Source organism: Pseudomonas sp. C32, from assembly GCF_030417915.1.
GTDB lineage: Bacteria > Pseudomonadota > Gammaproteobacteria > Pseudomonadales > Pseudomonadaceae > Aquipseudomonas.
In genome coordinates this window covers 115,344-229,431 of the sequence record NZ_JAUHUK010000001.1, presented here as the reverse complement: position 1 = coordinate 229,431, position 114,088 = coordinate 115,344, and the positions used below count along the sequence as shown (strand labels likewise).

The 114,088-nt window shown below is 59.1% G+C and carries 109 protein-coding genes and 2 pseudogenes (2 of these 111 only partly in view); 48 read left to right on the top strand and 63 right to left on the bottom strand.

The features are described from left to right. The 4 genes from cyoB to hmpA form a co-directional block, all read right to left on the bottom strand. A protein-coding gene (cyoB, locus tag QYH43_RS01055) for a cytochrome o ubiquinol oxidase subunit I (RefSeq protein WP_095059821.1) crosses the window boundary here: on the bottom strand, positions 1-572 show its 5' end (the start). Its footprint begins 1,459 nt before the window's first position; 572 of the gene's 2,031 nt are visible here — the first part of the coding sequence; the start codon lies at positions 570-572; its stop codon lies beyond the left edge, outside the window. Positions 573-575: 3 nt separating this feature from the next. Next, complete coding sequence (gene cyoA, locus QYH43_RS01050; RefSeq protein ID WP_095059822.1) at positions 576-1,511, bottom strand: ubiquinol oxidase subunit II; 936 nt, start codon at positions 1,509-1,511, stop codon at positions 576-578. A gap of 832 nt (positions 1,512-2,343) precedes the next feature. Further along, complete coding sequence (locus QYH43_RS01045; protein WP_301155913.1) at positions 2,344-2,853, bottom strand: disulfide bond formation protein B; 510 nt, start codon at positions 2,851-2,853, stop codon at positions 2,344-2,346. Positions 2,854-3,143: 290 nt separating this feature from the next. Continuing rightward, positions 3,144-4,325, bottom strand: a complete 1,182-nt coding sequence (gene hmpA, locus QYH43_RS01040; protein ID WP_095059824.1) for an NO-inducible flavohemoprotein — start codon at positions 4,323-4,325, stop codon at positions 3,144-3,146. Between the two features lie 147 nt (positions 4,326-4,472). Here hmpA and norR point away from each other — a divergent pair, with 147 nt between their 5' ends. From norR to QYH43_RS01020, 4 genes and pseudogenes are all read left to right on the top strand, one after another. Further along, entirely contained in the window at positions 4,473-6,023 is a 1,551-nt protein-coding gene (gene norR / locus QYH43_RS01035) for a nitric oxide reductase transcriptional regulator NorR (protein ID WP_301155911.1), read from the top strand. A gap of 279 nt (positions 6,024-6,302) precedes the next feature. Next, positions 6,303-7,205, top strand: a complete 903-nt coding sequence (locus QYH43_RS01030) for a chemotaxis protein CheV (RefSeq protein WP_095059826.1) — start codon at positions 6,303-6,305, stop codon at positions 7,203-7,205. A 27-nt stretch (positions 7,206-7,232) separates the two neighbouring features. Then, complete coding sequence (locus QYH43_RS01025; RefSeq protein ID WP_095059827.1) at positions 7,233-7,691, top strand: N-acetyltransferase; 459 nt, start codon at positions 7,233-7,235, stop codon at positions 7,689-7,691. Between the two features lie 33 nt (positions 7,692-7,724). After that, positions 7,725-7,823 (top strand): annotated as a pseudogene (locus tag QYH43_RS01020) (YkgJ family cysteine cluster protein); the annotation flags it as partial. 65 nt (positions 7,824-7,888) lie between these two features. Here QYH43_RS01020 and QYH43_RS01015 read toward each other — a convergent pair. Next, positions 7,889-8,146, bottom strand: coding sequence for a hypothetical protein (locus tag QYH43_RS01015; protein ID WP_095059828.1), 258 nt, complete (start codon positions 8,144-8,146; stop codon positions 7,889-7,891). Between the two features lie 201 nt (positions 8,147-8,347). Between QYH43_RS01015 and QYH43_RS01010 the strand changes: the two genes are divergently transcribed. Both QYH43_RS01010 and QYH43_RS01005 read left to right on the top strand, forming a co-directional pair. Continuing rightward, on the top strand, positions 8,348-9,322 hold the full coding sequence (locus QYH43_RS01010) for a D-glycerate dehydrogenase (protein WP_095059829.1): 975 nt from the start codon (positions 8,348-8,350) through the stop codon (positions 9,320-9,322). Between the two features lie 186 nt (positions 9,323-9,508). Further along, complete coding sequence (locus QYH43_RS01005; protein ID WP_095059830.1) at positions 9,509-10,018, top strand: DUF2165 domain-containing protein; 510 nt, start codon at positions 9,509-9,511, stop codon at positions 10,016-10,018. A gap of 26 nt (positions 10,019-10,044) precedes the next feature. Here the strand turns inward: QYH43_RS01005 and QYH43_RS01000 are convergent, their stop codons facing one another. Next, the gene (locus QYH43_RS01000; protein WP_095059831.1) at positions 10,045-10,947 is read right to left on the bottom strand and encodes a DMT family transporter; all 903 of its coding nucleotides are present in this window, start codon (positions 10,945-10,947) and stop codon (positions 10,045-10,047) included. 150 nt (positions 10,948-11,097) lie between these two features. Between QYH43_RS01000 and QYH43_RS00995 the strand changes: the two genes are divergently transcribed. Then, the gene (locus tag QYH43_RS00995; RefSeq protein ID WP_095059832.1) at positions 11,098-11,973 is read left to right on the top strand and encodes an AraC family transcriptional regulator; all 876 of its coding nucleotides are present in this window, start codon (positions 11,098-11,100) and stop codon (positions 11,971-11,973) included. Positions 11,974-12,162: 189 nt separating this feature from the next. Here the strand turns inward: QYH43_RS00995 and QYH43_RS00990 are convergent, their stop codons facing one another. Both QYH43_RS00990 and QYH43_RS00985 read right to left on the bottom strand, forming a co-directional pair. Continuing rightward, on the bottom strand, positions 12,163-12,567 hold the full coding sequence (locus tag QYH43_RS00990; protein WP_095059833.1) for an HPF/RaiA family ribosome-associated protein: 405 nt from the start codon (positions 12,565-12,567) through the stop codon (positions 12,163-12,165). 214 nt (positions 12,568-12,781) lie between these two features. Beyond that, complete coding sequence (locus tag QYH43_RS00985) at positions 12,782-13,729, bottom strand: LysR substrate-binding domain-containing protein (protein WP_095059834.1); 948 nt, start codon at positions 13,727-13,729, stop codon at positions 12,782-12,784. Between the two features lie 136 nt (positions 13,730-13,865). On the opposite strand from QYH43_RS00985, the gene QYH43_RS00980 reads away from it, so the two are divergent. Together QYH43_RS00980 and QYH43_RS00975 are read left to right on the top strand one after the other, a co-directional pair. Further along, entirely contained in the window at positions 13,866-15,242 is a 1,377-nt protein-coding gene (locus tag QYH43_RS00980; RefSeq protein ID WP_095059835.1) for an L-serine ammonia-lyase, read from the top strand. 286 nt (positions 15,243-15,528) lie between these two features. Continuing rightward, a complete protein-coding gene (locus QYH43_RS00975) occupies positions 15,529-15,846 on the top strand; it encodes a DUF3509 domain-containing protein (RefSeq protein ID WP_095059836.1) in 318 nt (105 codons plus the stop codon). Here the strand turns inward: QYH43_RS00975 and QYH43_RS00970 are convergent. Continuing rightward, on the bottom strand, positions 15,843-16,343 hold the full coding sequence (locus QYH43_RS00970; RefSeq protein ID WP_095059837.1) for a phosphate-starvation-inducible PsiE family protein: 501 nt from the start codon (positions 16,341-16,343) through the stop codon (positions 15,843-15,845). The genes QYH43_RS00975 and QYH43_RS00970 overlap by 4 nt on opposite strands. 285 nt (positions 16,344-16,628) lie before the next feature. Between QYH43_RS00970 and QYH43_RS00965 the strand changes: the two are divergent. Continuing rightward, positions 16,629-16,868 (top strand): annotated as a pseudogene (locus QYH43_RS00965) (YebG family protein); the annotation flags it as partial. Positions 16,869-17,085: 217 nt separating this feature from the next. Here QYH43_RS00965 and QYH43_RS00960 read toward each other — a convergent pair. Next, positions 17,086-18,105, bottom strand: coding sequence for a Glu/Leu/Phe/Val dehydrogenase dimerization domain-containing protein (locus tag QYH43_RS00960; RefSeq protein WP_095059839.1), 1,020 nt, complete (start codon positions 18,103-18,105; stop codon positions 17,086-17,088). Positions 18,106-18,287: 182 nt separating this feature from the next. Here QYH43_RS00960 and QYH43_RS00955 point away from each other — a divergent pair, with 182 nt between their 5' ends. Continuing rightward, complete coding sequence (locus QYH43_RS00955; protein WP_095059840.1) at positions 18,288-19,091, top strand: SirB1 family protein; 804 nt, start codon at positions 18,288-18,290, stop codon at positions 19,089-19,091. Positions 19,092-19,149: 58 nt separating this feature from the next. Here QYH43_RS00955 and maiA read toward each other — a convergent pair whose 3' ends face one another. From maiA to hmgA, 3 genes are read right to left on the bottom strand one after another with little or no spacing between them, the layout of a single operon-like run. Then, positions 19,150-19,785, bottom strand: a complete 636-nt coding sequence (maiA, locus tag QYH43_RS00950; protein ID WP_095059841.1) for a maleylacetoacetate isomerase — start codon at positions 19,783-19,785, stop codon at positions 19,150-19,152. Between the two features lie 11 nt (positions 19,786-19,796). Continuing rightward, on the bottom strand, positions 19,797-21,101 hold the full coding sequence (gene fahA / locus QYH43_RS00945; RefSeq protein ID WP_095059842.1) for a fumarylacetoacetase: 1,305 nt from the start codon (positions 21,099-21,101) through the stop codon (positions 19,797-19,799). A 3-nt stretch (positions 21,102-21,104) separates the two neighbouring features. Next, on the bottom strand, positions 21,105-22,400 hold the full coding sequence (hmgA, locus tag QYH43_RS00940) for a homogentisate 1,2-dioxygenase (protein ID WP_095059843.1): 1,296 nt from the start codon (positions 22,398-22,400) through the stop codon (positions 21,105-21,107). Positions 22,401-22,565: 165 nt separating this feature from the next. Here hmgA and QYH43_RS00935 point away from each other — a divergent pair, with 165 nt between their 5' ends. Then, on the top strand, positions 22,566-23,369 hold the full coding sequence (locus tag QYH43_RS00935) for an IclR family transcriptional regulator (RefSeq protein ID WP_095059844.1): 804 nt from the start codon (positions 22,566-22,568) through the stop codon (positions 23,367-23,369). A 44-nt stretch (positions 23,370-23,413) separates the two neighbouring features. Here QYH43_RS00935 and QYH43_RS00930 read toward each other — a convergent pair whose 3' ends face one another. The 4 genes from QYH43_RS00930 to QYH43_RS00915 all read right to left on the bottom strand — a co-directional run bounded on the left by QYH43_RS00930 (position 23,414) and on the right by QYH43_RS00915 (position 29,768). Next, the gene (locus QYH43_RS00930; protein ID WP_301155902.1) at positions 23,414-23,737 is read right to left on the bottom strand and encodes a hypothetical protein; all 324 of its coding nucleotides are present in this window, start codon (positions 23,735-23,737) and stop codon (positions 23,414-23,416) included. 158 nt (positions 23,738-23,895) lie between these two features. Then, positions 23,896-26,439, bottom strand: coding sequence for a LuxR C-terminal-related transcriptional regulator (locus tag QYH43_RS00925; protein WP_095059846.1), 2,544 nt, complete (start codon positions 26,437-26,439; stop codon positions 23,896-23,898). Between the two features lie 141 nt (positions 26,440-26,580). Further along, positions 26,581-27,951: a DUF1329 domain-containing protein gene (locus QYH43_RS00920; RefSeq protein ID WP_095059847.1), complete on the bottom strand. Its 1,371-nt coding sequence runs from the start codon at positions 27,949-27,951 to the stop codon at positions 26,581-26,583. A gap of 23 nt (positions 27,952-27,974) precedes the next feature. Then, the gene (locus tag QYH43_RS00915) at positions 27,975-29,768 is read right to left on the bottom strand and encodes a DUF1302 domain-containing protein (RefSeq protein WP_095059848.1); all 1,794 of its coding nucleotides are present in this window, start codon (positions 29,766-29,768) and stop codon (positions 27,975-27,977) included. Positions 29,769-30,348: 580 nt separating this feature from the next. Between QYH43_RS00915 and QYH43_RS00910 the strand changes: the two genes are divergently transcribed. Then, complete coding sequence (locus tag QYH43_RS00910; RefSeq protein WP_095152087.1) at positions 30,349-31,119, top strand: N-acetylmuramoyl-L-alanine amidase; 771 nt, start codon at positions 30,349-30,351, stop codon at positions 31,117-31,119. A 74-nt stretch (positions 31,120-31,193) separates the two neighbouring features. Here the strand turns inward: QYH43_RS00910 and QYH43_RS00905 are convergent, their stop codons facing one another. The 4 genes from QYH43_RS00905 to QYH43_RS00890 all read right to left on the bottom strand — a co-directional run bounded on the left by QYH43_RS00905 (position 31,194) and on the right by QYH43_RS00890 (position 34,656). Then, a complete protein-coding gene (locus QYH43_RS00905; RefSeq protein WP_095059850.1) occupies positions 31,194-32,105 on the bottom strand; it encodes an SDR family oxidoreductase in 912 nt (303 codons plus the stop codon). A 212-nt stretch (positions 32,106-32,317) separates the two neighbouring features. Continuing rightward, entirely contained in the window at positions 32,318-33,220 is a 903-nt protein-coding gene (locus tag QYH43_RS00900) for an alpha/beta hydrolase (protein ID WP_095059851.1), read from the bottom strand. Then, entirely contained in the window at positions 33,220-34,002 is a 783-nt protein-coding gene (locus tag QYH43_RS00895; RefSeq protein ID WP_095059852.1) for a class II aldolase/adducin family protein, read from the bottom strand. Before QYH43_RS00895 ends, QYH43_RS00900 begins: the two co-directional genes overlap by 1 nt. A 198-nt stretch (positions 34,003-34,200) precedes the next feature. Beyond that, the gene (locus QYH43_RS00890) at positions 34,201-34,656 is read right to left on the bottom strand and encodes a flavodoxin (RefSeq protein ID WP_095059853.1); all 456 of its coding nucleotides are present in this window, start codon (positions 34,654-34,656) and stop codon (positions 34,201-34,203) included. Between the two features lie 103 nt (positions 34,657-34,759). Between QYH43_RS00890 and QYH43_RS00885 the strand changes: the two genes are divergently transcribed. Both QYH43_RS00885 and QYH43_RS00880 read left to right on the top strand, forming a co-directional pair. Continuing rightward, the gene (locus QYH43_RS00885; RefSeq protein ID WP_095059854.1) at positions 34,760-35,236 is read left to right on the top strand and encodes a PAS domain-containing protein; all 477 of its coding nucleotides are present in this window, start codon (positions 34,760-34,762) and stop codon (positions 35,234-35,236) included. A gap of 54 nt (positions 35,237-35,290) precedes the next feature. Continuing rightward, positions 35,291-35,896: a hypothetical protein gene (locus QYH43_RS00880; RefSeq protein WP_095059855.1), complete on the top strand. Its 606-nt coding sequence runs from the start codon at positions 35,291-35,293 to the stop codon at positions 35,894-35,896. A 3-nt stretch (positions 35,897-35,899) separates the two neighbouring features. On the opposite strand, the gene QYH43_RS00875 is transcribed toward QYH43_RS00880, so the two are convergent. Beyond that, positions 35,900-36,859 (bottom strand): MerR family transcriptional regulator, encoded by a 960-nt coding sequence (locus QYH43_RS00875; protein WP_095059869.1) that lies wholly within the window; start codon positions 36,857-36,859, stop codon positions 35,900-35,902. 204 nt (positions 36,860-37,063) lie between these two features. Between QYH43_RS00875 and folM the strand changes: the two genes are divergently transcribed. The 4 genes from folM (at position 37,064) to QYH43_RS00855 (ending at position 39,994) form a co-directional block, all read left to right on the top strand. Then, on the top strand, positions 37,064-37,762 hold the full coding sequence (gene folM / locus QYH43_RS00870) for a dihydromonapterin reductase (protein ID WP_095059856.1): 699 nt from the start codon (positions 37,064-37,066) through the stop codon (positions 37,760-37,762). A 123-nt stretch (positions 37,763-37,885) separates the two neighbouring features. Next, entirely contained in the window at positions 37,886-38,182 is a 297-nt protein-coding gene (locus QYH43_RS00865) for a DUF1244 domain-containing protein (RefSeq protein ID WP_008026968.1), read from the top strand. After that, entirely contained in the window at positions 38,175-38,513 is a 339-nt protein-coding gene (locus tag QYH43_RS00860; RefSeq protein WP_095059857.1) for a HopJ type III effector protein, read from the top strand. Before QYH43_RS00865 ends, QYH43_RS00860 begins: the two co-directional genes overlap by 8 nt. 230 nt (positions 38,514-38,743) lie before the next feature. After that, positions 38,744-39,994 carry an aspartate aminotransferase family protein gene (locus QYH43_RS00855; RefSeq protein WP_095152086.1) on the top strand — a complete coding sequence of 417 codons (1,251 nt, stop codon included), beginning with the start codon at positions 38,744-38,746 and terminating at the stop codon, positions 39,992-39,994. Positions 39,995-40,158: 164 nt separating this feature from the next. On the opposite strand, the gene trxB is transcribed toward QYH43_RS00855, so the two are convergent. Continuing rightward, positions 40,159-41,115, bottom strand: coding sequence for a thioredoxin-disulfide reductase (gene trxB, locus QYH43_RS00850; RefSeq protein WP_095059859.1), 957 nt, complete (start codon positions 41,113-41,115; stop codon positions 40,159-40,161). 314 nt (positions 41,116-41,429) lie between these two features. On the opposite strand from trxB, the gene cysZ reads away from it, so the two are divergent. Further along, positions 41,430-42,182 (top strand): sulfate transporter CysZ, encoded by a 753-nt coding sequence (gene cysZ, locus QYH43_RS00845; protein WP_095059860.1) that lies wholly within the window; start codon positions 41,430-41,432, stop codon positions 42,180-42,182. 40 nt (positions 42,183-42,222) lie between these two features. Then, positions 42,223-43,422: a glycosyltransferase family 1 protein gene (locus QYH43_RS00840; protein WP_095059861.1), complete on the top strand. Its 1,200-nt coding sequence runs from the start codon at positions 42,223-42,225 to the stop codon at positions 43,420-43,422. A 112-nt stretch (positions 43,423-43,534) separates the two neighbouring features. On the opposite strand, the gene QYH43_RS00835 is transcribed toward QYH43_RS00840, so the two are convergent. The 3 genes from QYH43_RS00835 to QYH43_RS00825 form a co-directional block, all read right to left on the bottom strand. Then, complete coding sequence (locus QYH43_RS00835) at positions 43,535-44,638, bottom strand: NADH:flavin oxidoreductase (protein WP_095059862.1); 1,104 nt, start codon at positions 44,636-44,638, stop codon at positions 43,535-43,537. Between the two features lie 199 nt (positions 44,639-44,837). Beyond that, positions 44,838-45,320: a glutathione peroxidase gene (locus QYH43_RS00830; protein WP_095059863.1), complete on the bottom strand. Its 483-nt coding sequence runs from the start codon at positions 45,318-45,320 to the stop codon at positions 44,838-44,840. A 112-nt stretch (positions 45,321-45,432) separates the two neighbouring features. After that, positions 45,433-45,918, bottom strand: a complete 486-nt coding sequence (locus tag QYH43_RS00825; RefSeq protein WP_008054392.1) for a peptidylprolyl isomerase — start codon at positions 45,916-45,918, stop codon at positions 45,433-45,435. Here QYH43_RS00825 and QYH43_RS00820 point away from each other — a divergent pair. From QYH43_RS00820 to QYH43_RS00810, 3 genes are read left to right on the top strand one after another with little or no spacing between them, the layout of a single operon-like run. After that, positions 45,887-46,213: a DUF3565 domain-containing protein gene (locus tag QYH43_RS00820; protein WP_095059870.1), complete on the top strand. Its 327-nt coding sequence runs from the start codon at positions 45,887-45,889 to the stop codon at positions 46,211-46,213. The two genes, QYH43_RS00825 and QYH43_RS00820, sit on opposite strands and share 32 nt — an antisense overlap. 60 nt (positions 46,214-46,273) lie before the next feature. Continuing rightward, a complete protein-coding gene (gene pta / locus QYH43_RS00815) occupies positions 46,274-48,373 on the top strand; it encodes a phosphate acetyltransferase (protein ID WP_095059864.1) in 2,100 nt (699 codons plus the stop codon). After that, a complete protein-coding gene (locus QYH43_RS00810) occupies positions 48,374-49,279 on the top strand; it encodes an acyltransferase (RefSeq protein ID WP_301155894.1) in 906 nt (301 codons plus the stop codon). Positions 49,280-49,459: 180 nt separating this feature from the next. Here QYH43_RS00810 and cysN read toward each other — a convergent pair whose 3' ends face one another. The 4 genes from cysN to QYH43_RS00790 form a co-directional block, all read right to left on the bottom strand. Further along, entirely contained in the window at positions 49,460-51,358 is a 1,899-nt protein-coding gene (gene cysN / locus QYH43_RS00805) for a sulfate adenylyltransferase subunit CysN (RefSeq protein WP_095061759.1), read from the bottom strand. Positions 51,359-51,411: 53 nt separating this feature from the next. Next, positions 51,412-51,753 (bottom strand): four helix bundle protein, encoded by a 342-nt coding sequence (locus QYH43_RS00800; RefSeq protein ID WP_095061757.1) that lies wholly within the window; start codon positions 51,751-51,753, stop codon positions 51,412-51,414. Between the two features lie 57 nt (positions 51,754-51,810). Beyond that, on the bottom strand, positions 51,811-52,728 hold the full coding sequence (gene cysD / locus QYH43_RS00795; protein ID WP_053154630.1) for a sulfate adenylyltransferase subunit CysD: 918 nt from the start codon (positions 52,726-52,728) through the stop codon (positions 51,811-51,813). A 261-nt stretch (positions 52,729-52,989) separates the two neighbouring features. Then, positions 52,990-53,748 (bottom strand): Nif3-like dinuclear metal center hexameric protein, encoded by a 759-nt coding sequence (locus QYH43_RS00790; protein ID WP_095061755.1) that lies wholly within the window; start codon positions 53,746-53,748, stop codon positions 52,990-52,992. A gap of 103 nt (positions 53,749-53,851) precedes the next feature. Between QYH43_RS00790 and algW the strand changes: the two genes are divergently transcribed. Further along, positions 53,852-55,012, top strand: coding sequence for a Do family serine endopeptidase AlgW (gene algW / locus QYH43_RS00785; protein WP_095061753.1), 1,161 nt, complete (start codon positions 53,852-53,854; stop codon positions 55,010-55,012). Positions 55,013-55,135: 123 nt separating this feature from the next. On the opposite strand, the gene hisC is transcribed toward algW, so the two are convergent. The 10 genes from hisC to QYH43_RS00735 all read right to left on the bottom strand — a co-directional run bounded on the left by hisC (position 55,136) and on the right by QYH43_RS00735 (position 63,077). Then, on the bottom strand, positions 55,136-56,188 hold the full coding sequence (gene hisC / locus QYH43_RS00780; protein WP_095058451.1) for a histidinol-phosphate transaminase: 1,053 nt from the start codon (positions 56,186-56,188) through the stop codon (positions 55,136-55,138). Between the two features lie 2 nt (positions 56,189-56,190). Next, the gene (gene hisD / locus QYH43_RS00775; RefSeq protein ID WP_095058450.1) at positions 56,191-57,516 is read right to left on the bottom strand and encodes a histidinol dehydrogenase; all 1,326 of its coding nucleotides are present in this window, start codon (positions 57,514-57,516) and stop codon (positions 56,191-56,193) included. A gap of 125 nt (positions 57,517-57,641) precedes the next feature. Then, positions 57,642-58,277 (bottom strand): ATP phosphoribosyltransferase, encoded by a 636-nt coding sequence (gene hisG, locus QYH43_RS00770; RefSeq protein ID WP_007970278.1) that lies wholly within the window; start codon positions 58,275-58,277, stop codon positions 57,642-57,644. Positions 58,278-58,406: 129 nt separating this feature from the next. Beyond that, positions 58,407-59,672: a UDP-N-acetylglucosamine 1-carboxyvinyltransferase gene (gene murA, locus QYH43_RS00765; protein WP_053154618.1), complete on the bottom strand. Its 1,266-nt coding sequence runs from the start codon at positions 59,670-59,672 to the stop codon at positions 58,407-58,409. Between the two features lie 22 nt (positions 59,673-59,694). Further along, positions 59,695-59,934 carry a BolA family protein gene (locus QYH43_RS00760; RefSeq protein ID WP_007912386.1) on the bottom strand — a complete coding sequence of 80 codons (240 nt, stop codon included), beginning with the start codon at positions 59,932-59,934 and terminating at the stop codon, positions 59,695-59,697. Positions 59,935-60,048: 114 nt separating this feature from the next. Continuing rightward, positions 60,049-60,354 carry a lipid asymmetry maintenance protein MlaB gene (locus QYH43_RS00755; RefSeq protein WP_095058449.1) on the bottom strand — a complete coding sequence of 102 codons (306 nt, stop codon included), beginning with the start codon at positions 60,352-60,354 and terminating at the stop codon, positions 60,049-60,051. Next, the gene (locus QYH43_RS00750) at positions 60,351-60,992 is read right to left on the bottom strand and encodes a phospholipid-binding protein MlaC (RefSeq protein WP_095058448.1); all 642 of its coding nucleotides are present in this window, start codon (positions 60,990-60,992) and stop codon (positions 60,351-60,353) included. The genes QYH43_RS00755 and QYH43_RS00750 overlap by 4 nt, the downstream gene beginning before the upstream one ends. 11 nt (positions 60,993-61,003) lie before the next feature. Further along, complete coding sequence (mlaD, locus tag QYH43_RS00745) at positions 61,004-61,471, bottom strand: outer membrane lipid asymmetry maintenance protein MlaD (protein WP_095058447.1); 468 nt, start codon at positions 61,469-61,471, stop codon at positions 61,004-61,006. Further along, positions 61,471-62,268, bottom strand: a complete 798-nt coding sequence (gene mlaE, locus QYH43_RS00740) for a lipid asymmetry maintenance ABC transporter permease subunit MlaE (RefSeq protein WP_095058446.1) — start codon at positions 62,266-62,268, stop codon at positions 61,471-61,473. Before mlaE ends, mlaD begins: the two co-directional genes overlap by 1 nt. Next, positions 62,268-63,077, bottom strand: coding sequence for an ATP-binding cassette domain-containing protein (locus tag QYH43_RS00735; protein ID WP_095058445.1), 810 nt, complete (start codon positions 63,075-63,077; stop codon positions 62,268-62,270). The genes mlaE and QYH43_RS00735 overlap by 1 nt, the downstream gene beginning before the upstream one ends. Before the next feature lie 275 nt (positions 63,078-63,352). Between QYH43_RS00735 and QYH43_RS00730 the strand changes: the two genes are divergently transcribed. From QYH43_RS00730 to QYH43_RS00685, 10 genes are all read left to right on the top strand, one after another. Beyond that, positions 63,353-64,327 (top strand): KpsF/GutQ family sugar-phosphate isomerase, encoded by a 975-nt coding sequence (locus QYH43_RS00730; protein WP_095058444.1) that lies wholly within the window; start codon positions 63,353-63,355, stop codon positions 64,325-64,327. Beyond that, on the top strand, positions 64,327-64,851 hold the full coding sequence (locus QYH43_RS00725; RefSeq protein WP_095058443.1) for an HAD family hydrolase: 525 nt from the start codon (positions 64,327-64,329) through the stop codon (positions 64,849-64,851). Before QYH43_RS00730 ends, QYH43_RS00725 begins: the two co-directional genes overlap by 1 nt. Before the next feature lie 7 nt (positions 64,852-64,858). Further along, positions 64,859-65,431 (top strand): LPS export ABC transporter periplasmic protein LptC, encoded by a 573-nt coding sequence (gene lptC / locus QYH43_RS00720; RefSeq protein ID WP_095058456.1) that lies wholly within the window; start codon positions 64,859-64,861, stop codon positions 65,429-65,431. After that, on the top strand, positions 65,418-65,966 hold the full coding sequence (lptA, locus tag QYH43_RS00715; RefSeq protein WP_095058442.1) for a lipopolysaccharide transport periplasmic protein LptA: 549 nt from the start codon (positions 65,418-65,420) through the stop codon (positions 65,964-65,966). Before lptC ends, lptA begins: the two co-directional genes overlap by 14 nt. After that, positions 65,966-66,691: an LPS export ABC transporter ATP-binding protein gene (gene lptB, locus QYH43_RS00710; protein WP_301155891.1), complete on the top strand. Its 726-nt coding sequence runs from the start codon at positions 65,966-65,968 to the stop codon at positions 66,689-66,691. The genes lptA and lptB overlap by 1 nt, the downstream gene beginning before the upstream one ends. A gap of 186 nt (positions 66,692-66,877) precedes the next feature. Then, positions 66,878-68,371, top strand: coding sequence for an RNA polymerase factor sigma-54 (locus QYH43_RS00705; RefSeq protein WP_095058441.1), 1,494 nt, complete (start codon positions 66,878-66,880; stop codon positions 68,369-68,371). A 74-nt stretch (positions 68,372-68,445) separates the two neighbouring features. Continuing rightward, positions 68,446-68,754, top strand: coding sequence for a ribosome-associated translation inhibitor RaiA (raiA, locus tag QYH43_RS00700; protein WP_060542979.1), 309 nt, complete (start codon positions 68,446-68,448; stop codon positions 68,752-68,754). 12 nt (positions 68,755-68,766) lie between these two features. Further along, positions 68,767-69,231 (top strand): PTS IIA-like nitrogen regulatory protein PtsN, encoded by a 465-nt coding sequence (gene ptsN, locus QYH43_RS00695; RefSeq protein WP_095058440.1) that lies wholly within the window; start codon positions 68,767-68,769, stop codon positions 69,229-69,231. A gap of 2 nt (positions 69,232-69,233) precedes the next feature. Beyond that, entirely contained in the window at positions 69,234-70,091 is an 858-nt protein-coding gene (gene rapZ, locus QYH43_RS00690) for an RNase adapter RapZ (RefSeq protein ID WP_095058439.1), read from the top strand. Positions 70,092-70,106: 15 nt separating this feature from the next. Further along, the gene (locus QYH43_RS00685) at positions 70,107-70,379 is read left to right on the top strand and encodes an HPr family phosphocarrier protein (RefSeq protein WP_095058438.1); all 273 of its coding nucleotides are present in this window, start codon (positions 70,107-70,109) and stop codon (positions 70,377-70,379) included. A gap of 168 nt (positions 70,380-70,547) precedes the next feature. On the opposite strand, the gene QYH43_RS00680 is transcribed toward QYH43_RS00685, so the two are convergent. From QYH43_RS00680 to pmbA, 6 genes are all read right to left on the bottom strand, one after another. Beyond that, the gene (locus QYH43_RS00680; RefSeq protein ID WP_095058437.1) at positions 70,548-71,441 is read right to left on the bottom strand and encodes a ZIP family metal transporter; all 894 of its coding nucleotides are present in this window, start codon (positions 71,439-71,441) and stop codon (positions 70,548-70,550) included. A gap of 29 nt (positions 71,442-71,470) precedes the next feature. Then, positions 71,471-72,082: a superoxide dismutase gene (locus tag QYH43_RS00675; protein ID WP_095058436.1), complete on the bottom strand. Its 612-nt coding sequence runs from the start codon at positions 72,080-72,082 to the stop codon at positions 71,471-71,473. 1 nt (position 72,083) lies between these two features. Next, positions 72,084-72,512 carry a hypothetical protein gene (locus QYH43_RS00670; protein WP_095058435.1) on the bottom strand — a complete coding sequence of 143 codons (429 nt, stop codon included), beginning with the start codon at positions 72,510-72,512 and terminating at the stop codon, positions 72,084-72,086. Between the two features lie 28 nt (positions 72,513-72,540). Further along, positions 72,541-73,917, bottom strand: coding sequence for an aspartate ammonia-lyase (locus tag QYH43_RS00665; RefSeq protein WP_095058434.1), 1,377 nt, complete (start codon positions 73,915-73,917; stop codon positions 72,541-72,543). Beyond that, positions 73,898-74,305 (bottom strand): FagA protein, encoded by a 408-nt coding sequence (locus QYH43_RS00660; protein ID WP_095058433.1) that lies wholly within the window; start codon positions 74,303-74,305, stop codon positions 73,898-73,900. The genes QYH43_RS00665 and QYH43_RS00660 overlap by 20 nt, the downstream gene beginning before the upstream one ends. 226 nt (positions 74,306-74,531) lie before the next feature. Beyond that, on the bottom strand, positions 74,532-75,878 hold the full coding sequence (gene pmbA, locus QYH43_RS00655; RefSeq protein WP_095058432.1) for a metalloprotease PmbA: 1,347 nt from the start codon (positions 75,876-75,878) through the stop codon (positions 74,532-74,534). A gap of 108 nt (positions 75,879-75,986) precedes the next feature. Here pmbA and yjgA point away from each other — a divergent pair, with 108 nt between their 5' ends. Beyond that, complete coding sequence (gene yjgA, locus QYH43_RS00650) at positions 75,987-76,511, top strand: ribosome biogenesis factor YjgA (RefSeq protein WP_034148278.1); 525 nt, start codon at positions 75,987-75,989, stop codon at positions 76,509-76,511. 105 nt (positions 76,512-76,616) lie between these two features. Here the strand turns inward: yjgA and tldD are convergent, their stop codons facing one another. From tldD to mreB, 8 genes are all read right to left on the bottom strand, one after another. After that, complete coding sequence (tldD, locus tag QYH43_RS00645; protein WP_301155889.1) at positions 76,617-78,059, bottom strand: metalloprotease TldD; 1,443 nt, start codon at positions 78,057-78,059, stop codon at positions 76,617-76,619. Positions 78,060-78,071: 12 nt separating this feature from the next. Continuing rightward, complete coding sequence (locus QYH43_RS00640) at positions 78,072-78,926, bottom strand: carbon-nitrogen hydrolase family protein (RefSeq protein ID WP_301155888.1); 855 nt, start codon at positions 78,924-78,926, stop codon at positions 78,072-78,074. A 94-nt stretch (positions 78,927-79,020) separates the two neighbouring features. Next, positions 79,021-82,824 (bottom strand): YhdP family protein, encoded by a 3,804-nt coding sequence (locus tag QYH43_RS00635; protein WP_095152085.1) that lies wholly within the window; start codon positions 82,822-82,824, stop codon positions 79,021-79,023. Positions 82,825-82,899: 75 nt separating this feature from the next. Further along, positions 82,900-84,357, bottom strand: coding sequence for a ribonuclease G (gene rng, locus QYH43_RS00630; protein WP_095058428.1), 1,458 nt, complete (start codon positions 84,355-84,357; stop codon positions 82,900-82,902). A gap of 57 nt (positions 84,358-84,414) precedes the next feature. Next, positions 84,415-85,011 carry a nucleoside triphosphate pyrophosphatase gene (locus QYH43_RS00625; RefSeq protein ID WP_095058427.1) on the bottom strand — a complete coding sequence of 199 codons (597 nt, stop codon included), beginning with the start codon at positions 85,009-85,011 and terminating at the stop codon, positions 84,415-84,417. Positions 85,012-85,043: 32 nt separating this feature from the next. Then, complete coding sequence (gene mreD / locus QYH43_RS00620; RefSeq protein ID WP_095058426.1) at positions 85,044-85,535, bottom strand: rod shape-determining protein MreD; 492 nt, start codon at positions 85,533-85,535, stop codon at positions 85,044-85,046. After that, a complete protein-coding gene (mreC, locus tag QYH43_RS00615; RefSeq protein ID WP_095058425.1) occupies positions 85,535-86,650 on the bottom strand; it encodes a rod shape-determining protein MreC in 1,116 nt (371 codons plus the stop codon). Before mreC ends, mreD begins: the two co-directional genes overlap by 1 nt. 143 nt (positions 86,651-86,793) lie before the next feature. Next, entirely contained in the window at positions 86,794-87,831 is a 1,038-nt protein-coding gene (gene mreB / locus QYH43_RS00610) for a rod shape-determining protein MreB (protein ID WP_002555108.1), read from the bottom strand. 211 nt (positions 87,832-88,042) lie between these two features. On the opposite strand from mreB, the gene gatC reads away from it, so the two are divergent. The 6 genes from gatC to QYH43_RS00580 all read left to right on the top strand — a co-directional run bounded on the left by gatC (position 88,043) and on the right by QYH43_RS00580 (position 93,205). After that, positions 88,043-88,330 (top strand): Asp-tRNA(Asn)/Glu-tRNA(Gln) amidotransferase subunit GatC, encoded by a 288-nt coding sequence (gene gatC, locus QYH43_RS00605; protein ID WP_007901429.1) that lies wholly within the window; start codon positions 88,043-88,045, stop codon positions 88,328-88,330. A gap of 16 nt (positions 88,331-88,346) precedes the next feature. Then, positions 88,347-89,798: an Asp-tRNA(Asn)/Glu-tRNA(Gln) amidotransferase subunit GatA gene (gene gatA / locus QYH43_RS00600; RefSeq protein WP_095058424.1), complete on the top strand. Its 1,452-nt coding sequence runs from the start codon at positions 88,347-88,349 to the stop codon at positions 89,796-89,798. 10 nt (positions 89,799-89,808) lie between these two features. Continuing rightward, positions 89,809-91,254: an Asp-tRNA(Asn)/Glu-tRNA(Gln) amidotransferase subunit GatB gene (gatB, locus tag QYH43_RS00595; RefSeq protein WP_095058423.1), complete on the top strand. Its 1,446-nt coding sequence runs from the start codon at positions 89,809-89,811 to the stop codon at positions 91,252-91,254. Positions 91,255-91,341: 87 nt separating this feature from the next. Further along, on the top strand, positions 91,342-91,716 hold the full coding sequence (locus tag QYH43_RS00590; RefSeq protein WP_095058422.1) for a septal ring lytic transglycosylase RlpA family protein: 375 nt from the start codon (positions 91,342-91,344) through the stop codon (positions 91,714-91,716). A gap of 50 nt (positions 91,717-91,766) precedes the next feature. Further along, positions 91,767-92,828, top strand: coding sequence for a calcium/sodium antiporter (locus QYH43_RS00585; protein ID WP_095058421.1), 1,062 nt, complete (start codon positions 91,767-91,769; stop codon positions 92,826-92,828). Next, a complete protein-coding gene (locus tag QYH43_RS00580) occupies positions 92,825-93,205 on the top strand; it encodes a carboxymuconolactone decarboxylase family protein (RefSeq protein ID WP_095058420.1) in 381 nt (126 codons plus the stop codon). Before QYH43_RS00585 ends, QYH43_RS00580 begins: the two co-directional genes overlap by 4 nt. A gap of 73 nt (positions 93,206-93,278) precedes the next feature. Here the strand turns inward: QYH43_RS00580 and QYH43_RS00575 are convergent, their stop codons facing one another. The 9 genes from QYH43_RS00575 to QYH43_RS00535 all read right to left on the bottom strand — a co-directional run bounded on the left by QYH43_RS00575 (position 93,279) and on the right by QYH43_RS00535 (position 104,842). Then, positions 93,279-94,220 carry an AEC family transporter gene (locus QYH43_RS00575; RefSeq protein ID WP_095058419.1) on the bottom strand — a complete coding sequence of 314 codons (942 nt, stop codon included), beginning with the start codon at positions 94,218-94,220 and terminating at the stop codon, positions 93,279-93,281. 156 nt (positions 94,221-94,376) lie between these two features. Beyond that, positions 94,377-95,930, bottom strand: coding sequence for a galactarate dehydratase (gene garD, locus QYH43_RS00570; RefSeq protein ID WP_095058418.1), 1,554 nt, complete (start codon positions 95,928-95,930; stop codon positions 94,377-94,379). An 11-nt stretch (positions 95,931-95,941) separates the two neighbouring features. After that, on the bottom strand, positions 95,942-97,312 hold the full coding sequence (locus QYH43_RS00565; protein ID WP_095058417.1) for an MFS transporter: 1,371 nt from the start codon (positions 97,310-97,312) through the stop codon (positions 95,942-95,944). Positions 97,313-97,480: 168 nt separating this feature from the next. Then, positions 97,481-98,926, bottom strand: coding sequence for an aldehyde dehydrogenase family protein (locus tag QYH43_RS00560; RefSeq protein ID WP_095058416.1), 1,446 nt, complete (start codon positions 98,924-98,926; stop codon positions 97,481-97,483). Between the two features lie 60 nt (positions 98,927-98,986). Beyond that, a complete protein-coding gene (kdgD, locus tag QYH43_RS00555) occupies positions 98,987-99,898 on the bottom strand; it encodes a 5-dehydro-4-deoxyglucarate dehydratase (RefSeq protein ID WP_095058415.1) in 912 nt (303 codons plus the stop codon). A gap of 374 nt (positions 99,899-100,272) precedes the next feature. Further along, entirely contained in the window at positions 100,273-101,022 is a 750-nt protein-coding gene (locus QYH43_RS00550; RefSeq protein WP_095058455.1) for a FadR/GntR family transcriptional regulator, read from the bottom strand. 179 nt (positions 101,023-101,201) lie between these two features. Continuing rightward, on the bottom strand, positions 101,202-102,929 hold the full coding sequence (locus QYH43_RS00545; protein WP_301155878.1) for an ABC transporter ATP-binding protein/permease: 1,728 nt from the start codon (positions 102,927-102,929) through the stop codon (positions 101,202-101,204). A 97-nt stretch (positions 102,930-103,026) separates the two neighbouring features. Continuing rightward, entirely contained in the window at positions 103,027-103,587 is a 561-nt protein-coding gene (locus QYH43_RS00540) for a response regulator transcription factor (RefSeq protein WP_085611319.1), read from the bottom strand. After that, entirely contained in the window at positions 103,580-104,842 is a 1,263-nt protein-coding gene (locus QYH43_RS00535) for an ATP-binding protein (protein WP_095058413.1), read from the bottom strand. The genes QYH43_RS00540 and QYH43_RS00535 overlap by 8 nt, the downstream gene beginning before the upstream one ends. Before the next feature lie 229 nt (positions 104,843-105,071). Here QYH43_RS00535 and QYH43_RS00530 point away from each other — a divergent pair, with 229 nt between their 5' ends. The 6 genes from QYH43_RS00530 to QYH43_RS00505 all read left to right on the top strand — a co-directional run. Next, positions 105,072-105,788 (top strand): SIMPL domain-containing protein, encoded by a 717-nt coding sequence (locus QYH43_RS00530; protein ID WP_095058412.1) that lies wholly within the window; start codon positions 105,072-105,074, stop codon positions 105,786-105,788. A 446-nt stretch (positions 105,789-106,234) separates the two neighbouring features. Next, a complete protein-coding gene (locus QYH43_RS00525) occupies positions 106,235-107,860 on the top strand; it encodes an ABC transporter substrate-binding protein (RefSeq protein WP_095058411.1) in 1,626 nt (541 codons plus the stop codon). A gap of 299 nt (positions 107,861-108,159) precedes the next feature. After that, positions 108,160-109,758 carry an ABC transporter substrate-binding protein gene (locus QYH43_RS00520; RefSeq protein WP_095058410.1) on the top strand — a complete coding sequence of 533 codons (1,599 nt, stop codon included), beginning with the start codon at positions 108,160-108,162 and terminating at the stop codon, positions 109,756-109,758. A 173-nt stretch (positions 109,759-109,931) separates the two neighbouring features. Further along, positions 109,932-111,350: an OprD family porin gene (locus QYH43_RS00515; protein WP_095058409.1), complete on the top strand. Its 1,419-nt coding sequence runs from the start codon at positions 109,932-109,934 to the stop codon at positions 111,348-111,350. 79 nt (positions 111,351-111,429) lie between these two features. Continuing rightward, positions 111,430-113,025 carry an ABC transporter substrate-binding protein gene (locus tag QYH43_RS00510; RefSeq protein WP_095058408.1) on the top strand — a complete coding sequence of 532 codons (1,596 nt, stop codon included), beginning with the start codon at positions 111,430-111,432 and terminating at the stop codon, positions 113,023-113,025. Between the two features lie 73 nt (positions 113,026-113,098). After that, positions 113,099-114,088 carry the 5' portion of an ABC transporter permease subunit gene (locus tag QYH43_RS00505; RefSeq protein ID WP_095058407.1) on the top strand. It continues 21 nt past the right edge of the window, so 990 of the gene's 1,011 nt are visible here — the first part of the coding sequence; its start codon is at positions 113,099-113,101; its stop codon lies beyond the right edge, outside the window.

Sequence of the window (114,088 nt, the reverse complement as noted above, 5' to 3'; positions counted from 1 at the left end):
ATGTAGTAATCCATCCCCACGCCAGGGCTGTATTGCAGGCCCGACAGCGGCGGATAGGCAACCCAGCCGGTCTTGGCGAATTCGCCGACGCCCAGGGACAGGTTGATCAGCACCACGCCGGACACCAGCAGCCAGAAGCTCAGGGAGTTCAGGAACGGGTAGGCAACGTCACGCGCGCCGATCTGCAGCGGCACTGCAAGGTTCATCAGGCCGGTGAAGAATGGCATCGCCATGAAGATGATCATGATCACACCGTGAGCGGTGAAGATCTGGTCATAGTGTTCAGGAGGCAGGTAGCCAGGCGAACCCTCGGTGGCCATGGCCAGCTGGGTACGCATCATGATGGCGTCGGCAAAGCCGCGCAGCAGCATGACCATGGCGACGATGATGTACATCACGCCGATTTTCTTGTGGTCGACCGACGTCAGCCACTCGGTCCACAGGTAGGTCCACTTCTTGAAGTAAGTGATACCCGCGAACAGTGCCAGACCGCCGAGCGCGATCATGGCGATGGTCACCATTACGATCGGCTCGTGGAACGGGACCGCTTCCCAACTTAATTTACCAAACATCGTTTACTCCTCTGCCCCGGCAGCTGAATGCGAGTCCATGTCCGTAGCGGCCACTTCCTTCTCTTTCTTCTCGTGCTTCACTTTCGGACCTGGTTTCATGCCTTCGTACTTGTCGACGATGGTCTGGAACAGGTTCGGCGTCACCGAGGAGTAGAGCTCGACTGGGTTGTTCTGGCTCTGCTTGGCAAGGGCTGCGTATTCAGCTTGTTCAAGCTGTTTAGGTGCCTTTTTGACTTCGCTTACCCAGGCGTCGAATTCTTCCTGGGAAGTGGCGATCGCCTTGAATTTCATACCGGTGAAACCGGCGCCGCTGTAGTTGGCGGAGATACCGTCCATTTCAGCGTTTTCGTTGGCGATCAGGTGCAGCTTGGTCTGCATGCCTGCCATCGCGTAGATCTGGCCGCCCAGCGCAGGGATGAAGAACGAGTTCATCACGGCGTCGGAAGTGATCTTGAAGTTGATCGGGGTGTGTGCCGGGAACACGATCTTGTTGACCGTGGCGATGCCTTGTTCCGGGTAGATGAACAGCCACTTCCAGTCCAGCGCGACCACTTCGATGGTCACCGGCTTCACGTCGGATTCCAGCGGCTTGTACGGGTCAAGGGCGTGGGTCGACTTGTAGGTGACGTAACCCAGGGCAATGATGATCAGCACCGGAACAGCCCACACCGCGATCTCGATCTTGGTGGAGTGGTTCCATTTCGGGGTGTAGGTAGCGTTGGTGTTGGACGCGCGGTATTTCCAGGCGAACAGGAACGTCATGACGATGACCGGAACCACGACCAACAGCATCAGCAGCGTTGCGGTGATGATCAGGTTTCGCTCGTCCAGACCAACCTGGCCCTTGGGATTGAGCAAGGTCATGTTGCAGCCTGACAGCAGCAACGTGCCGATCAGCGGCAATAAGCCTAGTAGTCTGGGGTACCTGTTTTTACTCATCTCACGACCTCTAAAGCAGCTTGCGCAATGCAGTTGGGTTTTGATCGCCAACACTTCACCCTGCCAAGGGTTGGCATTTTTCTTGGATTGAATAAGGGCCTGCCCGTCGTGCGTCAGACGCGTTTCGACAAATCCTGGGCTAGCGGTGAGTTCTTATTCGAATTCGTGGTCAAAGGCCTTGTTACAGACCAATTCCATTTGGTGCGGATAGTTGGAGGCACCGACACCTGGGCGTCGCGTGAAGCTCTCTCGACACTTCTCCTGCTCAGCACCTGGTTAAGGATTGAGCAGTGCCGGGAATTCAGTGCGGGCGATTGTAGATATGTAACGTTTTATAAACCATGTCTCATCCCGAAATAATTTTTATCCGAACCGGCAACAATCATTCACCATTTTCGTAAAAGTGGCGCATCTTATCGAAATACATTCTCAACAAAAACACCAAAATTAGTAGGTCTACCTTCCGCGATTCAGACAGGTCGGAAGGCTTTGCCGGCGCCCACGACCTCGCCAGAGCCCCTATGTCACAAGGGCTTTGGCAATTCGTCAGGCATTGTTAAAACGGGCTGTTTCAGATCGACATGACTAAATCGTGAAATTCCCGAATGCGGCCAATTCCGTTACGTAATCAGGCGCTAATCCCGCACTCTGTAATGCCCTGCGACACACGCACTGTGACAACGTGTCGCACACGTGTCGCACCCTCGACTGACGCCTGTCACGGTCTTCTCACTCGAGCCCTGAAATGCGTTCGCCCATACGAAAAAGCCCCGGCCCTTTTATCGAGGGCCGGGGCTTTTTTTGTCCGACAAAAATGCGTCAGCAGCAGACCTTAGCGCAGTGCTTTACGGTTTCGCGAGGTCAGCAGCGGTACCAACACCACGATCAGCACGAAGGCGAACAGCGCCCACTGTGCCAGCGACAGACCGAGGATCGGCGGGTACGGCGTGGAGCAGAAACCGTCGACCTGAAAGCCCAACGGGAAGATCTTCGCCAACGGCAGGCTATCTACGATCGGTTGCAGCACATCGATGCCGCAGCTGACCGCCGGATAGAACTGGGTATAGACGTGATGCCCGGCAACGCCGACACCGGCCAGCGCGCAGATCACCACCAGGGTCTCAAATACCGTGATGCTGCGACGCGAACGCATGGCCGCACCAATGAAGGCAAAGATTGCGATCAGCAGCAGCGCATACCGTTGCAGGATGCACAGCGGGCAAGGCGCTTCGCCCAGGACAATTTGCATGTACAGCGCACCGCCGATCAGCGCCAGGCAAATGATGCCCAGCAACACCAGATAGCGCCGTTCACGGCCCAACCGCATGGTTTCCTCGCTCATCGTGTTTCCCTTCAATATCCGAATGCCCGCCAGTCTACACGCTGATCCGGACCTTTGAGAGTCAGGAACGTGTCCGGGGGATTCGGGGGAATAAACGATAAGGCGGTTAAGAAGGGATTAACTTTCCAACTTTCTTCAGCTCAAGACCGAGGTGATGCAATCGCCGGCAAGCCACGCCCACAGAGTTTTGTGTCGGTCCTGATAGATGGGAACGACACAAAACCCTGTGGGAGCGTGGCTTGCCCGCGATGAAGGCGACGCGATGAGTCTGGATCACCGCGCCCGCCGACTTACTCCAGCGCCGCAGCCGGCCCGAAGAACTCGTAACGGCTCTGCTTCTCCGGCACACCCAAGGCTTTCAGGTGGCGTTTGACGGCCGCCATGAAACCTTTCGGCCCAAGGAAATAGGCATCCAGATCGCGCTCTTGCGGCAGCCACTCATGCAACTGCTGCTGACTCAACAACCCGACCTTGTCCGCCGCCGGGCTCACGCCGTCATCCTCGGAGTAGCAATAGAAGCGCTTGAGTTGTGGATGACGCTCGGCCAGCCCGTCGATCCAGTCACGGAAGGCATGGACACTGCCGTTGCGTGCGCAGTGGATAAAGTGAATCGGCCGCTGGGTTTGCAGCGCCGCTTCGAGCATCGCAATGGTCGGGGTGATGCCGACACCGCCACTGATCAGCACCAACGGCTTGTCGCTGGCACTCAAGGTGAAATCGCCCGCTGGCGGGAACAATTGGATGCTCGCACCGACTTGCAACTGATCGTGCAGGAAGTTGGAGGCACGACCACCCGTTTCACGCTTGACGCTGATGCGGTACTGGCCCTTGTTCGCCAGCGCCGACAGCGAATAATTGCGACGGATTTCTTCGCCATCAAGGGTCAGTTTCATGCCGATGTACTGGCCGGGTTCAGCCGCCAGAATCGGGCCTTTGTCCGCCGGCTCGAAGTAGAAGGAGGTGATTTCCGCGCTCTCTTCAACCTTGGCCGCGACGAAGAATTCCCGCGCTCCGCGCCAGCCGCCCGGTGCTTGTTCCTTTTGGTCATAGATGCTGGCTTCGGCACCGATCAGGATGTCCGCCAGTTGACCGTAGGCCGCGCCCCACGCCGCAATCACTTCTGGTGTGGCGATTTCTTCGCCCAGCACTTCGGCGATGGCCCGCAACAGGCAGCTGCCGACAATCGGGTAGTGTTCCGGCAGAATCTGCAGGGCCACATGCTTGTTGATGATCTTGGCCACCAGGTCGCCCAACTGGTCGAGCTGGTCGATGTGGCGCGCATACATCAATACGCCGTTGGCCAGCGCCCGTGGCTGATCACCGCTGGCCTGGTGGGCCTGGTTGAACAACGGGCGGACTTGCGGGTATTCGGAGAGCATCATGCGGTAGAAGTGAGTGATCAGCGCTTCACCACCGCTTTCGAGCAACGGCACGGTGGATTTGACGATGGCACGGTCTTGAACGCTCAGCATAAGGTGACTCCAGGACGACTGACTGTTTGCTGTATACGTATCAGTTTCCATGCCAACTATTAAATCGTTATAAATCAACAGCTTGATAACTCTATAGTCATTTAGACACGACGTGCTTTATAGTCATACCGACTACATGGAGTCACTATGACTGCAAAATCCCTGCTGACCGCACTCTTGCCACTGGTCTCTGACCTGTCCCGCGAACTCCCCGAAGGCGAGCGCTATCGACGCCTGCTCGAAGCGATGCGCGCCCTGCTCCCGTGCGACGCGGCCGCGCTGCTGCGCCTCGATGGCGAATGGCTGGTGCCGCTGGCCGTTGACGGTTTGAGCACCGACACACTGGGCCGACGCTTCAAAGTCAGCGAGCACCCGCGTTTCGAAGCGCTGCTTGCCAGCCCGGGACCGACCCGTTTCGCCGCCGACAGCGATCTGCCCGACCCGTATGACGGTTTGGTCGATGGCCTGGATGATCATCTGGAAGTCCACGACTGCATGGGTTGCCCGCTGTTTATCGATGAGCGTCCGTGGGGTTTGCTGACACTGGACGCCCTCGACCCCGAGCGTTTTGAACCGATCGAACTGGATGCCCTGCAAGCCTTCGCCAGCCTAGCCGCCGCGACCGTCAACGCCGCAGAACGCATCGAGCGATTGAACAATCGGGTGGAGGACGAGCACCAGCGCGCCGAGGTCTATCGCCAGGCCAGCGGTCAGCAGACTCGCGAGATGATCGGCCAGAGCAAGGCGCACAAGCGGCTGGTGGAGGAAATCAATCTGGTCGGCGGCAGCGATCTCACCGTGCTGATTACCGGCGAAACCGGGGTCGGCAAAGAGCTGGTGGCCCAGGCCATTCACGCCGCCTCGCCCCGCGCCGACAAGCCGATCATCAGCCTCAACTGCGCCGCACTGCCGGACACCTTGGTGGAGAGCGAGTTGTTCGGCCATGTTCGCGGCGCCTTCACCGGGGCGCTGAATGACCGTCGCGGCAAATTCGAACTGGCCAATGGCGGCACGCTGTTTCTCGATGAGGTCGGCGAGTTGTCGCTGACGGTCCAGGCCAAATTGCTGCGCGTGCTGCAAAGCGGTCAATTGCAGCGACTGGGCTCGGACAAGGAACATCAGGTCGACGTGCGCCTGATCGCGGCCACCAACCGCGACCTGGCCGAAGAAGTGCGCAGCGGCCGCTACCGTGCCGACTTTTATCATCGCCTCAGCGTTTATCCACTGCTGGTCCCGGCCCTGCGTGATCGCAGCCGTGATGTGCTGTTGCTCAGCGGCTACTTCCTGGAGCAGAACCGCTCGCGCATGGGCCTCAACAGCCTGCGCCTGAACGCCGATGCGCAGGCGGCACTGCTGGCCTATGACTGGCCCGGCAACGTGCGCGAACTGGAGCACCTGATCGGCCGCAGCGCCTTGAAAGCCTTGGGCAGCTGCAAGGAGCGACCGAAAATCCTCAGCCTGAGTGCGGCCGATCTGGACTTGCCCAACGCCAGCGCCGAAACCGCCGAAGTACAACCCGCCGCTGCCATGATGGATGCCGTAACGGGCGATTTGCGCGAGGCCACCGAGCGTTACCAACGCCAACTGATCGGCGCCTGCCTGGAGCGGCATCACCACAACTGGGCCAGTGCGGCCCGTGAGCTAGGCTTGGATCGGGCGAACCTGGGGCGGATGGCCAAGCGGTTGGGGATGAAGTAAATGAGTGTATCTGGCGATAGCCACTTCTGTGGTGAGGGAGCTTGCTCCCGCTCGGCTGCGCAGCAGTCGTATTTGTTGCCGCCGAGCTCTGCCTGATGGAATGCAGGGGGGAGTGCTTCGCCCTCCAGCGGGAGCAAGCTCCCTCGCCACAAAGTTTCACCGTTTGGTCCGAGATGAGGCACTCCCCCTAAAGCCTGCCCCAAACAAGTCGATAACCCGGCATCAATAGCTGTCGTCGATCCCGCGACAGCCCATCACCTTTTTCCCGAGAAGGTTCTTATGTCCACCACCAAAGCCCGCGCAGATTCACTTTCGCTTCTGCTGTTTACCTTGCGCAGCGGCAAGTTGATGGCGATCAACCTGCTCAAAGTCAGCGAAATCATTCCCTGCCCGCCGCTGACCAAGCTGCCGGAGTCCCATCCCCACGTCAAAGGCATCGCCACGCTGCGCGGTGCGTCGCTGTCGGTGATCGACCTCAGCCGTGCCATCGGCGAGCGGCCGCTGGAAGACCCGAACGGCGGCTGCCTGATCGTCACCGACGTCAGCCGCTCCAAGCAGGGCCTGCACGTGCAAGCCGTGAGCAAGATCGTTCATTGCCTGACCACCGACATCCGCCCACCGCCCTTCGGTTCGGGCGGCGGGCGGGCGTACATCACTGGCGTCACCTCGGTCGATGGCACGCTGGTGCAGGTGCTGGACATCGAAAAAGTCATCCACGGCATCGCCCCAGTGCAAATCGAAGCAGCCCCGACCGAACTGAGCATGGAAGACGCCGAAATCCTGGGCAGCGCGCGAATTCTGGTGGTCGATGACAGCCAGGTCGCCCTGCAACAATCGGTGCACACCCTGCGCAACCTCGGTCTGCAATGCCACACTGCCCGCAGCGCCAAGGAAGCCATCGACTGCTTGTTGGACCTGCAAGGCACTGCCCAGCAGATCAACCTGATCGTCTCGGACATCGAAATGTCGGAGATGGACGGCTACGCGTTCACCCGCACCCTGCGCGAAACCCCGGATTTCGCCCACCTTTATGTACTGTTGCACACCTCGCTGGACAGCGCGATGAATGCCGAGAAAGCTCGAGTGGCGGGAGCAAACGCGGTGCTGACCAAGTTTTCATCACCAGAACTGACCCAGTGCCTGATCACCGCGGCCAAGGCTGTCGCCGAGCAGGGTTATTGAGTCTTGACTGAAGATTTTTGTTGGTTAATGCGGCGCGACCTCACTGAAGCCGTGCCGGCCATCAATTGGCCTGCGGATCTGCAATTGACTGAATACCGCCCCGAACTCGCCGACGCCGTGCACCGTTTGATGGAACTCGGTTATCTCGATGGCGGCGGTCGCGTGGCGACATTGGACATGTGGCAACGGCAATTCGAAACCGACCCGGAATATGACCCGGCGCTGTGTTTCATCGCCCTGGACAACGAAGGTGTCGTGGGCGTGTGCCACTGCTGGACCAGCGCCTACATCAAGAATCTGGTGGTGCATCCACGGTTCCAGGGGCGGGGACTGGGGCGAGCGCTGCTGTTGCAGGCCTTCAAGGTGTTCCAGCAGCGGCGCGAGGGTTTTGTCGACCTGAAGGTGAGGGAAGACAACCTTCAGGCGCGGCGATTGTATGAAAGCGTTGGCATGCGTGCGATCCGCCGGGAGCCGATTCCACTCTGATTCCGCTGAATCGCCGTCTCATGACCTCGGATGCGCATTTATCCGATGGAAATCAACTCGCACATTCCCCTGAACACCGCCGTGAAGGAGTGTCCGCCAGAATCCGGGGAAAAAGAGCCCGAGTTTATTGTCGACGACCTGGCTGGGCAAACGTTGCCTGAGTGGGGCAGCGAATGGCTGTTCCATGTGTCGAAGGCCTAGCGCTTACCCATCGACCGACGAGTCCCCGGCGGTGCCATTCCCGGGGTTTTGGTGTGGCCGTTCTTGGCGCCGTTTTTGTACCACGGCTGGTTGGAACCCTTGGCGGACGCCAGCTCACCCGGTTTGAACGGGAACTTGAACGCGGGGATCTCGGCTTGGGTTTCGCTGTCGGCGCTGGAGTCGACGCTGTCTGGCAGCTCTGCCTGTTCGTCGCTCAAAGCGTCGGCGACCGGCGGTTGTTTCGGGGAAGTCATGAAAGCTCCGGGTGATGCATAAAGTGTCGGGCCCGGTGAGCGAGCCGCGAAAGGCGCCAGTATAAACGGAACGGCAGCGACAAGCTTCAAGCGGCAGGCTTCAAGTTAAAAGCAATGGGAGCGGCTTTTTGACTTGCAGCCTGCCGCTTGAAACTTGTAGCTTGCTAAGCATTCTTCACCGCCCCGACGAGCCTGCCTCCCATGAAAAAGACTGTCCTTGCGTTCAGCCGCGTCACTCCTGCAATGGTTGAACGTCTGCAACAAGACTTCGACGTCATCGTGCCGAATCCGAAAAACGGTGACATCAATGCCCAGTTCAACGAAGCACTGCCCCATACCCACGGCTTGATCGGTGTGGGTCGCAAGCTCGGCCGTGCGCAACTGGAAAACGCCACCAAACTGGAAGTCGTCTCCAGCGTTTCGGTGGGCTACGACAACTATGACCTGGCCTACTTCAACGAACGCGGGATCATGTTGACCAACACGCCGGACGTGCTCACCGAAAGTACCGCCGACCTGGCGTTTGCCCTGTTGATGAGCAGCGCCCGCCGCGTTGCCGAGCTCGACGCCTGGACCAAGGCCGGGCAATGGCAGGCCACTGTCGGTGCGCCGCTGTTCGGTTGCGATGTGCACGGCAAGACCCTGGGCATCGTCGGCATGGGCAATATCGGAGCGGCCATCGCCCGACGCGGTCGACTGGGGTTCAACATGCCAGTCATCTACAGTGGCAACAGCCGCAAAACCGAGCTGGAACAGGAGCTCGGTGCACAGTACCGCAGCCTCGATCAATTGCTGGCCGAAGCTGATTTCGTCTGCCTGGTGGTGCCGCTCAGCGAAAAAACCAGACACTTGATCAGCCACCGAGAACTGGCGCTGATGAAGCCCAGCGCCATTCTGGTGAACATCGCCCGTGGCCCGGTAGTCGATGAACCGGCACTGATCGAAGCGCTGCAAAACAATCGGATTCGCGGTGCAGGGCTGGACGTCTACGAGAAGGAACCCCTGGCGGAGTCGCCGCTCTTCCAGTTGAAAAACGCCGTAACGTTGCCGCACATCGGTTCAGCCACCCATGAAACCCGCGACGCGATGGCCAATCGCGCCCTGGACAACTTGCGCAGTGCCTTGCTGGGCGAACGCCCTCAGGACCTGGTCAACCCGCAAGTCTGGAAAGGTTGATGTAAAAAGGGGCAGGTGTTGATAACACCTGCCCAACTACAAACAGAATGATGCCACTTGAAAACAACGCCAAACAAACAACCCATACACACTCTGAAATTCAGTCCGCCATCAAACAAACGCACCACGCGATAGACTCCATTTAACTTTCCGAACCTGACCGGAATTAAATGGAGAAACTAAAAGTTGAATCAACTCACCACCAACCAACTCATCAAAATCAGCAAAGTCGCCCTGATGCTTTTCTTCAGCCTATTTGGGCTGCTGATGATGCACAGCAACTTCACCGACTATTCCACCAATTACGAATACCTCGGCCACATACTGAGCATGAACACCACTACCGATAACGAGAAATACAGCTACCGGGCCATTACCTCGCCGATGCTCCACCATCGAATTTATTGGTTGATCATCACATTGGAGGTCATTTACACCACACTCTGCATCATCGGAACTTTTAATCTCTACAGAAACATAAACACCAGCGACGAGGCATTTCACGAATCAAAAAAGCCCGCCATTATTGGATTACTGATTGCAATCTTTCTTTATTACATTTGCTTTCAAGTGATCGGCATCGAATGGTTCAACATGGATGAATCAAAAGACTGGAACTATAAGGATTGGGCGCGAAACATTGTCGACTTCATATTACCGCTATTGTTCTTTACCGCTTGCAAGATCGAGCGCTGAGTAGTGAGGCGCTCGATCTCGCAGCGTTAGGCCAGTTTGCCGCTTCCCTGCACCTGCGGTACTCGTACTTTACGAAACACCAGGACGTTGCCCGCCATCACCAGTAACAGACCCACCAATGCCGGCGCAGTCCACTGATAGCCCTCGGCAAACGCTGACACGTTGAGCGCCACTACCGGGAACAGAACGGTGCAGTACGCGGCACGCTCCGGCCCCATGCGCCCAACCAGCGTCAGGTAGGCGGTGAACCCGATCACCGAGCCCGGAATCACCAGATACAACAACGAACCGATGTAGCGTGCATTCCATTCCATGTCGAACGGAATGCCTTTGACCAGGCACCACACCGAGAGCATGGCTGCACCGTAAGCCATGCCCCAGGCGTTGGTGGTCAGCGGCTTGAGACCGGCCTTCTGCTGCAGGCTCGAGAGCATGTTGCCCGCCGAAAAACACAAGGTCCCGCACAACGCCAGCCCCAGGCCGAGCAAGGTTTCCGGGCTGGCAGTGTGCCCCGCGAGTTCAGGCCAGAACAACAAACCAAGCCCGAACAGCCCCAGCGCACCGCCCATCAAGACGTTGCGTGCGATTTTCTGGCCGAAGAACACCCGCGCGTTCAGCGCGTTCCACAACGTGGCGGTGGAAAACACCACCGCGACCAGACCGCTGGGGATCCATTGGCTGGCGGTAAGAAAGCACATGAAATTGATGCAAAACAGGCACACACCTTGCGCCAGACAGATCAGATGCCCACGCCGGTTCATCACTTGCAGCCGTCGGCTCAACAGCAAGATCACGAACAACACCAGCGCAGCGAGGCCGAAGCGATAAACGATCGACACGGGAATCGCGACCACGCCCAGTTGCCATTTGAGGGCAATCCAGGTGGTGCCCCAGATCAGCACCGTCAGCAAATACAAAGACAGGTTCATGACAAAGCTCCTCGATAGGGAATCAGTGTCCTGCGCCTCGCCTCGGTGCACTTGCATAAACTTGCGGTTTTGTCCGGCGCCGGGCTGGCAGGCGAACGGCTACGGAGTAGGATGCAAGGCGTTGGATGCAGGTGTTAGAGAGCAACGATCATGGCTGCACTGGATACCCTACAAGTTTTTCAAGCCCTCAACCGCTCGCCCAATGCTCGCCTCGAGCACAGCGCCGAGCTCGGTGACGGCTTGTCCGCAGCCTTGTGGAGCAATCATCACGACGCCCAGGATTACGAAGCGCCCAGCCACCACACGTTGTCTTGCTACCTGGCCGGCGGCACCGGGACCTTTCGCCGCGACCAGCCCGGCAACATGGGTGGCCCGAACAAATTGTGCATCTTGCCGGCCGATCACCAGTCAGGCTGGGTAATCAACGGTGACATTCGCCTGGCACACCTGTATTTCAGTGCCGAACAATTTGCCTTGGGTTGCGTCACTCTGCTTGATCGCGAGCCCCGGGAATTGCAGCTGCGCGAGCAAACGTTTCTCGAAGACCCACAGCAAGCCCAGCGCTTTCGACAGCTGATCGCCCTCAACTGGGATGAGCCGGGAGAACGCGTGCTCACCAGCAGTCTGGCCCATGAAATGCTCAGCCATGCGCTGCTCAGTCAGGTCAACGTGCGTCAGGGTTTGCGCCTAAAGGGCGGGCTGGCCGCGCATCAACGTCGGCACTTGGTGGCGTTCATCGACAGCCACCTGGCCGACGCCATCAGCCTGGGCCAACTGGCGGCGCTTTGCGCACTGTCCGAGTACCACTTTGCGCGGATGTTCCGCGAAAGCTTTGGCCTGCCACCCCACCAGTATGTGCTGGCGCGGCGTCTGAACCGGGCGCGGGAGCTGCTGCGTTCGACATCCCAGCCGTTGGGTGAGATTGCGCTGGCCTGTGGGTTTTCCAGCGCCAGCCATTTCACCAACCGGTTTCGCCAGGCGCTCGGCGGGACACCCGGTGAATATCGGCAGGCGTTCTTGCGTTAGCCCCCCGGTGCCCCCACCTCTGGACTGCTTTTCCTGTAGGAGCAAGCTTGCTCGCGATGAACGATAACGCGGTCTACGAGCACCTCCACAAGCGCAGCCACAAAAAACTCACTCACTACAGGGCACAAACCAAAACGGGCCTGCATTCGCAGGCCCGTTTTTAGTGGGAAGGTAAAAGTGAATCAGGTGTCAGCCGTTAAGCGCTGCCTGTTCGTTCTCAAGAAACTCTTCTTCCAGCAGCTCATCAGCGCGGCGCTCGAACGGTACGACAGCGGCGCGTGGCTTGCCGCGCAATTTGCCGAACAGGTGTTCCAGTGCATGCTCGAGCTTGTCGGCAGCCCCGTCTATCGCCAGTTCCAGGTTGGCGGCTTTATGGGTGACGGAAATTGGTTGATGGCCTTTTGGCCGCGCCTCCAGTTGGCAGCGTATATCGTGGGGACCGGGCTTGTCGCCGTTCTCGTCCCGCAGGTGGACCTCGACACGTGTCAGGTCTTCTTCGTAGCGTTCGAGCGTGCTCTCAATGGTAGTACGTACCCACTCCTCCAGTCGTTTACTGCCTTGAATATGGTTATCGCTATTGACTTGGATTTGCATAGTTCATCCCTTATTTCAGCTAGCTCGCGAGAGGCCGGTCAGCTAAGCCCTTGGGCGTCATCACCGTGACCTCTTACTTACACAATCGGTCTGTACGCTGAACAATTCAACCCCTGATAAAAGATAAATATCTAATCGCAAAAAAAGCCGGACAACCGGTAAAAGCGCTGGTAAGGTCGGGAGTTGGGTCGCCCTGCCCTCAGGTAATAATTGCTCACATTTGCTGCTCCCCCAACGGGTGCAAGTTTCGGAAAATCCCTGCCTCCTCCACCAACCAATCGTGCACCGCGCGCACACCCGGATGGCTCAGCGCACCCGGCGCGTACAGCAACATGTAGCGTTTGTGATTGGGCACTGCCAGACCAAACGGTACGATCAACGCCCCGCGCTCCAACTCATCGTTGAGCAGAGTTCGTCGGGCAATCGCCACGCCCATCCCGGCAATGGCCGCTTCGATCGTCAGGTGATTGCGATTGAAGGTGTGGCCGCGTCGCACATCGGCCCCTTCGAACCCGATGGCATTTAAGTAAAACTCCCATTCCGCATATTCGTAGCTGCCGCGCCAGGCGGTGATGTCGTGCAACAAGGGGAAATGAATCAAGTCCGCCGGACCATGCAATGGCGGGCGCCCCCGCAGCAGGCTCGGCGCGCACACCGGGAAAATCTGCTCATCGAGCAAGGCTGTGGATAACAATCCGGGGTAACTGCCGTCGTTCAAGTCGATGGCCAGGTCGAAATCCCCTTCGTGCAACGGCACGCTGCTGTCCTCGGCCACCAGACGCAATTGAATGTCCGGAAAACGCTGCTGCAAACGTGGCAAGCGCGGGGTCAGCCATTTGCTCAGAAAGGATGGAATCGAACGCACCCGCAGAATCCCGCTGATCATACCCGCGTCCAGTCGTCGCAACTCCGCATCGATGCTGCCGTAGGCCTCGTTGACGGTGATGGCCAGTCGTTGCCCCTGCGCACTCAGTTCCACGCCACGGGCGCGCCGGTGAAACAGGCGGAACCCGAGACGCTCTTCGAGTTGGCGAATCTGCTGACTGACCGCCCCGGGTGTGATGTGCAGTTCTTCGGCGCACCGGGTAAACGACAGGTGTCGCGCGGCACAGGCGAACACGTTCAGCCAGACATAAGTCTGGGCGTGTAATTGGCGGCTCATCGTTTAGTCCTGCTAAAGGATATCTTAGGAATTTTCGTTGGTCACGTAGGACCTTGGCAGGCAGTATCACCCACATTGCGCTTGTCCTACAAAAATGGCAGCGATTCCTCCTCCATTGCTTTGTATAGGCTTTAGCATGGCTATCAGTGTTTTCGATCTCTTCAAAGTCGGCATCGGGCCGTCCAGCTCCCATACCGTCGGTCCGATGCGGGCGGCTGCAACGTTCGCCCAAGCCCTGGTCGATCAGGGTTTTACCGCCGACGTGCGGCGAGTGGAGATCCGACTGTATGGCTCTTTATCGGCCACCGGTGTCGGCCATGCCACCGACCGCGCCTGCGTGATGGGCCTGATGGGCGAGTGGCCCGACAGCATCGACCCCACCACCATTGATCCACGCATTCACACCCTGCGCGAAACCGGTCAGCTGCTGCTGGCCGGCAAAGCGAACATTGCCTTCGACTGGCAACGCGATCTCCTACTGCTCGACGAGAGCCTGCCCTACCACCCCAACGCGATGTCCCTGACAGCCTTCGGCGAAACCGGTGAACTGTTCGAGCAAACGTATTACTCGGTGGGTGGCGGTTTCATCATCGAAGCGGCGGAAGCCGAGTCGGGTATCGCACCGTCGAGCGATGTGGTGCTGCCTTACGATTTCTCCAGCGCCGCCGAATTGCTCAAGCTCTGTAACCAGCACGGCCTGCGCGTTGGCGAATTGATGATGGCCAACGAACGGGCGTGGCGTAGCGATGCGCAAATCCGCCAGGGACTGCTGCACATCTGGTCGGTGATGCGCGAGTGCGTCGAGCAAGGGCTACGTCATGAGGGCATCCTGCCGGGCGGTCTGAATGTTCCCCGTCGCGCCGCGAAACTGCACCGCAGCCTATTGGAAATCGGCAAGCCGAATGTCATCACGTCCACCTTGTCCGCGATGGAATGGGTGAACCTGTTCGCCCTCGCCGTGAACGAGGAAAACGCCGCCGGCGGGCGCATGGTCACGGCGCCGACCAACGGTGCGGCAGGGATCATTCCTGCGGTGCTGCACTACTACATGAAGTTCAATCCCGACGCCTCGGACGATGACGTCGTCGCCTTCTTTTTGGGTGCGGCAGCCGTTGGCATCCTCTGCAAGAAAAATGCGTCGATCTCCGGTGCCGAAGTCGGCTGTCAGGGCGAAGTGGGTTCTGCTTGCGCCATGGCTGCCGCCGGTCTCGCGGAGGTGCTTGGCGCCACGCCGGAGCAACTGGAAAACGCCGCCGAAATTGGCCTGGAACACAACCTCGGCCTGACCTGCGACCCGGTCGGCGGCCTGGTGCAGGTGCCATGCATCGAGCGCAACGCGATTGCTGCCGTCAAAGCGATCAACGCCACACAAATGGCCCTGCGCGGCGATGGTAAACATTTCATTTCCCTGGATCGGGTGATCCGTACCATGCGCGACACCGGTGCCGACATGCACGACAAGTACAAGGAAACTTCGCGAGGCGGACTGGCGGTGAATTGGGTGGAATGCTGACCGGTTTGGTTGCACACCTGCGCTTTTTGCCCTGAAACGGGCAGGCAAGTGATGACTGGTAGGCGCGAGCTTGCTCGCGATGAACCTGAGGCCGCGGCGGCGTGCCTGGCTAACAGCGTTATCGTTGACGACCATCGCGAGCACGCTCGCTCCGCCTGCCTTGGGCATGTCTCTTGCTACAACCCTGTTGGAACAATGATGGTGATATGGCCGGTGGTCTGACGTTGCGAACCAACCGGATTACGGCCGGTCAACAACTGCACGTTCAATCAGGCGGTGACGCATCATGGACAACCCTTTTCAACTCATTACCGATGCCTTTGCACCGGATTACCAGATCAACCTGAGCATTCAGGGCCTGGACGGCAGCATCATGCTGACCCTTTCCAACAGCGGTCGCATAGTGGCCAAACGGCTGATCAGCACCGAACAACGCAACGACCCCCAACGCCTCAAACGCCTGGTGCAAAGCATTCAGTTTGGTATCGCCATCGAACAGGGCCACAGCGCCATGACCATCCTGGATGCCATGACCGGCGGCGACACCCGGAACCTGCCGCCACCTCGAGGCAACGGCCGGCACCGCCCGACCCTGGGCCTTTAAAGTTCGCCTTTCTCGACCTCGGAATGTTCACTGGAACCCGCGCCAATCTTGCGGTGCGGGTTTTCAATTTTCACCGATGGAAATTGCGACGACGCATAACGCACCACCAGAATCGAAAACGCCAGCAACAGAATCCCGCCGCACAGGTAAATGATGCCGAGGTCGGGTGGGTTGTGGTGCGAGACATTCGAAATCAACAACCGCGTCAGTGCGGTAATCGCCACGTAGATCAGGAAGCGCACGGGCATGTGGTTGGTCTTGAAATAAATCCCGACCATCGCTCCCAGTTCCAGATAGATGAACAGCAGCAAGATGTCATCGATCTTGATGTGCCCCTGTTCGAGCATTCCCAGGAACTCCATCACCGCCGCCCATGCAGTCACGGCCCCAATGGCGAACAGCGCCAGGTAGTGAAAGGTTTCGACGAACAGATTGCCCAGGGACTCGGCCAGTTCATGCACGTTCTGCCGCAGCCTTTCGGCCCAGTTGATTTTCACGATGATGCTTCCTTAGGTCGGCTCGACCGGATGATGCGGGTTGGACGTGACGGTTTTCTGCATGCAGAAAGAAGGCCAGCCCATGATGGCTAGCCACTCGGAAATGCGTGCCGTGGCGTTTGGTCGCACCTCTGCTGGGCAGCGGCTGGTCCACCTGACAAATTCTGAATCCGAACTACATTAAAAAGCCACTACCCAAAGCGCAGGGTTTCGCTTATCCTTTTCGCTGTATATAAATACAGTAGTCGAATCAGACAACTAATGTGAAGGCATGTGAGGTGGTAAATGGCCGTCGAAGTGGTATACCGCAGCAGCCGAGATCTGGAGCGCTTGTTCATGGATAAAGCCGAAGCTGACCGTCATGACAAAATGCTCGAACTGGCTGAATTGCTGGCAGAGGTACTGCACAAAGCCGTTCCGTCCCTGACCGAGCAGCAAGTGGAAGAAGCCGGGATCTACATGGCGAAGAATCGCGATGTGTTCGCCAAGGCGTTCAAGAGCCAGCCGGACGCATTGTCCGAGTTGCTGACGGCACCGGTTGAGGTGGCCCCGGTGGTTGAGTCTGTTGAATCAGCCGAAGCCGAAGCGCCAGCGGTCAAACCCGCAAAGGCACCTAAAGCCGCGAAGTGACATCCGAATTGAATAGGCCCTGAGTCGAATGGCTCAGGGCCTTTTTCATTTTCAGAATCAATGGATCGCAGCCTTTCGCAGGCGCTGCCGAAGTTTGCGATCTTTTGATCACCTATCGATACAACACTTTCTCCGCCAACTCATCCGCCACCCTGGCCGGTGAGCGTTTTTCTGCCTGGGCATGGGCGAAGACTTCGGTCAGTCGCGAGCTGATTTTCGACAGGTGCGCGGTGATGGTCGGCAGTTCTTCGCCACGGTGCTTGAGCGACACATAGATCAACCCGCCGGAGTTGATCACGTAGTCCGGCGCATACAGGATGCCGCGCCGCTCCAGTTGGTCGGCGACTTCCAGATGGGTCAATTGATTGTTCGCCGAACCCGCCACCGCCGAGCAGCGCAGTTGCGACACGCTGTTGCTGTTGAGCACGCCGCCCAACCCACACGGTGCGAGAATGTCGCACGGGGTGCTGAGCAGTGCGTCGTTGGCAATCGGATGTGCGCCAAGTTGTTCCATGGCCAACTGGACCTTGCCGTGGTCGATGTCGCTGACCAACAGTTCAGCCCCGGCCGCATGCAGCTGTTCGGCCAATGCATAACCGACATTGCCCAACCCCTGAATCGCCACGCGCAACCCTTCCAGATTATCGCTGCCCAGTCGGGCCATCGCCGTGCTGCGGATACCGGCGAACACGCCCATCGCCGCGTGAGGCGCCGGGTCACCTGCCGAGGTGGTGCTGGTGACGTGCGGGGTCTGTTGGGCGATGCAATCCATGTCTGCCACCGACGTGCCGCTGTCGATGGCAGTGATGTAGCGACCGTCGAGTTGATTGATGCAACGCCCGAAGGATTCGAATAACGCGGCACGGCTTTCCACATGGACCGGGCGCATGATCACGGCGACGCCTCCGCCCTGGGCCAGACCGGCCAACGCGGCTTTGTAACTCATGCCCTGGGCCAGGCGCACGGCGTCTTCGACGGCTGATTCGTCGCTGGGATAGGCAAGGTAACGACAACCACCCAGGGCAGGCCCGAGTCGGCTGTTATGAATGGCAATGACCGCCTTCAACCCGGTCACCGGGTCGACGCTCAGGTGCAGCGATTCAAGGCGAGTGCTTTGCATGAGAGCGAACATCGTAAGGCTCCCGAATCACTTCTTGTAGTCGCCAGTATAGGCTTGCGCTCAAAAATTGCAGAAGCGCACCGGAATAAGCGAGCCCGCTATAGAAGCTTTCGGAAATAACCCGCAACCACCTTGCGCGGGACTGGACGAATGCCGCAGACGAGGCTAAAACGAGGCATTGCCCGGAGATTCTGATGACCCCGCGCCAATCGTTTTTTGCCTGTCTGCAACGTTCACCGCCCGCGCTGTTCGAGGCGGCGCTGTGGATTGCAGTCGAGCATGACAACGAGGTGAAGCCCGAAACCATTCTGGCGGACTTCAAGCAATTGCAACAACGGGTCAGTGGCGGTTTGCCGATGCTACCCGTAGGCGAGCTGGCCCAGCCGCTGTTACGACGCCTGAATGACCTGGGATTCGCCCAGGACGATGCCACCCCCTTGCGCCCGCAAGTCGCACTGCTCGATAAAGTACTGGAGCGCCGACGCGGACAACCGCTGACGTTGGGCTTGATTGCACTGGAGCTGGCGCATGGCCTGGAGATCCCCCTGGTTGGGGTCAACTTCCCCGGGCACTTTCTGTTGCGCGTACCGGGCGCCGATCATTTGCTCGACCCTTGCGGTGGCCGTCGCCTTTATCCGAACGATTGCAGGGAACTGTTGTACCGCCAGTACGGCCCGAACATGAAACTCAGCGCCGAGCATCTGTTGACCGCCGAGCCGGCGCAGATGCTGCAACGCCTGTCTCGCAACCTGCGCCAGCTGCACTTATCCCATGACGATTTTATCGGTGCCTTGATTGATGCCGAGCGCGTGCTGGAACTGGGTAGCGCCAACGCCTCGGACTACCTGGCCCGCGCCAGTCTGTACCAACGTCTGGATTGCCCGAACGCCGAACGCTTCGACCTGGAACATGCATTACTGCTCAGCGACGACCCGATCCAGCGGATTCGCCTCACGGAACGGTTGGGGCATTTACCGCCCAACTCCATCGTCCACTAAAAGCAAAAGATCACAGCCCATTCTCGTAGGAGCTGCCGAAGGCTGCGATCTCTTTGGATCAAGGGCTATCTGGCTGATTCGCCGGGTGCGCCTTGATGAACGCCGGGTGCGTGGCCGCCAATGCCGCCACTCGCCGGATTCGCGGATACGCTTCAAGGGAGACGTTGAACCGCTCCGCTGCGTACAACTGCGGGATCAGGTAGACGTCCGCCAGGCCCGGCTCAGGGCCGAAGCAGTAACCCTCATCACCGATCAACGTTTCCACCGCCGCCAACCCCTGGCTGACCCAGTGCCCGATCCACTCCACCACCTGCGGTTCGTCATGACCCCACTGTCGCAGCTTATTGAGCACGCTGACGTTGTGCAGTGGATGCACATCGCAGCCAATCACCGCCGCCACTCCCCGCTCATGGGCGCGAGCAGCGAGATCTTTGGAAAGCAGCGGTACCTGTGGATAACACTCCTCCAGGTACTCGATGATCGCGGGTGACTGGATCAACAGTTCGCCTTCGTCGGTGCGCAGGGCCGGAACACGACCTTGCGGGTTGACGTCCAGATACGGCGGCTGGCGATGCTCGCCACCTTGCGGTGCAATCAGGTTGACCGGCAGCGCCCGGTAATCCAGCCCCTTGAGCGCCAATGCAATGCGCACCCGGTAGGACGAAGTCGAGCGGTAATAGGTATAGAGTTCCATGCCCGTCCCTCTTAACGCGCCGGCAGCACTTTGCCGCGGCATTCGCCGAAGCCGATGGAGGCAAAACCTTCGCGGCGGCAACGGCCACGCAGGATGATTTCGTCGCCGTCCTCAAGGAATTTACGCACTTCGCCCGAGGCCAGTTCGATCGGCTTTTTGCCGCCCTCGGTAATTTCCAACAGGCTGCCGAACTGCCCGTTTTCCGGCCCCGACAACGTGCCCGAACCGAACAGGTCACCGGCCTGCAACTGGCAACCGTTGACGCTGTGATGCGCGACCATTTGTGCCACGGTCCAGTACATGTGCTGAGTGTTGCTCAACGTCAGACGATGGGCCGGCAGGTTTTGTTCGCGCATGGTTTCGGTGAGCAGCAACACTTCCAGTTCAATGTCGAAGGCGCCCGCCGCTTGATCGCGCTTGTCGGACAGGTACGCCAGCGGCTGCGGGTCACCCTCTGGGCGTGCCGGCTGGGCACGACGGAACGGCTCCAGCGCTTCGGCCGTCACCACCCACGGCGAGATGCTGGTGATGAAACTCTTCGACAGGAATGGACCCAGCGGTTGGTATTCCCAAGCCTGGATATCCCGTGCCGACCAGTCGTTGAGCAGGCAGAAACCGGCGATGTGATCGGCCGCGTCACCGATGGCGATGGAGTCGCCCATGTCGTTGCCCTGGCCGATCCAGATTCCCAGCTCCAGTTCGTAATCAAGACGCGCACAAGGGCCAAACGTCGGTTCGGTCTGGCCGGCCGGCAAGGTCTGGCCTTTCGGACGGCGCACGTCGGTACCGGATGGGCGAATGGTCGAGGCGCGGCCGTGATAGCCGATGGGCACATACTTGTAGTTCGGCAGCAGCGGGTTGTCCGGGCGAAACAGTTTGCCGACGTTCTGCGCGTGCTCGATACCGACGTAGAAGTCGGTGTAGTCGTTGATTTTTGCTGGAAGGTGCATCTCGCAATCCGCCGCCAGTGGCAACAGCTTTGCACCTTGGGCTTCGATCTTGCCGTGCAAGGTGCTGCCCTCGGCGAACAACTCCAGCAGGCGCTCACGCAGGGCAACACGCGCCTCGCGACCCAATTCAAAGAAAGCGTTCAACTGGCCGTCACGTGTGGCTTCGACCGCTGCTTTTGCGGCGCCTTCGAATAGCCCGGCGTCCAGCGCCGCTTGCAGATCAAAGATATGTTCGCCAATGGCCACACCGCTGCGCGGTGCCGAACCGTTCATGCTGAACACGCCCAATGGCAGGTTTTGCAGTGGAAAGTCAGCGTGGCCGTTTGCGGAGGCAACCCAGCTGCGAGTGATGGAAGTCTGCGTCATGGGTTATCTCCGGGTCGGGTCGAAAGTGGCGGGCAGCGTGGCCCAGCAGGCGTCGTAGGAAGTTTGCAGTTGCGGGCAATCCAATGCGAAACGGCTCGGACGCAGCACTTGGCTGGTCTCGAACATGAAGGCCATGGTGTTGTCGATTTTCGCCGGTTTGAGGTCAGCGTTGATTGCTTTGGTGCAGGTTTCGCCATCCGGGCCGTGGGCGCTCATGCAGCTGTGCAATGACGCACCGCCGGGTACGAAGCCTTCGGCTTTGGCATCGTATTCGCCCTGGATCAGGCCCATGAATTCGTTCATCAGGTTGCGGTGAAACCATGGTGGACGGAAGGTTTTCTCGGCGACCATCCAGCGTGGCGGGAAGATCACGAAGTCGAGATTGGCCAGGCCATGGACGCTGGTTGGCGAGGTCAACACGGTGAAAATCGACGGGTCCGGGTGATCGAAGCTAACGGTGCCAATGGTGTTGAAGCGGCGCAGATCATATTTGTACGGCACGTTGTTACCGTGCCAGGCCACCACGTTCAGCGGCGAATGATTGAGCTCACAGCCCCACAGCTGACCGAGGAATTTCTGCACCAGCGTCGTCGGTTGTTGCAGGTTTTCATAAGCCGCCACCGGGGTCAGAAAATCCCGCGGGTTGGCCAGGCCGTTGCTGCCAATCGGGCCCAGATCCGGCAAGCGCATCGGCGCGCCATGGTTCTCGGCGACGTAGCCACGGGCTTGTGGGTCGAGCAGTTCGATGCGGAACTTCAAGCCCCGCGGCAGTACGGCGATTTCCAGGGGTTCCAGATCCAGCACGCCGAGTTCGGTGGCAATGCGCAGGCGTCCCAGCTCCGGCACCAGCAGCAGTTCACCGTCGGCATTGAAGAACACACGTTCCATGGAACGGTTGGCGCGGTAGTTGTAAATGCTGATCCCCGACGGTTTATCCGCACCGGAGTTCGCCGCCATACTCACCAGACCTTCAATGAAATCGGTCGGCTCGGCAGGGATCTCCAACGGGTTCCAGCGCAGGCGATTGGGGGTCACTTCACCCAACGGTCCGCCGGCCAGTTGCCGGTCAAGTTTGACGAATGCCGGATGATTGGCGGACGGCTGAATGCGGTACATCCAGGTCCGCCGCGCTTCACTGCGCGCCATGGTAAATGCGGTGCCGGAAAACAGTTCGGTGTAGAGGCCGTACGGGGCTTTTTGCGGGGAGTTCTGACCGATAGGCAATGCGCCAGGCAATGCTTCGCTGCTGAATTCGTTGCCGAAGCCTGACTGATAGGCCAGGGTTGAATCGGAGTTCATGGAGCCTCCTGAACAGGGAGTCGGCAATGGCCCATCACTCCAGAATCGAGGTCGTGGCACGCCGGGGTTATTTTTATCGTAATTCAATTACGCTTAACGTAATTTGATTGGTATTGACCGTCAAGCTATAAAGACGCCCATTCGTCCCGAGATCCCGGCACCACCATGGAAAAGACCAGCGACAGCAACGGCAACGGCAAGCAGAAAGTCCGCTCGGCCGAAGTCGGCACCGACATCCTCAAGGCACTGGCCGAGTTGTCGCCCTCGACCTCACTGTCGCGCCTGGCCGAACACGTGCAGATGCCAGCAAGCAAGGTTCATCGGTATCTGCAGGCATTGATTGCCAGCGGCTTTGCCGAACAGAACGCTGCCACCAACCATTACGGACTGGGCCGTGAAGCCTTGCGCGTCGGGCTGGCGGCACTTAACAGTATGGACGTCCTTAAAGTCGCCGCCCTGCCACTGGCCGAGCTGCGCGATGACCTGAACGAAACCTGCTTTTTGGCGGTGTGGGGTAATCAGGGCGCAACCGTGGTGCATATCGAACCGGCGGTGCGTGCGGTGACGGTAGTGACGCAGTTGGGGTCGGTGTTGCCGTTGCTCAGTTCCTCCACCGGGTTGGTTTTCGGCGCCTACCTGCCTACGCGTGAAACCGTGGACCTTCGTGATCAGGAACTACAAAACAGCACGGCTCACGCCTTGGCGGATGATCAGGCGTACACAGCAATGTGCGAGCAGATCCGTCAACGGGGTCTGCATCATGTGCATGGATTGTTGATGCCAGGCGTGGATGCGCTGTCGGCACCGGTGTTCAATGCAATGGGCAAGATTGCGGCTGTGCTCACGGTCGTCGGACCGACCTCGCTGTTTCATGCCGATGAAAACGGTCCAGCGGCGCAGCGTTTGTTATCCGCCACCCGGGCAGTGAGCTGGCGCATGGGGTTTGAACCTGCTGCACCGGCAACTTGAAAAAAGCGACAGTGCCAACTAACGAGTCAGCACTGTCATTTTCGTCAAGCTACCGATTCGCCGAGAAACACTTGGGCAATGCTTGAAGCCAATCCATTAATTTCGTCAAAGTCCAATGCTTTGAAGCGATACATCGGATCAAATGTGTAGCCTTCAGAAAAAACCCAAAAATTCTCGCCCTCGAAACAAGGAATTTCACCTTCCTGCAACTTTAAAAATAGTGCCCACACCAAGGTTTCAGAATAAGTAACCAGTGGATTATCCAACGAAAGGACACCATTGATATATACTTTATCGACATCAATTCCACGCCCGCCAATCCTTGCATGCAGCATGGCGTGCACTCGCTCGACATTCAGTTCTTCCATGACTCAACAACTCCAGATTAATGAGTAGCGACCTATTACAGAACATGTTATCTGCCTGTTTATCTGCGCCACCCACATACTAACTTAAAACTTTTTCAATGCGCCCGACAAAACATTTAAATTAATTACGACGCATTGAACAGCTGTTATTTTCTTACTCAACCTTGTAGTACCAACCCTAACTTCTTGGCCATCGCAACGGCTTGTGTTCGACGTTCAACTCCCAATTTGCTGTGAATTCTTCGGGCGTGGGTTTTAACCGTATGTAATGAGATGAACAATTGCTCGGCAATTTGTTGATTGGAGTTGCCTTGGGCAATCAGGTCCAGCACTTCCAGCTCCCGAGCGCTCAACAGACTGGCATCCACGGCCATCGCGCTCACCGACGCCTCCCCTCGCAAACGACAGTTCAAGTTTGGCTGCCGTAACCTCAAGTCGCGCAATGCCTGTTGACCATGACATCGGTCAACCAATGCCAGGCCGGTCTCCAGTGCCGCGCTGGCTACGGCCGGTTCGCCCAGCAGCATCGCCGCCTCGCAGATTGCCAATTGCAACTCCGCCTCCAGCGCCAGCATGGCGTGTTGCTGTGCGTGCTCAAGTAACGCCTTGAGCTGCTCCATGGGATCTTGCGCCAGTTGCAGATGCATTTCGGCCAACACCAATTGGTATTCGATTCGCGCAATCAACTGCAGCGTAGCCGGGGGAGCCTGGCGCGCGTTGGGGCCGCGGTAATGACGCAAGACACGGGTCAGCGCCTCACGGGCCAGTTCCGGTCGCCCTTGTTGCAGCCAGAAATGACTGCTGATTTGTAGCAGAACGCCTCGATAAACCGTATCGGGAATCTGCCGTTGTTGCATCAATCGCTCGGCTTCGCGTAGACGATCAAACGCATGGGCATAATCGCGTTGATTCGCCGCCATTTGCGCTTGCCCGAGAAACCCGTACAACACATGTTTGTCCTGGCTTTGCAGGCAATCATCGAGGCCGGCCTGAAAAAAGCCGGCCGCCCGTTCATCCTGCCCCTGACACAGCGCCAGGCGCCCCCTCCGCAGGGCGATTCGCCCCAGCAAGGGTGTCGGTCGATCAGCCTGCCGCCCTAGCATTGCCTCGATATCGGCCAGCAAATCTTCGGCTCTTTGCGGTGCTCCGCGCTGTTCCAGCAATTGCGCGTGATCGAGTTCCAGCAGACCTTCGAACAACAACGAACCTTGCGCCCGAGCCAGGCACAAGGCGTCACGATTGAAGGCCTGAGCGGCATCGAGGTCGGCAATGAGCAACGCTTGCTGAGTCAGCCCGGACAGGCATAACAAACGCGCAGGCCAGGCATCGGCAGCCAGTTCACTCAGGGCTTCTGTAAAGTGCGTCCGCGCTGCCGGCATGCGCCCCTGCAAATGCAGCAACCAACCCTGTTGTGCTTGCCAGCGCGCCAGTAACTGGCGCTGCAAAGAAGCCGTCGGTTGCGGGGCAAACCGTGACAGTTGTCCGATGCACGCAGCCGCCTGCTCAAATCGCCCGGCAAACAGCAACGCCGCCGTGATCAATCCCACTCGTTGCGGTGTGCCCAGGGTCAATTGTTCGCCCAGCCGCTCGTGCAGCTTGAGTAACAAGCTGACGTTCTGACGCTTGAACAAATGCTCAAAGCTGAAGTGCTGCAACAGGCTGACCGCGACCTCGTGCTCTTGCGCCAGCAGTGCCTGCTCGAACGCTGCCTGCCAATCCTCGTTGGCGCAGAACCATTGGCACGCGCGGCGATGCCAGGATCGACCGGCCGGGGCTGGTTCTTCACGTATCGTCTGGGCCAATGGTTCGAAAATCCGTAACCATTCGACGGAGTCTTCCCAAGGCTCGATGAAGCAACCCATTTCCTGCAGCGCTTGCAACCACAGCGCGCCCTCACCCGCGCCGAACAGATGCTCGCACAAGCTGGCGTTGAAACGTGGCAGATGAACCAACACGTGCCAAACCTCTACCAACTCCGTTGGCAAGGCGTTGAACAATTCGTGTTGCAAATAATCGAGCAGCGTCGCCGAGCGCCCTTGTTCACCCGACCACGGGCAACCATTGAGCAAGGCGATCCGCACACCAGCGCACCAGCCACCGCTGCGCTCAACAACCCTCTTGGCGGTTTGTGCAGCCAGGCCGGGCTCGACATCACCGAGCAACTGCACCACTTCCGCCTCGGTAAAGGCCAGCGTTCGGCCCTCACACTCGTACAACTCATCGTCCAGCAGCAGTCGCGGCCAGTTGCAGGGCGGCCGTCGACGGGAACCCAGCCACCAGGTCAGTGCCGGGCTGGCGACGGCCAACAGGCGATCGAGCAGGCGATCGAGTTCCGGGTTGGCCGTGCGGCAGTAATCATCAAGGAACAGCCAGGTCGGCGCCTGTAATCGCGCCAGATGCGCCAGCAACCCAGGTTCATTCGCCGATTCCAGACCCAGCGATTGCGACAGACGCATAAGAAAATCGGCCGCGCTCAACGACTCCCCCGCCAATGGCAGCCAACAGACACGGCATTGCTCCGGTGCCCGCAACAAGCATTCGGTCAGCAGTGCACTCTTGCCACTGCCGGGCGGTGCACAAAGCAATTTCACCCGCGCCGTCGAGACCAGCATGGGCTCAATCAATCGCTTACGTGACAGGTGATGGGATGACAGTCGAGGCAGGAATCCAGGGCGATCCAGACAGTGCGTCATTGCAGTCATAGTGGTGCGCCTTTTTTATCATTCTGGCGCCACCCTAGACCTCTCCCGAGCACTTGTTGAAGAAGTATTCAACACACTGATCGCCCCCTATAAAGAAGGTGACCGAAAAGTCACCTTCTTGTGTAGGAGCCTGTAGGAAGACTACCGAACCCCCGTGCTCCGCAGGGCCGCAGGCGTGTAGTCCCCGGCTTTTGCATCAATGTTGAATTCGAAGCTGCGCTTCTCCTCGTTCTTCATCCCCAGCGCAATGTATCGACCGGCAATCAGGTCATACAGCGCCTCGACTGTGTAAGCCGGCACTTGATGATCGTAATAGAACTGGGCATGCCCTTCGGCAACACGCCAGAGCTGGCCACGACCGTCGTAGTGATCGGCCAGGGCTACCTGCCAACTGTCTTCGTCGATGTACATGTGACGCTTGGCATAGACGTGCCGCTCGTTCGGCTTGACCGTGGCGACGACCTCCCAGACTCGGTGCAACTCGTAGCGGGTCAGGTCCTGATTGATGTGCCCGGCCTTGATCACATCGGTGTACTTGAGGTTCGGCGAATCGAGTTTGTAGCTGTTGTAGGGAATGTACATTTCCTTCTTGCCGATCAGCTTCCAGTCGTAGCGATCCGGCGCGCCGGAGAACATGTCGAAGTTATCGGTAGTACGCAGTCCATCGGACGAGGTACCGACGCCGTCATAGGCCACTTGCGGTGCACGCCGCACCCGACGCTGGCCGGCGTTGTAGATCCAGGCCTTGCGCGGCTCCTTGACCTGGTCGAGGGTCTCGTGAACCAGCAACACGTTGCCCGCCAGCCGGGCCGGTGCAGTCACTTCCTGCTTGAAGTAATTGAGCACATTGTCATCGCTGCCCGGTTTCAGATCGCCGAGCAGCGAAGGCACGGCGACTTCGTCCTTGAAGCGGATCACGGTGAAATCGCCATTGGACTGCGGCGTTGCCTGGGTGATGGTGCGGCGCAGATTGCCACCGTGATAACGGGTGACATGGTTCCAGATCACCTCCACGCCATTCTTCGGAATCGGGAAGGCGTAGTAGCGATTGCCGGTGAAATTGGCCAGGCCGTTACCGTCGTTGATCGGTGTTACGTTCAGTGCACTGCGCTTGGCCGACTCATAAATTTCCGTTGGCAGGGCCACCGTCCGATGGCTCGGGTAGACCGGAATCCTGTAGGTCTCGGGGTAGCGTTTGAACATCGCTATCTGGCCGTCAGAGAGTTTGTCCTTGTACTTGTCGACCGTTGCCGCGGTGATGATGAACAACGGTTTCTCGTTGGCGAACGGGTCGGCCAGAAAACCTTTGCTGTCGACCGCACCGGCGTTTTTCGGGATGCCACCGGTCCAGGCCGGAATCGAGCCATCGGCGTTGCCAGCCTTCTCGGCACCCAGCGGGGTGAGGCTGGTGCCGAGTTTGTCAGCTTCTTGCGCCGAGACAGCGGCCATCACATTGACTGCGAGCAGGCTCAGGGCCAGAACGGTGCCGAATTGCAGAATCATCTTGCGCATTGAATTCATCCTTTTCAGCCAGATCAGAAGTTCACGCCAAAGCTCAGCGCTACAAAGTCGCGGTCTTCGAGGACGTTGTAGTCGCCACCGAAAAAGTCGGTGTAACTGAGGCTGGCGGTGTAGGTGTTGCGGTAGTCCGCGTCGACGCCGAGGCTGACGGCCTTGGCACCCTCGTTGAACAGCCCGTTGGGGCCGTAGCCGTTCACGTCATGGGACCACGACAGGTTGGGACGGAAGTTGATCCCGGCGATCAGGTTGTTGTAATCAAGAATGGCGCGGGCGCGGTAACCCCACGACGTCGAGGTCACGAAACCGTCAGTGTCGCCGCCGAATCCATATTGGCCGTATACCGAATCGCGGCCATAACGCAGCTTGGTTCGCGACTCCAGGCCACCAACCCGCACCACGCCCGCCTCGCCCACCAGGGTCAGGCGATCTGCGCCGGCGATCTGATCGATGAAGTGCGTCAGGGTGCTCTGGATTTGCGTCACTTCCTTGCGCCGATAGCCTTTGTTGTCGGCGCCTGGTGAGGTTGCAATGGGTGATGCCGCGCCGCCCGCGATCGGGTTGAGCATGGCCAGGGTCAGGTCGTTGGTGTTGACCTGAACAGGTGCGTTGGGGCGATAGCTGATTTCGCCGGTCCACGCGGTGCCGGTGGGCAAGGTCGTGGAGAAACTCGCGCCATAGAGACGAATATCCTCCGGGTACTCGAGGTAATACTGACCGCGACCGAGCATCACACTCTGGGCCAGCCCCGAACCGCTGCCGGGGGCGATGCGGTTGGCGGCGGCGACAATCCCCGGAATGCTCGCCAGCGTGCCGAGGCCGGCCGTGCTGGTCCCGACGTTAGGTGTGCGGCTGTGGTAGTTCATGAAGTACAAGCCGTACTCGGTATCGTCCCCGAGCCAACGCAGCGCCGTACCCCACTGCCCGGAATCCCGCGCATCGCGGTCACCGCCACGGGGCACGATCACGCCTTCCCTGCTGACCTCGAAACCCTGACCAAACGCTGCGGCAATCGGCTGCAACGGGGCAATGGCCGGGTTGGCGACGGTGTAGCCCTTGTTGCAGCCATCAGCCACCACGTCGACGCCAAAGAAGGTGCCGCAGTTATCGACGACGGTCTGGTCCCATTCCAGTTGATAGAAGCCTTCCACGGTCAATTTGTCTGTCAGGCCCTGGGAGGCAAACAGCATGTTGACCGGAATCAGGCCTTCTTTGATCTCGGCACCGGGACGGCGGAACGCGGACACGTCGACCGGGTTGATGCTGTTGATCGAGTTGCCGATGAAGGTGCTCTCTCCCCAGCTGACCACCTGTTTACCGACACGCGCGGTGCCCGGCAGATCGGCAATCGAGTAGTTGTGATAGACGAACGCGTCGAGGATCTGCCCGCCGGAAGACTTGGCGCCTTCCTTGCGACCGTGATCGCTGATGGGTTTGAACTCGCGGTCTTCGTCCTTCAGTTCGAAGTCGTACCAGTACTTGCCACGAACGAACATACCGGTGTCGCCGTACTTCAACTCAAGGTCATGAATACCCTTGAAGATCTTCGAGAAAGTTTCACCTTTCTTGAAATTGAGTCGCCCGTCGTCACCGGTCGATGCCTGGCCGGAACCGCCGTTGACAGTGCCCACCAGGGCATCATCCGCGTCACGCATGCCCCAACTTGCGCCGACCGACAGAGAGGAGTCGAACGTCCCCTCGATTTCCCCGATATTGAACGAAACAGCCTGTGCCTGGGCACAGCAACCCAAAGCCACCGCAGCGGCCAGCGCCTGTGGTGTGAAGATGGCGCGCATTGTTGTTTTTGTCATGCGTCTTCCCCGGTGAGTGACAGAAGGCCTCACCCTACTGCCGGGCAACGGGGTCGATAAGCGCACCAAGGAGGTATTCGCGGTGTAGCTCTTAAGGATGACTGGCACAGCGGCATCACCCAGGCGTTAGACACAGAAACCCTGACTGTTGCCGGGGCTGCAACAGTGCATGTCCGGAATCAGTATTTTTCCTTCGTGACCAAGGGCTTATTCTTGTCGGGCTTTCACGGAACATCGCTGAAAGCCCGGCAACGGCATCTGCCATCGCCGAAAGACTTCAGATGAGCTGACAGTGTCGGTTCATCGCCCTGGGTACACTGACGTTGATTTGTAGCTCCTGGATCCAACGTCTTATTGGCCGCTGCGTTTGCAGCGGCCTTTTTTATGGGTGGGTTTTTTATTGGTAATGTTTGCGATTAAAAACTGCAGAAGCACTGAACTAATCACGCCTACATAACCCTCAGAAAACACCTACACGCATATGTAATCACAGAAGGCACTCGAGCAATTAAGGTGAACGACAAGCCCGTCAGCTTCTCATCTTCGACTGACGGTACATTCATTCACTGCGAGTCACTTAATGAAACCCGTCGATTACAAGCAACACCGCTCGAACCGAAGCGTTAACAGTCGTGTACATTTTTTGATCTTTCACTATACGGCCGGTAACTTTTCCAGCTCCATAAATGCGCTGACCGGGCCTAATGTCAGCGCTCATTATTTGATTCCGGACATAACTGACCCCAGTTACTTAAAAGCCAATCATACCGAGCAGGAAGTCTTCAACCTTGTCGATGAAACTCAGCGCGCCTGGCACGCGGGTGTCAGCCAGTGGGGTAACCGCAGCAATTTGAACGACACATCAATCGGCATTGAAATCGTCAACCAGGCCTCGTTCACGGAGGGTGCGTTTACTTTTCCGCCGTACCACTGCGAACAGATTGTCGCGATTGAACAATTGGCGCTGAACATACTCATGCGATACCCGGACATCACCCCCACAAAGGTGTTGGGCCATTCCGATATTGCGGTCGGGCGTAAAAGCGATCCGGGGCCAATGTTTCCTTGGCACGCGCTTTACTTGAAAGGTATTGGAGCGTGGTTCGATGAGGCAACCCGAAACAACTTCCTCCAGCGTTTCAATACCTGCGGCCTTCCGGCCCGGAGCGAATTGCTGCGACTGTTCAAGACATACGGATACGATGTAACGGGGGCGTCGAGCGACAATGGCTTCCAACAACTGGTCCGGGCATTTCAGTTGCACTTTCGTCCGGAAAACTACGACGGGGTGATGGATACGCAAACGGCAGCCAATCTGGCAGCATTGGTGTCCAAGTATTTTCCTGGCTGACCCATGCCGGTCACTCTTCCAGATCGACGTACTCAAAAGCGGCAAGGTCATTCAACACGACCTTGCCCTCGGCGTTAAAGTGAGTACTTCTGCAAGTTCCCCATCATTTCCTTCAGCGCTTCAATGTTGTCTTTCGGGTGCGCCGCGCCTTCGAAGTCGCAGATCTGTTGCCAGTGCGCCGCCACGTCTTCCGGAGAGAAACCGGCCCGAGGATCAAACCCGGCACCGAGGCTGCGTTCCCAGCGGACTTTGCCCATCCAGCCGCCGCCGACTTCGAACAGGCCGGAGGTGTCCTGGCAGTTTTCGCTGGCGAGGTACACCACCAGCGGGCTGACCAGTTCCGGTTTGAGTTGCTCGAACACCTGTGGCGGGATCAGGCCTTCGGTCATACGCGTGCCGCCGGTGGGGGCGATGGCGTTGACCAGGATGTTGTTCTTGCGGCCCTCGATGGCCAGTGTGCGGGTCAGGCCGTAGAGGCCGAGCTTGGCCATGCCGTAGTTGGACTGGCCGAAGTTACCGTAAATACCTGACGTGGACGCGGTGAAGATCACCCGACCGTAGTTTTGCTCGCGCATGTGCGGCCAGGCGGCGCGGGTAACTTTGTAGGCGCCTTCGACGTGGACGCGGTAAACCAGGTCCCAATCGGCGTCGTCCATTTTGTGGAAGGTCTTGTCCCGCAGGATCCCGGCGTTGTTGACCACTACGTCGACACGGCCGAAGACGTTGAGGGCATGCTGGACGATTTTGTCGCCGTCAGTGACCGAGTCGTGGTTGGCTTCGGCAATGCCGCCGGCCTCACGGATTTCCGCCACTACACGGTCAGCGGCCGAAGCGTTGGCGCCTTCACCCTGGGCCGAACCACCGAGATCGTTGACCAGCACTTTGGCGCCCTGTTTGGCGAACAGCAGCGCGTGGGCCCGTCCCAGGCCACCACCGGCACCGGTGATGATCACGACTTTATCTTCGAAACGCACAGACTCATTCATGGGGGGACTCCAGCAGGCCAAGGGACTATGGGGCTGAGTGTCAGGCACGGCGCAGCGGGTCACAATGAACAGGGGCAAGGCTGAATGGTGCGCGATAAGGCTGGGGGATGATGCGGGAGGGTTTTCAAGCGGCCATCAAAAGATCGCACCTTCGGCAGCGCCTGCAGGGTGCATGCCTATCTCCGTAGGAGCTGTCGAAGGCTGCGATCTTTTCAGGAACACGCCACCTTGCGTTCCGCCGAAAGTAATTGATCTCGAAATGCCAGGTAATGCTTGAGCACCAGGCTCGGCGCCTCAATTTGTGGGTAGTGGCCAATCCCGGGCAACAGGACCGTGTCTGCGTCCGGAATCAACTCCCGGTACCGCTCGACCATGTGCGCGCCGGAGATCGGATCGACTTCGCCATCGATCACCCGCATCGGCACTTCACCCCGCTGCATCGCGCCCACCCAGCGGTCGCGACAGACGCGGCGCTCGGGGATATAGCCGATCAGCTTGTGCATGATCCGTGGCCCGTGATGACGCTCGACCAGGCTCCAGAAATCATCCATCTCACTTTCACTGGGACAGGTCTGCGGCCCGAAAATCTGCCGAAAACTTTTCACCAGCCCGTCTCGACTGAAGGCACGACCGATCATCCAGCCCAACGGGCTGAGCAGGAGTTTTTGCATCAGCACCGGACGATGGGTTTCAGGAAACAGGCCACCATTGAGAAACACGCAACTGGCCAGCTGCCCATGCGACTCGTAATGCCGCGCCAGCAGTTCCTGGGCCACGCTGTCGCCGTAGTCGTGAGCCAACAGGTGCACCGGTTGCTCGACACTCAGGTGAGCGAGCAACGCCTGTTGCAGATCCGCCTGCTCCAGCAGGCTGTACTCATGATTGGCCGGTTTGTCCGAATCGCCGAAGCCGAGCATGTCGCAGGCAATCACACGGTAACGCTGGGACAGTGGCTGCCACAGGTAATGCCAGTCCCAACTGGCGGTCGGAAAGCCGTGGATGAGCAACAACGGGTCACCCTGCCCTGCCGTCCAGTAATGGATGCCATGACCACGGAACATGAACGTCTGGCTGCGCTTGCGCCAGACACACAGGGGGATCTCGGTGAGTGCCATTAGAGTTTATAACCCGGGTCCAGTTTATCGAGTTTGCGCAGCAGCGCCGGCCAGGCCAGCGCTCCACCCATTCCTTGAGCACTTCTGGTAACACCCGCGATCATGGCCTTGGCACCGGCCAGGATCTGCGGTTCGATGGCAATCAGTTCAGCGCCGCCGCTCTGCGCCATGACCTGAATGTCGCAGGCACGCTGGAAGATGAACATCATCAGAAACGTGTCGGCGATGGTGCTGCCGCAGGTCAACAGGCCGTGGTTGTGCAGCATCAGGAAGTTGTTTTCTCCGAGGTCGGCTTGCAGTCGCGCTTTCTCGTCGTGATTGATCGCAACGCCTTCGTAGGCGTGGTAAGCGAGGCTGGAAAGGACAAACAATGATTGCTGGCTGATCGGCAAAACGCCTTGTTTCTGCGCCGACACCGCAACGCCTGACGCCGTATGGGTATGCAGCACGCATTCGACGTCGTGGCGAACCTCGTGCACCGCACTGTGGATGGTGTAGCCCGCCGGGTTGATCTCGTAAGGGCTGTCCATCAACTTGTTGCCGGCCTGATCGACCTTGACCAGGCTTGATGCGGTAATTTCGTGAAACATCAGCCCGAACGGGTTGATCAGGAAGTCTTCGGTACCAGGCACTTTGGCCGAGATGTGGGTGAAAACCAGATCGTCCCAGCCATGTTGCGCAACCAGTCGGTAGCAGGCCGCGAGGTCAACACGGGTTTGCCATTCGGCTGCACTGACCCGGTCTTTGACACTGCGTGGCGATTGGGTGGGGGCTATGTTCACGGCGAGGAACCTCGATCTTTTTATTATGGAGTGTTTCCAATAGATCGAGTCTAGTCACCCCACGGGGTTCGTATAGTTGCATTGGCAGCCAGCTTGATGGCCTGACGAGTCACTGCGCTGGCGAAATCATGGCCATGTCAAAGTACCGACGTCAAACATGGCCATACGTGCCGTTTTCAGCGCTCAGTCAGAACACCGTCAAGCGTTCAAGGCGCTGATCAAATCTGCCAGCCAAGGCTCGGCGTCGGTTTCAGGGGTCACGCTTTCGCTGGCATCCAGACGCAGCATCGGCAAGACCTCTCGAACGCCAAGTTCAGCGAACAATTCACGCATTTGCTCGCCACCACCGCAGAACGTGTCGCCATAACTCGCATCGCCCAATCCGATGACCGCACCCGGCAAACCACGCCAGGCGGCCGGCAATTGATCACGAATGGTCGAGTACAGCGGCTGCAGGTTGTCCGGCAATTCGCCCATGCCAGTGGTCGATGTCACGGCCAGAAAAGCTTCGGGGCCGAAAGCCTGAATATCGGCAAGGGTCGCACGTGGGTTGTGCAGCGTTTCGAAACCGGCCTTGTTCAAAATGCTGGCCGCGTGCCGGGCGACTTCTTCAGCCGTGCCGTACACCGAGCCGGAAATGATGGCGACTTTCATCAATCTGATCCTGAATCCGAGTGAAAGGACCGGGATATTAACAGCACGTTCTTGATTGTTCTCTTAGAATGCAATCGACAATCAATCAGCCAGGGACGCTACGATGATTAACGCACAGCTGCTGCAAATGGTGATTAACGCTTCCAACGACGGCATCGTGATCGCCGAGAAAGAAGGCGAGCAGGACAACATCCTGATTTACGTCAACCCGGCGTTCGAACGCCTCACCGGGTACTCCAGCGAAGAAATCCTCTATCAGGATTGCCGCTTTCTCCAGTCCGGCGACCGCGACCAGGAGGCCTTGCCATTGATTCGCACGGCATTGGACAGTCAAGGTTCGTGCCGGGAAATCCTCCGAAACTATCGCAAGGATGGCACTCCCTTCTGGAATGAACTGTCCCTTTCGACAGTAAAAAATCCGCACGATGGCCAGGTTTATTTCGTCGGTGTGCAAAAGGACGTCACGGTCCAGGTCAAGGCACAGCAGCGGGTTGCGCAACTCGAAGCACAGTTGGCCGACGTACAGGCCGAACTGGCTGCACTTAAAGCGACGAACGGCCAAAACAAAACACCGAATTAATGGTCATTAACTACAATCACCAATGCTTTTGTAACTATTTCTTTCGAGTTGGCCATGCAGCGCGACGCACTCCTGACGCAAGATGAGCTGGATTTCATCCAGACCATGCAACACAACCCCCAACTCAATGTGCGGGACGCAACGTCGAGCCTGCTCGTTAATGGCGGATCGCAAATCCGCGACTTGCTCACGCGCCTGGCAGCCCATGAGCAAGTCACCATCCAGGCCAATTTCGAAAATCAGCAAATGACCTTCCCCCTGCATCTGGTGGAAGACGAGTTTCATGCGATGCACCTGCGTCTCGGTGTTCCCAGCATCTATGAAGACGGCCCCATGGTCCGGCCTTGGCGCCTGGTCCTCGAGGAGCCGGTGGCCCTGGAAAATGCCAAAGGCCATCCCGGCACGATGTGGGTTCATGAGGTGTCATGCAAAGGGGTCTTGCTGGAAGTGCGCAACAAGACCAAGCCACCGAAGCATTTCGCGTTGTGGTTCAGCCCGTCAGGCTATGAGCGGATTGCGTTGCGGGGCACTTTCGAGAAAGAAACCGAACAGGGTTTCTACGCCTACGAATTGAATCAGAGTGACTCGGACGAAACCGAGCGCCTGCGCCAGTACATTCTGCAACAGCATCGCCTGACCCATCCCGCGCTGCACCTTTAAGACTCAGGTATCCAGATTACCCGCCAGGAACTGTTTCAGTCGCTGGCGCATGATACTGCCCTCACTTCCCAGACAGCCAATCGATGATTCGGCCAGGCTAGACTGCGCCAGATCGGCCGCATCACCGGCCAACAGCAGCTGACAGTCGAGGCTCATGGCCAGGCGATTCAAATGCCTTGGCAAATCCGACGTCGGCGCGTGATTGGAAAAAAGCACCAACGCCTTAGGCTTGATTCGCTCGCAGATCAGCGTCAACTCATCGAGTGGCTGGCCGATCGCCAGAACCTGAATAGCCGAATCGACACTGCTCAGAAACAATGCGGTGATCAGTAACTCGAGTTCCCGACACTGGTCGAACAGCGCGCAGACAATCACTCGACGAGGTTGCAGGCTCCTTACCAGCAGCAAGCGCTGCAGCACGCGAGATCGGAGAAAGCCATCCAGGAACAGCCACTCACTGGCCTGGCCGAACGTGTCCTGGCGCAGCAGCAATTGTTTCCAAAGCGGGATCAGGATGTCCTGGAACACGACTGTCAGCGGATAACTGGAAAATATCTGCCCATAGACTTGCTCCAGATGAGCTTCGTCGAAAGCACTCACCGCCGCCTGAACCTGTTGCTGCCATTGTGTGTAATCGGCCTGGACCAGGTCGCTCGGGATGAGGTGCGACAACGCTTTGAGGGGAGCTGTTTTTGCGAGGATCTTACCGATCTTGCTGACGGCAACGCCACGCTCGATCCACTCCAGAATACTGCGCACGCGCTCGATATCGGCCATCGAATACAACCGGTGCCCACTGTCGGTGCGGGTTGGCACAATCAGACCATATCGCCGCTCCCATGCTCGAAGCGTGACCGGGTTGACGCCGGTCAGACGTGCCACCTCGCGAATCGGGAACAGCTCTTCCTGTTCAAGAGAGGAGCCCTGCGGTACACCTGAAGCCACATCAGTCAGTACAGGCATCATTTAAAAACGTCCATGTATCGTCCGGATTTCATTCTAACCCCCGCCTCCGTAAAATTTCCGTAAAAACTCAATGCTGCGAATGAGTCGCAAACGTCACAGCTGTTGCGGGAGGCGGGAGAAGGTCGCCGCTAGCGAGAAGACTTCAGTTATGCTGCATGTATTTAGCCCGTGCATAGACCTACTGAAGCTGATCGCACATCCATGAATAGTCCAATACTTGTTACCGGCACCAGCAAGCGCGTCGGCCTCCAACTTGCCACTACTCTGGCAGAGGCCGGCAATATCGTTATCTGCGTCAGCCGCTCCCGTCCTGTTGAGTCACTGCACCCAAATATGTTGCCATTCCAGGCGGACCTTGAACTCCAGAGCGATCGCGAAGCGTTGATTGCCTATATCAGGACCAACTTCGACAGCTTGCGTGCAGTGATCCACAACGCCTCTTTGTGGCTGGACGATGGCCTCGAAAACCTGAACACCATGTTCAAACTCCATGTCGAAGCGCCCTATCATTTGAATCTGGAGTTGGGGGCACATCTGCAACGACTGGAAAGATCCGACATTATCCATATCTGCGATGAAACCTCGTCGCGAGGCAGCAAAAGCCATATTGGGTATGCCGCTACCAAATCGGCCCTGCAAAACATGGTGCTGTCGTTCGCAGAGAAATACGCGCCCACGGTCAGGGTAAACGCCATCCTTCCCGGCTTGCTCATCCTCAAGGAAAACAGCACCGAGGAATACGTTCAACGAACCCTGAAGAAAGCCCTTCTCGAGTTTGAACCCGGCGCGCAACCGTTGATCGACGCCGTCATGTTTTTGCTCAATACCAACTACAGCACTGGAACCAGCGTCGTCATCAATGGCGGGCGCCACATCAAGAAAGGAATCGTCAATGATTGACTCGAAAATGCCTGCGTTATCTGATCAGCAAAACAGAAACGCAGCGGCTTGAAAATCATGCCTCCATCCCTTTAATACACGCACCTTTCCACGACTTTGCCCATAGCGCGCAAGAGAAAACCCATGACCGATCAACAACGCCTGGAACTCGAAGCCGCCGCCTTTCGCCGGCTGGTGGCCCATCTGGACAGCCGCAAGGATGTGCAGAACATCGACCTGATGAACCTTTCGGGTTTCTGCCGCAACTGCCTGTCCAAGTGGTACAAGGCCGCCGCCGACGAACGCCAGATCGAGGTCAGCCTCGATGACGCCCGTGAAGTGGTTTACGGCATGCCGTACGCCGAGTGGAAAGCCCAATATCAGCAAGAAGCCAGCGCCGAACAACAAGCGGCGTTCGCCAAAGGAAAACCCAATGAGTGATTTGAACACCCTGCGCGCCAGCCTCAAGACTGGCGAACATGCTTTCGCCGATACCCTGGCGTTCATTGCCGCCGGTTACGAGTACCAGCCTCAGTCCTTCAACAACGGCGGCGTAGAAAACGCAGCCGGGCAGAACGAAGGCTCTTGCAAGACTTTGGGTCTGGCACTGCTGGAAGGCTTGAGCGATGAAGAAGCGCTGCTGGCCTTCGGTGAACATTACCGCTCCGTGGTGGCGACACCAGAAGGCAGCGATCACGCCAACATCCGCGCATTGATTGCCCACGGTCTGGGCGGTGTGAAATTCACCCAACTGCCACTGACCCGCCGCTGAATCAAATTGTAGGAGCGAGCCTGCTCGCGATAAGCCTGAGAACGCTGCGGGGTATCAGGCTCCCAGCGTTATCGTTCACGTCCATCGCTCGCTCCTACAGGTTAGTGTTTCCAGTATGGAGCGCACATTCCGACTTTTAAGATTGACCCGGCAACTTTATTTCGTTTGCCCCGTACCACTGCTCACGGCTTAGATAAAAAGAAGTCCTCCTTCTTGCGAGCCGGTCCTCCATGCACAGCGAAACCATCAGCCAGTCGATCAACATCGTTCACCCCGTCACGCTCAGCCACGGCAAAAACGCCGAGGTCTGGGACACCGATGGCAAACGCTACATCGACTTTGTCGGCGGCATTGGCGTGCTCAACCTCGGTCACTGCCATCCTCGCATCGTCGAAGCCATTCGCGAGCAAGCCACAAGGCTGACCCACTACGCGTTCAACGCTGCGCCCCACATGCCCTACATCGAACTGATGGATCGCCTGAGCGCGTTCATCCCGGTGGATTACCCGGTCAGTGGAATGCTCACCAACAGCGGCGCGGAAGCGGCGGAAAACGCCCTGAAAATCGTTCGTGGCGCCACCGGACGCAGCGCCGTGATCGCCTTCGACGGCGCGTTCCACGGCCGCACGCTGGCCACGCTCAATCTCAACGGCAAGGTCGCACCCTACAAACAGAAAGTCGGCGTGCTGCCGGGGCCGGTCTTTCATCTGCCGTATCCCAGCAAGGACAATGGCGTGACCTGTGCTGATGCTCTCAAGGCCATGGAGCGTTTGTTCAGTGTTGAAATCGATGTCGATGACGTTGCCTGTTTCATCGTTGAACCGGTGCAAGGTGAAGCCGGGTTTCTCACCATGGACGTCGAGTTCGCCCAGAAGTTACGCACGTTCTGCAACGACAAAGGCATCGTGCTGATCGCCGATGAAATCCAGTCCGGATTCGGCCGCACCGGCCAGCGTTTCGCGTTCTCACGACTGGGCATCGAGCCAGACCTTATCCTGCTGGGTAAAAGCATCGCCGGTGGCGTGCCGCTGGGCGCGGTGGTCGGGCGCAAGTCGCTGCTCGACAACTTGCCCAAGGGCGGGCTTGGCGGCACCTTCTCCGGCAATCCCATCGCCTGCGCAGCCGCACTGGCGACGCTGGATGAAATGAGCGATGCCAACCTGCACGCTTGGGGTGCGCAGCAGGAAGAGGCCATCGTCGGTCACTACGAAAGCTGGTGCGCGAACAAGTTAACGCCGTATCTGGGGCGCCTGACAGGTTTTGGTGCCATGCGCGGCATCGAACTGATCAACGCCGACGGCTCGCCCGCTTCAGCACAATTGACCCAACTGCTGGCCCTGGCCCGAGATGCGGGTCTGCTGCTGATGCCCAGCGGAAAATCGCGCCACATCATTCGCCTGCTGGCGCCGCTGACCATCGAAGCGAAAGTGCTGGAGGAAGGCTTGGACATTCTCGAAGAGTGCCTCGCCAAACTGTCCTGAACCCAATCCCGTAGGAGCCGGCTTGCTGGCGATAGCGGTGTGCCAGGCACCGTCGATACTGGCAGATGTACCGCTATCGCCAGCAAGCCGGCTCCTACAGATTTGTTTTTTTGCCCATGAAAAAACCGGCCGAAGCCGGTTTTTTCATTTCAACGAAGGCAGAATCAAGCGTTCTGCAGGTCGTCGAGGTAACGCTCGGCGTCCAGTGCGGCCATGCAGCCCGCGCCGGCCGAGGTGATCGCCTGACGGTACACGTGGTCAGCCACGTCACCGGCGGCGAAGATGCCTTCCAGGTTGGTCGCCGTGGCGTTGCCTTCACGACCGCCCTGCACCACCAGATAACCGTCTTTCAAGGTCAACTGGCCTTCGAACAACGAGGTGTTCGGGGTGTGGCCGATGGCGATGAACACGCCGTCGACAGTCACTTCGTCGAAGCTGCTGTCGTTGTTCTTCAGGCGGGCACCGGTCACGCCCATGTTGTCGCCCAGGACTTCGTCCAGGGTCGCGTTCAGTTTCAACTCGATCTTGCCTTCGGCCACACGGGCGTTCAGCTTGTCGATCAGGATCTTCTCGGCGCGGAAAGTTTCGCGACGGTGGATCAGGGTCACTTTGCTGGCGATGTTGGCCAGGTACAGGGCTTCTTCAACAGCGGTGTTGCCGCCGCCGACCACAGCCACAGGCTTGTTGCGATAGAAGAAACCGTCGCAAGTCGCGCAGGCCGAAACGCCTTTGCCCATGAACGCCTCTTCGGACGGCAGGCCCAGGTAACGAGCGCTGGCGCCGGTGGCGATGATCAGGGCATCGCAGGTGTAAGTCGCGCTGTCGCCGGTCAGGGTGTACGGCTTGGCAGCGAAGTCCACGGCGTTGATGTGATCGAAAACGATCTCGGTTTCAAAACGCTCGGCGTGCTCTTTCATGCGTTCCATCAGCGCCGGGCCGGTCAGGCCGTGGACGTCGCCCGGCCAGTTGTCGACTTCAGTGGTGGTGGTCAGTTGACCACCGGCCTGCATGCCGGTGATCAGCAGCGGCTTGAGGTTGGCACGGGCGGCATACACCGCGGCGCTGTAACCGGCAGGGCCGGAACCGAGAATAATCACTCGCGAATGACGGACTTCAGACATGACCTGCTCCTGTTGACCGGCCCGAAACACCTGGCGCGGAACGCCGGATTGCCGGCGGGAATAAAAAAGAACGGTTGAAGCGCTTGGGGAAGGCTTGAACACGACCGTCCTGTAAAAAGATTGGGTGCAGCGTATCGAGGGGGCGAAGATTAAGGAAATACGGTTTAACAATCCAGCTCATAGGTGGTCTCTATCCCATTCCCGTGACTATATAGACGTCTTTGTTACAGTGAATGTCGATACCGCTGCCGCGCTTTCGCCCGTCAGGCAAAGTCGGTAAGGTCGGCGCGTTTTCCCTTTGCTCGGAGCACGTTATGCCCGCCCCTGTTCTGTCCGGCCCGCAATACCTGCGTGAAGGCCTCAAGCTGGTGTTGAGCCCCAGTCTGCGATTGTTTGTACTGTTGCCACTGGCGATCAACCTGGTGCTGTTCGTCGGATTGATCTATCTGGCCAGCCACCAGTTCAGTCTGTGGGTCGATACGCTGATGCCATCGCTGCCCGACTGGCTGAGTTTTCTCAGCTACATCCTCTGGCCGATTTTCGTGGTGCTGGTGGTGTTCATGGTGTTCTTTACCTTCACCATGCTCGCCAACGTCATCGCCGCGCCGTTCAACGGTTTTCTCGCGGAGAAAGTCGAAGTGGTGGTACGCGGCACCGACGACTTCCCGGCCTTCAGCTGGGGCGAGCTCATCGCGATGATCCCGCGCACGCTGGTCCGGGAAATGCGCAAGCTCGGCTACTTTCTGCCGCGGGCGATCGGGCTGTTCATTCTGTCCTTCATCCCGGTGGTGAACATCATCGCCGCGCCGCTGTGGCTGTTGTTCGGCGTGTGGATGATGGCGATCCAGTACATCGACTACCCGGCGGACAACCACAAGCTCGGCTGGAACGAGATGCTCGCCTGGCTGCGCGAGAAGCGCTGGCAGAGCATGAGTTTCGGCGGCAGCGTTTATCTGGTGCTGCTGATTCCGGTGGTCAACATCCTGATGATGCCGGCAGCCGTGGCCGGGGCGACGTTGTTCTGGGTGCGCGAGCGCGGTGCCGAGAATCTGGTGACACAACGCTGAGTCGTTCACAAATCCATCATCCCACCGTCACAACGACGACATGGCCCCAGTCGACACTGGGGTCATGACGACAGCTCTGCATATCACCCTGATCACCGAAACCTTCCCCCCGGAAATCAACGGCGTGGCCAACACCCTGGGCCGCTTGTGCGACGGTTTGCGCGCGCGCGGGCATCAGGTGGAATTGGTGCGGCCGCGTCAGGGTTGCGATCAGCAACTGAACAGCGACGATGCGTTGATGCTGTGCCGGGGCTGGCCGCTCCCAGGTTATCCGGGTTTGCAATGGGGTCAGTCGTCGATGCACAAGCTGTTGCGACGCTGGAAGCGCCATCGCCCCGACGTGCTGTACATCGCCACCGAAGGGCCGTTGGGCCTGTCGGCGTTGCGTGCAGCACGGCGCCTGGGGATTTCGGTGGTCAGCGGGTTTCACACCAATTTTCAGCAATACTCCAGTCAGTACGGGCTCGGTCTGCTGACGCGGCTGCTGACCCACTACCTGCGCTGGTTCCATAACCGCTCGACCATGACTCTGGTGCCCAGCGTCAGCCAGCGCATGGAACTGGAGCGACGAAATTTCGAACGCCTGGCGCTGCTGTCTCGAGGGGTCGACAGCCAGTTGTTTCACCCGACCAAACGCTTGAGCGCCCTGCGTGAACAATGGGGATTGGCTGAGGAAGACATTGCGGTCATCCACGTCGGGCGCCTGGCCCCGGAAAAGAATCTTGGTCTGCTCAAGCGTGCCTTCGATAACCTCATGGCGACTTATCCACAGCGCAATCTGAAATTGATCGTGGTCGGTGACGGCCCGCAGCGTCAGGCGCTGGAAAAGGAAATGCCCGAGGCGATTTTCTGTGGCGCACAACGCGGTGAAGCCCTGGCCTGTCACTACGCTTGCGGGGATGTGTTTCTGTTTCCGAGCCTGACCGAAACCTTTGGCAATGTGGTGCTGGAGGCGCTTGCTTCGGGGCTTGGCGTGGTCGCTTACGATCAAGCGGCGGCGGCTCAGCATATTCGTCACGGTTACAACGGCGTGCTGGCGATGCCAGGAGATGAAGAGGCGTTTTGCGATGCCGCGGCGTGGCTGCTGGAAGACCGGGAAACCTTGCGTTGCGTGCGGCTCAATGCGCGCCAGCATGCCAGCCGCCAGGGTTGGGCGACGATTATCGAGCAGTTTGAGGGGCAGTTGCGCGGGGCTTGTGCCGGGGAGATGGTGGTGCCGGATGTACCAACTATTCCTTAATTTTTTGTGATTTTGTGATTTTGAGATCGCCATCGCCAGCAAGCCGGCTCCTACAGATTCTGAGAAGTTGTAGGAGCCGGCTTGCTGGCGATGGCGTCAATGCAGACGCCGCTTAAACCAGCGTCATCAACGCCTCACGGCTGAACGGCAGGATGTCTTCTTCACGACCATCCCGCACTTTCTGCGCCCAGTCCGGATCCACCAGCAACGCACGGCCGACCGCTACCAGGTCGAACTCCTCGTTGTTCAGGCGCTCCAGCAGTTTTTCCAGGCTGGCCGGTTGCGCGACCTTGTCGGTGTTGACCATGAATTGCAGGAACTCGCCATCCAGGCCGACGCTGCCCACGGTGATGGTCGGTTTGCCGGTGAGTTGGCGCGTCCAGCCAGCCAGGTTCAGTTCGGAACCGTCGAATTCCGGCTCCCAGAAGCGACGAGTCGAGCAGTGGAAAATATCCACGCCGGCATCCGATAGCGGCTTGAGGAAATCACCCAGGGCTTCCGGTGTTTGTACCAGGCGCGCGGTGTAATCCTGCTGCTTCCACTGGGAGAAACGGAAGATGATCGGGAAGCCTTCGCCGACCGCTGCCCGCACAGCCTGAATCAACTCGATGGCGAAGCGCGAACGGTTGGCCAGGCTGCCGCCGTACTCGTCGGTACGCTGGTTGCTGCCTTCCCAGAAGAACTGATCGACCAGATAACCGTGGGCACCGTGGATTTCCACCCCGTCCATGCCGATGCTCTGGGCATCCTTGGCCGCTTGGGCGAACGCGGCAATCACGTCCTGGATATCCTGCTTGGTCATGCCGTGCACCACGACCTGACCGTCCTTCACTTTTTCCGACGGCCCGTAACCCGGCACGCTGGCGTCCGGCTCGGTACCGATACGGCGCACGCTGCCCACGTGCCACAGTTGCGGAACGATCTTGCCGCCTTCGGCGTGAACCGCGTCGACGACTTTTTTCCAGCCAGCCAGTGCGGCTTCACCGTAGAAATGCGGAACGTTCGGGTAACCGTTGGAAGCCTGGTGACCGACGGTCGTGCCTTCGGTGATGATCAGGCCGACACCTGCCGCGGCGCGACGACGGTAGTATTCGATCACTTTCGAATTAGGCACGCCACCCGGGGAAAAGGAACGGGTCATCGGCGCCATGACGACGCGGGTCGGCAGTTCGAGGGTGCCGAGGTGGAACGGTTTGAACAGGGCTTTGACAGGCATGGGACGCTCCACGGAAGAATGACTTTATGACGACTATAATATGGAGAGTCCGCCGCGTTGAACAGCACTATTGATTGCAGTGATTTAGCACTAAAAGATCGTCAATAACGTAGGAGCCGGCTTGCTGGCGAATCAGACGACGCGGTGTGTCAGGGACACCGCATTCGCTGGCAAGCCAGCTCCTACAGGGGGGGAGATATCAGCTCAGCGCTTTTTCTATTGCGTGAACGATGGTTGGATCGTCCGGAGCGGTACGTGGCGAGAACCGCGCCAACACACGACCGTCCTTGCCCAGCAGGAATTTTTCGAAGTTCCAGGTAATGTCACCCGGGAATTCCGCGCCCTCGCCCGCCAGCAGGCGATACAACTGATGACGGTCATGCCCGTTGACTTCCAGCTTGCTGGACAGCGGAAACGTCACGCCATAGTTGAGGCTGCAGAAATCCTTGATCTCTTGTTCGCTGCCTGGTTCCTGCCCGGCAAACTGGTTGCACGGCAAGCCCAGGACGCTGAAACCCTTGGCCTTGAATTGCTGGTAGAGGTTTTCCAGCGCTGCGTACTGCGGGGTCAAGCCACATTTGGAGGCGACATTGACCACCAGCACGACTTGCCCTTTGAAAGGCGCCAGCGGTAGCTCCTGTCCATCCAGGGCTGTCAATTTAAGGTCGTGAAAAGCACTCATGACGTACTCCAGATTCCCGTGTTCTTCTCGATACAGCCTCTTGGCGGTGTCGGCCGCAGACTAAAAAGGCGCCCTCGGGCGCCTCTCCAGTTATCTGAGCTTAGCGCAGAAATCAGTGGTGATGGCCACCTTCGCCATGGACGTGACCATGGGCGATTTCTTCCTGGCTGGCATCACGGATGTTGATGATCTTGACCTGGAAGTTCAGGCGCTGACCCGCCAACGGGTGGTTGCCGTCGACAGTCACGTCGTCGCCGTCCAGATCGCGGATGGTCACGATCTGCATCTGGCCGTCTGGCGCGGATGCGTGGAACTGCATGCCCACTTCCAGTTCGTCAACGCCTTCGAACATGCTGCGGCTCAGGGTGCTGACCAGTTCGGCAGCGTATTCGCCGTAAGCGTCTTCAGGTTCTACGGCTACAGTCAGTTCGTCGCCGACTGCTTTGCCTTCCAGGGCTTTTTCCAGGCCCGGGATGATGTTGCCTGCGCCTTGCAGGTAGACCAGCGGCGCGCCGCCGGCGGAGCTGTCGATGACCTCACCAGCGTCGTTGGTCAGGGTATAGTCGATGGAGACAGCCTTATTGGCGGCGATCAGCATGGGGCGAGACCTTTTGCATAAGAATATTGAAAGACCAAGTTTAGCGAAGCAATCGTCCGAAAGCGAACACAACCCGGACAGACGGGATTCGACGATCACCGGCTTCCATCAGGACGAAGACGGCCACTGGGTGGCCGAGCTTTCCTGCGGCCATACCCAACATCTGCGACACCAGCCACCCTGGCAATCCCGGGCCTGGGTGATGGACCCCGCGCAACGCCTGGAAAAAATAGGCCAGTCCTTTGACTGCGGTTGGTGCGCACAAGGCTCGGTTAGCGATAACCTTGGCGACTGAATTTCGGTAGATCGCCAGTTATAGGCTTTCACCATTGCCATGCACCTCCAGAGAATCCGCATGCAAACTTTTTTTATCGCGCCCACCGATTTTGGTGTCGGTCTGACCTCCATCAGCCTCGGGCTGGTGCGCACACTTGAGCGGGCCGGGCTCAAGGTTGGTTTTTTCAAACCCATCGCTCAGCCGCATCCCGGTGATACGGGACCTGAGCGATCCACCGAACTGGTGGCGCGCACCCACGGGTTGAAACCGCCTCAGCCATTGGGCCTGGCCCACGTCGAGCGCATGCTTGGCGACGGTCAGCTGGATGAGTTGCTCGAAGAAATCATCACGCTTTATCAGCAAGCCGCGGTCGGCAAAGACGTGCTGATCGTCGAAGGCATGGTCCCGACCCGCAGCGCCAGTTACGCTGCGCGGGTCAACTTGCACCTGGCCAAGAGCCTGGACGCCGAGGTGATCCTGGTCTCGGCGCCGGAAAACGAAGTGCTGACCGAACTCTCCGGTCGCGTGGAGTTGCAGGCGCAGCTGTTTGGCGGCCCGAAAGACCCGAAAGTGCTCGGCGTGATTCTCAACAAGGTCAAGACTGACGAAAGCATGGAGGCCTTCGCTTCACGCCTCAAAGAGCATTCGCCGTTGCTGCGTAGCGGAGACTTCCGTCTGCTGGGCTGCATCCCGTTCCAGCCGGAACTGAACGCCCCGCGCACCCGCGACGTCGCCGACTTGATGGGCGCACAAGTGCTCAACGCCGGGGACTATGAAACCCGGCGCATGACCAAAATCATCATCTGCGCCCGCACCATGCGCAACACCGTGGAGCTGCTCAAGCCCGGCGTGCTGGTGGTGACCCCCGGCGATCGCGACGACATCATCCTCGCCGTCAGCCTCGCGGCCATGAACGGCGTTCCATTGGCCGGCCTGTTGCTGACCAGTGACACCCTGCCCGACCCGCGCATCATGGACCTTTGCCGTGGCGCCTTGCAGGCCGGTCTGCCGGTGTTGTCGGTAAGCACCGGTTCCTACGACACCGCCAACCAGCTCAATGGCCTGAACAAGGAAATCCCGATTGACGACCGCGAGCGTGCGGAGATCATCACCGATTTCGTCGCCAGCCATCTGGATGCCAACTGGCTGCACCAGCGCTGCGGCACCCCGCGTGAAATGCGTTTGTCGCCGGCGGTGTTCCGCTATCAATTGATCCAGCGTGCCCAGGTCGCGAACAAACGCATCGTGTTGCCCGAAGGCTGCGAGCCGCTGACCGTGCAAGCCGCGGCAATCTGTCAGGCCCGTGGCATCGCGCGTTGCGTGTTGCTGGCCAAACCCGAGGATGTGCAAGCCGTCGCCCGCGCCCAGGGGATCGAGCTGCCGCCAGGCTTGGAAATACTTGATCCGGACCTGATCCGCGAACGCTACGTCGAGCCGATGGTTTCCCTGCGCAAGAGCAAAAGCCTCAACGCGCCAATGGCCGAGCAGCAACTGGAAGACACCGTCGTGATCGGCACCATGATGCTGGCGCTCGATGAAGTCGATGGCCTGGTGTCGGGCGTGATTCACTCCACCGCCAACACCATTCGCCCTGCCCTTCAACTGATTAAGACGGCGCCGGGTTGCACGCTGGTGTCGTCGGTGTTCTTCATGCTGTTTCCAGAGGAAGTGCTGGTCTACGGTGACTGCGTAATGAACCCGCACCCAAGCGCCAGCGAACTGGCCGAGATCGCCCTGCAAAGCGCGGATTCGGCGGCGGCCTTCGGCATCACGCCGCGGGTGGCGATGATCAGCTATTCCAGTGGCGAATCGGCCAGCGGCGAAGAAGTCGAGAAGGTCCGCGAAGCGACCCTCCTCGCCCATGAACAGCAAAGCTCGCTGCTGATCGACGGCCCATTGCAATACGACGCCGCCGCCAACGAAACCGTGGCCCGACAACTGGCGCCGAACAGTCAGGTGGCCGGTCGTGCCACGGTGTTCGTGTTCCCCGACCTCAACACCGGCAACACCACCCACAAAGCCGTGCAGCGCAGCGCCGACTGCGTCAGCCTCGGACCAATGCTGCAAGGCTTGCGCAAACCGGTGAACGATTTGCCGCGCGGTGCGCAAGTCGACGACATCGTCTACACCATCGCGTTGACCGCGATTCAAGCCGCCAACCGACCTATGGATGTGTAAATGCTGGATTTCCTACCTGCTCCGCTACGCGGTGTGATTGCCGCGTTGCTGTTGGCCCTGAACACGATTTTGCTTTGCTCGTTTCTGTTCTGTGTGGCGCTCGTCAAAGTATTGCCGTTTGCCCTCACCCAGCGCCTCGCGGGCTGGCTGATGAGCCATACCCACGAAGCGTGGATCAGCCTCAACAAAGGCTGGATGAACCTGGTGCGGCGTACTCGCTGGCACGTCAGCGGGCTGCAGGGCCTGGACTATCAGCACTCGTATCTGATCACCAGCAACCACCAGAGCTGGGTCGATATCCTGGTGCTGCAATACGTGCTCAATCGGCGCATCCAGCCGCTGAAGTTTTTTCTGAAACAGGAACTGATCTGGGTGCCGGTGATGGGTCTGGCGTGGTGGGCGCTGGGCTTTCCGTTCATGAAGCGCTACTCCAAGGCGTATCTGGAGAAGCACCCGGAGAAGAAAGGCAAAGACCTGGAAACCACACGCAAGACCTGCGCTAAGTTTCGCAACAACCCGGTGGGCATTTTCAACTTTGTTGAAGGCACACGTTTTACCGAGGGCAAACATGCCCAGCAGAAATCACCGCTCCGTTATCTGCTCAAGCCCAAGGCTGGCGGCATCGCTTTTGTGCTGGATGCCATGGGCGAGCAGTTGGAATCGATCGTCAACGTGACCATCCACTATCCGGCCGGGCGCCCAGGTTTCTGGGATTTGCTGTGCGGGAATGTGGCTGATGTCGTGGCGCATTTTGAAGAGCTGAAGATTCCGCCGCAGTTCATTGGCAAGAACTACGACCAGGACGGTGAGTACCGATTGCAGTTCCAGGGCTGGATCAATCAGCTGTGGCTGGACAAGGATGCGTTGCTCGACCAGATGCACCGCGAGTATACCGCCAAGTCTTGAGGTGCCTGTTCCGGCCTCATCGCTGGCAAGCCAGCTCCCACAGTGATTCTCAGTGATCACAAGTGTTGTGTACGACCGGGAAACCTGTGGGAGCTGGCTTGCCAGCGATAGCAATCTCGAGGCAACAAAAAACCCGCCGATGATCACTCATCGGCGGGTTTTTCATTTTGCGGCTAAGGCTTAGATCGCGCCACGTTTGCGCAGCAGATCCAGCACTTGCTTGACGCCTTCATCCAGCGACACGGACTGGGTATCGATCACCAGATCGGCATCCAGCGGCACGTCGTACGGGAAGGATTCGCCCGGGATGTTGTCCCCGGCGGCCGCGTACAGACCTTGCGGATCACGCTCGGCGCATACGGTTGGCGAAGCCTGGACGTAGACCGTCAGCAGACGCTCCTTGCCGATCAGTTCCCGGGCCTGTTCACGACCTTCGGCATTTGGGGCAACAAACGCGGCCAGGGTCAGCAGACCCGCCTCGTTGAACTGACGCGCCACGTGCGCGGCACGACGCCAGTTCTCGGTACGCCCGGCGCGATCCTGTGGCAGACCTTTATTCAGGTCATGGCGCAGGTTCTGGCCATCGAGCACAAACACCGCACGACCCAGGTCGAACAGCTTGCGTTCAACCGCATACGCCAGGGTGCTTTTACCAGCGCCGGACAAGCCGCTGAACAATACGGTGGCCGGTTGCTGGCCGAAGCGCTGGGCGCGTTCTTCGGTGGCGACGTGAGCCAGTTTGCCGTGGTGCGTGCTGGTGCCGTGTGCCAGAGGCTGGGCGACGATCATGCCCGCGCCGACGGTGCCGTTGGTCAAGCGGTCGATGATGATGAACGCGCCGGTGGTGCGGTTGCTGTCGTAACCGTCGAGGGCAATCGGCGCATCGAGCGCGATCTTGACCTTGCCGATTTCGTTCAGCTGCAACGCGCTGGCCGGGCCTTCTTCAAGCGTGTTGACGTCGACCTTGTTGACGATGCTGGCGATGGAGCCCGGCACGTAACTGGTGGCGCGCTTGATGTCGTACTTCTTGCCCGGCAGCATCGGCTCTTCAGCCATCCACACCAGCATCGCTTCGAAGCTGTCGGTCACTGGCGGCACGTTGTCGGCATGCACCAACAGGTCGCCACGGGAGATATCGATTTCGTCTTCCATGGTCAGCGTTACGGCTTGACCAGGACCGGCGTGTTCCAGCTCACCTTCGAAGGTGACGATGGATTTCACGCGGCTGCTCTTGCCCGACGGCAGCACCACAACTTCGTCGCCTTTCTTGACGATGCCGCTGGCCAGCGTGCCGGCGAAGCCACGGAAGTTCAGGTTCGGACGGTTGACGTACTGCACCGGGAAACGCAGGTCGGTGAAATTGCGATCGCCCGCCACTTCCACGGTCTCGAGAATTTCCATCAGCGACTGGCCGGTGTACCACGGCGAGCGCTCGGATTTGTTCACCACGTTGTCGCCCTTCAGCGCCGACATCGGCACGAAGTGCATGCTCGTCGGCTTGAGCTTCAGGCCTTCGGCGAACTGCAGGTAATCAGCCTTGATCGACTCGAACACGCCCTGATCGAAGCCCTTGAGGTCCATCTTGTTGATGGCGACCACGATGTGCTTGATGCCCAGCAACGAGGCGATGAAGCTGTGGCGACGGGTCTGGGTCTGCACGCCGTAACGGGCGTCGACCAGGATGATCGCCAGGTCACAGGTGGACGCACCAGTGGCCATGTTGCGGGTGTACTGCTCATGGCCGGGAGTGTCGGCGATGATGAATTTGCGCTTGGCGGTGGAGAAATAGCGGTACGCAACATCGATGGTGATGCCTTGTTCGCGCTCGGCCTGCAAGCCGTCGACCAGCAACGCCAGGTCGATGTCTTCGCCGGTGGTGCCAACTTTTTTCGAGTCGCGGGTGATCGCTTCCAGGTGATCTTCGTAGATCATCTTGGAGTCGTGCAGCAAGCGCCCGATCAGGGTGCTCTTGCCGTCGTCGACGTTACCGCAGGTCAGAAAGCGCAGCAGCTCTTTACGTTCGTGCTGGCCCAGGTAGGCGAGGATGTCCTCGCTGATCAAATCAGATTGGTGGCTCATTGCATTCAAGCTCCAAGCTGTAAGCTTCAAGCGGCAAGCTTGTCGGCGTACAGCTAGTCAGAAATTTTATTGATCAACCCGCTAAGCATTTTTGAAAGCTCGCGAGATTCTGAAATCCAAAGTGCCGCCAACGGTTCTCTGATGTAACCAATTTCACTGCCAATAATTATCTGTGTCCGTAGCTCCCCGCAGGAGGCTTTAGCTATCGACAGAAATCGACATTTTTCTTTTGCAGTGAAACGTTCCATTCCCTCGGCAATATTGCTGGGAATCGAAAGCCCTGAACGAGTGATCTGACTTTTGAAAGCCACATCACCGCATTCGGCCATTTCCTTGTAGAGGTTGACTGCTAATGCTTTGGCTCTTTGCCAAAAAACCAGTTTCTCGAAATCCATTTCGAAACCCGCTTTTGATTCGCTTGCAGCTTGCCGCTTGAAGCTTGCAACTGCTTCTTAGAAATAACCTTGACGTTTTTTGTCTTCCATCGAGCCTGCGCCATCGTGGTCGATGACACGGCCCTGGCGCTCGGAAGTTCGCGTCAGGAGCATTTCCTGAATGATGTCCGTCAGGCTTTCGGCCTCGGACTCCACCGCGCCCGTCAACGGGTAGCAACCAAGGGTACGGAAACGCACTTTCTTTTTGACGATGCGGGCTTTGTCTTCATCGCTCAGGTGTTCGAGGATGCGCTCGTCGTCGATCATGATCAGTGTGCCGTTCTTCTCGATGACTTCACGCTCGGCGGCGAAGTACAGCGGGACGATCGGGATGCCTTCAAGGTAGATGTACTGCCAGATGTCCAGCTCGGTCCAGTTCGACAACGGGAATACACGAATGGATTCGCCCTTGTTGACCTTGCCGTTGTAGACGTTCCACAACTCCGGGCGCTGGTTTTTCGGGTCCCAGCGGTGCTTGCTGTCGCGGAACGAGTACACGCGCTCTTTGGCGCGGGATTTCTCTTCGTCGCGGCGGGCACCACCAAAAGCGGCGTCGAAACCATACTTGTCGAGAGCCTGTTTCAGGCCTTCGGTCTTCATGATGTCGGTGTGTTTGGCACTGCCGTGGGTGAACGGGTTGATGCCCTGCGCAACGCCTTCCGGGTTGACGTGGGTGATCAGGTCCAGGCCCAGCTCGGCGACCATCTTGTCGCGGAAGCTGTACATCTCCTGGAATTTCCACTGGGTGTCGACGTGCATCACCGGAAACGGCAGCTTGCCAGGGAAGAATGCCTTGCGTGCCAGGTGCAGCATCACGGCGGAGTCTTTACCGATGGAGTACAGCATCACCGGGTTATCGAACTCGGCGGCCACCTCGCGGATGATGTGGATGCTTTCCGCCTCCAGCTGTTTCAGATGCGTCAGTTTGTCGACCATGGCTACTCACGAAATCTTTCTTATGAACGGCCAGCGGGCCGTGTTCGAGCGGGGAATCCTAGCACAGCGACCCCTTCTAATCAGGACGCCAACTAGATCGAAAGAGCATATGAATATGCCTGCTCGTTTGGGCGATACAGAGCTTCTGTAGGAGCGAGCAGGCTCGCGATGGTCGTCAACGATAACGCTGGAAACCTGACACCCGGTGTTGTTCTCAGGTTCATCGCGAGCATGCTCGCTCCTACAGTGTCGCGTTCATCGTCAGATCGGATTCGGGCAGTCGATGAAGATGTGCTCCAGTGCAAAGCGCCGCGCCAGGTAATCCCCCAAGGCCTGGACGCCATAACGCTCGGTAGCATGATGACCGGCGGCGATAAAACTGATGTCATTTTCCCGGGCACTGTGGAAGGTTTGCTCCGACGCTTCGCCACTGAGGTAAAGATCGACACCCGCGAGTACGGCCTGATCGATGTACCCCTGACCGCCGCCCGTGCACCAGCCGACCCGGCGAATCATTTGGCTGCCCTCAATCAACAAGGGTTCACGGCCCATGACTTCCTGCACTCGACGGGCGAAGTCTCGGGCCATCATCGGTTCATTCAACGAGCCGACCAAACCGACGATTTTCAGGTTATCGGGATCGAGCGGGCCTTCGACGGTGATGTCGAGCTGCCGTGCCAACTGCACGTTGTTGCCTACATCCGGATGCAGATCGAGCGGCAAGTGATAGGACAGCAGGCTGATATCGTGCTTGAGCAACGTCTTCAAGCGGCGTTGCTTCATCCCGGTGATGCAAGGATTCTCGCCTTTCCAGAAATAGCCGTGATGCACCAGTACCAGATCGGCATTGGCTTCTACCGCGGCATCCAACAACGCCTGGCTGGCAGTGACGCCGCTGACGATGCGCATCACCTGCGGCCGGCCCTCGACCTGCAGGCCGTTGGGGCAGTAATCGGCAATTTTCGAACTGCCGAGGTAGCGATCGGCTTCTTCGACCAGTGTGCTCAGGGCGACGGCCATAAAAGACTCCTAAATATCCCGTTCAGAGGCACGCGCGGCCTCGTATAATGCGCGTCATTATGAGCGGTCTCATACCGCCTGCAACTCTCTCAGGACGTGCTTAATGCTCAAGGCGCTGCGTTTTTCCGGCTGGCCGCTGTTGGCCGGCGTGCTTGTCGCTCTGTTAATCATCCAGCGTTACCCGCAGTGGGTCGGGCTTCCAAGCCTCGACGTCAACCTGCAACAAGCCCCGCAGACCACCAGCATGCAGCAGGGCCCGGTGTCCTACTCCGACGCGGTGATCATCGCCGCGCCGTCCGTGGTGAACCTGTACACCACCAAAGTCATCAACAAACCCAGCCATCCGCTGTTCGAGGACCCGCAGTTCCGGCGCTTCTTCGGCGATAATTCGCCCAAGCAGAAGCGCATGGAATCGAGCCTCGGCTCCGGCGTGATCATGAGCCCGGAAGGCTACATCCTGACCAACAACCACGTCACCAGCGGTGCCGACCAGATCGTGGTGGCCCTCAAGGACGGACGTGAGACGCTGGCCCGGGTGATCGGCAGCGATCCGGAAACCGATCTCGCGGTACTGAAAATCGACCTCAAAACCCTGCCTTCGATTACTGTCGGTCGCTCCGACAACATCCGCATCGGCGACGTCGCGCTGGCCATCGGCAACCCGTTCGGCGTCGGCCAGACCGTGACCATGGGCATCATCAGCGCCACCGGGCGCAATCAGCTGGGCCTGAACAACTACGAAGACTTCATCCAGACCGACGCCGCCATCAACCCCGGCAACTCCGGTGGTGCGCTGGTGGACGCCAACGGCAACCTGACCGGTATCAACACGGCGATTTTCTCCAAGTCCGGCGGCTCACAAGGCATCGGTTTCGCCATCCCGGTCAAACTGGCCATGGAAGTGATGAAGTCGATCATTGAACACGGCCAGGTGATTCGCGGCTGGCTGGGCATTGAAGTTCAGCCATTGAGCCAGGAACTGGCGGAGTCCTTTGGTTTGTCCGGGCGTCCGGGCATTGTGGTCGCCGGGATCTTCCGCGACGGGCCGGCACAGAAGGCCGGCCTGCAACTGGGCGACGTGATTCTCGCCATCGACGGCGAACCAGCCGGTGACGGTCGTCGCTCGATGAACCAGGTGGCACGGATCAAACCGACCGACAAGGTCACGATCCAGGTGATGCGCAATGGCAAGGAATTGAAGCTCACCGCGGAAATCGGCTTGCGTCCGCCGCCGGCACCTGTGAAAGAGAAAGAAGAAGAGTAAGCAGACGTCACATGTCCTGTGGGAGCGTGGCTTGCCCGCGATAGGAACACCGCGGTGTATCAGCTTTACCGCGTTATCGTTCATCGCGGGCAAGCCACGCTCCCACAAGGGGATAGAAGTGCTTTAGAGATCGCTGAGGCCGTCGATCAACGCCTGATTCTGCTCTGGCGTACCAATCGAGATCCGCAGGAACTGGGCAATCCGCTCCTGCTTGAAGTGCCGCACGATCACGCCTTGCTCGCGCAACTTCGCCGCCAGACCCGCTGCATCGTGCTTCGGGTGACGGGCGAAGATGAAGTTCGCGGCCGACGGCAGGACTTCAAAACCCTTCGCCTGCAATTGCCCGATGACGTTCTCGCGGCTGTCGATGACCAATTGGCAGGTCTTGTCGAAGTACTCACGGTCGTCGAACGCCGCAGCGGCACCGACAATCGCCAGACGATCCAGCGGATAGGAGTTGAAGCTGTTCTTGATCCGTTCCAACGCCTCGATCAGGTCCGGATGCCCCACCGCCAGGCCAACCCGCAGACCAGCCAGGGAGCGGGATTTTGACAGGGTCTGGGTGACCAGCAGATTCGGATAACGGTCCACCAAGGTGATTGCCGTTTCACCGCCGAAATCGATGTAAGCCTCGTCCACCACGACCACCGAATCCGGGCTGGCCTTGAGGATCTGCTCCACCGCTTCCAGCGCCAACAGGCAACCGGTCGGCGCGTTCGGATTCGGGAAGATGATCCCGCCGTTCGGCTTGGCGTAGTCCGCCGGGTTGATCTGGAACTGTTCGTCCAGCGGCACCGCGTCGAATTTGATGCCGTACAACCCGCAGTAGACCGGATAGAAGCTGTAGCTGATGTCCGGGAACAGCAGTGGCTGATCGTGCTGCAGCAAACCGTGAAAGATGTGCGCCAGGACTTCATCGGAACCGTTGCCGAGGAACACCTGATTGCCTTGCACGCCGTAGTACCTGGCGACGGCTTGCTTGAGCACATCGCCGTTCGGGTCCGGATACAGACGCAAGTTGTCGTTCAGTTCGGTCTGCATCGCAGCCAGGGCTTTGGGCGATGGACCGTACGGGTTTTCGTTGGTATTGAGTTTCACCAGTTTCGTCAGCTTCGGTTGTTCGCCCGGTACATAAGGCACCAGATCCTTGACGAACGGGCTCCAGAATTTGCTCATGTTCAGTTTCCCTTTTGTTCGTCGACGATGCGGTATTCGGCACTGCGGGCGTGGGCGGTCAGCGACTCGCCACGGGCCAGCACGGAAGCGGTCTTGCCCAGAACGGATGCGCCCTGCTCGGAGCAGAAGATGATCGACGAGCGTTTCTGGAAGTCATACACACCCAGCGGCGATGAGAACCGCGCGGTGCCGGAGGTTGGCAACACGTGGTTCGGGCCTGCGCAGTAATCGCCCAGCGCTTCAGAGGTGTGACGGCCCATGAAGATTGCACCGGCGTGGCGGATCTGCGGCAGCCAGGCTTGGGGATCGGCCACCGACAATTCCAGATGCTCCGGCGCGATGCGGTTGGCGACTTCGATGGCTTGCTCCATGTCGCGCACCTTGATCAGCGCCCCACGGCCGTTGATCGAGGTCTCGATGATGGCGGCGCGTTCCATGGTCGGCATCAGTTTGCTGATGCTCGCAGCGACCTTGTCGAGGAATTCGGCGTCGGGGCTGACCAGAATTGCCTGGGCGTCTTCGTCGTGCTCGGCCTGGGAAAACAGGTCCATGGCGATCCAGTCCGGATCGGTCTGGCCGTCGCACACCACGAGGATTTCGGACGGGCCGGCGATCATGTCGATACCGACCTGGCCGAACACGTGACGCTTGGCGGTGGCGACATAGATGTTGCCCGGACCGACCACTTTATCGACCTTCGGTACGCTTTCAGTGCCGTAGGCCAACGCCGCAACTGCCTGCGCGCCACCAATGGTGAACACGCGATCGACGCCCGCGATGCAAGCGGCGGCCAGTACCAGCTCATTGATTTCACCACGCGGGGTCGGCACGACCATGACCACTTCGGTCACGCCGGCGACCTTGGCCGGAATCGCATTCATCAATACTGACGACGGATACGACGCCTTGCCGCCCGGCACGTACAAACCTGCACGGTCCAACGGCGTGACTTTCTGGCCCAGCACCGTGCCGTCGGCCTCGGTGTAGCTCCAGGAATCCTGCTTCTGCTTTTCGTGGTAGCTGCGCACGCGGGCGGCGGCGACTTCCAGCGCTTCGCGCTGAGGCACGGTGATGCGGGTCAGTGCCAGTTCCAGACGCTCACGCGGCAGGATCAGGTCGGCCATGGATTTCACGTCCAGCCCGTCGAACTGCCGGGTGAAGTCCACCAGTGCCGCGTCGCCACGTTCACGAACGGCCTTGATGATGTCCAGCACTCGCTGATTGACCGAGTCGTCAGACACACTTTCCCAGCTCAGCAGATGATCCAGATGATGTGCGAAATCCGGGTCAGCAGCGTTGAGTCGGCGAATTGCAGTCGGTGCGGTCATAGCGAGAGCCTCATAGGAATGGCAAAAACTCAGGCGCCCTAACTTAGCAGTCGTTTCCGCTTGGGCACCTGAGATTCTGGCTATGAGGCGGATAGACGGGCGCGACTCAAGGTCGCGCAGGTAAATCAGCCGCGGTGTCGAGACTCCACTGCCTTGCGCAGGGTGTCGATCAACGCCTGGATACGGGCGTGCTGCATTTTCATCGAAGCCTTGTTGACGATCAGACGGGAACTGATGGCCGCGATAAAGTCCTGTGGCTCCAGGCCATTGGCCCGCAGCGTGTTGCCGGTGTCGACCACGTCGATGATCTTGTCCGCCAGACCGATCAGTGGCGCCAGCTCCATCGAGCCGTACAGCTTGATGATGTCGACCTGACGGCCCTGTTCGGCGTAGTAGCGCTTGGCAACGTTGACGAACTTGGTGGCGATACGCAGACGGCCCTTGGGCTCGACGGCGCCGACCTTACCGGCGGTCATCAGCTTGCACTGGGCAATTTGCAGGTCCAGCGGCTCGTACAGGCCCTGGCCGCCGTATTCCATCAGCACATCTTTACCCGCAACACCGAGGTCGGCGGCACCGTGCTCGACGTAAGTCGGCACATCGGTAGCGCGCACGATCAGCAGACGGACATCGTCCTGGGTCGTGGGGATGATCAGCTTGCGGCTCTTGTCCGGATTCTCGGTCGGCACGATGCCCGCTTCAGCCAGAAGCGGCAAAGTATCGTCAAGGATGCGGCCCTTGGACAGTGCGATAGTCAGCATGGGAAACGTCAGCCCTTAATCAGGAATCTTATGCCCGGTCGCAAACGGCGCCGGACACGCATCGAGCCGGAAACCGGCTCGACATACAACAAATCCATTGGGCACGTCCTTGTGCCCGTGCAGCAGAAACTAGCCCGGAACGCGGCGAATCTTGGCGCCCAGCATCTGCAGTTTCTCTTCGATGCACTCGTAGCCACGGTCGATGTGGTAGATGCGGTCGATCAGGGTGTCGCCTTCGGCGATCAGAGCCGAGATCACCAGGCTGGCCGAAGCCCGCAGGTCGGTAGCCATCACTGGCGCGCCCTTGAGTTTTTCGATACCGGTGACAATCGCGGTGTTGCCTTCGACCTGGATGTGAGCCCCCATGCGATGCAGTTCGTAGACGTGCATGAAGCGGTTTTCGAAGATCGTCTCGATCACAGCGCCCGTGCCTTCGGCAATGGCGTTGAGGGAAATGAACTGCGCCTGCATGTCAGTCGGGAATGCCGGGTACGGAGCGGTCCGCACGTTGACGGCTTTTGGCCGCTTGCCGTGCATGTTCAGCTCGATCCAGTCTTCGCCACAGGTGATTTCGGCACCGGCTTCGCGGAGTTTTTCCAGAACGGCTTCGAGAATGGTCGGATCAGTGTCCTTGACCTTCACGCGGCCGCCAGTCACGGCAGCGGCAACCAGGTAGGTACCGGTTTCGATACGGTCTGGCATCACCTTGTAAGTGGTGGTGTGCAGACGCTCGACGCCATCGATGGTGATGGTGTCGGTGCCAGCGCCGGAAACCTTGGCGCCCATGGCGTTCAGGAAGTTCGCCAGGTCGACCACTTCCGGCTCGCGCGCGGCGTTGGCCAGGACGCTGCGGCCCTTGGCCAGAGCGGCTGCCATCATGATGTTTTCGGTACCGGTCACGCTGACGGTATCGAAGAAGAAGTGCGCGCCGCGCAGGCCACCTTCAGGCGCCTTGGCCTTGATGTAGCCGCCTTCGACGTCGATGACCGCGCCCATGGCTTCGAGACCACGAATGTGCAGGTCAACCGGACGCGAACCGATGGCGCAACCGCCAGGCAGAGCGACTTCGGCTTCGCCAAAACGGGCAACCATCGGACCCAGTACCAGGATCGACGCACGCATGGTTTTAACCAGTTCGTACGGCGCGATCAGGGTCTTGATGGTGCGCGGGTCGATTTCGACGGACAGTTTCTCGTCGATCACCGGCTCGATCCCCATGCGACCGAACAGTTCGATCATGGTGGTGATGTCGTGCAGGTGCGGCAGGTTGGCAACGGTCACGGGACCGTCGCACAGCAGCGTGGCCGCCAGGATCGGCAGGGCAGAGTTCTTTGCCCCGGAGATGCGGATTTCGCCGTCAAGACGAGCACCGCCAGTAATAATCAATTTATCCATAAGAATCTCGACGCCCTTGGGCTCAGGTGCGCTCGGCCCAGGCCGCGCTGCTGAAAAATTTCATAGTGACCGCATGGATGCTGCCATCGGTGATCCATGGGTTCAAATGGGCATAGATCTGCTGCTGACGCTTCACCGGGCTCAACGCCGCCAGTTCATCGCTAATCACGTTCAGCTGGAAATTGCAGCCTTCGCCCTCGACTTCTACCAACGTTCCGGGCAGCTTTCCTTCAAGGAAGCTCTTCACTTCTACGGCCTGCATGCTCAACCTCAATCGGCGCCCTGTGCGCGCGGGTCGGACATCATACAAAAAAGCCCCGCGCCTGCGAACCCCGCGGAGCAGGACTCTGACGGGGGGCTTTTTTATCGATGCGGGTTAGGGATGCGTCAACAGCTCGGTCAGCTCACTGACCTGGGCGATTTCACGCATGTCTTCTGGCATCGCACGAATGCTCAGGGCCTTGCCGGCCGCCTGGGCATCACGCATGAAGCACAGCAACAATGACAGGCCGACGCTGCTGGACTTCGTCACAGCCGAACAATCAACCACCAGCGCCGCGGCAGTGCTGGCCTTGATCAGCGCCCGCCCCTGCTCGCGCAGGCCGGGGCCGCTGCGGTAATCCAGCACGCCGCTGAGCCGCAGCTCGCCAGCGTCGTCCATCAGGACGGCCGATTCACTCATTGGGTTTGCTTCTCGGTGGATTCCTTGGCCTTGGCGACTTCACCGGCCCAACCATTGATGGTCTTGTCCAGGTCGTTGCCATTGCGCTGCATCGCATCGGCGAACTGATCACGGAACAGCTTGCCAATGTTGATGCCGTTGATGATGACGTTACGCAGCTTCCACTCGCCATTGATCTTTTCCAGCGTATAGGAAACCGGATAGATCGCGCCGTTGCTGCCCTTGACCGTCATGCCAACGCTGGTGCGGTCGCCCGACTCGTCCTTGGCAGGATCAACGACGATGCCCTGGTTGTTGTATTCCAGCAAGGCATTGCCATAGAACTGGAACAGACCTTTTTTGAAGTTTTCTTCAAAGGTCTTCATTTGCTCCGGTGTAGCTTTGCGCGAGTACTTGACCGTCATGATGCTCTTGGAAATGCCTTCGGCATCCACGACAGGCCCGACAATGCTATTCAGCGCCGCATAGAAATCCTGCGGATCCTGCTTGTACTTCTCTTTGTTGGCCGCCAGGTCGGCGAGCAAACGGGTAGTAGTGTCCTGTACCAGTTCGTGCGCTGAAGGTGCCGCCACGGCATTGGCTACCAATGGCAGCGCCGCGAGCAGTACCAACAGGCCACGTCGCAAGGTAGAGATCATTTAACAGTTCCTCATTTGGCGTCTTTGCTAACGGTATTGAGCAGGAATTTACCGATCAGGTCTTCAAGCACCAGCGACGACTGGGTGTCGTGGATGGTTCCACCGTCCTTGAGCAGGGAATCTTCGCCGCCCACGCTGATACCGATGTACTTCTCGCCCAACAGACCGGCGGTCAGGATAGATGCCGTGGAATCAGCCGGCAGGTTATCGACACGCTTTTCCACTTCCAGGGTCACACGACCGGTAAAGCTGTCGCGATCCAGATCGATCGCGGTGACCTTGCCGATGGTCACACCGGCCATGGTCACTTTGGCTCTGACCGTCAAACCGGCGATATTGTCAAAGTATGCATAAAGTTTATAGGTGTCGGTGCTCGGGCTCGGGGACAGTCCACTGACCCGCAACGCCAACAGCAGCAAAGCCAGGATGCCAGCCAGCAAGAAAAGGCCGACACCGATTTCCAGGGTGCGGTTTTGCATCAGAAATCTCCAAACATCAAGGCAGTCAGAATAAAGTCCAGGCCGAGCACTGCCAACGAGGCATACACAACGGTCTTGGTAGTGGCTCGGCTGATCCCCTCGGAAGTAGGGTCACAGTCATAGCCTTGGAATACGGCGATCCACGTCACGACAAAGGCGAAGACAATGCTTTTGATGATCCCGTTGAGCACATCGTCGGCGAAGGTCACGCTGTTCTGCATGTTCGACCAGTAGGAGCCTTCGTAGACACCCAGCCAGTCGACAGCCACCCACGAACCACCCCAGATGCCCACGACGCTGAAAATCATGGCCAGCACCGGCAGGGAAATGAAGCCGGCCCACAGGCGCGGGGCAATGATGTACTTGAGCGGGTCGACGCCAATCATTTCCAGGCTGGATAACTGCTCGGTGGACTTCATGTTGCCGATTTCGGCCGTCAGCGCCGAACCGGCACGTCCGGCGAACAGCAAGGCAGTCACCACAGGCCCCAGTTCACGCAACAGCGTCAGCGCGACCATTTGCCCGACGGCCTGCTCGGAGCCATAGCTCGACAGGATGTTGAACCCTTGCAGCGCCAGCACCATACCGATGAACACCCCGGAGACCACGATGATCACCAGGGACATCACGCCTACCGAATGCAGTTGCTTGACCAGCAGCCCGAAACCGCCACCGATACCGCCACGGCCCAGCAAAGCGTGGAACAGAAACAGCGCCGAGCGTCCGAACACCGCCAGCACGTCGATACCCGCCTGGCCGAACCGGCGTACGCGCTCTATTAATGAAATTTTGCGCATCAGCGCTTCCCCAGAAGATCTGCGCGGTAATCCGTCGCTGGAAAGTGGTACGGAACCGGGCCATCGGGGTCGCCAGTCATGAACTGACGAATGCGGGGGTCATCCGAATTCATCAACTCGTCAGGCGTGCCCTGCCCCAGCACCTGGCCGTCACCCACGACATAGATATAGTCCGCAATGCTCGCGGTCTCGGCCAGGTCGTGGGAAACCACGATACTGGTGATACCCAGCGCATCGTTGAGCAGGCGGATCAGGCGCACCAGTACGCCCATGGCGATCGGGTCCTGGCCGACAAAGGGTTCGTCGTACATGAGAATCTGCGGATCAAGCGCAATCGCCCGTGCCAGCGCGACACGACGCTTCATACCGCCGGACAATTCGTCGGGCATCAGGTCGATGGCGCCGCGCAAGCCTACCGCCTGCAATTTAAGCAGGACGATGTCGCGGATCATTTCTTCCGGCAGCCCGGTGTGAACGCGCAGCGGAAAAGCCACGTTCTCGAACACATCGAGATCGGTGAACAGTGCGCCACTCTGAAACAGCACACCCATATGCTTGCGGGCATCGAACAGATCGCTGCGCGACAGCTTCGGCAGGTTCTGCCCGTTGACCCAGACTTCGCCCTTGGTAGGGCGCAATTGCGCGCCCATCAAACGCAACAGCGTGGTCTTGCCACACCCGGAAGGCCCCATGATGCCGGTGACCTTACCGCGCGGGATACGGATATCGACGTTATTGAAAATGCTGCGCGCACCGCGCTTGAAGGTCAGTCCCTTCAGCTCGACCGCGTAGGCGTTATCGGCACTCATCTAAACTCCTTGCGATGCAGCCTCTCACTCGGACGCCTGACTTTCTGACGAAAGCACATACCTTCCGGGCAGGCCGAACTGGCGGCGAACTATATCACTGCAACCGCTGCGCGCCCAAGGCCATTGCCGGGTCATCTTCAGCGCGACGCCCGGCAAGACGCTTCTTTCAGAGGGATTAAGTAACAAGGAATGACAATGCGTAACGAACTTGCGTGAGGGTTTCGAACATAAACGCTATAATCGCCGCCTTTTCATCGGGCTATACGATTTCAGACATGAGCCAATCCAGCGACCTGATTCAATCGGCACAACGCACCATCCGCCTCGAGGTAGAAGCCGTACAAGGCCTGCTGCCCCACATCGACGCAGATTTCGTACGCGCTTGCGAGATGATTCTGGCCAGCAAAGGCCGCGTGGTCGTGGTCGGCATGGGCAAGTCAGGGCACATCGGCAACAAGATCGCCGCCACCCTGGCCAGCACCGGCACCACGGCCTTTTTTGTGCACCCGGCCGAAGCCAGTCACGGCGACATGGGCATGATCACCCGTGACGACGTCATCCTGGCACTCTCGAACTCCGGCTCCACCAACGAAATCGTGACTTTGCTGCCACTGATCAAGCGTTTGGGCATTCAGTTGATCAGCATGACCGGCAACCCCGCCTCGCCGCTGGCCAAGGCTGCCGAGGTCAACCTGAACGTGCATGTCGAGCACGAAGCCTGCCCGCTGAACCTGGCACCGACCTCCTCGACCACCGCCGCACTGGTTATGGGCGACGCCTTGGCCGTTGCGTTACTGGAGGCCCGCGGCTTTACCGCCGAAGACTTCGCTTTTTCCCATCCCGGCGGCGCCCTGGGCCGACGCCTGTTGCTGAAAGTGGAAAATGTCATGCACGCCGGGCAGGAGCTGCCGCAAGTTCAGCGCGGCACCCTGCTCAAGGACGCCCTGATGGAAATGACCCGCAAGGGGCTGGGCATGACGGTAGTCCTGGAGGCCGATGGCAAACTGGCAGGGATTTTCACCGACGGTGACTTGCGTCGCACGCTGGACCGCAGCATCGATATCCACAGCACTACGATCGATCAGGTCATGACGGCTCACGGCAAGACTGCCCGAGCCGAAATGCTTGCCGCCGAAGCGCTGAAAATCATGGAAGATCACAAGATCAGCGCGCTGGTCGTGGTCGATAGTGAAGACCGCCCTGTCGGCGCGTTGAACATGCACGACTTGCTGCGCGCGGGAGTAATGTAATGAACACGGACCTGCTGCAACGCGGCAAACAGATCAAGCTGGCGGTTTTCGACGTCGACGGCGTTCTCACCGATGGGCGCCTGTACTTTCTCGAAGACGGCAGCGAATTCAAGACGTTCAACACTCTGGACGGCCAAGGCATCAAGATGCTGATGGCAGCTGGTGTACAGACCGCTATCATCAGCGGCCGAAAGACCCCGGTGGTCGAGCGTCGAGCGAAGAACCTCGGTATCCCGCACCTGTTTCAGGGTCGCGAAGACAAACTGGTCGTTCTCGACGGTCTTCTGGAGCAACTAGGCTTAAGCTATGAACAGGTCGCCTACCTGGGCGATGACCTGCCAGACCTGCCGGTGATCCGTCGCGTTGGTCTGGGCATGGCAGTGGCCAACGCCGCCAGCTTCGTGCGCGAACACGCTCACGGCGTCACCGCTGCCCGCGGTGGCGAAGGCGCCGCTCGCGAATTCTGCGAATTGATCCTGCGTGCCCAGGATCGCCTCGATGCAGCCAACGCTGCATACCTGTGAGCCCTATATGTTGAGCAAAAAGATTCGCAGTATTTTGTTGTTCGGTTGCATCGCGGCGATATTCGCCGCGGTCGGCTACTGGAACATCAGCCCGGAACGCTTCCTCGACAAGCCGGTTGTGCGTGCCAATGAAAGCGAGATCGACTATTACGCCATCAACGCCCACAGCGTACAGTTCCTGCCGGATGGTAAATTGCAGTACGAAATGACCTCCGACAAGGTCGAACACCTGAAAGCGACCGAAGTTACCTTGCTGACCAATCCCGACCTGAACATGTTCCGCGGTACCGAATTCCCGTGGCACGTCCAGAGCGAGAAAGGCGAGGTCAATCCCGATGGCACCGAGGTCGAACTGATCGACTCGGTACGCATCACACGCTTCGACGAAAAAAACCGCAGAACCCTGATCACCACCACTCGCATGACCGTGTTCCCGCAGCAGCAATATGCGCAGACCGAGCAAGACGTTAGAATCGACGGCGCTGGCGGTGTCTCGACTGGCAAGGGAATGAAGGCGTATTTGAAAGAAAGCAGGATACACCTGCTATCGAACGTAAGAGGACAGTATGAGGCTCGTTAAAACACTCCCTATTTTGCTCAGTCTGGGCGCAGCACTGGGAAGCGTGAGCGCCTGGGCTCTGCCGGACGATCAGCAACAGCCTATTCGCATTCAGGCCGACGACGCCCAACTGGACGACAAGAACGGTATTGCTACCTATACGGGCGATGTGATCATCACCCAGGGCTCGATGAAGGTCACCGGCAACAAAGTGACCATGACCCGCACCCCGGCCGGCGATATCGATGTAGTGACCTCCGTGGGCAACCTCGCCTACTTCGAGCAACTGCAAACCGCTGGCGATACGAAACCTGTTCAGGGTTATGGCGTGACCATCCAGTACCACGCCTCGCAAGACCGCGTCGTGCTGATCGACCGCGCCAAAGTCATCGACAAGGATGGCAACATCACCCAAGGCGAAAAAATCGTCTACGACACAAACAAGAAGCTGGCCAGCGCCGGTCGCGCCACCGGCAGCAAAGTCACCGAGTCGCGCCCACGCATCGACATGGTGATTCAGCCGAAAAAGAAAACTGACGAGCAGAAGGCCCAGTAATGGCAACTCTGAAAGCTCAGCACCTGGCCAAGGCCTACAAGAGTCGCCAGGTCGTGCGTGACGTCAGCCTGTCCATCGACAGCGGCCAGATCGTCGGCCTGCTCGGCCCGAACGGCGCCGGCAAGACCACCTGCTTCTACATGATCGTCGGCCTGGTGCAGGCCGACCAGGGTCGCGTTCTGATCGACGACCTGGACGTCAGCCACCAGCCGATGCACGGTCGTGCGAAGGCCGGCATCGGTTATCTGCCGCAAGAAGCGTCGATTTTCCGCAAGCTCTCGGTGGCCGACAACATCATGGCGATCCTCGAGACCCGCAAGGAACTCGACAAGGCAGATCGTCGCAAGGAACTGGAAAGCCTGCTTCAGGAATTCCACATCAGCCACATTCGCGACAACCTGGGCATGAGCCTGTCCGGCGGTGAACGTCGCCGCGTGGAAATCGCCCGCGCACTGGCCACCAATCCGAAATTCATTCTCCTCGATGAACCCTTCGCCGGCGTGGACCCGATCTCGGTGGGCGATATCAAACAGATCATCTATCACCTCAAGGCCAAAGGCATTGGCGTACTGATCACCGACCACAACGTCCGTGAAACCCTGGACATCTGCGAAACGGCCTATATCGTCAATGATGGCCAGCTGATTGCCGAAGGTGACGCAGAAACGATCCTGGCCAACGATCTGGTCAAGGAAGTTTACCTGGGGCACGAATTCCGCCTGTAATGACTGCGCTCGCTGGTTTGCGCACGGGCGCCGACCGACATATCGACAAAGGTTTTCGTTTTTATTGTTACAGCGGTCTAGGCAAAGGCCTCTGATTCAGGCATATAACTTGCTTAAGTTTGGCGCCTCGGCGCCCTGTAGTGGATGGCGCATGTGCGCCGGCGAATAAGGTGTTAAGCCCCTGCCATGAAACCATCGCTAGTCTTGAGAATGGGCCAGCAGCTGACGATGACACCTCAGCTGCAACAGGCCATCCGCCTGCTCCAATTGTCGACCCTGGACCTGCAACAGGAAATCCAGGAGGCCCTGGAGTCCAATCCGATGCTCGAACGCCAGGAAGAAGGCGACGACTTCGACAACGCCGACCCCTTGGCCGACAACACCGAACAAAAGCCCAACACCGATATCCAGGAACCCTCCTACCAGGAGAGCGCACCGACCGTCGATAACCTCGAGGAAGGTGACTGGAACGAACGCATCCCCAACGAACTCCCTGTCGATACCGCCTGGGAAGACGTTTACCAGACCAGCGCCAGCAGCCTGCCCAGCAACGATGATGATGAGTGGGATTTCACTACCCGCACATCGGCCGGCGAAAGCCTGCAAAGCCATTTGCTGTGGCAATTGAACCTGGCGCCGATGTCTGACACCGATCGCCTGATCGCCGTCACCCTGATCGATTGCATCAATAATCAGGGCTATCTGGACGAAACCCTTGAGGAAATCCTCGAAGCGTTCGATCCGGAACTGGACATTGAGCTGGACGAAATCGAAGCGGTCCTGCACCGCATCCAGCAATTCGAACCGGCCGGCATCGGCGCCCGCAACCTGGGCGAATGCCTGCTGCTGCAATTGCGTCAGCTGCCTGCCAAAACACCTTGGCTGGCCGAAGCCAAACGGCTGGTCACCGACTACATCGATTTGCTTGGCGGCCGAGATTACAGCCAGCTCATGCGTCGCATGAAGCTCAAGGAAGACGAACTGCGCCAGGTGATCGAACTGGTCCAGAGCCTTAATCCGCGCCCCGGTTCACAAATCGAGTCCACCGAAGCCGAGTACGTCGTGCCTGACGTCATCGTACGCAAGGACAACGAGCGCTGGCTGGTCGAACTCAATCAGGAGTCGGTACCTCGGCTTCGGGTCAATGCCCAGTACGCAGGCTTCGTACGCCGCGCCGACACCAGCGCCGACAACACCTTCATGCGCAATCAGTTGCAGGAGGCCCGCTGGTTCATCAAGAGCCTGCAGAGCCGCAACGAAACCCTGATGAAAGTCGCTACCCAGATCGTCGAACACCAGCGCGGCTTTCTGGAGTACGGCGACGAAGCCATGAAGCCATTGGTCCTGCATGACATTGCCGAAGCGGTGGGCATGCACGAGTCGACGATTTCACGGGTAACCACCCAGAAATTCATGCATACCCCACGGGGTATCTATGAGCTGAAATACTTTTTCTCCAGCCACGTCAGTACCTCCGAAGGCGGCGAATGCTCGTCTACGGCGATCCGCGCGATCATCAAAAAACTGGTTGCCGCGGAAAATCAGAAAAAGCCGTTGAGTGACAGCAAGATCGCTGGTTTACTGGAGGCACAAGGCATTCAGGTGGCTCGCCGCACCGTCGCCAAGTACCGCGAATCCCTCGGGATCGCGCCTTCGAGCGAACGTAAGCGGTTGATGTAGAGCCACGCCACAGCGTTCCAGTGGTAGATCATCTGATCTACCGCTTTATGCACTGGCAACGAAGGAGAAGCTGTATGCAAGTCAACATCAGTGGACACCAACTGGAAGTGACCGAACCTCTTCGCACCTACATCGGCGAAAAACTCGAACGATTGGAGCGACATTTCGACAAGATCACCAACGTGCAAGTCACGATGACGGTCGAGAAGCTGAAGCAGAAAATCGAAGCCACCCTGCATATTCCCGGCAGTGAAGTGGTCGCAAACGCTGAGCATGACGACATGTATGCGGCGATCGACTCACTCACCGACAAGCTGGATCGCCAACTCAAAAAGCATAAGGAAAAGACCCAGAGCCTCCTTCAGGGCGCAACCGGTCGTTAACACTCCCAACCCATGATCCGACTTGAAAACATCCTGACCCCCGGCCGTTCTTTGGTGAACGTGCCGGGCGGCAGTAAAAAGAAAGCCCTCGAACAAATTGCCAACCTCATCCATCGCGAAGTGCCGGATCTGGAGATGCAAGATGTCTTCGAGGCATTGATTGCCCGTGAAAAACTCGGTTCTACCGGTTTTGGCAACGGCATCGCCATTCCTCACTGCCGCCTCAAAGGTTGCGTGTCGCCCATCAGTGCCTTGATGCACCTGGACGCACCTATTGATTTCGACGCTATTGATGGCGCCCCGGTTGACCTGCTCTTCGTGCTGTTGGTCCCGGAAGCCGCCACCGATGCTCACCTGGAACTGTTACGACAGATCGCCAGCATGCTCGACCGCAAGGAAGTGCGCGAAAAACTGCGCAGCGCCCCGAGTAATGAAGCCTTGTACCAGGTCGTCCTGGACGAGCAAAACGGTCATTAATCATGCGTTTGATCATCGTCAGCGGTCGCTCCGGCTCAGGTAAAAGTACCGCCCTCGCCGTTCTCGAGGACAACGGATACTATTGCATCGACAACCTCCCTGCCGGGTTGTTGCCGGAGCTTGCCGAGCGCGCACTTGTTCATACTGAGCTGTCTCAACCGCTGGTTGCCGTGTCCATTGACGCACGCAACCTGCCCAGTCATCTCTCACGTTTTCCCGATCTCCTCGAAGAAGTCCGCGGCCGGCATATCCAGTGCGATATTTTGTACCTGGACGCCGATGAAGAAACGTTGCTCAAGCGCTTTTCCGAAACCCGTCGACGTCACCCGCTGAGCAACGCCAATCGTTCGCTCGCCGAAGCAATCAACGTTGAAAGCGTCTTGCTCGGCCCCATCGCCGACCTCGCCGACCTCAAGATAAACACCACCAGCCTGAATTTGTATCAACTGCGCGACTCGATCAAATTGCGCCTTTTGAACCAGCCGGAACCCGGCACGGCATTTCTGGTGGAGTCGTTCGGGTTCAAGCGCGGTATGCCGGTAGACGCTGACCTGGTGTTCGACGTACGTTGCCTGCCCAATCCCTACTGGAAGCCGGAACTGAGAGAACAATCCGGCCTCGATCAGCCGGTTGCCGATTATCTGGCGGCACAGCCAGATGTCGAAGAGATGTTCCAGGACATTTCCACATACCTGCTAAAGTGGCTCCCTCGTTTTGCCGCCAGTAACCGCGCCTACGTGACCATTGCCATTGGTTGCACTGGCGGACATCACCGTTCCGTCTACCTGACCGAACGCTTGGGCAAAGCCCTGCAACAAACCCTGAAGAACGTCCAGGTCCGCCACCGCGACCTCAGCTAAAGGATTCACATCGCGATGCCTGCTCTGGAAATCGAAATCATCAACAAGCTGGGTTTGCATGCCCGCGCTTCTGCAAAATTCGTCGGTATTGCTGGCCAGTTCCCTTGCCAGATCAGAGCCGGACGCACCCCCCAATCGATGGTCGACGGCAAAAGTATCATGGCCATGATGATGCTCGCCGCTGGCAAGGGCACCACCATTCATTTGAGCACGGAAGGCGAGCAGGAACAGGAAGCGCTGGACGCGCTGGTGGCATTGATCAACAACTTCTTCGACGAAGGCGAATAACCGCTACCGAATTCTTTCCCGGTGACTTTGTGGCGAGGGAGCTTGCTCCCGCCGGGACGCGAAGCGGCCCCAACGCCTGTCATCGCAATGCACCAGATACTCCGCGCGTGCTGATTTCACGACTACTTCGCAGCCGAACGGGAGCAAGCTCCCTCGCCACACAGCAAATCAAGCCAACGCCGTATCCATCACCATCATCAAACAAAACCCGATCAACAATCCAAGGCTGGCCAGCTTGTCGTGGCCGTGCCTGCGCGATTCGGGAATGATTTCGTGAGTGACCACCAAAAGCATCGCCCCCGCTGCCAGCGCCAACCCCAAAGGCAGCAGCAACTCGGCCAGACTCACCAGCCATGCGCACAACAGTGCGAAAACTGGCTCGACCAGACCTGAAGCAGCGCCGATCAGGAATGCCTTGAACCGCGACATGCCGGCACCGGCCAGAACCAAGGCAATCACCAACCCTTCCGGCACATCCTGCAAGGCAATGCCCATCGCCAGACTGTCGGCATCCGGCATACCACCTCCGGCCGAAACGCCCACCGCCATGCCTTCGGGAATGTTATGGGCAATGATCGCGAACACGAACAACCAGATCCTTGGCGGAATGATCGGATGTTCGACGCTACCATTGAGCATTTCCGGCGATGCCCCTGACACTTTGCGATCCACCAGAAACAGGCCGAATGCGCCGAGCATGATGCCAAGACTGATCAGGCCGCTGGCTGCAAACGGACTCATGCCTAGCTTTTCCGCCGCCGCAATGCCAGGCACGATCAGCGAGAACGCTGTCGCCGCCAGCATGACCCCGGCACCGAAGCCCAGCAATGAATCGCTGAGTGCCAGGGGCATGCGCCGGATCACCAGTACCGGCACCGCCCCAAGCGCTGTGCCGAGGGCGCAGATCGCACCGCCCTGCAACGCCCGCGACAGCTTCGGCTCCAGATCGAGCCATTCCAGCCCGTGCGCAACCAGCAAACTCATGCCGGCCAGCAGTAACAACGATCCAAACGCGTAACGAAACATCCGTCCACTGCCGGTCGCCAATGTTTCAGTGCCCATAGTCAGCCTTGGATAGTTTTATAAAAGACTTAAACCAGTGCGGCCTGATAGCGAGCAGCAACTTCCGGCCAGTTGATCACGTTGTAAAACGCACTGATGTATTCCGGGCGGCGGTTCTGGTACTGCAAGTAATAGGCATGTTCCCAGACATCCAGGCCAAGAATCGGCGTGTTGCCGTTCATCAAGGGGCTGTCCTGGTTGCCACTGCTTTCCACCACCAGCGTCTTTTGCGGGGTCACGCTCAGCCACGCCCAACCGCTTCCGAAGCGAGTCAATGCCGCTTTGGTGAAAGCATCTTTGAAACTGTCCAGGCCGCCCAGTTGCTCTTCGATGGCATTGGCCAGTACACCTTCAGGTTTTCCGCCGCCGTGAGGTGCCATGACTTCCCAGAATAGCGAATGATTGGCATGACCGCCGCCCTGGTTGATCACTGCAGCGCGGAGCTTCTCGGGCAATTGCTGCACCGCAGCCACCAGCTTTTCCACCGGCCATTCGGCGAACTCGGTGCCTTCAACGGCGGCGTTGAGGTTGTTGATGTAGGTCTGGTGATGCTTGGTGTAATGAATTTCCATGGTCTGCGCATCGATGTGCGGTTCCAGGGCGTCATACGCGTACGGCAAGACAGGCAGGGTAAAAGCCATTTCAATGGACTCCATGGTGATGAGGCGCAGGCTTCGCAGCATCGATGTGCAGCAACCGATGTGTGCGTGGGTACTCGCCGTGATCGCTGATGAAATTCAGCAGCTCGACATAAGTCTTGCTGCTCTGGCGCAACGCGGCTTCGCGCAAGGCCGGTGACAAACGCGGATCCTGCAGGGTCTGCAGCAGCCGCTGGTGGATGGCGCAGAGGTATTCGGCGCTTTCCTCCGGCTGGTTGAGGCGCAGATGCAGGTCCGCGAGGTTGTGATGGGAAATCACGCAAGCTGCTACCGCCTCTTCAGCATCCGCCCAGCGCTCGAACAACACCTGGGCCAGGGCCAATGCCTGCAGGTACATCTCGCGGGCATCGACCAGTTCACCCAGCATGAAAAAGCGATTGGCTCTCTCGATCGTGCGTTTCCAGTGCTCCATGGTGTGCCTCCAAAGCGGTAGCGGGGGTTTACACGCCGCCAGCGGTGAGTTTTTCCGGGTTGAGCAGTTCTTCCAGTTGGCTGCGCGACAGGTCGGTGTGCTCCAGCGCGACGTCGATGACCGGTCGACCTTGCTGATAGGCTTGCTTGGCGATTTCGGCAGCTTTCTGGTAACCAATGATCGGATTGAGCGCCGTCACCAGAATCGGGTTGCGCGACAGTGCCTCTTTGATTCGGTCTTCGTTGACCTTGAAGCTGGCTATGGCCTTGTCGCCTAACAAACGACTGGAAGTGGCCAGTAATTCGATGCTGCTCAGCAGATTCTGGGCGATGATCGGCAACATCACGTTCAGCTCGAAATTGCCGGACTGACCGGCAATGGTGATTACCGTGTCATTGCCGATCACCTGGGCGGCAACCATTGCGGTGGCTTCAGGGATCACCGGATTGACCTTGCCGGGCATGATCGAAGAGCCCGGTTGCAAGGCTTGCAGTTCGATTTCGCCGAGACCGGCCAGCGGACCGGAGTTCATCCAGCGCAGGTCGTTGGCGATTTTCATCAACGACACGGCGGTGGCTTTGAGTTGACCGGAGACAGCGACCGCGGTGTCCTGGGAACCGATCAGCGCGAACAGGTCCTTTCCCGGCTGGAATTGAACGTGAGTCAACTGGCTCAATTGCAGGCTGAAACGTGCTGCGAATTCAGGGTGTGCATTGACGCCGGTACCCACCGCCGTGCCGCCCTGTGCCAGAGATTGCAGCGCCGGTTGCAGATCTTGCAGATGACCGATATTGGCCTTTAGCTGTTGCGCCCAGCCATTGAGCACCTGGCTCATGCGCACCGGCATGGCGTCCATCAAGTGGGTGCGTCCGGTTTTGACGTGGTGATGCACCTGTTCGGCCTTGCGCTCGATGACCTGTACCAGGTGCGTCAGCGCCGGCAGCAATAGCTCATGCAATCCCAACGCCGCGCTGACATGAATGGTGGTCGGAATGATGTCGTTGCTGCTCTGCCCGCAGTTGACGTGATCGTTCGGGTTGACCCCTTCGCCAAGCAAACGGCTGGCCAGCGTGGCGATCACTTCGTTGGCGTTCATGTTGGAGCTGGTGCCGGACCCTGTCTGGAAGATATCCACAGGGAAGTGCTGCATGAAATCGCCTTCGAGCAGACCTTGGGCCGCCTCGACGATGGCATTGCCCTGGGTTTCGCTGATCTGCTTGAGCTCGATGTTGGCGCGCGCTGCGGCAGCTTTGGCCAGGATCAGCGCGCGGATGAACTGCACCGGCATGGGTTGGCCGCTGATCGGGAAGTTATCCACTGCACGTTGCGTCTGTGCGCCGTAGAGGGCGTCTTCCGGGACCTGAAGCTCACCCATGCTGTCGCGCTCAATACGTGTCTTGGTCATCTGAAAATCCTTGCACCAGTTCAGTTAGGGGAATTGAAGGCTGCAACTCGCAGGTAGCCAGTTGCCACGTGTAGAGCTGCCAGCGCTTGAGGCTGCATGTGCACAGAGAGAGGCGTTCGAGTTCACGCAAGGGCCGCCAGGCCTGGTCGAGACAGTAGGTGCGCCAGTGCCACGGCAGCGCGACATCGGCGGCAGTGTCGAGCAACAAACGGAAGGAAGTTTCGGCGACGGTCCAGGGTGAGGTGGCCGTGCAACACGCCAGATACCGGCCTTCAGCCAGGTAGTGATCGATCAGGCGAGGCTCGTCGGGGTTCATCGCGCAACGGATCTGGCGACTCATCCAGCGCCAGCTTTCGAGGTACGGCTGCTCGTGCAAGGCAGAACTCATGATCCGGGGGCTCATTCGGTAATGAGATTTATTATTAGATGATAATGAGAACCAAAACAAGCGTGCCGGACTACTCATCGCCTTCTGTAGGAGCCCGGCTTGCCGGCGATGGCGGCTGTGACATCGCCATCGCCGGCAAGCCGGGCTCCTACAGGGATTGGCGTAAACCCAATAAAAAGGCGCGCCACCCAATAGGTGGCGCGCCTTTTTGTGCAGCGGCCGAGGTTTAGCTGCCCGCCACCGTCATCCGCTCGATCAGCACCGAACCGGTGCGAATGTTGCTGCGCAGTTCCAGGTCATTCCCCACCGCAACGATCTGTTTGAACATATCGCGCATGTTGCCGGCAATGGTCACTTCCTGGACCGCGAACTGGATTTCGCCGTTCTCGACCCAGTATCCCGCGGCACCACGGGAGTAATCGCCGGTCACCATGTTGAGGCCCTGCCCCATCAATTCAGTCACCAGCAAGCCACGGCCCATGCGCCGCAGCAACGCCGCCTGGTCTTCATCGCCATGGGTGACAAACAGGTTATGCACGCCACCGGCGTTCGCTGTACTCGGCATACCCAGCTTGCGACCGGAATAAGTGCCAAGGATGTAGGACACCAACTCACCTTTTTCGACGAACGGTTTGGCGTAGGTCGCCAGGCCGTCGCCATCGAACGCCGCGCTGCCCATGGCACGCATCAGGTGCGGACGCTCGTCGATGGTCAGCCATTCCGGAAACAGTTTCTGCCCCAGCGTGCCTTCAAGGAACGAGGATTTACGGTAAAGACTGCCGCCGGAGATCGCCGACAGGAAACTGCCGAACAAGCCGCCCGCCAATTCTGCGGAAAACAACACCGGCACTTCGCACGTCGGCACCGGACGCGCACCCAGTCGGCTGGCCGCTCGTTGCGCGGCACGCTGGCCGATGCTCACCGGGTCGGCCAGCAAATTGCCCTGACGGTTCACGTCGTACCAGTAATCGCGCTGCATCTGGCCATCGGCCTCGGCAATCATCACGCAGCTCAGGCTGTGGCGGGTCGATGCATAACCGCCGACAAAGCCATGGCTGTTACCGTACACGCGGCAGCCCTGATGGGTGCTGAGCGTCGTGCCGTCGGCGTTCTTGATCCGGCTGTCGGCGGCAAACGCCGCGGCTTCGCAGGTCAGGGCCTGTTCGATGGCTTGCTCCGGGGTGATGTCCCATTGGTGGAACAGATCGAAATCCTGAAGATCACGCGCCATCAGCGCGGCATCCGCCAGGCCCGAGGCTTCGTCTTCCGAGGTGTGCTTGGCGATGGCCAATGCAGCCGCCACCGTTTCACGAATGGCGTCCGGTCCACTGGCCGAGGTGCTGGCCGAGCCTTTGCGCTGGCCGACGTACAACGTGATGCCAAACCCTTGGTCACGGTTGAATTCAACGGTTTCGACTTCACGCTGACGCACCGTGGTCGACAGGCCCTGCTCCAGGGAGACCGCCACTTCACAGGCGCTGGCGCCCTGGCGCTTGGCTTCAGCGATGATCTGCTCGACTTGCTCCTGCAGTGCCGGCAACGCTTGCGGGCCGACGCTTTCAACTGCACTCATGCTGTTCTCCACTCAAATTCTGCTTTCGGTAACGGTCATCGAGCGACCGGGCCGGACAAGCGGCCCCCGACTGGTTATCATGGCGGCGTTTCTTTGCGGACGGCCACCATGGTTGATTCTTACGACGACTCCCTCGATACGGGAGAAAAAAGCAAATCCCAGGTCAAACGCGAGCTGCATGCTCTGGTTGACCTCGGCGAGCGCCTTACAACACTCAAGCCTGACTTGCTGGCAAAACTGCCGTTGACCGACGCTATGCGCCGGGCCCTGGCCGATGCGCCCAAGCACACCGCGAACATCGCGCGTAAACGGCACCTTCAGTTCATCGGCAAACTGATGCGCGATCAGGACACTGACGCCATTCTGGTTTTGCTCGATCAACTCGATGCCTCCACTCGCCAGTACAACGAACGCTTCCATAACCTGGAACGTTGGCGCGATCGCCTGATCGCCGGCGACGATGCCGTGCTGGAAAAGTTCGTCGTCGACTACCCGGACGCGGACCGCCAGCAATTGCGTTCCCTGATCCGGCAGGCACAGCACGAGGTTGCGCAAAACAAGCCTCCTGCTTCCAGCCGTAAAATCTTCAAGTACATCCGTGAGCTGGACGAGACTCAACGCGGTCTGCGTTAATTCTCGCCCCCTGTAGGAGCTGCCGCAGGCTGCGATTTTTTGATCTTTTTCTATTGAAAAGCAAAGATCGCAGCCTGCGGCAGCTCCTACGGGAGCATTACATCCTTACGAGCCCGTGCCACCCACGGTGATCGCATCAATCTTCAGCGTTGGCTGGCCGACACCCACCGGCACCGACTGCCCATCCTTGCCGCACGTCCCCACACCACTGTCCAGCGACAGATCGTTACCGACCATCGACACTTTGCTCATGGCTTCCGGCCCGTTGCCGATCAGGGTCGCACCTTTGACCGGTGCGGTAATCTTGCCGTCTTCGATCAGGTACGCCTCGCTGGTGGAGAACACGAACTTGCCGCTGGTGATGTCGACCTGGCCCCCGCCCAGGTTGGCGCAGTAGATACCGCGTTTCACCGAGGCGATGATTTCTGCCGGGTCGCTTTCGCCGGCGAGCATGTAGGTGTTAGTCATGCGCGGTATCGGCAGGTGTGCGTAGGATTCGCGACGACCGTTACCAGTGCGGGCCACGCCCATCAGGCGCGCATTGAGCTTGTCCTGCATGTAGCCCTTGAGTACGCCGTTCTCGATCAGCGTGGTGCACTCGGTCGGCGTGCCCTCGTCATCGACGCTCAGGGAGCCGCGACGACCGGCCAGGGTGCCGTCATCGACGATGGTGCACAGCTTCGACGCAACCATTTCACCCATGCGCCCGCTATAGGCCGAACTGCCCTTGCGGTTGAAGTCGCCTTCCAGACCATGGCCGACCGCTTCGTGCAGCAGCACGCCCGACCAACCGGAACCGAGCACCACCGGCAATGTGCCAGCCGGTGCCGGGATGGCTTCCAGATTGACCAGCGCCTGGCGCAACGCTTCACGGGCATAACCCATGGCGCGGTCTTCGGCGAGGAAATAGCGGTAGTCGGTACGACCGCCACCGCCATGGCCACCGCGCTCGCGACGGCCGTTCTGCTCGACGATCACACTGACGTTGAAACGCACCAGCGGCCGCACGTCCGCCGCCAGGCCGCCGTCGGTGGAGGCCACCAGAATCCGTTCCCAGACGCCGGCCATGCTCACGGTGACCTGCTGAATACGTGGATCAAGGGCACGGGTCGCAGCGTCGATGCGCTTGAGCAAATCGACTTTCTCGGCGCGGCTCAGCACTTCCAGCGGATTGTCCGGACCGTACAACTGCGCGACGTCTTGCGTGGTGAACGCCTGCACCGTGCCATTCTGCCCGGCGCGGGAAATCGAACGGGCGGCACGGGCGGCGGCGCCCAACGCTTCCAGGGTGATGGCGTTGCTATAGGCAAAACCGGTTTTTTCACCCGATTGCGCCCGTACGCCCACACCTTGATCGAGGTTGAAACTGCCTTCCTTGACGATGCCGTCTTCCAACGCCCAAGACTCGGAAATCTGTCCCTGGAAATACAGGTCGGCGGCATCGATGCCCGGGCCGGCGAGATCGCCGAGCACACCTTGCAGGCTCTCGATCGTCACGCCGCCAGGCGCCAGGAGGTGTTCACTGACTGAGGACAACAACTCGCTCATATGTTTTACGCCTTAAATTCGTCGTTCTGATGCAGGTCGCCGGGCGCCCTGCGAGAAAAAGCGCCGGTGACTGGACACCGGCATCCGCGCCCGGATGGACGCCTGTTCGCTGCTATCGCGTTCGGCCAGCAGCACGGCCTCGCCCTGGTCCTGTTGCGCCAGCACTCGACCCCACGGGTCGATGATGGCGGCGTGACCGAAGGTCTCCCGCGGCCCCGGATGCGTCCCACCCTGGGCAGCCGCGAGCACATAACATTGGGTCTCGATGGCCCGCGCGCGAATCAGCACATCCCAGTGCGCGGCGCCCGTCACCGCAGTGAAGGCCGATGGAGCGGTGATCAATTCCGCGCCGGCTGCACGCAACTCGCTGTACAGCTCAGGGAAGCGCAAGTCATAACAGACCGTCAGGCCAACCCGGCCGACCGGCGTGTCCGCCACCACGACACCATTGCCATAAGCATAGTCATCGGATTCTCGATAACGCCCACGATTGTCCGCTACGTCCACGTCGAACAAATGCAATTTGTCGTAGCGCGCCACCGTTTCGCCCTGGTCATCGACCAGCAGCGAACAGGCATGCACCTTGGCCGTCGGCTGATCTGCCGGCGGCAACGGTAATGTGCCAGCCACTATCCATAACTTGAGGTCACGTGCTGTCTGTTTCAACCATGGCAGGATCGGGCCTTCACCCAATGCTTCGGCGCGACCGATGTCGGCGATGTCGCGGCGGCCCATGGCGGCGAAGTTTTCCGGCAGTACGGCAAGCTTCGCACCGCCAGCAGCCGCTTGCTCAAGCAAGCGACGGACCTGTGCCAGATTGGCCAGCACATCGCTCTGGCTGACCATTTGAATCACCGCGACAGACATGGCCTTATCCTTTCTGAAATCACTTCATACCCTGTAGGAGCTGCCGAAGGCTGCGCCTTCGGCCATGCTACTCCATAGGCCCGGAAAGCGGGTTTCAAAAAGGTTTTTCGAAGGTGATTTTCGGCTCTTTCCACGGCCCTTTGACGGTGTACTTGACGCTGGCGAAACGCGAAACGCGGTCGCCGATCAGCTTGTCCATCAAGAACAGTGCCCCACCGATCGCGGGCGCACCGACAATCAGCGCGGCAATCGGCAAGTTGTTGGTCACCGGCAAGGTCACCAGCAGTTTCGCATCGATCTGGTCCGCCACCATATTCAAGGTGCCGTCGAGTTCGATGGTGCTCGACGGGCCAGTCAGACGGATCGGTTCACGGGTGACATACACCCCGTTGGACGCCACCAGCAAGCCTTTGACCCGGTCGTAACTCAGGCCTTTGCCGAACAGGTCGGAGAAATCCAGGCGCAAGCGACGGCCAATGGAGTTGAAGTTGAGCAGGCCAAACACGCGCAATGCCTGGGCACTGCCCTCGACCTCGACAAACTGGCCTTCATTGAGCGACGCATCGAGGCTACCGGAGAACCGCTTCGTCGCCACCCAGGCTGGCGAGCCCGGCCAGCGGCCATCGACATCCATATGAAAGTCCTGGCTGGTGACGCTCGGTGCAAAGCCCCAACCCTTGAGCACATCCGCTAGGTTCTTGCCGCTGATTCGCCCCTTGTACCAGCTGTTACTGGCCCCCGGCGTGCCTTCCCAACCACCGCTGCCCTGCAACAGCATGCCCTTGAGCCCCATATCCAGCGAGTTGAAGGCGATGCCTTTGGCCGTCGGTCGAATTTTCAGCGACCACGCACCGACCAGATCCTTGCCCTGATACAGCTGATTGATGGTGATATCTATCGCCGGGATTTTCGTCGGGTCCACCGTTGCCAGCGGGTCGGGTGAGTTTTCGTCCGCCAGCACAGTCGGATCCGGCGCTGGCAGACGCACGGTTTGCAGATTGATCACAATCGGCACGCCTTTCGCGTCGGGAATGCTGGCGCTGCCCTTGACCTGCTGACTGTCGAGCTGTGCCGCCCAAGAGGCCGGTTTACGCGTCAACTGCACCGATGCCTGATCCAGTGTCGTGCCAATGCCACTGAGTTTGCCCACTTTGAAATCGGCACCGCTGAGCAACTGTTTGGCGCTGCCGCTCGGGTCCTGACCGGCATACTTGTCCACCAGCGCCTTCCACGGACCGACATCCAGCTCCGAAAGTACACCCCGTATCCGCAGGCCTTTGGCGCCGGGCAACACGGCATCGCCGCCACCGAGAAACAATTCACCGCGTCCGTCGGCAAAACTGCCGGTCGGCGCTGCAAATGTAAAATTCGCCAGGTTTCCGTAGTTGACCCAGTAGCGCCGTTCGGCGCCTTGCAGGGTCATGCGCAACGTTGTATCGCGCCCGACGTCGGCGGGCATGCCGAACGGTGCCGGCAAATCGACCGCCACACCTTTAAGGCTGGAATTGACCATCAGTTGGCTGTCGGCGCCGTCCAGGGTCAGTTGCAGTTTGTAAGGGATCACGCCACTGACCGGCAGCGGCTGCGTCACCTTCAGCCAGTCAGTGAGTTTCTTGACCTCGACATGCCCCGAGGCGACGACGCGGGTATTGAGCTTGCCCCCGCGTCCATCGGCAAAAATCTGGGCAGTCACCGGTTTGTCGAAGGCTCTTGCGCTGATGTTCTGGCCACTCAACCCCTTGCCGCTGTCAAACCGGAAATCACCTTTGAGATGAGTCAGCTCCAGCGAAGGCTCGGCGAGTTTCAACCGCGCCTTGTCAGTTTTGAAATCGACGAGAATTTTCGGCTGCTCGCCTTTGGCCAGCGGGATATCCAGTTTCAGCTTGCCCTGCAATTCGCCCTCGCCTTCCCACCCGGCAAAGGTGTCGGCGGTGCCGATCGGTGCTTGCTGAAGGATTTTCAGGCCATCGCCCAAACCACCGGCAAATTTGCCGTCGAGAAACAGGCGGGAGGTTTGCCCCGCTGGAACGTGAGGGATATTGACGTCAACATCGCTGACCTGAGTGTCGAGCAACTGCCCCTTGCTGGCCAGAACCCGCACGCCACTGTCCTCGACAAACACATCGCCCGTGACCTTGCTGACATGCGGCCAGCCCGGCTGAAATGCCAGTTCGGCATCGTGAACCTTGAAGAACAGGCTGATGCTGCGATCCGTGTCCTTGGCATCGCGGCTCAGTGAGCCCTGATACTGGAAGAAACCCTCGTCGACCGCACCTTTGAGGATGGCGGTGCGCAACCATTCATCCAGCGCCGGGCCGAGGAGCTTCGGCAGGTACTTGGCGGTATAACGACCGTCGCCGTCCACCAGGCCCACACGCAGGTCCATGTAGTCTTCCTGTACGGGATCGAAATACAGCCGAATCAGGAAGTCACCGGCAATCTTGCCTTCTTCACCCAACACCTTCAGGTACGGCGCAACGAGGGTGAAGCTGTCTTTATCAAGTTTCCAGGTCAACCGCGCGTTGGCCTGAATGTATTGCCATGGCTTGGCGAAGATCGGGTCCAGGTGCAGCATGAAATCCTTGCTGTCCATGCGCAGTTCACCGTGCCCCAGGTCGCCGCTGATACTGCCGCTGACATTGCGTGCCGCCGGCGCGCCGTAATACGCGTCGAAGCCGACCCGGTCGAGGTTGGCGGCGAACTCGAATTTTTTGTCGCCCGTGGCATTGGGCCGGATATCGATCAGCACATTACGCAAACCGCCCGTGACCTTGAGCCGCTCCACTACCGTGGCAACCCCCTGGGGCAGTGGCCCGAGAGCATTGATCAGCGGCGTGAGCGGCGTGAGATCGACGCGATCAGCCTGCAGGTGCCAGAGCTCTTCGGCGGTGTCAGTGGTCACCGTTTGTTTGACCTGCAAGCGCGTTTCCCAGCGCGTCTCGTCCAGGTTCATGGCCAGCGAATCCACGGTCACCAGCATGCCCTCGGCACCGCGCTGGAAATAACCGTTCAGGGCCAGATTGTTGATCTGGATCGGCTTGCGCTCGGCATAAGCCCCCTTGAGCTGTGGCGCGTTCAAGCGCACGGCAACGCTTTGCACAACGCCCTTGCCCCAATTTACCCACAGCTCGCCACCGGCCTTGATCTCGGTGAAATTCCATTGCTGGGTCAGTTGCTCGGGCAACCATTTCGACCAGTCGCTTTGCGGCAGGCTCAGATAGACTTCTGCCTCGCCGTCCTTCCACTCACTGGCGCGAAGGCGGGTGCGTAGACTCATGGCCATCGGCTGGCCGTCGGGAAGTGTCAATCGAGCGTCGAGGCGCTGACGAGTGGGGCCGACCTTCAGATTCATGCCGACATAGGTCAAGGTCAGCGGCGACTCGCCAAACGGTTGCAGGGTGACCTGACTGTCGAGCACCGACAGTTGCCTGATCATCTGCATTTGGTTGAGCAACTGCTCTGGATCGAGGGGTTGATCGCCTTTCACCGGCAAACCTTCCAGCGCCCACTGGCCGTCCTCGCCTTGCTTGAGGCTGATTTTCAGGCCATTGAGCTCCAGATGTGCGATACGCAGTTGGCGCGCCAGCACGCTGGCCCAGAGGTCCGGCACCGCCCGCACCTGATCCAGATGCAAGGCATTGGCGCCCTCGCCGAACGTCACATCGTGAGCCAGCAAAATCGGTGCGAAGCCGCTCCAGCTGCCTTCCAGCTCACCGATCTGCAACGGCATGCCCAAAGCTTCGGTGGCTTTGCTTTCGACTTCGGCACGGTACTCGGCCACCAACGGTGACAGCTCACGGCCAAGGCTGACATAGAGCGCCAGCAACACCAAAACCAACGCGCAAAGGCCCAGCCCCCAGCGGGTCAGCGTGGCCAAAATGCGTGTCAGACGATCCATGTCAGTTGGCTCCCATGGCAAAAGTCTTGCAAAAAGCTGAGGCCAGCCGCTCTGGTACTACTGAAGCGTAAAGATTCAGAGCAACACCACGTCGTACTGTTCCTGGGAATACATGGTTTCGACCTGGAACCGAATCGTGCGACCGATAAAGCCTTCAAGCTCAGCGACATTGCCCGACTCTTCGTCCAGCAGACGATCGACAACTTTCTGGTTCGCCAATACACGATAGCCTTCCGCCTGATAGGCGCGAGCCTCACGAAGGATTTCGCGGAAGATTTCGTAGCAAACGGTTTCCGGTGTCTTCAGCTTGCCGCGCCCCTGACAGCAGGTGCACGGCTCACACAATACTTGTTCGAGGCTTTCGCGGGTGCGCTTGCGGGTCATCTGCACCAGGCCCAACTCGGTGATACCGATGATGTTGGTCTTGGCGTGATCGCGCTCCAGTTGTTTCTCGAGCGTGCGCAGCACCTGGCGCTGGTGCTCTTCATCTTCCATGTCGATGAAATCGATGATGATGATGCCGCCCAGATTGCGCAGGCGCAGCTGACGAGCAATGGCAGTCGCGGCTTCCAGGTTGGTCTTGAAGATGGTTTCTTCGAGATTGCGATGACCGACGAACGCCCCGGTATTGACGTCGATGGTGCTCATGGCTTCCGCCGGATCGACCACCAGATAGCCGCCGGACTTCAGCGGGACTTTGCGCTCAAGGGCTTTCTGGATTTCGTCTTCGACACCATACAAATCGAAAATCGGCCGCTCGCCGGGGTAGTGCTCCAGGCGATCAGCGATCTCCGGCATCAGTTCGGCGACGAACTGCGTGGTTTTCTGGAAAGTCTCCCGGGAATCGATACGGATTTTCTCGATCTTCGGGCTCACCAGATCGCGCAGCGTGCGCAACGCCAGGCCGAGGTCTTCGTAGATCACGCTTGGCGCGCCGATGGTCTTGATCTGTTCGTTGATCTGATCCCAGAGCCGACGCAGGTAGCGGATGTCCATCAGGATCTCATCCGCCCCGGCACCTTCGGCGGCCGTGCGCAGGATGAAACCGCCGGCTTCCTTGATGCCTTCCTTGGCCACGCAATCGGTGACCACTTGCTTGAGGCGATCGCGCTCGGCTTCGTCTTCGATCTTCAGGGAAATGCCAACGTGGGCCGTGCGCGGCATGTACACCAGGTAACGCGAAGGAATCGACAGTTGCGTGGTCAGGCGCGCACCCTTGGAACCGATCGGGTCCTTTGTGACTTGCACCACCAGGCTCTGGCCTTCATGCACAAGGGCACTGATGCTTTCGACTGCTGGACCTTCGCGCAGGGAAATTTCCGAAGCATGAATGAACGCGGCACGATCCAGGCCGATGTCTACGAAAGCGGCCTGCATCCCCGGCAATACCCGCACGACTTTGCCTTTATAGATGTTGCCGACGATGCCGCGCTTTTGCGTGCGCTCGACGTGAACCTCTTGCAGGACACCGTTTTCGACCACCGCCACGCGCGATTCCATCGGCGTGATGTTGATCAGAATCTCTTCACTCATGGCAGGATCTCGTTCTGGCGTATTCACGATAATGGCCGCATTTGTTCAGTACGACGCTTAGCGCGCGTGGTGGGTTTGCCAACAGGGTATGCCGAAATGGCCGAGCAGTTCCGCGGTTTCGCACAGCGGCAGTCCGACCACCGCCGAGTAACTTCCATTGAGCCCGGCGACGAACACCGCACCCAGTCCTTGAATGCCGTATCCACCCGCCTTGTCCCGTGGTTCACCGCTGGCCCAGTAGGCCACGGCTTCTTCACGACTGATATCCCGAAAACGCACGCGACTGGTAACAACCCGGGATTCGCAACGCTCACCATCGAGCACGGCAATAGCGGTCAAGACCTGATGCTCGTGTCCGGACAACATCTTCAGCATGGCGCACGCGTCGGCTTCATCGACGGGTTTGCCGAGAATTTTTCCGTCGAGCACCACGGCGGTATCGGCGCCGAGAACACAGAACGGATCTTCAGACACGACCGAACCGCGCCCGGCCTCGGCTTTGCCGCGCGCCAGGCGCTCGACATAAGCCGACGGGGATTCTCGATCCAAAGGAGTTTCATCGATTTGTGCACTGATGGCGGTGAACGGCACGCCGATCTGCGTGAGCAGCTCACGCCGACGCGGCGAGCCAGAGGCGAGGTACAACCGTTTCATCAAGACCTCTCCCTGTCCAATGCCTGAGCGAATTAATTGATTTTGTAGCGTCGACGCAATCCGCGCAAACCGAAGCTTATCCACGGCCAGAGCAATGCGCTGACCAGTGCCGGCAACACCAACGCCAGGGTTGGCTGGCGATTGCCGGTCAGGGCGCTGAGCCAGAGTTGAACAAGCTGCGCGAGGCCGAAGATCACCAGGATGACCAGGCTCTGTTGCCACATCGGGAACATCCGCAAGCGTTGTTGCAGCGCCAGCACCAGGTAGGTGATGAGCGTCAGGATCAATGCGTTCTGTCCCAGCAACGTGCCGTACAGCACGTCTTCAGCCAGGCCCAGGCAAAACGCCGTCACCATCCCGACGGTCTGCGGCAGGTTCAACGCCCAGAATGCCAGCAACAAGGCGAGCCAAAGCGGGCGCAGGATTTCCATGAATTGTGGCAACGGCGAAACGCTCAGCAGCAGACCGATGGCGAAGGTCAACCAGACAATCCAGCCGTTTCGCGAAGCTTTTACACCGGCCATTATTCTCGTCCCCCAGTGGTAGCCGGTGCAGAGACAGGCGGTTTGGCAGCAGGTTTCACGGTGGCGGGTTGAGTCGCGGGTGGCTTGGCAACAGGATGAGCAACAGGCTTGGCTGGCGTGGCAGCAGGCAATGCGCTCGCCGCCGCTGCCGGAGTGGCCGGAGCAACCGGTGCCGCAGCAGCCGCCGGGACAATGGCCGGTTTCGGCACGGTTGCCGGGATGATTGGCCCACCACCCTGCGCATCCAGCGACTCCTGCGCCTGGGCGGCGTCATTGGCACGCTCTTCAGGGGTACGGGTGTCGCTGAACACCAGCAGCAGATAACGGCTGCGGTTCAACGCAGCGGTCGGCACGGCGCGAACAATGGCAAACGGCTGGCCGGAGTCGTGAATCACTTCCTTGACCGTCGCCACCGGATAACCCGCCGGGAAGCGCTGACCGAGACCGGAACTGACCAGCAGGTCGCCTTCCTTGATGTCGGCGGTATCGGCCACGTGACGCAGCTCCAGGCGTTCCGGGTTGCCGGTGCCGCTGGCAATCGCCCGCAGGCCATTGCGGTTCACCTGCACTGGAATGCTGTGGGTGGTGTCGGTCAACAACAGCACACGGGACGTGTACGGCATCAACTCGACCACCTGGCCCATCAGGCCACGGGCATCGAGCACCGGCTGACCGAGGACCACACCGTCACGCTCACCTTTGTTGATGATGATGCGATGGGTGAAGGGGTTAGGGTCCATGCCGATCAACTCGGCCACTTCGACCTTCTCGTTGACCAGTGCCGAAGAGTTGAGCAACTCGCGCAGGCGAACGTTCTGCTCGGTCAGGGCGGCAAGCTTTTGCATGCGACCCTGCAGCAGCAGGTTTTCGGTCTTGAGTTTTTCGTTTTCGGCGACGAGCTCGGTGCGGCTGCCAAACTGGCTGGCAACACCCTGCCACAGCCGCTGCGGCAGGTCAGTGATCCAGTAAGACTGCATCAGCGCCAGCGACATTTGGCTACGCACTGGCTTGAGCAGTGTGAAGCGGGCATCGACCACCATCAGCGCGACCGATAGCACGACCAGCACCAACAAGCGCACGCCCAGTGAGGGGCCTTTGGTGAAAAGCGGTTTAATAAGCCGCTCCTCCCAGGCAAATGTTCTCTTTATTCATACGGCAGCGATCCGGCCTGGATGCAGACTGACAGAAGATAAACGCGAACAGGCAGCACTGCAAAGTGCCGCCTGCGCGCTAAACAGCATAGAGGCAATCCGGCGACTTATTCGCTGGAAAGCAGGTCCATGGTGTGTTTATCCATCATTTCCAATGCACGGCCACCGCCGCGAGCAACGCAGGTCAGCGGGTCTTCGGCAACGATCACCGGCAAACCCGTTTCCTGGGCCAGCAACTTGTCGAGGTCACGCAGCAAGGCGCCACCACCGGTCAGTACCAGACCACGCTCGGCGATGTCGGAAGCCAGTTCCGGCGGCGATTGCTCCAAAGCACTTTTCACGGCCTGAACGATGGTTGCCAGGGACTCTTGCAGAGCCTCGAGCACTTCGTTGGAGTTCAGGGTGAATGCACGTGGAACGCCTTCGGCCAGGTTACGACCGCGAACGTCGACTTCGCGAACTTCGCCGCCCGGGTAGGCCGTACCGATTTCCTGCTTGATGCGCTCGGCAGTGGATTCACCGATCAGGCTGCCGTAGTTGCGACGCACGTAAGTGATGATCGCTTCGTCGAAACGGTCGCCGCCCACACGTACGGATTCAGCGTAAACCACACCGTTCAGGGAAATCAGCGCGATTTCAGTGGTACCACCACCGATATCCACGACCATCGAACCGCGAGCTTCTTCTACCGGCAGGCCGGCACCGATCGCAGCAGCCATTGGCTCTTCGATCAGGAACACTTCACGGGCACCGGCACCGAGGGCCGATTCACGGATGGCACGACGCTCAACCTGGGTGGATTTGCACGGAACGCAGATCAACACGCGAGGGCTAGGCTGCAGGAAGCTGTTTTCGTGAACCTTGTTGATGAAGTACTGCAGCATTTTTTCGCAAACGCTGAAGTCGGCGATCACGCCGTCTTTCATCGGACGAATGGCAGCAATGTTGCCCGGCGTTCGGCCCAGCATGCGCTTGGCTTCGGTGCCGACAGCAACGACACTTTTCTGGTTACCGTGTGTCCGAATGGCCACAACCGATGGCTCATTCAGGACGATACCGCGCTCGCGCACGTAAATAAGGGTGTTGGCAGTGCCCAGGTCAATGGAAAGATCGCTGGAAAACATGCCACGCAGTTTCTTGAACATGGGAAAGGGACCCTAGGCAACGCGTGGGTAAAAAAGTGCGGCAAACTCTAACAACGACAGGGATTTTGGGCAAGGCGCCAATATGTTAAATTGGCCGCTTTTCTGTGCACCAAGCCCCACAATCGCGGCCTTATGACCGTAGAAGTGCGGTAGTGTTCCGACAATCTAACACACGGACGCCGTCCGTTTTGTTTTCCACTGGAGAATCCCAATGGCGCTTGAACGCTCCGACGTGGAAAAAATCGCTCATTTGGCCTGCCTTGGCCTCAATGATGCCGATCTTCCACACATCACTTCGGCCCTTAATAGCATTCTCGGGCTGGTCGACGAAATGCAGGCGGTCAATACCGACGGTATCGAACCGCTCGCCCACCCACTGGAAGCCAGCCAGCGCCTGCGCGCAGACGTCGTGACCGAAACCAATCACCGCGAGGCTTACCAGTCCATCGCACCAGCGGTCGAAAACGGCCTGTACCTGGTTCCGAAAGTCATCGACTAAAGGGAAAGAGCCTGCAATGCATCAATTGACTCTGGCCGAGATCGCCCGCGGACTCGCCGATAAAAAGTTTTCCTCCGAAGAGCTGACCAAAGTCCTGCTGGCGCGCATCGCCCAGCTCGATCCGCAGCTCAACAGTTTCATCAGCCTCACCGAAGACCTGGCGCTGACGCAGGCGAAAGCCGCGGACGCCCGCCGGGCCGATGGTGAGAGCGGCGCCCTGCTCGGCGCGCCGATCGCCCACAAAGACCTGTTCTGCACCCAGGGCATTCGCACCAGCTGCGGCTCGAAGATGCTCGACAACTTTAAAGCACCGTACGACGCCACTGTCGTCGCCAAGCTCGCCGCTGCCGGGGCCGTGACCCTGGGCAAGACCAACATGGACGAATTCGCCATGGGTTCGGCCAACGAGTCGAGCTACTACGGCGCGGTGAAAAACCCGTGGAACCTGGAACACGTACCGGGCGGTTCGTCGGGTGGCTCTGCCGCCGCCGTCGCCGCTCGTCTGCTGCCAGCAGCCACCGGCACCGACACCGGTGGCTCCATTCGTCAGCCAGCAGCCCTGACCAACCTCACTGGCCTGAAACCGACGTACGGTCGCGTTTCGCGCTGGGGCATGATCGCCTACGCGTCCAGCCTCGATCAGGGCGGCCCGATGGCGCGCACTGCCGAAGACTGCGCAATTTTGTTGCAAGGCATGGCCGGCTTCGATCCAAACGATTCCACCAGCATCGATGAGCCCGTGCCGGACTACAGCGCCAGCCTCAACGGCTCGCTGCAAGGCCTGCGCATCGGCGTGCCGAAAGAGTATTTCAGCGCCGGTCTCGACCCGCGCATCGCCGAGCTGATCCACAACAGCGTCAAGGAGCTGGAAAAGCTCGGCGCCGTGATCAAGGAAATCAGCCTGCCGAACATGCAGCACGCGATCCCTGCATACTATGTGATCGCCCCGGCGGAAGCCTCGTCCAACCTGTCGCGTTTCGACGGCGTGCGCTTCGGCTACCGCTGCGAAAACCCGGTCAACCTGATCGACCTATACAAACGCTCCCGTGGCGAGGGCTTCGGTCCTGAAGTGCAGCGCCGGATCATGGTCGGTGCCTACGCGCTGTCGGCCGGTTACTACGACGCTTACTACCTGAAGGCGCAGAAGATCCGTCGCTTGATCAAGAACGACTTCATGGCGGCCTTCAATGAGGTCGACATCATCCTCGGCCCAACCACGCCGAACCCGGCCTGGAAGCTCGGCGCCAAGAACAGCGACCCGGTCGCTGCGTACCTGGAAGACGTCTACACCATCACCGCCAACCTCGCGGGCCTGCCTGGCCTGTCGATGCCGGCCGGTTTTGTCGACGGTCTGCCGGTCGGCGTGCAATTGCTCGCTCCGTATTTCCAGGAAGGTCGCCTGTTGAACGTTGCCCACCAGTATCAGCTCAACACTGACTGGCACACCCGCACCCCAACCGGCTTCTGAGGAGACACACATGCAATGGGAAGTCGTGATCGGGCTGGAGATTCACACCCAGCTCACCACCCGGTCGAAAATTTTTTCCGGTAGTTCCACCACGTTCGGTTCCGAGCCGAACACCCAGGCCAGCCTCGTAGACCTGGGCATGCCCGGCGTGCTGCCGGTGCTGAACCAGGAAGCGGTGCGCATGGCGGTGATGTTCGGTCTGGCGATTGACGCCGAGATCGGCCAACACAACGTGTTCGCCCGTAAAAACTACTTCTATCCGGACCTGCCGAAGGGCTACCAGATCAGCCAGATGGAATTGCCGATCGTCGGCAAGGGCCACCTGGACATCGCCATGGAAGACGGCACGATCAAACGTGTCGGCGTTACCCGTGCGCACCTGGAAGAAGACGCCGGTAAAAGCCTGCACGAAGAGTTCAACGGTGCCACCGGCATCGACCTGAACCGTGCCGGCACGCCGCTGCTGGAAATCGTTTCCGAGCCGGACATGCGCAGCGCCAAGGAGGCCGTGGCTTACGTCAAGACCATCCACGCGCTGGTACGTTACCTGGGTATTTGCGACGGCAACATGGCCGAAGGTTCGCTGCGCTGCGACTGCAACGTGTCGATCCGTCCGAAAGGCCAGGTCGAGTTCGGCACCCGCTGCGAGATCAAGAACGTCAACTCGTTCCGTTTCATCGAGAAGGCGATCAACAGCGAAATCCAGCGTCAGATCGAACTGATCGAAGACGGCGGCAAAGTCATCCAGCAGACTCGCCTGTACGATCCGAACAAGGACGAAACCCGTCCGATGCGCAGCAAAGAGGAGGCCAACGACTACCGTTACTTCCCCGATCCGGACCTGCTGCCCGTCGTGATCGAGAACTCGTTCCTCGACGACGTGCGCGCCACCCTGCCGGAATTGCCACCGCAGAAGCGCGAGCGCTTCCAGGAGCAGTTCGGCCTGTCGGTCTACGACGCCAGCGTGCTGGCCACCAGCCGCGAACAAGCCGATTACTTCGAGAAAGTCGCGAGCATCGGCGGCGACGCCAAGCTGGCGGCGAACTGGGTGATGGTCGAGTTGGGCAGCCTGCTCAACAAGCAAGGCCTGGACATCGAACAGTCGCCGGTTTCCGCCGAGCTTCTGGGCGGCATGCTGCTGCGCATCAAGGACAACACCATCTCCGGCAAGATCGCCAAGGTGGTGTTTGAAGCGATGGCCAATGGCGAAGGCAGCGCGGACGAGATCATCGACAAGCGCGGCCTCAAGCAAGTGACCGACACCGGCGCCATCTCGGCGGTGCTGGACGAAATGCTCGCGGCCAATGCCGAGCAAGTCGAGCAATACCGCGCGGCAGACGAAGCCAAGCGCGGCAAGATGTTCGGCTTCTTCGTCGGCCAGGCCATGAAAGCCTCCAAAGGCAAGGCCAACCCGCAACAGGTGAACGAATTGCTGAAAAGCAAACTCGAAGGCTGATGAAAATGGAGCCAGCCTTCAAATCTGGCTCCACTCCTTGTGGGAGCCAGCCTGCTGGCTCCCACATTTGTTTTCGGGAAACCTTCAATGAAGCATCTGCTCAGCCTTTGCGCCCTGCTCTCTTTCTTGGCCGGTTGCGCCAGCACCGACACCGTCGATCCGCATGGCTACGACAAAACCGGTGTGGCTTCTTACTACGGCGCCAAACACCAAGGCAAACGCACCGCCAACGGCGAGCGTTTCAACATGAATTCCATGACCGCCGCCCATCGCCAGCTACCCTTTGGTACACGGGTGAAGGTCACCAATCTGAATAACGACAAATCCTGCGTGGTACGCATCAATGATCGCGGGCCGCACACCCGTGGCCGCCTGATCGACCTGTCCCGGGAAGCCGCCGAGCGCCTGGGCATGCTGCGCAGCGGCACTGCGAAGGTTCGCGTGCAAGTCCTCGACGACTGACGGATGGAGTCCCGACCATTTTCGGATTAGCCGATTTACCCCTGATCAGTGTGATCGAACTGTTCAGCGGGCTGCTGCTGTTGATTGTCGGCGCCGAACTGATGGTCCGCGCCGCCGTGCGCCTGGCCGCGCGCCTGCATGTCCGGCCCCTGATCATCGGCCTGACCATCGTCGCCCTCGGCAGCAGCGCACCGCAGATGGCGGTGAGCCTGCAAGCGACCCTGACGAACAACGCCGACATCGCCGTCGGCAGCGTGATCGGCAGCAGCATTTTCAACATCCTCGTCACTCTTGGACTGTCCGCGCTGATCATTCCCTTGCGGGTTTCCCGGCAACTGGTGCGCCTGGACATCCCGCTGATGATCGGTGCCAGTTTGCTGGTGTCGGTCCTGGCGTGGAACGAAGAACTGACCCGCACGGACGGCGTGATATTGCTGATGGCGCTGGCGCTGTACCTCGGCCTGTTGCTGCGCCAATCGCGACACTCAGCGCGCCCGGTTTCAAGCCATGACCACAAGGCACAGGCGCCTTGGATCAGCAGCTTGCTGATGATTGTCAGCGGGTTGGCAATGCTGGTTTACGCAGGACATCTGCTACTGGGCGCGGCCGTCGCGGTCGCCACTGACCTGGGGTTTTCAGAGCGGATCATCGGTCTGACTATCGTTGCCGTCTGCACATCCTTACCCGAGCTGGCCACCTCGCTGATCGCCGCGATTCGCGGCGAGCGTGACATCGCTGTAGGTAACGTTATCGGCAGCAACCTGTTCAACCTCTTGGGGGTGCTCGGCGTTACGGTACTGGTGGCGCCGTCGCCACTGTCGGTGTCGCCCAACGCGCTGGATTTTGACTTGCCAGTGATGCTCGGTGTCGCCGTGCTTTGCCTGCCGCTGTTCTATACCGGCTACCGCGTGACCCGCGCCGAAGGCCTGCTGTTTTTGGGTTTGTACCTGGCATATGGACTGCACGTGGTGTCGTTCACCACCGGCATGCCGCTGGCGGGCAAGCTTGAACACCTGATGCTGTTTTTCGTCCTGCCGGCGCTGGTGGCGTATTTGCTGTTCACGTCACTGCGCGCCTGGCGTCGCCAACACCACAAGAGAGAATTGCCATGAGCGAGAATAAAAAAAGCGGCGTTGAAGTGCGTCGCCAAGTAATGGGGGACGCCTTTGTCGACCGCGCACTGGGCAATGCCACCGAATTCACCCAGCCGCTGCAGGATTTCGTCAACGAACACGCCTGGGGCGGTGTGTGGAATCGCGAAGGCCTGCCGCTGAAAACCCGCAGCCTGATCACCCTCGCCGCGCTGACGGCACTCAAGTGCCCGCAGGAATTGAAAGGTCACGTGCGCGGCGCGCTGAACAATGGCTGCACAGTGGAAGAGATTCGTGAAGCCCTGCTGCATTGCGCGGTGTATGCCGGTGTGCCGGCGGCGATTGATGCGTTTCGGGCAGCGCAGGAAGTGATCGACAGTTATCAGAAGCCGGAATAATTTTGTTGCTTTGAAAAGATCGCAGCCTGCGGCAGCGCCTACACCGCAGGCTGCGATCTTTTGACCTTTGCCTTTAGATCCACCCACCCCACTGCAAAACGAAGATCCCGAGATTGGTGGTGACCGCCGCCATCAACGTGGTGATCACGATAATCGCCGCCGCCAGCTCATGGTTGCCATTAGCCGCCCGGGCCATGACAAAACTGGCCGCTGCGGTCGGGCTGCCGAAGTACAAAAACAAAATCCCCAACTCCGCGCCACGAAAGCCCCACAACCAGGCACCCAGGGTCGCCAGTACCGGCAGGCCGATCATCTTCACCAGACTCGAACTCAGCGCCATGTTGCCGCTCTTGCGCAGCGCCGCCAGCGACAACGTACCGCCGATGCAGATCAGCGCCAACGGCAACGTGGTTTGCGCCAGATACTGTCCGGAAGTTTCCAGCCAACCCGGCAACCCGATCTTGAAATAGGCAAATGGCGCCGCCGCAATCACGCTGATGATCAACGGATTGCTGAACACGCTTTTGCAGATGCTCCACGGATCGGACTTGATCACCGGGCTGTACACCGCCAGCACAATGGTCGACAGCGTGTTGTAGAACAGAATCACCAGCGCCGCGAGAATCGCCCCAAGGGAAATCCCGTAGTCGCCATACATGCTCGCGGCCAGCGCGAGGCCAATGACGCCGTTGTTGCCGCGAAACGCGCCCTGGGTGTAAATCCCCCGGTCTTCACGCGGGCACTTGAAGATCGCCCACCCCCAGGCAATGGCAAAACACACCAGGGTCGCGAGGGAGAAGTAGATCAGCAGCGCCGGTTGCAGTGCGGCGTGCAGGTCGGCATGCAGGATGCCCAGAAACAGCAACGCCGGCATGGTGACGTTGAACACCAGGGCCGACGCGGTGTGGATGAAGTTGTCATTGATCCAGCCGACGCGCTTGAGCAACACCCCCAGAAACAGCATGGCGAACACCGGTGCGGTGATGTTCAGGGTTTCGAGGAAAATTGCCAGCATGCCGGGGGTAACCTTGGTGGGCGTCGTTAGGTGGCTAATGATAAGCCACCGCAGACGTTGGCGTCTGGTAGATCGCTATCGCTGGCAAGCCAGCTCCTAAAGGTTCAGCGCAATCCTTGTAGGAGCTGGCTTGCCAGCGATGCAGGCGACGCGGTCTTACGTGATCGGCGCCGGGTTGAACAAGGTGATGTCGTTATGCAGTTTGTGCTGCTCCGCCCACGTCTGCTTCTTGCCGCTGGCCACGTCCAGATAGTAGTGGAACAACTCCCAACCGAGGTCTTCGATGGAAGCGCGTCCAGTAGCGATCCGTCCGGCGTCAATGTCGATCAGGTCCGGCCAGCGCTGGGCCAGTTCCGTCCGGGTCGAGACCTTCACCACCGGCGCCATCGCCAAACCGTACGGCGTACCACGACCGGTCGTGAACACGTGCAGGTTCATCCCTGCCGCCAGCTGCAACGTCCCGCAGACAAAGTCACTGGCCGGGGTCGCGCAGAAGATCAGGCCTTTTTCCTTGAAGCGCTCGCCAGGGCCAAGCACGCCAGTGATCGCGCTGCTGCCGGACTTGACGATCGACCCCAGGGACTTCTCGACAATGTTCGACAACCCGCCCTTCTTGTTGCCCGGCGTAGTGTTGGCGCTGCGGTCCGCCTCGCCCTTGGCCAGGTAACGGTCGTACCAGTCCATTTCGCGCACCAGTTCCTGCGCGACTTCCTTGGTTTGCGCCCGAGAAGTCAGCAGATAAATCGCATCGCGCACTTCGGTGACTTCGGAAAACATCACCGTCGCGCCAGCCCGCAGCAACAAGTCCGAGGCATAGCCCAATGCGGGGTTAGCGGTGATGCCGGAAAACGCATCACTGCCGCCGCACTGCATGCCAAGAATCAGCTCGGACGCCGGCACGGTTTCCCGGCGGCGCTGATCGAGCTTCTTCAAACGCGTCTCGGCCAGCTCCATGATCTGCTCGATCATCTCGGTGAAGCCGTGACTGGAATCCTGTAGCCGATACAACCACGGCTCGCTGAGATCCACCGAACTGTCGTTCTCGTGCATCACCTGCCCGGCCTGCAATTTCTCGCAACCCAGGCTGATCACCAAGGCTTCGCCACCCAGGTTCGGGTTGCGCGCCAGGTTGCGCACGGTACGAATCGGGATGTAGGCGTCGGTGGCTGTGATGGCCACGCCACAGCCGTAACTGTGGGTCAGCGCCACCACGTCATCGACGTGCGGATACTTGGGCAGCAACTCGTCCTTGATGCGTTTTACCGCATGGTCTAGCACACCCGTTACGCACTGAACCGTGGTGGTGATACCGAGGATGTTACGCGTGCCGACGGTGCCGTCGGCGTTGCGATAACCCTCGAAAGTAAACCCTTCCAGCGGTGCCTGCGCGGCCGGCACTTCGGTGGACAGCGGCAGGCTGTCCAGCGGTGGCGCGGTCGGCATGCGCAGTTGATCTTCCTTGACCCAACTGCCGCGCGGAATCGGCTGCAAGGCGTAGCCAATGACCTGGCCGTAACGAATCACCTGGCCACCCGAGGGAATGTCTTCCAGAGTGACCTTATGGCTCTGCGGCACGAAGTCCACGGTAACCAGGCCATCGGCAAACTCGGTGCCGGCCGGTACACCCTGATCATTGACCACGATCACCACGTTGTCCCGCTCGTGCAGACGGATGTAGCGCGGCGAATCGGAATGTTCAATCAACTGCATGACGCCGCTCCTCAGGAATGCGCTTGAGACAATTTGCCAGGGGCTTCAGTACCGTTCGCAGGCGGCTCTTTGAGCACCACACGTTTGATCGGGCCCACGATCACCAGATAGCTGAACACCGCGACCAGTGCGTTGCAACCAACAAACACCAGCGCCCATTTGAACGAACCGGTGGAGCTGATGATGTAGCCGATCACGATTGGCGTGGTGATCGAAGCAATGTTGCCGAAGGTGTTGAACAAGCCACCGCTGAGACCGGCGATCTGCTTCGGCGAGGTGTCGGACACCACCGCCCAGCCCAATGCGCCCACGCCTTTGCCGAAGAATGCCAGGGCCATGAAGCCGACGACCATCCATTCAACGTCCACGTAGTTGCACGCCACGATGCTGCTGGAAACCAACAGGCCAGCGATAATCGGCGCCTTGCGGGCGAAGGTCAGGGAATGACCTTTACGCAGCAGGTAATCGGAAATCACCCCGCCGAGTACACCACCAATGAAGCCGCAGATCGCCGGCAAGGACGCGATGAAACCGGCCTTGAGGATGGTCATGCCGCGCTCCTGCACCAGGTACACCGGGAACCAGGTCAGGAAGAAGTAGGTGATGCCGTTGATGCAGTACTGGCCCAGATACACGCCGAGCATCATGCGGTTGGTCAACAGTTGGCGTATGTAGTCCCACTTCGGACCGTCGCCCTTTTTGCCTTTGCCCTTGTCCTGGTCCATGTCGACCATGCCGCCGTTGTCGGCGATGTGCTTGAACTCGGCCTCGTTGATCAGCGGGTGCTGGCGCGGGCTGTAGATCACTTTCAGCCAGATCCCGGAGAAGATGATGCCGATCACGCCCATGACGATGAACACGTGCTGCCAGCCGAAGCTGTAGACGATCCAGCCCATCAGCGGTGCAAACAACACGGTGGCAAAGTATTGCGCCGAGTTGAAAATCGCCGAGGCGGTGCCGCGTTCAGCGGTCGGGAACCAGGCGGCCACGATGCGTGCGTTGCCGGGGAAGGATGGCGCTTCAGCCAGGCCCACCAAAAAGCGCAGCATGAACAGCGCAACCACTGCGGTGGACATGCCGAACTCGCCGACATAACCCTGCAGCACGGTGAACAGCGACCAGGTGAAGATGCTCAGTGCGTAGATTTTTTTCGAACCGAAACGGTCCAGCAGCCAGCCACCGGGGATTTGCCCGGCCACATAGGCCCAACCGAATGCGGAGAAGATATAGCCGAGGGTGACCGCGTCAATGCCGAGGTCTTTTTGCAGGCTGGAGCCGGCGATTGCGATGGTAGCCCGGTCGGCGTAGTTGATCGTGGTCACGATGAAAAGCATGAGCAGAATCAAATAGCGGACGTGAGTCGGCTTCTGGGTCGATTGCATGTAGATGTACTCCCACTGATTATTTTTATGCGCGGGTGAATCTGTTGTTTCTCCCCTGTAGGAGCGAGCTTGCTCGCGATGGTGGTCAACGATGACGCGGGGCATCAGGTTGAGCGCCGCGTACTCAAGACCATCGCGAGCAAGCTCGCTCCTACAGGGGTATTGCGTTTACGAACCGATGTAGCTGGTCTTCACGACCGTGTAGAACTCTTGCGCATAGCGACCTTGCTCACGTGATCCATAGGATGAACCTTTACGCCCACCGAAAGGAACGTGGTAATCCACACCGGCGGTCGGCAGGTTGACCATCACCATCCCGGCCTGGGAGTGGCGCTTGAAGTGGTTGGCGTATTTCAGCGACGTGGTGGCAATGCCCGCCGACAGACCGAATTCGGTGTCGTTGGCCATGGCCAGCGCAGCTTCGTAATCAGCCACACGGACGATGTTGGCCACTGGGCCGAAGATCTCTTCACGGCTGATGCGCATCGACGCTTCGCTGTCGGCAAACAGCGTTGGCGCGAGGAAGTAACCCTCGGTGTCGCACGTCACCAGACCACCGCCGCTGACCAGACGCGCACCTTCGGATTGGCCGATGTCGATGTACTTCATGTCCTGTTCAAGCTGGGCTTGCGAGACCACCGGGCCGATGTCGGTGCCGGCTTTCAGTGCGTGGCCGACTTTGATCGACTTCATGCGCTCGGCCATGGCTTCGACGAACTGGTCGTGGATGCCAGCGGTGACGATAAAGCGGCTCGAGGCCGTGCAACGCTGGCCAGTGGAGTAGAACGCGCTCTGCACCGACAGCTCGACCGCTTGCTTGAGGTCGGCGTCGTCGAGAATGATCTGCGGGTTCTTGCCGCCCATTTCCAACTGGACCTTGGCTTGGCGCGATACGCAGCTGACCGCGATCTGACGACCGACGCCCACGGAACCGGTGAAGCTGATGCCGTCGACTTTCGGGCTGTGGACCAGTGCATCGCCCACCACGCGACCGCTGCCCATCACCAGGTTGAACACACCGGCCGGGAAGCCTGCGCGGGAGATGATTTCGGCCAGCGCCCAGGCGCAACCCGGAACCAGGTCAGCAGGCTTGAGCACGACGCAGTTGCCGTAGGCCAGGGCCGGGGCGATTTTCCACGCCGGAATGGCAATCGGGAAGTTCCACGGGGTGATCAGACCGACCACGCCCAAGGCTTCGCGAGTGACTTCAACGTTGACGCCCGGACGCACCGACGGCAAGTAGTCGCCGGACAAGCGCAGACATTCACCGGCGAAGAACTTGAAGATGTTACCGGCGCGAGTCACTTCGCCGATGGCCTCAGGCAGGGTCTTGCCCTCTTCCCGGGCCAGCAGGTTGCCGAGCTCTTCGCGCCGGGCGAGGATTTCGGTACCGACTTTATCGAGAGAATCGTGACGTGCCTGAATGCCGGACGTGGACCAGGCCGGGAACGCGGCGCGGGCGGCGTCGATGGCGGCGTGGACTTGAGTCAGGTCAGCCTTGGCGTAATCGCCGATGGCATCGCTCAGTTCGGACGGGTTGATGTTGGTCGAATAATCGCCACCGGCAACCCATTCGCCGTTGATGTAGTTATCAAAACGCTTTGCATCTGCCACTTGAGATCTCCTCACGCAAAAGGCCGCTGATTGCTCAGCGGCCTTACTTAATCGGATGTGTTACTGCGCACCCTGCTTGTCGATCAGCGCGGCGAGCATTTCGTACTCTTCGCCCGTCAGATCGGTCAGCGGTGCACGCACAGGACCTGCGTCATAGCCGGCAATTTTTGCCCCGGCCTTGACGATGCTCACGGCGTAACCGGACTTGCGGTTACGGATGTCCAGATACGGCAGGAAGAAGTCATCGATGATCTTGCCAACGGTGGCGTGATCTTCACGAGTGATCGCGTGGTAGAAATCCATCGCGGTTTTCGGGATGAAGTTGAACACCGCCGAGGAGTAGACCGGCACGCCGAGAGCCTTGTAGGCAGCGGCGTAGACTTCGGCGGTCGGCAGACCACCCAGGTAGGTGAAGCGATCACCGAGGCGGCGACGGATCGACACCATCAACTCGATATCGCCCAGGCCATCCTTGTAGCCGATCAGGTTCGGGCAGCGCTCGGCCAGACGTTCCAGCAGCGGTGCGGTCAGGCGGCAGACGTTACGGTTGTAGACCACGACGCCGATGTTGACCGATTTGCACACGGCTTCAACGTGGGCGGCAACGCCGTCCTGGCTGGCTTCGGTCAGGTAGTGCGGCAGCAGCAACAGACCTTTGGCGCCCAGACGCTCGGCTTCCTGAGCGTACTCGATGGCCTGGCGGGTCGAACCACCGACACCGGCCAGAATCGGCACGCTGGTAGCGCAGGTGTCGACGGCAGTCTTGATGATTTCCGAATATTCGCTGGCCGCCAGAGAGAAGAACTCACCGGTGCCGCCCGCGGCGAACAGAGCCGAGGCGCCGTATGGGGCCAGCCATTCCAGACGTTTGATGTAGCCAGCGCGGTTGAAATCGCCCTGGGCATTGAAATCGGTGACCGGGAAAGACAGCAGACCGGAAGAGAGGATGGACTTCAGTTCTTGTGGATTCATTATTCGAACACCCTGGATTGCGACGTTGTGTGTGAGAAAACCGTTCAGCCTGCGCCGAAGTTGTAGGTCATCGTACAACTTAAAAGATAATCGTCAACTGCATTTCATCGCGACGGGGGGAAATTGTTCGACAAAATAAGCTACGAGCTAGATTTTTAGAGGGATTCAACGGAGGGAGGACAGTTGCGAGCGCCGTGATGAACGGTCGTTTGAGAGATACGTTGTCGGAAGATTTTAGGCACGGGTTTTATTTTATGGCTTGCGGCCCTATCGCGAGCAGGCTCGCTCCTACAGGGGTCCGGTACACAAAACACGGTGGGAGTGAGCCTGCTCGCGATGACGGCTTATCAGGCGATGAGTCGCTGGCAGAGGTTTTAACCCCGCTGCGCCTCAGCCTCTTCATGCGCATGACGCAACCGCTCACGGCTGTTGGTCAGGTGCAGGCGCATGGCGGCCCGTGCCGCATCGGAATCCTGACGGGCAATGGCATCGTAGATTTCTTCGTGCTCGCGGCTCAGGCGACTCATGTAGTGCTGCTGGTCATCGTGGGCCAGTCGCGCGGAGTTGAGCCGGGTGCGGGGAATGATGCTGGTGCCCAGATGGGTCATGATGTCGGTGAAATAGCGGTTACCGGTGGACAAGGCGATTTCAAGGTGAAAGGCGAAGTCCGACGCCACCGCGTCACTGGCGTGGGCCGCGCTTTCGTTCAAAGCATCCAGAGCGGCACGCATGGTCGCCAGTTGTTCCGGGCTGCGGCGTTGCGCGGCCAGGCCGGCGGATTCCACTTCCAGGCTGATGCGCAATTCAAGAATCGCCAGCACGTCACGCAAGGTCACCACGGTCGCCGGGTCGATACGAAAACCGCTCGGGCTCGGCGTGTCGAGCACGAAGGTGCCGATGCCATGCCGGGTTTCGACCTGCCCCGCCGCCTGCAAACGGGAAATCGCTTCGCGCACCACGGTGCGGCTGACGCCATGGGCATCCATGATCGCCGACTCGGTGGGCAATTTGTCGCCACGCTTGAGCTGACCGTCGCGGATCTGCTCGGACAGCACCGTCACCAGTTCCTGAGCGAGGCTGCGCCGCTTGCGAGGGAGACGTGGTGTGGCGTTCGGGTTTTCCATGGTGAACATCTGTCTCGAAAAGATTCGGCTGTTGAAAGCGCATCATAGCGCAACGCGGTTGTACGATCACCCCGCCCTCTGTAGGAGCTGGCTTGCCAGCGATGGCCATCACGCGGTCCGTCTGTGAAACTGCGTTATCGTTCATCGCTGGCAAGCCAGCTCCTACAGGGGCGTGGTGTTCAGGCGGTCACAGTCTGGTCCACCAGGTGGCCATTCTCGATACGAATGTGCCGCGGATGGAAGCGCTTGAGGCTGCTGCGATGGCCGACGCTGACGATGCTCAACCCCGGCAACTCATCGATCAACGCCTGATACAACGACGCCTCGTCCTCTTCATCCATCGCCGATGTCGCTTCGTCCATGTACAGCCATTGCGGCGCGTAAAGCAGAGCGCGGGCAAAGGCCAGGCGCTGTTGTTCACCCGGCGATAACAGGCGCTGCCAGTGGTTGGCTTCATCCAGACGCGCCACCAGATGCGGCAGACGGCAAGTTTCCAGCACGTGCACGTAGCGCTCGTTGGGATAGGTGTCGGCGACCTGTGGATAACTCAGCGCCTCACGCAACGTGCCAATCGGCAGATAGGGTTTCTGCGGCAGGAACAGATAGCGCGCCGACGGCAAACGAATGCTGCCGTGCCCCGTTGGCCACAGGTGCCCCATCGCCCGCAGCAAGGTCGACTTGCCGCTGCCGGAACGACCGCTGAGCATCACGCGCTCGCCTTCCTCCACGATCATGTCGGCACTGGTCAACAAATGACGACCGTCTGCCAGATCGAGGCCGAGGTCGTGCACCTTCAACGCGGAGCCCGTGGTTTGCACATCGATGGCCGGCGCGCGTTGTTCGTTGTCGGTCATGGCCTGACGGAAGCTGAGCAGACGATCGCAGGTGGCGCGCCACGAGGCGAGGCTCTGGTATGCAGTGATGAACCAGCTGAAACTGTCCTGGACATTGCCGAATGCCGAGCTGATTTGCATCAGCTCGCCCAATTCGATCTTGCCGGAGAGGTAACGTGGTGCGGCGACAATGAAAGGGAAAATGATTGCCGCTTGCTCGTAACCGGACGTGAAGAAGGTCAGGCGCTTGGACACCTTCATGATGTCCCAGAAGTTGTGCCAGACCATCGAAAAGCGACTGCTCAGGCGGCGGTTTTCGTTGGGCTCGCCGTTGTACAACGCAATACTTTCGGCATTCTCGCGAACCCGCACCATGGAGAAACGCAGGTCGGCTTCGAAGCGCTGTTGCCGGTTGTTCAGGCCGATCAGGCGACGACCGATCAAATGCGTCAGCCAGCTACCCACCACGGCGTAAACCAGCACGCACCAGAACATGTAGCCGGGAATGGTCACACCGAACACTTCGATGCTGCCCGACACGCCCCACAGGATGATCGAGAACGACACCAGGCTGACGACATTGCGCAGCAAGCCAATGCCCAGGCTCAAGGTATCGGAGGTGAAGTTGTTGAGGTCTTCGGAAATCCGCTGGTCCGGGTTATCGGTGTAGCCACCCTGCTCCAGCTTGTAGTAATTCTTGTCGGCGAGCCAACGCGAGAAATGCTTTTCGGTGAGCCAGGCGCGCCAGCGGATCGTCAGCATCTGGGTCAGGTAGAGTCGGTACACCGCGCCGATAATCGCCACGGTGGCAATCGCACAGAAGTACAGAATCAACCGCCAGAACGCGGCTTCATCCTTCTGTTGCAAGGCGTTGTAGAAATCCTTGTACCAGGTGTTGAACCACACCGAGATCCCCACGCTGATCAGCGACAGCGCGATCACCGCGATCAGTAGCGTCCAGGCCTTGGCCTTCTCTTCACTGCGCCAGTAAGGCGTGATCATCGCCCACACTTTGCGAAAAAACTGCCTGCGCACAGCATCATTGACCGCGGAGTACTCAGCGTTCTGATTCATGGAAAAGGCTCGATAAAGAAATGAACACGTTCGAACCGATCATAGATGATCGGTTCGGTTTGTCGCGAGGAGCGGCCCGCATTCGTTCAGCGCAGGTTCAGCGACGAACGGGACGCTTCTGCAGTTTGCGCTGCAGCGTGCGGCGGTGCATGCCCAGGGCGCGGGCAGTGGCGGAAATGTTGCCTTCGTGCTCGGTCAGCACGCGTTGGATGTGTTCCCACTGCAAGCGGTCCACGGACATCGGGTTTTCCGGCACCAGGCTGTCGAGGTCGGCATGCTCGGACAGCAACGCTGCCAGCACGTCGTCGGCGTCGGCCGGTTTGCACAGGTAGTTGCAGGCGCCACGCTTGATCGCTTCGACCGCCGTGGCAATGCTCGAGTAACCGGTGAGGATCACCACGCGCATTTCCGGGTCCAGCTCCAGCAACTTCGGCAACAGCACCAGACCCGAGTCGCCGTCCATTTTCAGGTCCAGGGCGGCGTAATCCGGCAGGTCGGCCTGGGCGATGGTCAGGCCTTCTTCAGCAGAGCCAGCAGTGCTGACGCGAAAACCACGGCGGGCCATGGCGCGGGCCATGACGCGGGTAAACGTTGCATCGTCATCGACCAGCAACAAATGCGGCAGTTCTTCGCCTTCGACTTGGATCTCTTCACTCATGTTCGTTTCCTCGGGCGACACGGGGCAGGCGCAGCTCGGTGAGCGTGCCACCTTCCTCATGACTGTAGAGTTTCACTGAGCCGCCAGCGCGTGTCACGCTCGCCTTACTCAAAAACAGGCCCAGACCGAAGCCTTTGCCCTTGGTGGTAAAAAACGGTTTGCCGATCTGTTCGGCAATGGCCAGCGGCACACCGGCGCCGTGGTCGCGAATGCTGATGGTCAGGTTTTCCCAATCCCAGTCCAGGGTCACTTGCAGACCTTCGGGACAGGCATCGGCGGCGTTGTTCAGCAAATTCAGCAGCGCCTGGGTCAGGTCCGGCGGCGGCGCCATGCGCGGCACCGCGCCCTGGCCGAGGCGCTGGAAGCGATAACTGGCTTCGGGGCGCATCAGGTGCCAGCGATTGAGGGCTTCGTCGAGCCAATCGGTGACGTCCTGCATCTCCACCGCCAAACGGCGATTGGCCTCCGCTGCCCGAACAAGCTGCTGCAAGGTTTCCTTGCACAGCTTGACCTGATCCTGCAGCACGCTCAGGTCGTCTTGCAGCATCGGGTCGTGATGGTCCTGACGCATTTCCTTGAGCAGCACGCTCATGGTCGCCAGCGGCGTGCCCAACTCATGGGCAGCGCCCGCGGCCTGGGTGGCGACGGCCAGTAACTGCTGATCGCGCAGGCCTTCTTCGCGGCGGATAGCGCGCAATTCTTCCTGGCGTCGCAGCTCTTCAGCCATGCGTGCGGCGAAGAACGTGATGACCGCCGCAGCGAGGGCGAAGCTCAGCCACATCCCGTACACCTGCAGGTTTTCCCGGGCAATCGGGAAGGTCTGCAATGGGTAGAACTGCGCCAGCAACAACGTGTACATCGTCAGCGCGATACCCGACAGAATCACCGAATAACGCCATGGCAGCGTCACCGCAGCGATGGTCAGCGGCACCAGGTAATAAGAGACGAAGGGGTTGGTCGAACCGCCGGAGAAATACAGCAACGCGCTGTGGATAAAAAGGTCGCAAGCCAGTTGCACGGCGTACTCAAGCTCGGTCACCGGCCACGAAGTGCGCAGGCGAATGGCCGTGAACACGCACAGCAGCATTGAACACGCGAGCGTCGCGGCCAGCTGGAACCAGGGCAGCGGCAGCAATTCGAACCAGTAGGCCAGGCCCACGGAACCGGCCTGGGCGGCCAGCACCAACGTGCGGATGAACGTCAGCCGCCAGAGGTTCTGGCGAGTGGCGGAAGTGATTTGAACGGGGGCGAGCATGAGCTCTCCTGATGAGCGCTCCAGGCGGATCACCGGGAGTATAACCAAGCGCGGGGGCTGACAGGCAAAAGTGCGGCAAACGGCCACAGTGAAGCAGCTGCAAGCTATAAGCTTCAAGCTGCAAGCTTTTACTTGTGGCTTGCAGCTTGAAACTTGCGGCTGCTCCATAGAGTCTGATGGTTTCACGCAGGCCCGGACCATACACCTGCGCACCTTTCAAGGAGCCTTCATGCACACATTCCGCCGCAGCGCCGCCCTTCTCGCCCTGAGTGCCGGCACCCTCGCCAGCCTCCCGGCCCTGGCCGCCGACGAGCTTCATTACAACCAGATTTCCCTGCGCGCCGAAGTCAGTCAGGAAGTGGCCCGCGATCTGATGATCGTGACGCTCTACACCGAAGCACAGAACACCGACCCGGCCAAACTCGCCGCCGAGGTCAGCACCACCATGAACAAGGCACTGGCCCAGGCCAAGCAGGTCAAGGACATTTCCCTGCGCCAGGGCAGCCGCAACAGCTATCCGATCTACGACACCAAGGGCCAGAAGATCACCGGCTGGCGTGAACGCGCCGAGTTGCGCCTGGAAAGCTCGGACTTCGCCGCGCTGTCGAAGCTGACCGGCGAATTGCTCACCGACATGAAAATGGGCGGCATGGACTTCGCCATCGCCACGCCGACCCGCAAGGCCAGCGAAGACGCCCTGCTAAAAGACGCCGTGACCGCGTTCAAGGCCCGCGCCCAACTGGCCACCGATGCGCTGGGCGGCAAGGGCTACAAGATCGTCAACCTGAACCTCAACAGCAATGGTTATCCACAACCGTACATGCGCGCGCCGATGATGATGAAAGCAGCGGCCATGGACAGTGCACCGGTCACGCCGGAAGTCGAAGCCGGAACCAGCCAGGTGAGCATGACCGCAGACGGGTCGATTGAAGTGCTGATGCCTTGATTCGATAACCCGACAACAAAAACGGCGATCATTAAAAATGATCGCCGTTTTTTATTGGCAGTTTTCAGGCATGAGCTATAAATGGTAGGTCTACCCGAAAAAGCGGTCGATTGGCCACTATCGGTGCAACAATAACCACTCTTATTCACGCCATACCCACCCTTAAAATCGGGGTATGAATAAGTAACACCCCGCCCTGACCGGGTGCAACCCAAGCACCGGGCGCACCGTCAAAGTGCGGCATTTGCACCGAAAAAACGTCGCGCAAACGGTCAAATGCGCCAGAAGTTACACCGATGCGACATTAAGGTACGTTCGTGCCACCGTTTAAGGCTTGTAGTCACTCTGGATCTTGCATTGGGTATGGCCCCTGCATAAGTATCCGCAGGAACGACTCACGAGGTCGTCCTCACATTCCAAAAATGACAACAAATCATGAGGCCACCATGCTTAAAAACGCGGTCATTCCGTTCTTAGTTGGCGCAAGCTTGTTAGCCAGCGCACCATTCGCCCAAGCAGCGACCAACCTGGTGTTCTGCTCCGAAGGGAGCCCGGCCGGTTTCGATCCAGGTCAATACACCACCGGAACCGACTTCGACGCCTCTGCAGAAACCATGTTCAACCGCCTGACCCAGTTCGAGCGCGGCGGCACCGCCGTGATTCCTGGCCTGGCGACCAGCTGGGACGTATCCGATGACGGCCTGACTTACACCTTCCACCTGCGTGAAGGCGTCAAGTTCCACACCACCCCGTACTTCAAGCCAACTCGTGAGTTCAACGCCGACGACGTGCTGTTCACCTTTAATCGCATGATTAACAAGGATGACCCGTTCCGCAAAGCGTACCCGACCGAATTCCCGTACTTCACCGACATGGGGATGGATACCAACATCACCAAGATCGATAAAGTCGACGATCACACCGTCAAGTTCACCCTCAAAGACGTCGATGCCGCGTTCATCCAGAACATGGCAATGAGTTTCGCCTCGGTCCAGTCCGCCGAGTACGCTGCCCAGCTGCTCAAGGACGGCAAGGCTGCCGACATCAACCAGAAACCGGTCGGCACCGGGCCGTTCGTGTTCAAGAGCTACCAGAAAGACTCCAACATCCGCTACACCGGGAACAAGGACTACTGGAAGCCGGATGACGTGAAGATCGACAACCTGATCTTCGCCATCACCACCGACCCGTCGGTACGTATCCAGAAGCTGAAGAAGAACGAGTGCCAGGTCACCCTGTTCCCTCGTCCGGCCGACCTGAAGGCGCTCAAGGAAGATAAATCCCTGAAGATGCCTGAGCAGGCGGGCTTCAACCTGGGCTACATCGCCTACAACGTGATGGACAAGATCAAGGGCGACGACAAGCCGAACCCGATGTCGCAGTTGAAAGTGCGCCAGGCGATGGACATGGCCGTCAACAAGCAGCAGATCATTGACTCCGTGTACCAGGGCGCCGGCCAACTGGCGGTCAACGCCATGCCGCCGACCCAGTGGTCCTACGACACCACCATCAAGGACGCCAAGTACGATCCTGAGAAAGCCAAAGAGCTGCTCAAGGAAGCCGGCGTCAAGGAAGGTACCGAGATCGTCCTGTGGGCGATGCCGGTTCAGCGTCCGTACAACCCGAACGCCAAGCTGATGGCTGAAATGCTGCAGTCCGACTGGGCGAAGATCGGCCTCAAGGTCAAGATCCAGAGCTACGAGTGGGGCGAGTACATCAAGCGCTCCAAGGGCGGCGAGAACGGCGCGATGCTGATTGGCTGGAGCGGCGACAACGGTGACCCGGACAACTGGCTCAACGTGCTGTTCGGTTGCGACTCCCTGGAAGGCAACAACTTCTCCAAGTGGTGCGACAAGAAGTTCGACGACATCGTCAAACAAGCCAAGCGCACTTCGGACCAAGGCAAGCGCACTGAGCTGTACAAACAAGCGCAACACGTCCTCAAAGACGCCGTCCCGATGACACCTATCGCTCACTCGACGGTGTTCCAACCCATGCGCGCCAACGTGCAGGACTTCAAGATCAGCCCATTTGGCTTGAACTCCTTCTACGGCGTCAGCGTCAGCAAGTAAGGTGTTGCAACGGCGACGTTTCTGACGTCGCCGTTGCTTTATCTACCGAGAAAGCAGGAATTTGCCTACATCCGAATCCGAAGCTGACTACAGCATTCGAGTCGGACGCGTTGCCATTTCCTACGAGTCTTTAGGACTCTACGCATTTACTGCCGGTCCCACGGTCCCTACCGTCGGGTACCGACCCGTGCATCTGTGGCTGATCGGTTTTGCTGCCTGTATGGCTTGAACTCAGTGCTGCCGCCACGTCCTGGACGAGATGGCGACTCATTGACCACACTTTGAGAAAAGGGAGCGTTATGCGCCATACCTTGGTTTTATCCGCATTGCTGGGCAGCGGCCTGTTGGCCGCCACCTCCATGAGCCAGGCCGCCAGCAGCCTGGTGTTCTGCTCCGAGGGCAGCCCCGCCGGTTTCGACACGGCGCAGTACACCACGGCGACCGACAATGACGCCGCCGAGCCGCTGTACAACCGTTTGGCAGAGTTCGAAAAAGGCGCGACCAATGTCGTACCGGGCCTGGCCACTAGCTGGGATATTTCCGAGGACGGCCTCACTTACACCTTTCACCTGCGCGAAGGGGTGAAATTTCATACAACGAAGTACTTCACGCCGACCCGTGATTTCAACGCCGATGACGTGCTGTTCACGTTCAATCGCATGCTCGACCCGCAACAACCTTTCCGTAAGGCTTATCCGACCGAGTTCCCATACTTCAACGGCATGAGCCTGAACAAGAACATCGCCAAGGTCGAAAAGACCGGGCCGCTGACCGTGGTCATGACGCTCAACAGCGTGGACGCCGCGTTCATCCAGAACATCGCCATGAGCTTCGCCGCCATCCTGTCCGCCGAGTACGCCGACAAACTGCTGGCCGAAGGCAAACCGAGCGACATCAACCAGAAGCCGATCGGCACCGGGCCGTTCGTGTTCAAGAGCTACCAGAAAGACTCGAACATCCGCTACACCGGTAACAAGCAATACTGGGACCCGAGCCGCGTGAAGCTCGACAACCTGATTTTCGCCATCAACACCGATGCGTCGGTGCGGGTGCAGAAACTCAAGGCCAACGAATGCCAGATCACGCTGCACCCTCGCCCTGCCGATGTGCCCGCGCTGAAGAATGACCCGAAACTGCAACTGATCGAGAAGCCCGGTTTCAACCTCGGCTACATCGCCTACAACGTGCGCCACAAACCCTTCGACCAGCTCGAAGTGCGCCAGGCGCTGGACATGGCGGTGAACAAGCAAGGCATTCTCAATGCCGTTTACCAGGGTGCGGGGCAACTGGCCGTCAACGCCATGCCGCCAACCCAATGGTCCTACGATGAAACCATCAAGGACGCCGCCTACAACCCGGAAAAAGCCAAGGAATTGCTCAAGGCGGCCGGTGTGAAGGAAGGCACCGAAATCACCCTGTGGGCCATGCCTGTGCAGCGCCCGTACAACCCCAACGCCAAGTTGATGGCCGAGATGCTCCAGGCCGACTGGGCGAAGATCGGCCTCAAGGTCAAGATCGTCAGCTATGAATGGGGCGAGTACATCAAGCGCACCAAGAATGGCGAGCACGACATCAGCCTGATCGGCTGGACCGGTGACAACGGTGATCCGGACAACTGGCTGGGCACGCTGTACAGCTGTGACGCCATTGGCGGCAACAACTACTCGATGTGGTGTGATCCGGCTTACGACAAGTTGATCAAGCAGGCCAAGGTCGTCACCGACCGCGACCAGCGCACCGTGCTCTACAAACAGGCGCAGCAGTTGCTCAAACAGCAGGTGCCGATCACGCCAGTCGCCCACTCAACGGTCAACCAACCGCTGAGCACCAAAATCGAAGGGTTCAAAGTAAGCCCCTTCGGCCGCAACGTGTTCTCGGGTGTCGGCCTAGAAAAATAACCGATTAGCCAAAAACGCCAGGGGGTGGATTTTCCATCCCCACGCAGGCGTGTTGCCTTTTTTCGCCATCCTGGCATCAAGCAAACGTTTGCGATGACGTAAATGAGTTCCAAACCAAACCGGATCACAGAAAAAAGACCGGTCATAAAAATAGAAAGCAAGGAGCTTTACCCATGAAACTGAGCAGCACAACGATACTGGCCTTGGCCATCAGCAGCGTAACCGCCACGGCGTACGCTGAAACCCAGAGCCAGGCTTTCACGCCCGTGACCGTGAAAGAGAAAAGTGCCCAGAGCGAAGCCAGCGGCTTTGTCGAAGGCCAGTCGATCGGCGGGACCACGCGCAACTGGTACGCCAACGAACAACTGAAACGTGGTGCCCATTTCAAGTACAACAAGAACGGTGTACTGACCAACACGGACCGCCGCATCAACTGGGTACAAGGCACCATCATCAAGTACAACTCGGGCTTCACCGAGGGCACCGTCGGTTTCAGCACTGAAGTCGCTGCCTACAACGCCGTCGCCCTTGAGCGTGATCGCAAGAACCTCGCCTCTGCCAATGGCGGAGCACCGCTCAATGGCGTTCCCGGTCTGGGTAACAACCGGACCCTGACTGAAAACGGCGGCGAGGCGGAAGACCAGTGGAGCAAACTGGGTCTGGCTAACGTCAAGGCTCGTCTCTCCAACACCACACTGACCGCCGGCCGCCAGAACTTCAGCAGCCCGATGGTCGACGTGATCGGCAACCGTGCCCTGCCCTCGAGTTTCCAGGGTGTGAGCCTGCACAGCGAAGAGCTGGAAAACCTGTCATTCGACCTGGCCACGTTCGATCGCAACTCACCGCGAACCGAAGAAAGCCTGCGTAAATTCCGCGCCGAATACGCCGACACGGTCATCGAAGCCGACCACGTGAACACTGCGGGGATCACCTACCAGCCGTTCGCCAGCCTGACCACCAGTTTGTGGGGTACCCAGGCCGAAGACCTGTGGAACCAGTACTACTTCGGCGCGAGTCACGTGCTGGGGGACAGCTCGGTACTGAGCCTGACCACCGGACTGAACTACTACAAGACGGTCGACGAAGGCAAAAAACTGCTGGGCGACATCGACAACGACACCTATTCCCTGTCGTTCGGATTGACCCATCAGGCCCATACCCTGACCTTCTCGTACCAGGAAGTGAACGGCAACGAGTACTTCGATTACCTGCACGAAACCAACGGCATCTACCTGGCCAACTCCCTGCTGTCGGACTTCAACGGCCCGAACGAGAAATCCTTCCAGGTGGCCTATGGCCTGAACATGGCCGAATACGGTGTGCCGGGGCTGAAGTTCAACATCTATCAGGCCCGCGGCTGGGGCATCGACGGTACTCATAACAATGGCGGCGCTTACGCCAGCGTGCAGTCCATGGACGGTGAACACCACTATGAATACGGCATCGGTACCACATACGCCGTGCAGAGCGGTCCGCTCAAGGCCACCACGATCCGTGGCACCTACACCGCTCACCGCGCCAGCGAAAACCAGGCTGATGGCAGCATCAACGAGTTCCGTCTCGTGACCACCATCCCGTTCAACATTTTGTAATGCACCTGCCGAACGGCTGATTCAGCAATGAACCGGCCGTTCGGCTTTTGTCCTTCCAATCGATTGCAGAGGGTTATAGATGAAAATGCTTCCCCTACGTGCGGCCATCGCAGCCGCCTTGCTGAGTGTCGCTGTCGGTGTCTCGGCCAAGCCGCTGGTGGTCTGCACCGAAGCCAGCCCCGAAGGCTTCGACATGGTCCAGTACACGACTGCAGTCACCGCCGACGCCGTGGCCGAAACCATCTTCAATCGCCTGGCAGACTTCAAGCCCGGCACCACTGACGTGATTCCGGCCCTGGCCGACTCCTGGGACATCAGCGAAGACGGTTTGAGCTACACCTTTCACCTGCGCAAAGGCGTCAAGTTTCACACCACCGATTACTTCAAGCCGACCCGCGACATGAATGCCGACGACGTGGTCTGGAGCTTCCAGCGTCAGCTGGACCCGAATCACCCGTGGCACAAGCTGTCGAGCGTGGGCTTCCCGTACTTTGAAAGCATGGGTTTCAAGGAACTGCTAAAAAGCGTCGAGAAAGTCGACGACAACACGGTCAAGTTCACCCTGACCCGTCGCGAAGCGCCGTTCCTGGCCGACATCGCCATGGCCTTCTCGTCGATCTACTCCGCCGAGTACGCTGACCAGTTGCTCAAGGCCAACAAGACTGGCGATCTGAACAACAAGCCGATCGGCACCGGTCCGTTCGTGTTCCAGCGTTACAACAAGGACGCCCAGGTCCGCTTCAAGGCCAACCCGGATTATTTCCGTGGCAAGCCACCGGCCGAAGCGCTGATCCTGGCCATCGCCACCGACAACAACGTGCGCCTGCAAAAGCTCAAGGCCAACGAATGTCAGGTGGCGCTGTATCCGAAGCCGGACGATATCCCGAGCATCAAGAAAGACCCGAACCTGAAAGTCGACGAACTGAACGCGATGACCGTGTCCTACGTCGCGATGAACACTACGCACAAATACATGAGTGATGTGCGGGTGCGCAAAGCCATCGACATCGCGTTCGACAAGGAAGCCTACGTCAATGCCCTGTTCGGCAAAGGCAATGCGACAGCAGCGGTCAACCCGTACCCGGACACCCTGCTGGGTTACAACCACAGCCTGAAGAACCCCGTCCGTGACCTCGACAAGGCCCGTGCCCTGCTCAAGGAAGCCGGCGTACCGGAAGGCACCACGTTCACCCTGTTCACCCGCAACGGTGGCGGTCCGACCAACCCCAACCCGATGCTCGGCGCGCAGATGATGCAGGCCGACCTGGCCAAGGTCGGGATCAAGATCGACATCCGCGTGATGGAATGGGGCGAAATGCTCAAGCGCGCCAAAAACGGCGAGCACGACATGGTTTCCGCCGGATGGGCGGGCGATAACGGCGACCCGGATAACTTCCTGACGCCTATGCTCAGTTGCGAAGCCGCCAAGAACGGCGAAAACTATGCACGCTGGTGCAATGACAAGTTCCAGGCGCTGCTCGATCAGGCCCGGGAAAAGACCGATCCGGCCGAACGCGCAGCACTCTACGAGCAGGCCCAGGTTATTTTTAATCAGGACCAGCCTTGGATCAGCATGGCACACACTAGAATGTTCACCGCAATGCGCAACAACGTAGAGGGCTATCACATTAGCCCCCTCACCACGAATAACTTCGCCACCACCCAGGTGAAGTAAATAAGAAAACTCCCGGCATACCCGACCCAGGCATGCCGGGCACGCCTAACCGGCTGATGAGGTACACCTTACGATGTTTAGTTTTATTGCCCGCCGACTGGGGTTACTGATCCCCACGTTCTTCGGCATCACCTTGCTGACCTTCGCGTTGATTCGCATGATCCCTGGCGACCCCGTGGAAGTCATGATGGGCGAACGCAGAGTCGACCCGGAAATGCACGCTCAGGCAATGGAACGCCTAGGTCTGAACAAACCCCTGTATGCCCAGTACCTGGATTACATCGGCAAGCTGGTCCACGGCGACCTCGGCGAGTCCTTGCGCACCCGTGAAAGCGTGTGGACCGAGTTCACCTCCCTGTTCCCCGCGACCCTGGAACTGTCCATGGCCGCGCTGCTGTTCGCCGGCATCCTGGGCCTGCTGGCCGGGGTGATCGCGGCCCTCAAGCGAGGGTCCTTGTTCGACCATGGGGTGATGGGCATCTCCCTGGCGGGATACTCGATGCCGATCTTCTGGTGGGGCCTGATCCTGATCATGTTCTTCTCGGTGAGCCTGGGCTGGACCCCGGTGTCCGGGCGGATCGACCTGCTGTACGACATCGAGCCGCGCACCGGTTTCATGCTGATCGATACGCTGCTGGCCGATGACGTCGGCGCGTTCCTCGATGCCCTGCATCACCTGATCCTGCCGGCCATCGTGCTGGGTACCATTCCGCTGGCGGTGATTGCGCGGATGACCCGTTCCTCGATGCTCGAAGTGCTGCGCGAGGACTACATCCGTACCGCCCGCGCCAAAGGCCTGTCGCCGTCGCGCGTGGTGTTCGTGCACGGCCTGCGCAACGCGCTGATTCCGGTGCTGACCGTGGTCGGCCTGCAAGTCGGCACCCTGCTGGCCGGTGCGGTCCTGACCGAAACCATCTTCTCCTGGCCCGGCATCGGCAAATGGCTGATCGAAGCCATTGGCGCCCGGGACTACCCGGTCGTACAAAACGGCATCCTGTTAATCGCCTGCCTGGTGATTCTGGTCAATTTCGTGGTGGACATCCTCTACGGCTTTGCCAACCCA

Bases quoted from the DNA above. Each gene is read 5' to 3' on its own strand.
- lptB (WP_301155891.1), top strand. From the start codon at position 65,966: ATGGCAACTCTGAAAGCTCAGCACCTGGCCAAGGCCTACAAGAGTCGC.
- folM (WP_095059856.1), top strand. From the start codon at position 37,064: ATGAATAGTCCAATACTTGTTACCGGCACCAGCAAGCGCGTCGGCCTC.
- algW (WP_095061753.1), top strand. From the start codon at position 53,852: ATGCTCAAGGCGCTGCGTTTTTCCGGCTGGCCGCTGTTGGCCGGCGTG.
- QYH43_RS00935 (WP_095059844.1), top strand. From the start codon at position 22,566: ATGGAAAAGACCAGCGACAGCAACGGCAACGGCAAGCAGAAAGTCCGC.
- QYH43_RS00930 (WP_301155902.1), bottom strand. From the start codon at position 23,737: ATGGAAGAACTGAATGTCGAGCGAGTGCACGCCATGCTGCATGCAAGG.
- QYH43_RS01010 (WP_095059829.1), top strand. From the start codon at position 8,348: ATGAAAAAGACTGTCCTTGCGTTCAGCCGCGTCACTCCTGCAATGGTT.
- QYH43_RS00670 (WP_095058435.1), bottom strand. From the start codon at position 72,512: ATGGAGCACTGGAAACGCACGATCGAGAGAGCCAATCGCTTTTTCATG.
- pmbA (WP_095058432.1), bottom strand. From the start codon at position 75,878: ATGAGTGCAGTTGAAAGCGTCGGCCCGCAAGCGTTGCCGGCACTGCAG.
- ptsN (WP_095058440.1), top strand. From the start codon at position 68,767: ATGATCCGACTTGAAAACATCCTGACCCCCGGCCGTTCTTTGGTGAAC.
- QYH43_RS00735 (WP_095058445.1), bottom strand. From the start codon at position 63,077: ATGAGTGCCGATAACGCCTACGCGGTCGAGCTGAAGGGACTGACCTTC.
- murA (WP_053154618.1), bottom strand. From the start codon at position 59,672: ATGGATAAATTGATTATTACTGGCGGTGCTCGTCTTGACGGCGAAATC.
- QYH43_RS00550 (WP_095058455.1), bottom strand. From the start codon at position 101,022: ATGGAAAACCCGAACGCCACACCACGTCTCCCTCGCAAGCGGCGCAGC.
- QYH43_RS00750 (WP_095058448.1), bottom strand. From the start codon at position 60,992: ATGATCTCTACCTTGCGACGTGGCCTGTTGGTACTGCTCGCGGCGCTG.
- trxB (WP_095059859.1), bottom strand. From the start codon at position 41,115: ATGTCTGAAGTCCGTCATTCGCGAGTGATTATTCTCGGTTCCGGCCCT.
- QYH43_RS00835 (WP_095059862.1), bottom strand. From the start codon at position 44,638: ATGCCTGTCAAAGCCCTGTTCAAACCGTTCCACCTCGGCACCCTCGAA.
- hisD (WP_095058450.1), bottom strand. From the start codon at position 57,516: ATGACCGCACCGACTGCAATTCGCCGACTCAACGCTGCTGACCCGGAT.
- mreD (WP_095058426.1), bottom strand. From the start codon at position 85,535: ATGGCCGGTGTAAAAGCTTCGCGAAACGGCTGGATTGTCTGGTTGACC.
- QYH43_RS00855 (WP_095152086.1), top strand. From the start codon at position 38,744: ATGCACAGCGAAACCATCAGCCAGTCGATCAACATCGTTCACCCCGTC.
- norR (WP_301155911.1), top strand. From the start codon at position 4,473: ATGACTGCAAAATCCCTGCTGACCGCACTCTTGCCACTGGTCTCTGAC.
- QYH43_RS00515 (WP_095058409.1), top strand. From the start codon at position 109,932: ATGAAACTGAGCAGCACAACGATACTGGCCTTGGCCATCAGCAGCGTA.
- QYH43_RS00985 (WP_095059834.1), bottom strand. From the start codon at position 13,729: ATGAGCCGCCAATTACACGCCCAGACTTATGTCTGGCTGAACGTGTTC.
- QYH43_RS00730 (WP_095058444.1), top strand. From the start codon at position 63,353: ATGAGCCAATCCAGCGACCTGATTCAATCGGCACAACGCACCATCCGC.
- QYH43_RS00925 (WP_095059846.1), bottom strand. From the start codon at position 26,439: ATGACTGCAATGACGCACTGTCTGGATCGCCCTGGATTCCTGCCTCGA.
- QYH43_RS00790 (WP_095061755.1), bottom strand. From the start codon at position 53,748: ATGGCCGTCGCCCTGAGCACACTGGTCGAAGAAGCCGATCGCTACCTC.
- QYH43_RS00890 (WP_095059853.1), bottom strand. From the start codon at position 34,656: ATGAAAGTCGCCATCATTTCCGGCTCGGTGTACGGCACGGCTGAAGAA.
- QYH43_RS00685 (WP_095058438.1), top strand. From the start codon at position 70,107: ATGCCTGCTCTGGAAATCGAAATCATCAACAAGCTGGGTTTGCATGCC.
- hmgA (WP_095059843.1), bottom strand. From the start codon at position 22,400: ATGAACTCCGATTCAACCCTGGCCTATCAGTCAGGCTTCGGCAACGAA.
- QYH43_RS00975 (WP_095059836.1), top strand. From the start codon at position 15,529: ATGGACAACCCTTTTCAACTCATTACCGATGCCTTTGCACCGGATTAC.
- hmpA (WP_095059824.1), bottom strand. From the start codon at position 4,325: ATGCTGAGCGTTCAAGACCGTGCCATCGTCAAATCCACCGTGCCGTTG.
- gatA (WP_095058424.1), top strand. From the start codon at position 88,347: ATGCATCAATTGACTCTGGCCGAGATCGCCCGCGGACTCGCCGATAAA.
- QYH43_RS00580 (WP_095058420.1), top strand. From the start codon at position 92,825: ATGAGCGAGAATAAAAAAAGCGGCGTTGAAGTGCGTCGCCAAGTAATG.
- QYH43_RS00760 (WP_007912386.1), bottom strand. From the start codon at position 59,934: ATGCAGGCCGTAGAAGTGAAGAGCTTCCTTGAAGGAAAGCTGCCCGGA.
- QYH43_RS00525 (WP_095058411.1), top strand. From the start codon at position 106,235: ATGCTTAAAAACGCGGTCATTCCGTTCTTAGTTGGCGCAAGCTTGTTA.
- maiA (WP_095059841.1), bottom strand. From the start codon at position 19,785: ATGGAACTCTATACCTATTACCGCTCGACTTCGTCCTACCGGGTGCGC.
- QYH43_RS00915 (WP_095059848.1), bottom strand. From the start codon at position 29,768: ATGACAAAAACAACAATGCGCGCCATCTTCACACCACAGGCGCTGGCC.
- QYH43_RS00510 (WP_095058408.1), top strand. From the start codon at position 111,430: ATGAAAATGCTTCCCCTACGTGCGGCCATCGCAGCCGCCTTGCTGAGT.
- QYH43_RS00565 (WP_095058417.1), bottom strand. From the start codon at position 97,312: ATGCAATCGACCCAGAAGCCGACTCACGTCCGCTATTTGATTCTGCTC.
- fahA (WP_095059842.1), bottom strand. From the start codon at position 21,101: ATGACGCAGACTTCCATCACTCGCAGCTGGGTTGCCTCCGCAAACGGC.
- QYH43_RS00830 (WP_095059863.1), bottom strand. From the start codon at position 45,320: ATGAGTGCTTTTCACGACCTTAAATTGACAGCCCTGGATGGACAGGAG.
- QYH43_RS01015 (WP_095059828.1), bottom strand. From the start codon at position 8,146: ATGACTTCCCCGAAACAACCGCCGGTCGCCGACGCTTTGAGCGACGAA.
- cysN (WP_095061759.1), bottom strand. From the start codon at position 51,358: ATGAGCCACCAATCTGATTTGATCAGCGAGGACATCCTCGCCTACCTG.
- QYH43_RS00875 (WP_095059869.1), bottom strand. From the start codon at position 36,859: ATGCCTGTACTGACTGATGTGGCTTCAGGTGTACCGCAGGGCTCCTCT.
- QYH43_RS00675 (WP_095058436.1), bottom strand. From the start codon at position 72,082: ATGGCTTTTACCCTGCCTGTCTTGCCGTACGCGTATGACGCCCTGGAA.
- lptC (WP_095058456.1), top strand. From the start codon at position 64,859: ATGTTGAGCAAAAAGATTCGCAGTATTTTGTTGTTCGGTTGCATCGCG.
- QYH43_RS00810 (WP_301155894.1), top strand. From the start codon at position 48,374: ATGCTGGATTTCCTACCTGCTCCGCTACGCGGTGTGATTGCCGCGTTG.
- QYH43_RS00755 (WP_095058449.1), bottom strand. From the start codon at position 60,354: ATGAGTGAATCGGCCGTCCTGATGGACGACGCTGGCGAGCTGCGGCTC.
- pta (WP_095059864.1), top strand. From the start codon at position 46,274: ATGCAAACTTTTTTTATCGCGCCCACCGATTTTGGTGTCGGTCTGACC.
- hisG (WP_007970278.1), bottom strand. From the start codon at position 58,277: ATGCTGACTATCGCACTGTCCAAGGGCCGCATCCTTGACGATACTTTG.
- QYH43_RS00545 (WP_301155878.1), bottom strand. From the start codon at position 102,929: ATGAATCAGAACGCTGAGTACTCCGCGGTCAATGATGCTGTGCGCAGG.
- QYH43_RS01030 (WP_095059826.1), top strand. From the start codon at position 6,303: ATGTCCACCACCAAAGCCCGCGCAGATTCACTTTCGCTTCTGCTGTTT.
- QYH43_RS00535 (WP_095058413.1), bottom strand. From the start codon at position 104,842: ATGCTCGCCCCCGTTCAAATCACTTCCGCCACTCGCCAGAACCTCTGG.
- QYH43_RS00530 (WP_095058412.1), top strand. From the start codon at position 105,072: ATGCACACATTCCGCCGCAGCGCCGCCCTTCTCGCCCTGAGTGCCGGC.
- QYH43_RS01025 (WP_095059827.1), top strand. From the start codon at position 7,233: ATGCGGCGCGACCTCACTGAAGCCGTGCCGGCCATCAATTGGCCTGCG.
- QYH43_RS00800 (WP_095061757.1), bottom strand. From the start codon at position 51,753: ATGGATTTCGAGAAACTGGTTTTTTGGCAAAGAGCCAAAGCATTAGCA.
- QYH43_RS00725 (WP_095058443.1), top strand. From the start codon at position 64,327: ATGAACACGGACCTGCTGCAACGCGGCAAACAGATCAAGCTGGCGGTT.
- QYH43_RS00995 (WP_095059832.1), top strand. From the start codon at position 11,098: ATGGCTGCACTGGATACCCTACAAGTTTTTCAAGCCCTCAACCGCTCG.
- mlaD (WP_095058447.1), bottom strand. From the start codon at position 61,471: ATGCAAAACCGCACCCTGGAAATCGGTGTCGGCCTTTTCTTGCTGGCT.
- mlaE (WP_095058446.1), bottom strand. From the start codon at position 62,268: ATGCGCAAAATTTCATTAATAGAGCGCGTACGCCGGTTCGGCCAGGCG.
- gatB (WP_095058423.1), top strand. From the start codon at position 89,809: ATGCAATGGGAAGTCGTGATCGGGCTGGAGATTCACACCCAGCTCACC.
- QYH43_RS00590 (WP_095058422.1), top strand. From the start codon at position 91,342: ATGAAGCATCTGCTCAGCCTTTGCGCCCTGCTCTCTTTCTTGGCCGGT.
- QYH43_RS00880 (WP_095059855.1), top strand. From the start codon at position 35,291: ATGCAGCGCGACGCACTCCTGACGCAAGATGAGCTGGATTTCATCCAG.
- tldD (WP_301155889.1), bottom strand. From the start codon at position 78,059: ATGAGCGAGTTGTTGTCCTCAGTCAGTGAACACCTCCTGGCGCCTGGC.
- QYH43_RS00905 (WP_095059850.1), bottom strand. From the start codon at position 32,105: ATGAATGAGTCTGTGCGTTTCGAAGATAAAGTCGTGATCATCACCGGT.
- rapZ (WP_095058439.1), top strand. From the start codon at position 69,234: ATGCGTTTGATCATCGTCAGCGGTCGCTCCGGCTCAGGTAAAAGTACC.
- gatC (WP_007901429.1), top strand. From the start codon at position 88,043: ATGGCGCTTGAACGCTCCGACGTGGAAAAAATCGCTCATTTGGCCTGC.
- QYH43_RS00540 (WP_085611319.1), bottom strand. From the start codon at position 103,587: ATGAGTGAAGAGATCCAAGTCGAAGGCGAAGAACTGCCGCATTTGTTG.
- QYH43_RS00660 (WP_095058433.1), bottom strand. From the start codon at position 74,305: ATGAGTTCTGCCTTGCACGAGCAGCCGTACCTCGAAAGCTGGCGCTGG.
- QYH43_RS00990 (WP_095059833.1), bottom strand. From the start codon at position 12,567: ATGCAAATCCAAGTCAATAGCGATAACCATATTCAAGGCAGTAAACGA.
- mreB (WP_002555108.1), bottom strand. From the start codon at position 87,831: ATGTTCAAGAAACTGCGTGGCATGTTTTCCAGCGATCTTTCCATTGAC.
- QYH43_RS00920 (WP_095059847.1), bottom strand. From the start codon at position 27,951: ATGCGCAAGATGATTCTGCAATTCGGCACCGTTCTGGCCCTGAGCCTG.
- rng (WP_095058428.1), bottom strand. From the start codon at position 84,357: ATGAGTGAAGAGATTCTGATCAACATCACGCCGATGGAATCGCGCGTG.
- QYH43_RS00960 (WP_095059839.1), bottom strand. From the start codon at position 18,105: ATGTTCGCTCTCATGCAAAGCACTCGCCTTGAATCGCTGCACCTGAGC.
- cysD (WP_053154630.1), bottom strand. From the start codon at position 52,728: ATGGTCGACAAACTGACGCATCTGAAACAGCTGGAGGCGGAAAGCATC.
- QYH43_RS00825 (WP_008054392.1), bottom strand. From the start codon at position 45,918: ATGCTGATCGCCGCCAATAAGGCTGTCTCCATCGACTATACCCTGACC.
- QYH43_RS00665 (WP_095058434.1), bottom strand. From the start codon at position 73,917: ATGACCAAGACACGTATTGAGCGCGACAGCATGGGTGAGCTTCAGGTC.
- QYH43_RS00625 (WP_095058427.1), bottom strand. From the start codon at position 85,011: ATGAAACGGTTGTACCTCGCCTCTGGCTCGCCGCGTCGGCGTGAGCTG.
- QYH43_RS00910 (WP_095152087.1), top strand. From the start codon at position 30,349: ATGAAACCCGTCGATTACAAGCAACACCGCTCGAACCGAAGCGTTAAC.
- QYH43_RS00705 (WP_095058441.1), top strand. From the start codon at position 66,878: ATGAAACCATCGCTAGTCTTGAGAATGGGCCAGCAGCTGACGATGACA.
- QYH43_RS00635 (WP_095152085.1), bottom strand. From the start codon at position 82,824: ATGGATCGTCTGACACGCATTTTGGCCACGCTGACCCGCTGGGGGCTG.
- QYH43_RS00865 (WP_008026968.1), top strand. From the start codon at position 37,886: ATGACCGATCAACAACGCCTGGAACTCGAAGCCGCCGCCTTTCGCCGG.
- QYH43_RS00680 (WP_095058437.1), bottom strand. From the start codon at position 71,441: ATGGGCACTGAAACATTGGCGACCGGCAGTGGACGGATGTTTCGTTAC.
- QYH43_RS00575 (WP_095058419.1), bottom strand. From the start codon at position 94,220: ATGCTGGCAATTTTCCTCGAAACCCTGAACATCACCGCACCGGTGTTC.
- cyoA (WP_095059822.1), bottom strand. From the start codon at position 1,511: ATGAGTAAAAACAGGTACCCCAGACTACTAGGCTTATTGCCGCTGATC.
- QYH43_RS00900 (WP_095059851.1), bottom strand. From the start codon at position 33,220: ATGGCACTCACCGAGATCCCCCTGTGTGTCTGGCGCAAGCGCAGCCAG.
- QYH43_RS01000 (WP_095059831.1), bottom strand. From the start codon at position 10,947: ATGAACCTGTCTTTGTATTTGCTGACGGTGCTGATCTGGGGCACCACC.
- QYH43_RS00640 (WP_301155888.1), bottom strand. From the start codon at position 78,926: ATGTCTGTCGCGGTGATTCAAATGGTCAGCCAGAGCGATGTGCTGGCC.
- QYH43_RS00955 (WP_095059840.1), top strand. From the start codon at position 18,288: ATGACCCCGCGCCAATCGTTTTTTGCCTGTCTGCAACGTTCACCGCCC.
- raiA (WP_060542979.1), top strand. From the start codon at position 68,446: ATGCAAGTCAACATCAGTGGACACCAACTGGAAGTGACCGAACCTCTT.
- QYH43_RS00980 (WP_095059835.1), top strand. From the start codon at position 13,866: ATGGCTATCAGTGTTTTCGATCTCTTCAAAGTCGGCATCGGGCCGTCC.
- QYH43_RS01045 (WP_301155913.1), bottom strand. From the start codon at position 2,853: ATGAGCGAGGAAACCATGCGGTTGGGCCGTGAACGGCGCTATCTGGTG.
- QYH43_RS00860 (WP_095059857.1), top strand. From the start codon at position 38,175: ATGAGTGATTTGAACACCCTGCGCGCCAGCCTCAAGACTGGCGAACAT.
- hisC (WP_095058451.1), bottom strand. From the start codon at position 56,188: ATGAGCAAATTCTGGAGCCCGTTCGTCAAGGATCTGGTGCCTTATGTA.
- yjgA (WP_034148278.1), top strand. From the start codon at position 75,987: ATGGTTGATTCTTACGACGACTCCCTCGATACGGGAGAAAAAAGCAAA.
- lptA (WP_095058442.1), top strand. From the start codon at position 65,418: ATGAGGCTCGTTAAAACACTCCCTATTTTGCTCAGTCTGGGCGCAGCA.
- kdgD (WP_095058415.1), bottom strand. From the start codon at position 99,898: ATGAATCCACAAGAACTGAAGTCCATCCTCTCTTCCGGTCTGCTGTCT.
- garD (WP_095058418.1), bottom strand. From the start codon at position 95,930: ATGCAGTTGATTGAACATTCCGATTCGCCGCGCTACATCCGTCTGCAC.
- QYH43_RS00520 (WP_095058410.1), top strand. From the start codon at position 108,160: ATGCGCCATACCTTGGTTTTATCCGCATTGCTGGGCAGCGGCCTGTTG.
- QYH43_RS00820 (WP_095059870.1), top strand. From the start codon at position 45,887: ATGGAGACAGCCTTATTGGCGGCGATCAGCATGGGGCGAGACCTTTTG.
- QYH43_RS00840 (WP_095059861.1), top strand. From the start codon at position 42,223: ATGGCCCCAGTCGACACTGGGGTCATGACGACAGCTCTGCATATCACC.
- cysZ (WP_095059860.1), top strand. From the start codon at position 41,430: ATGCCCGCCCCTGTTCTGTCCGGCCCGCAATACCTGCGTGAAGGCCTC.
- QYH43_RS00885 (WP_095059854.1), top strand. From the start codon at position 34,760: ATGATTAACGCACAGCTGCTGCAAATGGTGATTAACGCTTCCAACGAC.